This window comes from Xanthomonas sp. NCPPB 3005 (assembly GCF_041228095.2).
Classification (GTDB): Bacteria; Pseudomonadota; Gammaproteobacteria; order Xanthomonadales; family Xanthomonadaceae; genus Xanthomonas_A; species Xanthomonas_A bonasiae.
The window spans coordinates 5,116,656-5,229,445 of the sequence record NZ_CP166096.2; the positions used below are offsets into that span (position 1 = coordinate 5,116,656).

At 70.0% G+C, this 112,790-nt stretch carries 99 protein-coding genes, 1 tRNA gene, 1 pseudogene and 2 riboswitches (2 of these 103 cut by a window edge); of the genes and pseudogenes, 38 read left to right on the forward strand and 63 right to left on the reverse strand.

Annotation, left to right across the window (positions count from 1 at the left end):
- From AB8810_RS22190 to AB8810_RS22220, 7 genes are all read left to right on the forward strand, one after another.
- Positions 1 to 286: the 3' end of a Do family serine endopeptidase gene (locus AB8810_RS22190; protein ID WP_179569515.1), read on the forward strand. The gene continues 1,160 nt to the left of window position 1, outside the view; 286 of the gene's 1,446 nt are visible here — the last part of the coding sequence; its start codon lies off the left edge, out of view; the stop codon is at positions 284 to 286.
- Between the two features lie 476 nt (positions 287 to 762).
- On the forward strand, positions 763 to 1,131 hold the full coding sequence (locus AB8810_RS22195; protein ID WP_046979703.1) for a hypothetical protein: 369 nt from the start codon (positions 763 to 765) through the stop codon (positions 1,129 to 1,131).
- A 5-nt stretch (positions 1,132 to 1,136) separates the two neighbouring features.
- Positions 1,137 to 1,628, forward strand: coding sequence for a phage holin family protein (locus AB8810_RS22200; RefSeq protein WP_179569517.1), 492 nt, complete (start codon positions 1,137 to 1,139; stop codon positions 1,626 to 1,628).
- A complete protein-coding gene (locus AB8810_RS22205; protein ID WP_369914922.1) occupies positions 1,625 to 2,092 on the forward strand; it encodes a hypothetical protein in 468 nt (155 codons plus the stop codon). Before AB8810_RS22200 ends, AB8810_RS22205 begins: the two co-directional genes overlap by 4 nt.
- Positions 2,093 to 2,238: 146 nt before the next feature.
- Positions 2,239 to 3,360, forward strand: coding sequence for an AI-2E family transporter (locus AB8810_RS22210; RefSeq protein ID WP_179569521.1), 1,122 nt, complete (start codon positions 2,239 to 2,241; stop codon positions 3,358 to 3,360).
- Positions 3,361 to 3,489: 129 nt separating this feature from the next.
- On the forward strand, positions 3,490 to 4,206 hold the full coding sequence (locus AB8810_RS22215; RefSeq protein WP_369914923.1) for an HAD family hydrolase: 717 nt from the start codon (positions 3,490 to 3,492) through the stop codon (positions 4,204 to 4,206).
- 73 nt (positions 4,207 to 4,279) lie between these two features.
- Positions 4,280 to 5,650: a M17 family metallopeptidase gene (locus tag AB8810_RS22220; protein WP_179569525.1), complete on the forward strand. Its 1,371-nt coding sequence runs from the start codon at positions 4,280 to 4,282 to the stop codon at positions 5,648 to 5,650.
- A gap of 435 nt (positions 5,651 to 6,085) precedes the next feature.
- On the opposite strand, the gene AB8810_RS22225 is transcribed toward AB8810_RS22220, so the two are convergent.
- Positions 6,086 to 6,832, reverse strand: a complete 747-nt coding sequence (locus tag AB8810_RS22225) for an anti-sigma factor (protein WP_206230772.1) — start codon at positions 6,830 to 6,832, stop codon at positions 6,086 to 6,088.
- Complete coding sequence (locus tag AB8810_RS22230) at positions 6,829 to 7,344, reverse strand: RNA polymerase sigma factor (protein WP_369914924.1); 516 nt, start codon at positions 7,342 to 7,344, stop codon at positions 6,829 to 6,831. The genes AB8810_RS22225 and AB8810_RS22230 overlap by 4 nt, the downstream gene beginning before the upstream one ends.
- 248 nt (positions 7,345 to 7,592) lie before the next feature.
- Here AB8810_RS22230 and AB8810_RS22235 point away from each other — a divergent pair, with 248 nt between their 5' ends.
- Positions 7,593 to 8,693, forward strand: coding sequence for a catalase family peroxidase (locus AB8810_RS22235; protein WP_369914925.1), 1,101 nt, complete (start codon positions 7,593 to 7,595; stop codon positions 8,691 to 8,693).
- Positions 8,690 to 9,268 carry a cytochrome b gene (locus tag AB8810_RS22240; protein ID WP_369914926.1) on the forward strand — a complete coding sequence of 193 codons (579 nt, stop codon included), beginning with the start codon at positions 8,690 to 8,692 and terminating at the stop codon, positions 9,266 to 9,268. Before AB8810_RS22235 ends, AB8810_RS22240 begins: the two co-directional genes overlap by 4 nt.
- A 735-nt stretch (positions 9,269 to 10,003) precedes the next feature.
- Here the strand turns inward: AB8810_RS22240 and AB8810_RS22245 are convergent.
- The gene (locus tag AB8810_RS22245) at positions 10,004 to 10,798 is read right to left on the reverse strand and encodes a ThuA domain-containing protein (protein ID WP_369916704.1); all 795 of its coding nucleotides are present in this window, start codon (positions 10,796 to 10,798) and stop codon (positions 10,004 to 10,006) included.
- A 652-nt stretch (positions 10,799 to 11,450) separates the two neighbouring features.
- Here AB8810_RS22245 and fhuE point away from each other — a divergent pair.
- Complete coding sequence (gene fhuE / locus AB8810_RS22250; RefSeq protein WP_369914928.1) at positions 11,451 to 13,601, forward strand: ferric-rhodotorulic acid/ferric-coprogen receptor FhuE; 2,151 nt, start codon at positions 11,451 to 11,453, stop codon at positions 13,599 to 13,601.
- 94 nt (positions 13,602 to 13,695) lie between these two features.
- On the opposite strand, the gene AB8810_RS22255 is transcribed toward fhuE, so the two are convergent.
- From AB8810_RS22255 to AB8810_RS22270, 4 genes are all read right to left on the reverse strand, one after another.
- Positions 13,696 to 14,298 carry a response regulator transcription factor gene (locus AB8810_RS22255; RefSeq protein WP_179569539.1) on the reverse strand — a complete coding sequence of 201 codons (603 nt, stop codon included), beginning with the start codon at positions 14,296 to 14,298 and terminating at the stop codon, positions 13,696 to 13,698.
- Positions 14,299 to 14,349: 51 nt separating this feature from the next.
- Positions 14,350 to 15,537 (reverse strand): sensor histidine kinase, encoded by a 1,188-nt coding sequence (locus AB8810_RS22260; protein WP_179569541.1) that lies wholly within the window; start codon positions 15,535 to 15,537, stop codon positions 14,350 to 14,352.
- A 115-nt stretch (positions 15,538 to 15,652) separates the two neighbouring features.
- On the reverse strand, positions 15,653 to 16,483 hold the full coding sequence (locus tag AB8810_RS22265; protein WP_369914929.1) for an ABC transporter permease: 831 nt from the start codon (positions 16,481 to 16,483) through the stop codon (positions 15,653 to 15,655).
- Positions 16,480 to 17,382 carry an ABC transporter ATP-binding protein gene (locus AB8810_RS22270; RefSeq protein WP_206230814.1) on the reverse strand — a complete coding sequence of 301 codons (903 nt, stop codon included), beginning with the start codon at positions 17,380 to 17,382 and terminating at the stop codon, positions 16,480 to 16,482. The genes AB8810_RS22265 and AB8810_RS22270 overlap by 4 nt, the downstream gene beginning before the upstream one ends.
- Before the next feature lie 250 nt (positions 17,383 to 17,632).
- Here AB8810_RS22270 and AB8810_RS22275 point away from each other — a divergent pair, with 250 nt between their 5' ends.
- The 5 genes from AB8810_RS22275 (at position 17,633) to AB8810_RS22295 (ending at position 24,745) form a co-directional block, all read left to right on the forward strand.
- Positions 17,633 to 18,877 (forward strand): efflux RND transporter periplasmic adaptor subunit, encoded by a 1,245-nt coding sequence (locus AB8810_RS22275; protein ID WP_369914930.1) that lies wholly within the window; start codon positions 17,633 to 17,635, stop codon positions 18,875 to 18,877.
- Positions 18,878 to 19,942: 1,065 nt separating this feature from the next.
- Positions 19,943 to 20,635 (forward strand): ABC transporter ATP-binding protein, encoded by a 693-nt coding sequence (locus AB8810_RS22280; protein WP_179569547.1) that lies wholly within the window; start codon positions 19,943 to 19,945, stop codon positions 20,633 to 20,635.
- A 61-nt stretch (positions 20,636 to 20,696) separates the two neighbouring features.
- Positions 20,697 to 21,854: an ABC transporter permease gene (locus AB8810_RS22285; protein ID WP_206230779.1), complete on the forward strand. Its 1,158-nt coding sequence runs from the start codon at positions 20,697 to 20,699 to the stop codon at positions 21,852 to 21,854.
- 46 nt (positions 21,855 to 21,900) lie between these two features.
- A complete protein-coding gene (locus AB8810_RS22290; protein ID WP_191826889.1) occupies positions 21,901 to 23,214 on the forward strand; it encodes an ABC transporter permease in 1,314 nt (437 codons plus the stop codon).
- A 370-nt stretch (positions 23,215 to 23,584) separates the two neighbouring features.
- Complete coding sequence (locus AB8810_RS22295; RefSeq protein ID WP_191826890.1) at positions 23,585 to 24,745, forward strand: S9 family peptidase; 1,161 nt, start codon at positions 23,585 to 23,587, stop codon at positions 24,743 to 24,745.
- A gap of 116 nt (positions 24,746 to 24,861) precedes the next feature.
- Here AB8810_RS22295 and rarD read toward each other — a convergent pair whose 3' ends face one another.
- From rarD to AB8810_RS22330, 7 genes are all read right to left on the reverse strand, one after another.
- Positions 24,862 to 25,767 carry an EamA family transporter RarD gene (gene rarD / locus AB8810_RS22300; protein ID WP_369914931.1) on the reverse strand — a complete coding sequence of 302 codons (906 nt, stop codon included), beginning with the start codon at positions 25,765 to 25,767 and terminating at the stop codon, positions 24,862 to 24,864.
- The gene (yedA, locus tag AB8810_RS22305) at positions 25,764 to 26,666 is read right to left on the reverse strand and encodes a drug/metabolite exporter YedA (RefSeq protein WP_179569557.1); all 903 of its coding nucleotides are present in this window, start codon (positions 26,664 to 26,666) and stop codon (positions 25,764 to 25,766) included. The genes rarD and yedA overlap by 4 nt, the downstream gene beginning before the upstream one ends.
- A gap of 787 nt (positions 26,667 to 27,453) precedes the next feature.
- A complete protein-coding gene (locus AB8810_RS22310) occupies positions 27,454 to 28,674 on the reverse strand; it encodes a PQQ-dependent sugar dehydrogenase (RefSeq protein WP_369914932.1) in 1,221 nt (406 codons plus the stop codon).
- A 90-nt stretch (positions 28,675 to 28,764) separates the two neighbouring features.
- Entirely contained in the window at positions 28,765 to 28,950 is a 186-nt protein-coding gene (locus AB8810_RS22315; RefSeq protein WP_369914933.1) for a hypothetical protein, read from the reverse strand.
- 91 nt (positions 28,951 to 29,041) lie between these two features.
- Positions 29,042 to 30,697 (reverse strand): M28 family metallopeptidase, encoded by a 1,656-nt coding sequence (locus tag AB8810_RS22320; protein WP_369916705.1) that lies wholly within the window; start codon positions 30,695 to 30,697, stop codon positions 29,042 to 29,044.
- 150 nt (positions 30,698 to 30,847) lie between these two features.
- Positions 30,848 to 31,771, reverse strand: a complete 924-nt coding sequence (locus tag AB8810_RS22325) for an MBL fold metallo-hydrolase (RefSeq protein WP_369914934.1) — start codon at positions 31,769 to 31,771, stop codon at positions 30,848 to 30,850.
- A 220-nt stretch (positions 31,772 to 31,991) separates the two neighbouring features.
- Positions 31,992 to 33,284, reverse strand: coding sequence for a tryptophan--tRNA ligase (locus tag AB8810_RS22330; protein WP_179569565.1), 1,293 nt, complete (start codon positions 33,282 to 33,284; stop codon positions 31,992 to 31,994).
- Between the two features lie 110 nt (positions 33,285 to 33,394).
- On the opposite strand from AB8810_RS22330, the gene AB8810_RS22335 reads away from it, so the two are divergent.
- Entirely contained in the window at positions 33,395 to 34,249 is an 855-nt protein-coding gene (locus AB8810_RS22335) for a hypothetical protein (protein WP_369914935.1), read from the forward strand.
- A gap of 72 nt (positions 34,250 to 34,321) precedes the next feature.
- On the opposite strand, the gene AB8810_RS22340 is transcribed toward AB8810_RS22335, so the two are convergent.
- The 3 genes from AB8810_RS22340 to AB8810_RS22350 form a co-directional block, all read right to left on the reverse strand.
- Complete coding sequence (locus tag AB8810_RS22340) at positions 34,322 to 34,537, reverse strand: CsbD family protein (RefSeq protein ID WP_009574162.1); 216 nt, start codon at positions 34,535 to 34,537, stop codon at positions 34,322 to 34,324.
- A gap of 242 nt (positions 34,538 to 34,779) precedes the next feature.
- Positions 34,780 to 35,640, reverse strand: coding sequence for a DMT family transporter (locus AB8810_RS22345; RefSeq protein WP_206259569.1), 861 nt, complete (start codon positions 35,638 to 35,640; stop codon positions 34,780 to 34,782).
- On the reverse strand, positions 35,640 to 36,524 hold the full coding sequence (locus tag AB8810_RS22350) for a MurR/RpiR family transcriptional regulator (RefSeq protein ID WP_369914936.1): 885 nt from the start codon (positions 36,522 to 36,524) through the stop codon (positions 35,640 to 35,642). The genes AB8810_RS22345 and AB8810_RS22350 overlap by 1 nt, the downstream gene beginning before the upstream one ends.
- 84 nt (positions 36,525 to 36,608) lie before the next feature.
- Here AB8810_RS22350 and AB8810_RS22355 point away from each other — a divergent pair, with 84 nt between their 5' ends.
- The gene (locus tag AB8810_RS22355) at positions 36,609 to 37,505 is read left to right on the forward strand and encodes an oxidoreductase (protein ID WP_369914937.1); all 897 of its coding nucleotides are present in this window, start codon (positions 36,609 to 36,611) and stop codon (positions 37,503 to 37,505) included.
- Positions 37,506 to 37,612: 107 nt separating this feature from the next.
- Here the strand turns inward: AB8810_RS22355 and AB8810_RS22360 are convergent, their stop codons facing one another.
- The 7 genes from AB8810_RS22360 to birA form a co-directional block, all read right to left on the reverse strand.
- Positions 37,613 to 37,747, reverse strand: a complete 135-nt coding sequence (locus AB8810_RS22360) for an entericidin A/B family lipoprotein (RefSeq protein ID WP_003469322.1) — start codon at positions 37,745 to 37,747, stop codon at positions 37,613 to 37,615.
- A gap of 99 nt (positions 37,748 to 37,846) precedes the next feature.
- Entirely contained in the window at positions 37,847 to 37,999 is a 153-nt protein-coding gene (locus AB8810_RS22365; protein ID WP_179569575.1) for an entericidin A/B family lipoprotein, read from the reverse strand.
- A 145-nt stretch (positions 38,000 to 38,144) separates the two neighbouring features.
- The gene (gene rocF, locus AB8810_RS22370; RefSeq protein ID WP_369914938.1) at positions 38,145 to 39,068 is read right to left on the reverse strand and encodes an arginase; all 924 of its coding nucleotides are present in this window, start codon (positions 39,066 to 39,068) and stop codon (positions 38,145 to 38,147) included.
- Between the two features lie 201 nt (positions 39,069 to 39,269).
- Positions 39,270 to 39,345: transfer RNA gene (locus AB8810_RS22375), tRNA-Thr, on the reverse strand.
- 133 nt (positions 39,346 to 39,478) lie between these two features.
- Positions 39,479 to 40,327 (reverse strand): SPOR domain-containing protein, encoded by an 849-nt coding sequence (locus tag AB8810_RS22380; protein WP_369914939.1) that lies wholly within the window; start codon positions 40,325 to 40,327, stop codon positions 39,479 to 39,481.
- A gap of 9 nt (positions 40,328 to 40,336) precedes the next feature.
- A complete protein-coding gene (locus tag AB8810_RS22385; protein ID WP_191826899.1) occupies positions 40,337 to 41,077 on the reverse strand; it encodes a type III pantothenate kinase in 741 nt (246 codons plus the stop codon).
- On the reverse strand, positions 41,074 to 42,045 hold the full coding sequence (gene birA / locus AB8810_RS22390; protein ID WP_369914940.1) for a bifunctional biotin--[acetyl-CoA-carboxylase] ligase/biotin operon repressor BirA: 972 nt from the start codon (positions 42,043 to 42,045) through the stop codon (positions 41,074 to 41,076). Before birA ends, AB8810_RS22385 begins: the two co-directional genes overlap by 4 nt.
- Before the next feature lie 128 nt (positions 42,046 to 42,173).
- Here birA and AB8810_RS22395 point away from each other — a divergent pair, with 128 nt between their 5' ends.
- Both AB8810_RS22395 and AB8810_RS22400 read left to right on the forward strand, forming a co-directional pair.
- Positions 42,174 to 42,446 carry a hypothetical protein gene (locus tag AB8810_RS22395; RefSeq protein ID WP_179569585.1) on the forward strand — a complete coding sequence of 91 codons (273 nt, stop codon included), beginning with the start codon at positions 42,174 to 42,176 and terminating at the stop codon, positions 42,444 to 42,446.
- On the forward strand, positions 42,413 to 43,201 hold the full coding sequence (locus tag AB8810_RS22400) for a zinc-dependent peptidase (protein ID WP_369914941.1): 789 nt from the start codon (positions 42,413 to 42,415) through the stop codon (positions 43,199 to 43,201). Before AB8810_RS22395 ends, AB8810_RS22400 begins: the two co-directional genes overlap by 34 nt.
- A gap of 772 nt (positions 43,202 to 43,973) precedes the next feature.
- On the opposite strand, the gene AB8810_RS22405 is transcribed toward AB8810_RS22400, so the two are convergent.
- The 6 genes from AB8810_RS22405 to dusA form a co-directional block, all read right to left on the reverse strand.
- On the reverse strand, positions 43,974 to 45,164 hold the full coding sequence (locus AB8810_RS22405; protein WP_369914942.1) for a DUF1501 domain-containing protein: 1,191 nt from the start codon (positions 45,162 to 45,164) through the stop codon (positions 43,974 to 43,976).
- Positions 45,165 to 45,225: 61 nt separating this feature from the next.
- Positions 45,226 to 46,806, reverse strand: a complete 1,581-nt coding sequence (locus AB8810_RS22410; protein ID WP_369914944.1) for a DUF1800 domain-containing protein — start codon at positions 46,804 to 46,806, stop codon at positions 45,226 to 45,228.
- 136 nt (positions 46,807 to 46,942) lie between these two features.
- Positions 46,943 to 48,313: a sensor histidine kinase gene (locus AB8810_RS22415; protein WP_179570531.1), complete on the reverse strand. Its 1,371-nt coding sequence runs from the start codon at positions 48,311 to 48,313 to the stop codon at positions 46,943 to 46,945.
- Positions 48,314 to 48,398: 85 nt separating this feature from the next.
- Complete coding sequence (locus tag AB8810_RS22420) at positions 48,399 to 49,082, reverse strand: response regulator transcription factor (RefSeq protein WP_003469280.1); 684 nt, start codon at positions 49,080 to 49,082, stop codon at positions 48,399 to 48,401.
- Between the two features lie 76 nt (positions 49,083 to 49,158).
- Positions 49,159 to 49,491, reverse strand: a complete 333-nt coding sequence (locus AB8810_RS22425) for a hypothetical protein (protein WP_369916706.1) — start codon at positions 49,489 to 49,491, stop codon at positions 49,159 to 49,161.
- 434 nt (positions 49,492 to 49,925) lie between these two features.
- Positions 49,926 to 50,945 (reverse strand): tRNA dihydrouridine(20/20a) synthase DusA, encoded by a 1,020-nt coding sequence (gene dusA / locus AB8810_RS22430; RefSeq protein WP_369914946.1) that lies wholly within the window; start codon positions 50,943 to 50,945, stop codon positions 49,926 to 49,928.
- 144 nt (positions 50,946 to 51,089) lie between these two features.
- Positions 51,090 to 51,343: riboswitch (cobalamin riboswitch) on the forward strand.
- A 212-nt stretch (positions 51,344 to 51,555) separates the two neighbouring features.
- Here dusA and metE point away from each other — a divergent pair.
- The gene (gene metE, locus AB8810_RS22435) at positions 51,556 to 53,847 is read left to right on the forward strand and encodes a 5-methyltetrahydropteroyltriglutamate--homocysteine S-methyltransferase (protein WP_369914947.1); all 2,292 of its coding nucleotides are present in this window, start codon (positions 51,556 to 51,558) and stop codon (positions 53,845 to 53,847) included.
- A gap of 225 nt (positions 53,848 to 54,072) precedes the next feature.
- Here metE and AB8810_RS22440 read toward each other — a convergent pair whose 3' ends face one another.
- On the reverse strand, positions 54,073 to 55,224 hold the full coding sequence (locus AB8810_RS22440) for a S1C family serine protease (RefSeq protein ID WP_369914949.1): 1,152 nt from the start codon (positions 55,222 to 55,224) through the stop codon (positions 54,073 to 54,075).
- Positions 55,225 to 55,483: 259 nt separating this feature from the next.
- On the opposite strand from AB8810_RS22440, the gene AB8810_RS22445 reads away from it, so the two are divergent.
- Positions 55,484 to 57,448 (forward strand): choice-of-anchor X domain-containing protein, encoded by a 1,965-nt coding sequence (locus AB8810_RS22445; protein ID WP_191826907.1) that lies wholly within the window; start codon positions 55,484 to 55,486, stop codon positions 57,446 to 57,448.
- A gap of 177 nt (positions 57,449 to 57,625) precedes the next feature.
- Here the strand turns inward: AB8810_RS22445 and AB8810_RS22450 are convergent, their stop codons facing one another.
- The 3 genes from AB8810_RS22450 to AB8810_RS22460 all read right to left on the reverse strand — a co-directional run bounded on the left by AB8810_RS22450 (position 57,626) and on the right by AB8810_RS22460 (position 63,441).
- Entirely contained in the window at positions 57,626 to 59,005 is a 1,380-nt protein-coding gene (locus AB8810_RS22450; protein ID WP_369916707.1) for an efflux transporter outer membrane subunit, read from the reverse strand.
- Between the two features lie 68 nt (positions 59,006 to 59,073).
- On the reverse strand, positions 59,074 to 62,220 hold the full coding sequence (locus tag AB8810_RS22455) for an efflux RND transporter permease subunit (RefSeq protein ID WP_206230798.1): 3,147 nt from the start codon (positions 62,218 to 62,220) through the stop codon (positions 59,074 to 59,076).
- 9 nt (positions 62,221 to 62,229) lie between these two features.
- Complete coding sequence (locus AB8810_RS22460; RefSeq protein WP_369914950.1) at positions 62,230 to 63,441, reverse strand: efflux RND transporter periplasmic adaptor subunit; 1,212 nt, start codon at positions 63,439 to 63,441, stop codon at positions 62,230 to 62,232.
- A 160-nt stretch (positions 63,442 to 63,601) separates the two neighbouring features.
- Between AB8810_RS22460 and baeS the strand changes: the two genes are divergently transcribed.
- Positions 63,602 to 64,981 (forward strand): sensor histidine kinase efflux regulator BaeS, encoded by a 1,380-nt coding sequence (gene baeS, locus AB8810_RS22465; protein WP_369914951.1) that lies wholly within the window; start codon positions 63,602 to 63,604, stop codon positions 64,979 to 64,981.
- A complete protein-coding gene (locus tag AB8810_RS22470) occupies positions 64,978 to 65,661 on the forward strand; it encodes a response regulator (RefSeq protein WP_179569706.1) in 684 nt (227 codons plus the stop codon). Before baeS ends, AB8810_RS22470 begins: the two co-directional genes overlap by 4 nt.
- A gap of 209 nt (positions 65,662 to 65,870) precedes the next feature.
- Here the strand turns inward: AB8810_RS22470 and purU are convergent, their stop codons facing one another.
- The 5 genes from purU to AB8810_RS22495 form a co-directional block, all read right to left on the reverse strand.
- On the reverse strand, positions 65,871 to 66,722 hold the full coding sequence (purU, locus tag AB8810_RS22475) for a formyltetrahydrofolate deformylase (RefSeq protein WP_369914952.1): 852 nt from the start codon (positions 66,720 to 66,722) through the stop codon (positions 65,871 to 65,873).
- A 520-nt stretch (positions 66,723 to 67,242) separates the two neighbouring features.
- A complete protein-coding gene (locus AB8810_RS22480) occupies positions 67,243 to 67,653 on the reverse strand; it encodes an XVIPCD domain-containing protein (RefSeq protein WP_179570534.1) in 411 nt (136 codons plus the stop codon).
- A gap of 171 nt (positions 67,654 to 67,824) precedes the next feature.
- The gene (locus AB8810_RS22485) at positions 67,825 to 68,700 is read right to left on the reverse strand and encodes an NAD(P)-dependent oxidoreductase (protein ID WP_369914953.1); all 876 of its coding nucleotides are present in this window, start codon (positions 68,698 to 68,700) and stop codon (positions 67,825 to 67,827) included.
- Between the two features lie 61 nt (positions 68,701 to 68,761).
- A complete protein-coding gene (locus AB8810_RS22490) occupies positions 68,762 to 69,859 on the reverse strand; it encodes an NADH:flavin oxidoreductase/NADH oxidase (RefSeq protein WP_369914954.1) in 1,098 nt (365 codons plus the stop codon).
- A gap of 368 nt (positions 69,860 to 70,227) precedes the next feature.
- The gene (locus tag AB8810_RS22495) at positions 70,228 to 71,097 is read right to left on the reverse strand and encodes an NAD-dependent protein deacetylase (RefSeq protein ID WP_369914955.1); all 870 of its coding nucleotides are present in this window, start codon (positions 71,095 to 71,097) and stop codon (positions 70,228 to 70,230) included.
- Positions 71,098 to 71,422: 325 nt separating this feature from the next.
- Here AB8810_RS22495 and AB8810_RS22500 point away from each other — a divergent pair, with 325 nt between their 5' ends.
- Positions 71,423 to 72,172: a response regulator transcription factor gene (locus tag AB8810_RS22500; RefSeq protein WP_179569714.1), complete on the forward strand. Its 750-nt coding sequence runs from the start codon at positions 71,423 to 71,425 to the stop codon at positions 72,170 to 72,172.
- On the opposite strand, the gene AB8810_RS22505 is transcribed toward AB8810_RS22500, so the two are convergent.
- Positions 72,153 to 73,532: a sensor histidine kinase gene (locus AB8810_RS22505; RefSeq protein ID WP_179569716.1), complete on the reverse strand. Its 1,380-nt coding sequence runs from the start codon at positions 73,530 to 73,532 to the stop codon at positions 72,153 to 72,155. The two genes, AB8810_RS22500 and AB8810_RS22505, sit on opposite strands and share 20 nt — an antisense overlap.
- 146 nt (positions 73,533 to 73,678) lie before the next feature.
- Here AB8810_RS22505 and AB8810_RS22510 point away from each other — a divergent pair, with 146 nt between their 5' ends.
- On the forward strand, positions 73,679 to 76,021 hold the full coding sequence (locus tag AB8810_RS22510; protein ID WP_369914957.1) for a YadA family autotransporter adhesin: 2,343 nt from the start codon (positions 73,679 to 73,681) through the stop codon (positions 76,019 to 76,021).
- A 115-nt stretch (positions 76,022 to 76,136) separates the two neighbouring features.
- Positions 76,137 to 78,095 (forward strand): S8 family peptidase, encoded by a 1,959-nt coding sequence (locus AB8810_RS22515; RefSeq protein WP_369914958.1) that lies wholly within the window; start codon positions 76,137 to 76,139, stop codon positions 78,093 to 78,095.
- A gap of 113 nt (positions 78,096 to 78,208) precedes the next feature.
- Here AB8810_RS22515 and AB8810_RS22520 read toward each other — a convergent pair whose 3' ends face one another.
- On the reverse strand, positions 78,209 to 79,462 hold the full coding sequence (locus AB8810_RS22520) for an MFS transporter (RefSeq protein ID WP_191827018.1): 1,254 nt from the start codon (positions 79,460 to 79,462) through the stop codon (positions 78,209 to 78,211).
- A gap of 97 nt (positions 79,463 to 79,559) precedes the next feature.
- On the opposite strand from AB8810_RS22520, the gene AB8810_RS22525 reads away from it, so the two are divergent.
- Positions 79,560 to 80,465, forward strand: a complete 906-nt coding sequence (locus AB8810_RS22525) for a LysR family transcriptional regulator (RefSeq protein ID WP_369914959.1) — start codon at positions 79,560 to 79,562, stop codon at positions 80,463 to 80,465.
- A gap of 114 nt (positions 80,466 to 80,579) precedes the next feature.
- Here the strand turns inward: AB8810_RS22525 and AB8810_RS22530 are convergent, their stop codons facing one another.
- From AB8810_RS22530 to AB8810_RS22565, 8 genes are all read right to left on the reverse strand, one after another.
- Entirely contained in the window at positions 80,580 to 81,251 is a 672-nt protein-coding gene (locus AB8810_RS22530) for a VOC family protein (protein WP_369914960.1), read from the reverse strand.
- 187 nt (positions 81,252 to 81,438) lie between these two features.
- On the reverse strand, positions 81,439 to 81,771 hold the full coding sequence (locus AB8810_RS22535) for a thioredoxin family protein (protein ID WP_003469256.1): 333 nt from the start codon (positions 81,769 to 81,771) through the stop codon (positions 81,439 to 81,441).
- A 90-nt stretch (positions 81,772 to 81,861) separates the two neighbouring features.
- Positions 81,862 to 82,425, reverse strand: coding sequence for a flavodoxin (locus AB8810_RS22540; protein ID WP_179569728.1), 564 nt, complete (start codon positions 82,423 to 82,425; stop codon positions 81,862 to 81,864).
- Between the two features lie 94 nt (positions 82,426 to 82,519).
- The gene (locus AB8810_RS22545) at positions 82,520 to 83,560 is read right to left on the reverse strand and encodes a ribonucleotide-diphosphate reductase subunit beta (protein WP_179569730.1); all 1,041 of its coding nucleotides are present in this window, start codon (positions 83,558 to 83,560) and stop codon (positions 82,520 to 82,522) included.
- Positions 83,561 to 83,686: 126 nt separating this feature from the next.
- Complete coding sequence (locus AB8810_RS22550) at positions 83,687 to 86,104, reverse strand: ribonucleoside-diphosphate reductase subunit alpha (RefSeq protein WP_179569732.1); 2,418 nt, start codon at positions 86,102 to 86,104, stop codon at positions 83,687 to 83,689.
- Positions 86,105 to 86,283: 179 nt separating this feature from the next.
- Positions 86,284 to 86,506, reverse strand: a riboswitch (cobalamin riboswitch).
- A gap of 200 nt (positions 86,507 to 86,706) precedes the next feature.
- On the reverse strand, positions 86,707 to 87,564 hold the full coding sequence (locus tag AB8810_RS22555; protein ID WP_369914961.1) for a sterol desaturase family protein: 858 nt from the start codon (positions 87,562 to 87,564) through the stop codon (positions 86,707 to 86,709).
- A gap of 7 nt (positions 87,565 to 87,571) precedes the next feature.
- On the reverse strand, positions 87,572 to 87,868 hold the full coding sequence (locus AB8810_RS22560) for a hypothetical protein (protein WP_369914962.1): 297 nt from the start codon (positions 87,866 to 87,868) through the stop codon (positions 87,572 to 87,574).
- A gap of 116 nt (positions 87,869 to 87,984) precedes the next feature.
- A complete protein-coding gene (locus AB8810_RS22565; protein WP_372530402.1) occupies positions 87,985 to 88,512 on the reverse strand; it encodes a hypothetical protein in 528 nt (175 codons plus the stop codon).
- Positions 88,513 to 88,704: 192 nt separating this feature from the next.
- Here AB8810_RS22565 and ompR point away from each other — a divergent pair, with 192 nt between their 5' ends.
- The 3 genes from ompR (at position 88,705) to AB8810_RS22580 (ending at position 91,784) form a co-directional block, all read left to right on the forward strand.
- Positions 88,705 to 89,427 carry a two-component system response regulator OmpR gene (ompR, locus tag AB8810_RS22570; protein WP_191827024.1) on the forward strand — a complete coding sequence of 241 codons (723 nt, stop codon included), beginning with the start codon at positions 88,705 to 88,707 and terminating at the stop codon, positions 89,425 to 89,427.
- Positions 89,424 to 90,698, forward strand: a complete 1,275-nt coding sequence (locus AB8810_RS22575; protein WP_191827025.1) for an ATP-binding protein — start codon at positions 89,424 to 89,426, stop codon at positions 90,696 to 90,698. Before ompR ends, AB8810_RS22575 begins: the two co-directional genes overlap by 4 nt.
- 177 nt (positions 90,699 to 90,875) lie before the next feature.
- Positions 90,876 to 91,784, forward strand: a complete 909-nt coding sequence (locus AB8810_RS22580; RefSeq protein WP_191827026.1) for an alpha/beta hydrolase — start codon at positions 90,876 to 90,878, stop codon at positions 91,782 to 91,784.
- Positions 91,785 to 91,817: 33 nt separating this feature from the next.
- On the opposite strand, the gene AB8810_RS22585 is transcribed toward AB8810_RS22580, so the two are convergent.
- Positions 91,818 to 92,588 carry an NAD-dependent deacylase gene (locus AB8810_RS22585; protein ID WP_191827027.1) on the reverse strand — a complete coding sequence of 257 codons (771 nt, stop codon included), beginning with the start codon at positions 92,586 to 92,588 and terminating at the stop codon, positions 91,818 to 91,820.
- A 201-nt stretch (positions 92,589 to 92,789) separates the two neighbouring features.
- On the opposite strand from AB8810_RS22585, the gene AB8810_RS22590 reads away from it, so the two are divergent.
- Positions 92,790 to 93,092 carry a hypothetical protein gene (locus AB8810_RS22590; RefSeq protein ID WP_372530403.1) on the forward strand — a complete coding sequence of 101 codons (303 nt, stop codon included), beginning with the start codon at positions 92,790 to 92,792 and terminating at the stop codon, positions 93,090 to 93,092.
- A gap of 388 nt (positions 93,093 to 93,480) precedes the next feature.
- On the opposite strand, the pseudogene AB8810_RS22595 reads toward AB8810_RS22590, so the two are convergent.
- From AB8810_RS22595 to AB8810_RS22615, 5 genes and pseudogenes are all read right to left on the reverse strand, one after another.
- Positions 93,481 to 93,711 (reverse strand): annotated as a pseudogene (locus AB8810_RS22595) (methylcrotonoyl-CoA carboxylase); the annotation flags it as partial.
- A 96-nt stretch (positions 93,712 to 93,807) separates the two neighbouring features.
- Positions 93,808 to 94,239 (reverse strand): organic hydroperoxide resistance protein, encoded by a 432-nt coding sequence (locus AB8810_RS22600; RefSeq protein ID WP_145703847.1) that lies wholly within the window; start codon positions 94,237 to 94,239, stop codon positions 93,808 to 93,810.
- Positions 94,240 to 94,350: 111 nt separating this feature from the next.
- Entirely contained in the window at positions 94,351 to 94,818 is a 468-nt protein-coding gene (locus tag AB8810_RS22605) for a MarR family winged helix-turn-helix transcriptional regulator (protein ID WP_191827034.1), read from the reverse strand.
- Positions 94,819 to 95,166: 348 nt separating this feature from the next.
- Positions 95,167 to 96,264 (reverse strand): cell division protein ZapE, encoded by a 1,098-nt coding sequence (zapE, locus tag AB8810_RS22610; RefSeq protein WP_369914965.1) that lies wholly within the window; start codon positions 96,262 to 96,264, stop codon positions 95,167 to 95,169.
- 61 nt (positions 96,265 to 96,325) lie between these two features.
- Positions 96,326 to 96,991, reverse strand: coding sequence for an alpha/beta hydrolase (locus AB8810_RS22615; protein WP_191827035.1), 666 nt, complete (start codon positions 96,989 to 96,991; stop codon positions 96,326 to 96,328).
- An 83-nt stretch (positions 96,992 to 97,074) separates the two neighbouring features.
- Between AB8810_RS22615 and AB8810_RS22620 the strand changes: the two genes are divergently transcribed.
- Positions 97,075 to 97,938 (forward strand): EamA/RhaT family transporter, encoded by an 864-nt coding sequence (locus tag AB8810_RS22620; RefSeq protein ID WP_369914966.1) that lies wholly within the window; start codon positions 97,075 to 97,077, stop codon positions 97,936 to 97,938.
- Between the two features lie 186 nt (positions 97,939 to 98,124).
- Here the strand turns inward: AB8810_RS22620 and AB8810_RS22625 are convergent, their stop codons facing one another.
- On the reverse strand, positions 98,125 to 99,450 hold the full coding sequence (locus AB8810_RS22625; protein WP_369914968.1) for a GTP-binding protein: 1,326 nt from the start codon (positions 99,448 to 99,450) through the stop codon (positions 98,125 to 98,127).
- 63 nt (positions 99,451 to 99,513) lie between these two features.
- Between AB8810_RS22625 and AB8810_RS22630 the strand changes: the two genes are divergently transcribed.
- Positions 99,514 to 99,888: a MerC domain-containing protein gene (locus tag AB8810_RS22630; protein WP_369914969.1), complete on the forward strand. Its 375-nt coding sequence runs from the start codon at positions 99,514 to 99,516 to the stop codon at positions 99,886 to 99,888.
- A gap of 238 nt (positions 99,889 to 100,126) precedes the next feature.
- On the opposite strand, the gene AB8810_RS22635 is transcribed toward AB8810_RS22630, so the two are convergent.
- The 3 genes from AB8810_RS22635 to AB8810_RS22645 form a co-directional block, all read right to left on the reverse strand.
- Positions 100,127 to 101,854, reverse strand: a complete 1,728-nt coding sequence (locus AB8810_RS22635) for an ExeM/NucH family extracellular endonuclease (RefSeq protein WP_369914970.1) — start codon at positions 101,852 to 101,854, stop codon at positions 100,127 to 100,129.
- Positions 101,855 to 101,949: 95 nt separating this feature from the next.
- Positions 101,950 to 102,468: a cytochrome c5 family protein gene (locus AB8810_RS22640; protein ID WP_179569768.1), complete on the reverse strand. Its 519-nt coding sequence runs from the start codon at positions 102,466 to 102,468 to the stop codon at positions 101,950 to 101,952.
- 292 nt (positions 102,469 to 102,760) lie between these two features.
- Positions 102,761 to 103,378 (reverse strand): TetR/AcrR family transcriptional regulator, encoded by a 618-nt coding sequence (locus AB8810_RS22645; RefSeq protein ID WP_206229497.1) that lies wholly within the window; start codon positions 103,376 to 103,378, stop codon positions 102,761 to 102,763.
- 136 nt (positions 103,379 to 103,514) lie between these two features.
- On the opposite strand from AB8810_RS22645, the gene AB8810_RS22650 reads away from it, so the two are divergent.
- From AB8810_RS22650 to AB8810_RS22660, 3 genes are all read left to right on the forward strand, one after another.
- Positions 103,515 to 104,678: an isovaleryl-CoA dehydrogenase gene (locus AB8810_RS22650; protein WP_369914971.1), complete on the forward strand. Its 1,164-nt coding sequence runs from the start codon at positions 103,515 to 103,517 to the stop codon at positions 104,676 to 104,678.
- 131 nt (positions 104,679 to 104,809) lie between these two features.
- Positions 104,810 to 106,420 carry a carboxyl transferase domain-containing protein gene (locus AB8810_RS22655; RefSeq protein WP_369914972.1) on the forward strand — a complete coding sequence of 537 codons (1,611 nt, stop codon included), beginning with the start codon at positions 104,810 to 104,812 and terminating at the stop codon, positions 106,418 to 106,420.
- A 72-nt stretch (positions 106,421 to 106,492) separates the two neighbouring features.
- Positions 106,493 to 106,678 (forward strand): hypothetical protein, encoded by a 186-nt coding sequence (locus AB8810_RS22660; protein WP_369914973.1) that lies wholly within the window; start codon positions 106,493 to 106,495, stop codon positions 106,676 to 106,678.
- A 260-nt stretch (positions 106,679 to 106,938) separates the two neighbouring features.
- On the opposite strand, the gene AB8810_RS22665 is transcribed toward AB8810_RS22660, so the two are convergent.
- Positions 106,939 to 107,181, reverse strand: coding sequence for a hypothetical protein (locus tag AB8810_RS22665; protein ID WP_369914974.1), 243 nt, complete (start codon positions 107,179 to 107,181; stop codon positions 106,939 to 106,941).
- A 113-nt stretch (positions 107,182 to 107,294) separates the two neighbouring features.
- On the opposite strand from AB8810_RS22665, the gene AB8810_RS22670 reads away from it, so the two are divergent.
- The gene (locus AB8810_RS22670; RefSeq protein WP_369914975.1) at positions 107,295 to 109,304 is read left to right on the forward strand and encodes an acetyl-CoA carboxylase biotin carboxylase subunit; all 2,010 of its coding nucleotides are present in this window, start codon (positions 107,295 to 107,297) and stop codon (positions 109,302 to 109,304) included.
- A gap of 200 nt (positions 109,305 to 109,504) precedes the next feature.
- A complete protein-coding gene (locus AB8810_RS22675) occupies positions 109,505 to 110,272 on the forward strand; it encodes a DUF6065 family protein (protein ID WP_369914976.1) in 768 nt (255 codons plus the stop codon).
- Between the two features lie 174 nt (positions 110,273 to 110,446).
- On the opposite strand, the gene AB8810_RS22680 is transcribed toward AB8810_RS22675, so the two are convergent.
- The 3 genes from AB8810_RS22680 to chrA all read right to left on the reverse strand — a co-directional run.
- A complete protein-coding gene (locus AB8810_RS22680; RefSeq protein ID WP_369914977.1) occupies positions 110,447 to 110,863 on the reverse strand; it encodes a hypothetical protein in 417 nt (138 codons plus the stop codon).
- Between the two features lie 124 nt (positions 110,864 to 110,987).
- Complete coding sequence (locus AB8810_RS22685) at positions 110,988 to 111,551, reverse strand: excalibur calcium-binding domain-containing protein (protein ID WP_369914978.1); 564 nt, start codon at positions 111,549 to 111,551, stop codon at positions 110,988 to 110,990.
- Between the two features lie 86 nt (positions 111,552 to 111,637).
- Positions 111,638 to 112,790 carry the 3' portion of a chromate transporter gene (chrA, locus tag AB8810_RS22690; protein ID WP_191825996.1) on the reverse strand. Its footprint extends 77 nt past the window's final position, so the window shows 1,153 of its 1,230 coding nt (coding positions 78-1,230); its start codon lies beyond the right edge, outside the window — the gene reads right to left on this strand; its stop codon occupies positions 111,638 to 111,640.

The window sequence follows — 112,790 nt, forward strand, 5'->3', positions numbered from 1 at the left end:
CGCGGTGAGCGGCGAATCGCTGGACCCGCGGCTGGGCGGCGCCAGTTTCACCGACCTGCCCGAGTCGCTGCGCCAGTCCGGCATCAACGGGGTGCTGGTCGGCACCGTGGCGCGCGGCAGCCGCGCGGCGCGCAATGGCCTGGCCAGCGGCGACATCGTGATGGCCGCCTCCACCGGCGAGTTCGCCGACCTGGCCAGCTTCCGCGCCAACTTCGCGCGCAAGCCGGCGCAGTTGGTGCTGCGCGTGGTGCGGGGCGGGGCGCAGGCGGATTTGTTGATGCAGTGAGGGGGGCGGCGGTGGCACCGAAAGGCTCCGGGATCGGCCGGGCGTGTGGCTTCGTTCGTCGCCTGAAGTCGCTCCCACAAAAAAGCGTGCGGCCGTCTGGTCAGGTGCGCTGCGGCAGGGGTTCGGCACCGACAGGGGCCGACACCGGCCAGGGTTGCGGCTTCGCTGGTCGCGGCTGAAGCCGCTCCTACACAACGCCTTCGGCCGTCTGGCTGGGTGCACTGTAGGAGGGGCTTCAGCCCCGACAGGATCCGAGACGGGCCAGGATTGCGGCTTCGCTTGTCGCGGCTGAAGCCGCTCCTACAGAAAGCCTGCGGCGCGCGCGGCGCTGTCCTTGGACATAATGCCGGACTGGATGTACCCGTGCGGCCGGGCCTAACAAGCTCTACACCGCGTCGATGCTATTCCTCTGGATCGCGATCCGCGAACCGCCTGCCGCGCGCAGGTATGCCCCTACCACCGTCAGGAGACACGCGATGAATGCCAACCCCACCAATACCGAAAACCTCAAGGACAACCTCAGCGAAGCCGGTTCGCATCTGAAGTCGGCCGCCAGCTACGCCGGCGAAGCGATCAAGGGCGCCGCCGGTGCCGCGGGCGACGAGTTGAAGCTGGGCAAGGCCAACGTCAAGGCCGAGCTGTCCGACAGCGCGCTGTCCGGGCTGGCCGCTGCCGAGTTCGGCGGTGCCGCGGCGAAGGAGCAGGTCGATGTGCTGCTGGACAAGGGCCGCGACCTGATCGACAGCGCCGCCGAGCTGATCCGCGAGCGCCCGCTGGCCTCGTTCGGCGTCGCCTTCGCCACCGGCTGGATCATCGCCAAGCTGGCGCGCAGCAGCGACAAGTAAGCCACGTGAGCGACGAGCAGGCCCGCGACGGCGCCGCTGCCGCGCCGGATCCGGCGGCGGCGGAACGGCCGTCGCTGGAGGAATCGTTCCGCGAATTCAGCACGGCCGGCCGCGACGGCCTGACCGCCACCCTGGAAGCCGGCCGCGCGCTGCGCAAGCTGGTGGTGGCGGACCTGGCGCTGGCGCGCGCGGCGATGGCCCGCGCACTGGTGTGGCTGACCATCGCGGTGTCGTTCGGCGCGTCGGCATGGATGCTGCTGATGGGCGCGCTGATCGCGGTGCTGCAGCGGCTGGGCTGGTCGTGGCTGGCGTCGATCTCGGCGACCGCCGCGTTCAGTCTGGTGGTCACCGCCCTGGGCGCCTGGCAGGCACTGCGCTATTTCGAAATGAGCAAGCTCGACGCCACCCGCCGCCAGCTGGCGAAGCTGGGGATCGGGGGCGACGACGAGGACACCGCCGAGGACCATGCGTCCAAGGCCGCCGGAGCGGGCCGATGAAATTCGATCAACTGCAGCACCGCATCGCCCGCGCCGAGACGGTGCTGGAAGGCCGCCAGCAGCAGATGCAGACGCAGTGGACCACGCTGCAGCGGGTGTGGCGCGAAGGCTGGACACCGCTGCGCATCGTCGCGGTGGGCCTGGGCGCAGGTTTTTTCGCCGGACGCGCCGAGCCGGCGGCGGCGATCGGCAAGCTCGGCGGTGCGCGCTGGCTGCAGATGCTCAGCGCGGTCTCCAGCCTGCTGACCGCGACCAAGGTCAAGGAAGCCTCGGACCAGGCCGAACGCGCGGCGGACACCGCGCAGGATGCGGCCGAGGCGGTCGAGACGCCCGCGGCCGCAGGCGTGCCGCGGCCGCCCGTTGCGCCCACGGTGGCCACGGCGCCGGTCGATGCGCCGTTCGCCGCGTCGCCGCAGGCACCGCCGCGCGCGGCCGAAGCGGCCACCGACGTCTCCGAACGCTGAGCGCCGCCTAGCGACCCGCTGCGGTCGCCACGCCGCCTTCATACCGCGCAGGCCACGATCGGCCTACACTCCGCTTCCCCTTTTTGCGCCGAACGGCGCGCGTCCAGCCGACGCGTGCCGGGGCCACCGTACGCAGCGCAGGTCCGATGAGCACTCTGTCCGAATCCGTGGCCGACGCCGGCGACGTGGCACCGCCCCCCGAGGACGCCCTCCCGCCACCGCCCGCCCCGCGCCCGCGTGGACCGGTGTCGTTGGTGGTGCTGGCGACGCTGGCGGTGGGCTACACCTTGTGGGCGGCGCAGGAGGTGATCCTGCCGGTGCTGCTGGCCGCGTTCTTCGCCCTGGTCGGCAACCCGATCCTGCGCGGGCTGCGGCGGCTGTACGTGCCGCGCTTCCTGGGCGCGCTGCTGGTGCTGCTGTCGGGCATGGCGGTGGCCACGGCGCTGACCATGCAGCTGGCCGGTCCGGCCGCCGAGTGGGTGCAGCAGGCGCCCGGGCAGATGCGCCATATCGCCACCCAGGTGCGCGACCTGACCAAGCCGATGCAGCAGGCCAACCAGGCCGCGGAGAATTTCGCGCGCGCCGCCGGCGGCGACAACGGGCGCCGCGTGCAGGTGATCCGCACCCAGCTGGACGATCCGTACAAGGCGCTGGTGCGCACCCCGCGGCTGGCCGCCTCGGCGCTGGCGGTGGTGTTGCTGACGTTCTTCTTCATGGTGTTCGGCGAAAACCTGCAGCGGCATGCGATCGCGCTGCTGCCGAACCGCCAGCAGCAGAAATTCACCACCGACATCCTGCGTTCGATCGAGCGCGAGGTGTCGCGCTACGTGCTGACCATCAGCGTCATCAACACCCTGGTCGGGCTGATCTTCGCCGGCATCCTGGTGCTGCTGAAGATTCCGCTGCAGGAAGCGCTGCTGTGGGGCACGGTGGTGGCGCTGTTGAACTTCGCCCCGTACGTGGGCCCGCTGATCGGCGCGATCCTGATGCTGCTGATGGGCTTCGTGGAGTTCCGCGATCCGCTGAGCGCGGCGCTGCCGGCGATCCTGTACCTGGCGCTGCACATGCTCGAAGGCCAGGTGGTGACGCCGATCGTGCTCGGCCGGCGCATGGCGATCTCGCCGCTGATGCTGATCCTGGCGCTGATGCTGTTCGGCTGGCTGTGGGGCATGATCGGGCTGCTGCTGGCGGTGCCGCTGCTGGTGTGCATCAAGATGGTGCTGGCGCGGGTGGACGGCATGCAGCGCTGGGCCAGGTTGCTGGAATGAAGCCGGGACTCGGGACTGGGGACTGGGGACTCGGAAAAGCGATCGATGCGGCGCCGGGGCTGGTGCGTGTGTCTACTGTTGGCAGGAGCCGGCACTGTCGGTTGGCGTAAAATGTTGCGAGTGACTTCCTTGCCTTCCTTCCCCGTTCGCGCCATCACGCTGGACCTGGACGACACGCTGTGGCCGTTCGCGCCGATCGGCGCGCGCATCGAGCAGGTGCTGCACGACTGGCTGCTGCAGCACAGTCCGCGCACTGCCGAGCGGTTCCCGATCGCGGCGATGCGCCAGCTGCGCGACGAGGTGTTCGCCGCGCATCCGCACCTGGTCCACGACCTGAGCGAGATGCGGCGCCTGACCCTGCGCCGCGCGCTGCGCGACAGCGGTGCCGACGAGGCGCTGGTGGAGCCGGCGTTCGCGGTGTTCTATGCCGCGCGCAACCAAGTGGAGTGCTATCCGGACAGCATCGCCGCGCTGCAGCGGATCGCCGCGCGCGTGCCGGTGGTGGCGCTGAGCAACGGCAATGCCGACCTAACCACGATCGGCCTGGCCTCGCACTTCGCGTTCCAGCTCAGCGCGCGCGAACACGGCGCGGCCAAGCCGGACCCGAGCATCTTCCACGCCGCCTGCGCGCGCCTGGGCCTGCCCTGCGCGCAGGTGCTGCACGTCGGCGACCACATCGAGATGGACGTGGTCGGCGCGATGCAGGCCGGGCTGCGCGGGTGCTGGATCAACCGCGACGCGCAGGCCTGGCATCCGCCCACGCCGCCGGACCTGCACTTCGACACCCTCACCGGCCTGGCCGACTGGCTGGACGCCACCCAGCCGGCCCTCGGCGCGCGCGCATGAGCGCCGCCCGCTGCCGCCTCTTCGCCCTGGCCGCGCGTCGCGCCGACCGCGCCCGACTCACAAGGACCCGCTGATGTCCCTGCCTTCCGGCTTCACCGATGCCTCCCCCCACGCGCTGCCGCTGCATGTGCTGGACCGCGAACGCCTGGCCGAATGGCGCGCCGCGCAGGCGCCGGCCTGGGTGGCATGGCTGGATGCGCAGCAGTTCGTGGCCGCGCCCGGCACGGTGCTGTTGCTGCCCGGCGCGGACGGCGTGGCCGCGGCGGTGCTGGGCGTGGGCGACCGCGGCGATGCCTATGCCTACGCGCACGCACCGCATGCGCTGCCGGCCGGCAGCAGCTGGCGGCTGGCCAGCGCGCTGAGCGAGGAAGAGCAGGCCGCGCTGCACCTGGGCTGGGGCCTGGGCAGCTACCGCTTCGCCCGCTACAAGCAGCCGACGCGGCTGCCGGCGCAGTTGCTGGCCGCGCCGAGCGCGGAAGTACGCGACCAGCTGGAGGCCTGCGTGCGCGTGCGCGACTGGGTCAACACGCCGGCCGAGGACATGGGGCCGGACCAGCTGGAAGCGGCCGCGCGCGCGATCGCCGACGCGCATGGCGCGCAGTGCGAAAGCATCGTCGGCGAGGAATTGCTGCTGCGTAATTTCCCGGCGATCCACGCGGTCGGCCGCGCCTCGCACCGCGCGCCGCGGCTGATCGTGCTGCGCTGGGGCGAGGAGGCGCATCCGCACGTGGCGCTGGTCGGCAAGGGCGTGTGCTTCGACACCGGTGGCCTGGACCTGAAGCCGGCCGACGGCATGCGCCACATGAAGAAGGACATGGGCGGCGCGGCGCATGCGCTGGCGCTGGCCGGGCTGGTGATGGCGCAGCGGCTGCCGCTGCGGCTGACCGTGCTGCTCGCGGCGGTGGAGAACGCGGTCGGCCCGGATGCGTTCCGCCCCGGCGACGTGATCGCCACCCGCCAGGGCATCAGCGTGGAGATCGACAACACCGATGCCGAAGGCCGGCTGGTGCTGTGCGACGCGCTGAGCTACGCCAGCGAACAGGCGCCGGACGCGATCCTGGATTTCGCCACGTTGACCGGCGCGGCGCGGGTCGCGCTGGGCCCGGACCTGCCGGCGCTGTTCTGCAACGACGATGCGCTGGCGCAGGCCTGGATCGCCGCCGGCGAACGCAGCCGCGACCCGGTGTGGCGCATGCCGCTGTGGCGCCCCTACCTGCGCTACCTGACCAGCTCGATCGCCGACCTGGCCAATGCCGGCTCGCGCATGGCCGGTGCGGTGACCGCGGCGCTGTACCTGGAGCGCTTCGTTCCGGCACGGCAGGCCTGGGCGCACCTGGACGTGTACGCCTGGAACGACAGCGACCGCCCCGGCCGCCCCGCCGGCGGCGAAGCGCTGGCGCTGCGCTCGGCCTACGCGATGCTGAAGGCGCGCTACGCCGGGTAGGCCTGGCGGGGCGTTGCCATCGTCCCGGACGCGTGGCCGAGGTTGCTGGAGCGCCTCCTGTAGGAGGGGCTTCAGCCCCGACAGACCACCCAAACCGCCAAGGTTCCTGACTTCGTTCGTCGCGGCTGAAGCCGCTCCTACAGGAACTTGCGGCCTGTTCGCTGGGTGCACTGCAGGAGGGATTTCTGTCCCGACACGATCCGGTCGCGGCACCTCTACCGCTTCGCTCGTCGCGACTGAAGTCGCTCCTACAAGAAACTTGCGGCTTGCTCGCAGGATGCACCTGTAGGAGCGGCTTCAGCCGCGACAGACAAGCAAAATCGCCATGATTCCTGACTTCGCTCGTCGCGGCTGAAGCCGCTCCTACAGGAACTTGCGGCTTGCCCGCCAAGTGCACTGTGGGAGGGACTTCAGTCCCCACGCCGTTCTGCTGGCTCAGCCCTGCCCGCGCAGCAGCGGGGCGATCTGGCGCATGCGGGTCTGCGTGGCCGGGCCGACCAGGGCGAAGGCGGTGTCGCCTTCGGACCAGTATTGCGCCAGCAAGCGGCCGTCGCGGCGCTCGCCGTCGCTGAGGCGGGCGCTGCGCGGGCGCAGGTACAGGCCGATGCGCGCGCCGTCGGCGTCCTGGTAGACCAGCATCGCCGCGGCGCCCTCGGGGGTGGACAGCAGGCGCCCGCCGCGCAGCGCGAAGCCCTGCGCCTGCAGGTCCGGCACCGCGCCGGCCGCACCGAAATGGGTGCGCAGCCAGCCCTGCAAGGCCAGCCGCCGCGCCGGGTCGAATTCCAGCGGCTGCTCGCCGTCGGCGAACAGCCGATACGCGGCCACCGCGTCGGCCATCGGCAGGCGATCGCCGCCGAGGCGGCTGTCGCGCAGCTGCCAGCCAAGCGTGGTGCCCAGGCCCAGCATCAGGACGCAGCTGGCGGCCATGGCGGCCAGCGTGCGGCGCCGCTGGCGCACGCGGCGGCGCAGGGCCGGCACGGTCAATGCGGGATTGGCCGGCAGCGTCTCCGCACCGGCCCAGGCCGCGCGCAGCGCGTCGGCGTCCCGCTTCCAGCCGGCCACGCGCGCGGCGTGCGCAGGATTGGCCTGCAACCATGCCGCGACCTGCGCGCGCCGCGCCGGGTCCAGACGGCCATCGACGTAGGCGTGCAGGGTTTCATCGTCGGGGCGCAGCACCGTCATTTGAGCACTCGCAAGGCAGGGCCGCCGGCGCCGCGGCCTTCGCCGATCTGGCGCAGTTTCTCGCGGGCGCGCGACAGCCGCGACATCACCGTGCCGATCGGCAGGTCCAGCGCGGTGGCGGCGTCGCGGTAGCTGAAGCCCTCGACGCTGACCAGCAACAGCAGTGCGCGCTGCTCGGCCGGCAGTTGCGCGAACGCAGCCAACATCGCGCGGCCGTCGTGCACCTGTTCGGCGGAGGGCGCCTGGGTCGGCTGCTGCGGCGCGAACAGGGCCAGCACCCGCTGCCAGCGCTGCGCGCGCCGGCGCGCATCGACGAACTGGCGGTACACGATCGCGAACAGCCACGGCTGCAGCGCATCGGCATCGCGGCGCGTGGACCAGCGCCGCAGCGCGCGCTCCAGCGCCGCCTGCACCAGGTCGTCGGCGCTGGTCGCATCGCCGCTCAGGGACTGGGCGAAGCGCCGCAATCGGGGCATGAGCGCACGCAGGGCGTCGTCGTCGAGTTCGTCCATGGGCAGGGTCGCGTGCAGCGCTCGGGAAGGGGCAATCACAGGTAGGACGCACGGCGAGGCGGAATATTCCCTGGCCTGGGCAAGCCGCCTGTCCGGGCGGCTGGCACGCGATTGTGCCGCCTGCCGGGCCGCAAGGGACCGCCGCCGGCAAAAAACGCAACGCAAACGCAGAACCAGCGCCTATGCCGGGAATAGAACGCGGCGCCGGACGTCTCACTCCCAATCGCCGCCGGCACAGGAGTCGCCCCATGTCCCATCCCGATCCCACCCCGCCGCCACGCCCGCGGCCCTGGCTGCCGCTGGCCGGCATCGCCGCGATCGCGGCCGTGCTCGCCGCCGCCTTCGCCTGGAGCGCGGGCTGGCTGGGCGGGCCGCAGCGGCTGACCGCTCAGCGCATGACCGATGCCATCGAGGCCGGCGGCTCGCCGCATCCGGGCTTCCGCCGCGCGCACAGCAAGGGCATGTGCGTAAGCGGCCATTTCGAAGGTAACGGCCAGGCGAGCGCGCTGTCCTCGGCGCGGGTGTTCACCCAGGCATCGGTGCCGGTGCTGGGACGCATGTCGATCGGCGGCGGCGATCCGCACGGCGCCGATGCCACGGCGCGGGTGCGCAGCATGGCGCTGCTGCTGCGCAGCGACGACGGCCAGCAGTGGCGCACGGCGATGAACAGCTTCCCGTTCTTCGTGGTGGCCACGCCGGAGGGCTTCATGGCGCAGACCCTCGCCGCGCAGCCGGACCCGGCCACCGGCAAGCCGGACCCGGCGAAGCTGGCCGCGTTCGCGCAGCGCTATCCGGAAGCGAAGAAGTTCCAGGAGTGGGCCAAGACTGCGCCGTGGTCGGACAGCTGGGCCAACACCCAGTACAACGGGGTCAACAGCTTCCGCTTCATCGCCGCCGACGGCAGCAGCCGTTTCGTGCGCTGGTCGATGCGGCCGCAGACGGCGTTCAAGGAACTGTCCGCGGCGCAGCGCGCGCAGGCCGATGCCGACTTCCTCGGCGAGGACCTGCAGGCGCGGCTGGCGCAAGGACCGCTGCGCTGGGACCTGGTGCTGACCGTGGCCGCGCCTGGCGATCCGGTGAACGATCCCTCGCACCCCTGGCCGCAGGACCGGCAACAGGTGGTCGCCGGCACGCTGGTGCTCGACCACGCCGATCCGCAGGCCACCGGCCCGTGCCGCGATCTCAACTACGACCCGCTGATCCTGCCGCGCGGCATCGCCGGCTCCGACGATCCGATCCTGGCCGCGCGCTCGGCGGTGTATTCGCAGTCGTTCAACCGTCGCGAGCGCGAGATCGGCCGCGGCCAGGCGCCGGAGGCGACCGGCCAGGCGCATGGGGGTGCGCAATGAGCCGCGCGAACGCCTCCGGGCATTTCAACCTGACCGCGCGCGTGCTGCACTGGCTGATGGCGGCGATGATCCTGACCATGCTGTTCGTCGGCGTGGGCATGGTCGCCTCGGTGTCGCAGCGGCCGTGGCTACTCGACCTGCACCGCCCGCTGGGCATCGCCATCCTGGTGCTGGCGATCGTGCGCCTGGGCAACCGCCTGCGTCAGCGGCCGCCGCCGCTGCCGGCGGACCTGCCGTGGTGGCAGAAGACGGCGGCGCTGGCCTCGCACTGGTTGTTGTATGCGCTGATGCTGGCGATGCCGTTGCTGGGCTGGTCGATGCTGTCGGCCGGCGGCTATCCGATCGTGCTGTGGCCGGGCGCGCAGTTGCCGCCGATCGCGCCGCACAGTCCGGCGCTGTATGCCTGGCTGCGCAGCGCGCATGGCTGGCTGGCGTACCTGCTGTTCGCCACGGTGCTGGGGCATCTGTGCGCGGCGCTGTTCCATGCCTGGGTGCGCCGCGATGGGGTGTTTTCGAGCATGGCGCGGGGTGGTGCGGCGGCGGTGGAGCGGACGACGCGGCGAGAACAGGGCTGAGGTTTTGCGCTGTGCTGATCGCGAGCTATCGGAACGGCTCGGGTGGACCTGGACCATCGGTCGCGATGGGCGCGATCGGTAACGCCCGTCGCGACTGAAGTCGCTCCCACAAAAAAGCGCATGGCGTGCTGGCCCGCTGCACCTATAGGAGGGGCTTCAGCCCCCGACAGATTGCCTGGCGACGGTTCGGTTCCTGTCGCGGCTGAAGCCGCTCCTACAAAAAAGCGGGTGGCGTGCTGGCCCGGCGCTCCTGTAGGAGGGGCTTCAGCCCCGACAGATTGCCTGCGACGGTTCGGTTTCTGTCGCGGCTGAAGCCGCTCCTACAAAAAAGCGCATGGCGCGCTGGCCCGGTGCACCTGTAGGAGGGGCTTCAGCCCCGACACATCGCCTGGCGATGGTTCGGTTTCTGTCGCGGCTGAAGCCGCTCCTACAAAAAAGCGCGTGGCGTGCTGGCCCGGTGCTCCTGTAGGAGGGGCTTCAGCCCCGACACATCGCCTGGCGACGGTTCGGTTCCTGTCGCGGCTGAAGCCGCTCCTACAAAAAAGCGGGTGGCGTGCTGGCCCGGTGCTCCTGTAGGAGGGGCTTCAGCCCCGACAGATTGCCTGCCGACGGTTCGGCTTCTGTCGCGGCTGAAGCCGCTCCTACAAAAGGCGGGTGGCTTGCTGGCCGGGTGCTTCTGTAGGGGACTTCGGCCCTGGCAGATTGCCCGGCGGCGATAGTGCGATGCGGGCGGATTCAGCGCGGGCGCGATGCGGGCGTGGCCGTGTCGCCGGCGATGCCGCGGCCGGTGGCGGCCCAGTAGATGCCGCCGTACAGGTGTTCGAGGTAGCGCGGATCGTTGTAGGCCTCGGCCTGGTGGCCGAGCGCGGTGACGAACACGCGTGCGCCTTCGAAGCGGTGGTACCAGGCCACCGGATGCGGCTTGCCCATGCCCTTGGCGACCTGGCCGGGCCAGATCAGCGTGGGATCGTAGCTGGATTCGTCCACCGTCAGCAGCGTGACCAGGTCGTCGCTGTACGGCGGATCGTATTCGTACCACTCGTCCGACCACAGCCAGCGCTGCGGCAGGCCGGCGGTGGCGGGAAAGTTGCGATCGACCACGTCGACCATCGCGGTCTGCAGATACGGATGGGTGCGGAACGAGCGGCCGATCAGGCGGTCGTACCAGTCCCACTGCCCGCGCGCGATCGCGAACGCCTTGTGCACCGCGACCACGCCGCCACCGCCGCGCACGTACTTCTGGAAGTTGGCGCGCTGCGCAGGATTCAGATCGGTGGCCGGCGTATTGAGCAGCACGATGGCCGCGTACTGCGACAGGTCGCCATCGAAGGCCTCGGTGTTCCAGGCCCACACCAGCTCGAAGTAGTGCTGCCGCGCCAGCGCCTCGAACTGCGGCTTGGCCACCGGGATGTAGTCGTGGTGGTACTTGTTGGGAATCGCCGCGACCAGCACCTTGAACTGCCCGTCGGCGGCAAGCGCAACGCCGGCCGGCAGCGACCAGGCCAGCAACAGCACTACTGCCAACAGCATTGCGCGCATCCACTTCATCCACGTTCTCCTGTCCGTCGATCCGGGCGCATCCATCGGGATTCGAGATGGCGGCGGTGGGCGGAATCGCACCGCCGTCCGCAGACAATCCATCCCGGGCACTGCCTGCCTGGCGCGTCGCTGGATCCGATTGCGGACAGCATAGTCACTGGTGGCAGCGTGACCACGCGGGCACGCACAATTTCATAGGCGCCTGCGCTTCAGGCATACCGATGGCCGACGGCGCGGCGGAGCAGCGGGCTTGCGCCGCAGCGCCAGCAGGACGTACTGGCCGGCGGACACCGCGCCACGCATCGCGGCCGAGCATCGTCCCGCCGGAAGCGCACAGGACGGCGCGCGATGTGGCAGCGCCGACGTGGCCGCGCCGATCCGACACCGTTACACTTGCCACCGTGGGCGCGCCCCGATCGCCAGGTCACCACGCCCGTTTCCCCGAACCACCCGTCATGCGCCGGCCGTCCTTCCGAGGCAGCCGGCCGCATCGACAGCGCCAGCCAGGTGCCGACGTTCCGCGCACAGGCCTCGCCTGCGCACGGCGCATGTCCCGCTCCAAGCCAGCATCCAAATCCGACCATCCTGCGGCGCTTCGTGCAGCGCCGTCGATGGCCATGCCTGCTTGCCACGGAGCCCCGCAATGACCCGTTTCCTCCCTCCCCGCCGTTTCCCGCGCCGCTCGGCCCTGGCCATGGCCTGCCTGCTCGCCAGCGTGCCGGCCTTCGCCGCCGAAGCGGCCGCCGATAGCGCCGCCGATAGCGACGTCACCACCCTGGACAAGGTCAGCGTCAAGGGCGAGCGCGCCGAAGGCTACAGCGTGCGCAAGACCACCGCCGGCACCCGCTTCGAGCTGGCGCCGCGCGAGATCCCGCAGTCGGTGAGCATCATCAGCCACCAGCGCATCGAGGATCAGGGCCTGGACGACATCATCGACGTGCTGGAGAACACCACCGGCGTGTCCAACACCCGTTCGGACAGCGAGCGCTTCGAGTTCTACGCGCGCGGCTTCTACATCGACAACTACCAGTTCGACGGCATCCCGACCACGATGGTGCAGAACTGGAGCTATGGCGATTCGGCGCTGGACCTGGCCCTGTACGACCGCGTGGAAGTCGTGCGCGGCGCCACCGGCCTGATGACCGGCGCGGGCAACCCTTCGGCCTCGGTCAACCTGATCCGCAAGCACGCCGACAGCGCCGAGCTGACCGGCAGCGTGCAGGTCACCGCCGGCAGCTGGGGCAGGACCCGTTCGACGGTGGACGTCACCACCCCGCTCAACGCCAGCGGCACGGTGCGCGCGCGGGTGATCGGCAGCTACCTGGATACCGATTCGTACGTGGACCGCTACCGCCAGAACAAGACCCTGGGCTATGCGGTGATCGATGCCGACCTGACCCCGGACACCCAGCTGAGCGTGGGCTACGACTACCAGAAGAAGCAGTCCGACGACGTCACCTGGGGCGGCTTCCCGCTGTGGTATTCCGACGGCAGCCGCACCGACTATGCGCGCTCGTTCAACCCGGCCGCCGACTGGACGTTCTGGGACACCACCACCAAGCGCGCCTTCGCCACGCTGCAGCACGATTTCGCCAGCGGCTGGAAGCTCAAGGCCAACGCCACCCACGACCAGACCAACGTCACCGACAAGCTGTTCTACCCGTATTACACGATCTACGGCTTCGACAAGAGCACCGGCGCCGGCGTGGTGCCCTACTCCGGCTACTACGTCACCGAGCGCAAGGTCGATGGCCTGGACGGCTACGCGGAAGGCCCGTTCCAGCTGTTCGGGCGCGAGCACGAACTGATGGCCGGCGTCAGCTACAACCGCCGCCGCTACGTCAACGACGGCGCGTTCGATTTCCCGGCGCCGATGGCCAGCTATCTGAACTGGACCGGCAACTATCCGGAGCCGGCCTGGTCGGCGCTGACCGAGTTCAGCCGCGGCACCGTCACCCAGAAGGCCGGCTATGCGGCCGCGCGGTTCTCGCTGGCCGATCCGCTGAAGCTGATCGTCGGCGCACGCTACACCGACTGGAAGGTGGATGGGGCCGAAAGCGGCGTGGCGTACACCAGCCGGCAGAAGGAAACCACGCCGTATGCCGGCCTGGTCTACACGATCAGTGATGTGTGGTCGACCTACGTCAGCTACACCGACATCTTCCAGCCGCAGACATCGCGCAACCGCAACGGTGCCTACCTGGATCCGGTGATCGGCAAGAGCTACGAGGCAGGGGTCAAGGCGGCGTGGTTCGACGATCGCCTCAATGCCTCGCTGTCGGTGTTCCGCATCGAACAGGACAACGTCGCCCAGGCCACCACCGAGTTCGTGCCGGGCACCACCGAGACGGCGTATGTCGCGGCGCAGGGCACGGTCAGCCGCGGCTTCGAGTTCGAGGTGAACGGCGAACTGGCCCCGGGCTGGAACGGCACCTTCGGCGCGTCGCGCTACGTCGCCAAGGATGCCGGCGGTGCGGACATCAATTCGCAGCTGCCGCAGACCACGCTCAAGCTCTACACCAGCTACACCCCGCGCAGCCTCACCGAGCTGACCTTCGGCGGCGGCGTCAACTGGCAGAACCGCATCTACTACGTCGATGCGACCTACGGCCGCTTCGAGCAGGACGCCTATGCGCTGGTCAGCGCGTTCGCGCGCTACCGCCTGTCCGACGCATTCACGGTGCAGGCCAACCTCAACAACCTGCTGAACAAGAAGTACTACGCGCAGATCTATGGCTACGGCGCCTGGGGCGAACCGCGCAGCGGCTCGCTGAGCTTCACCTGGTCGTTCTGATCCGTCGTCCCGTCCGGCGCGCTGCGCTGGACGGGCCTGGATGCACCCGAATGCCGGTGGCCCACGTCCACCGGCATTCGCGTTTTCGACAGCGCTACAGCCAGCCCTTCTGCCGCGCCAGCCGCGCCGCTTCGATGCGGTTGCCGACGCCGAGCTTGCCGATCGCTTCGGACAGATAGTTGCGCACCGTGCCGTGCGAAAGTCCGAGTTGCGCGGCGATGTCGCCGGCCGAGGCGCCCTCGCCGGCCAGGCGCAGCACCTGGCGTTCGCGGTCGTTGAGCGGGTCGGCTTCGGACCAGGCCTCCAACGCCAGTTCCGGATCGATCGCGCGGCCGCCGCGGTGCACCTGGCGGATCGCATCGACCAGGCGCTCGGGCGGCGCGTCCTTCAACAGATAGCCGCCGACGCCGGCGTCCAGCGCGCGGCGCAGGAAGCCGGGACGGGCGAAGGTGGTGACGATGACCACGCGGATCGGCAACTGCTGGCGCTGCACCCGCTGCGCCAGTTCCAGGCCGCCGAGGCCGGGCATCTCGATGTCGGTGACCAGCAGGTCCGGCGTGTGCGCCTGCAGCGCGCGCCACGCGGCCTCGCCGTCGGCGGCGCTGGCGACCACTTCGATATCCGCTTCCAGGCCCAGCAGCGCGCCGAGCGCGCCGCGCACCATCGCCTGGTCTTCCGCCAGCACTAGTCGAATCACGTGTCCCCCGGGTCCTGTGGACGCATTGTAGAACCGCGCCCGCAGCGGCGTTCAGCGCAGTGCGGCGTCCTGGCAGCCGCGCGGCTGCGGCGCCGGCTCCGCAGCCGGCGCCGGGGTCCGCGGCAACGGCGCCGACGCCAGCAGGCGGGTACCCTGGCCGCGTTCGGAGTCGATCCGCAACGCACCGCCCACCGCCTCCAGCCGCTCGCGCATGCTGGCCAGGCCGGTACCCGGCTGCATGGCGCTGCCGCGGCCGTCGTCGCGGATCTCCAGCCAGGCCTGATCGCGTTCGCACCACAGCCGCAGCTGCGCATGGCTGGCGGCGGCATGGCGCTGGATATTGGTGGCGGCCTCGCGCAGCACCATGGCGAACACCGTCTCCAGCTGCGCGCACTGCGGCAACGCATCGACCTGGTAGCGGAAGGTGACCCCGGACGATTCCAGCAGCAGCTTGGCCGAGGCCATCTCCGCGGCCAGCTGCGCGGCGCGGATGCCGCTGACCGCGCGCCGCACCTGGCCCAGCGCCTCGCGCGCGACCTGGCTGACGTCCTCCATCTCCTGCCGCGCCGCGGCCGGGTCGCGCGCCAGCAGGCGCGCGGCCAGGTCCGCCTTCAGCGCCACCAGCGACAGCGTGTGGCCGAGCAGGTCGTGCAGGTCGCGGCCGATGCGCTCGCGCTCGGCGACCGCGGCCAGACGCCGCACTTCCTCATGGCTCAGGCGCAGCTGCGCGTCGGCGCGCGCGCGGCGTTCGAAGCTGATGTTCATCAACCCCACCGCCAGGCCCACCAGCACCGCGCTGGCCATGTACAGGGGCGACCAGCCGCGCATCCACCAGGCCGCCGCGAACAGGCCGAGCAGCAGCAGCATCCCCAGCAGCGCACGCACCGGCTGGAAGCAGAACGCCAGGAACGCGCAGGCATAGATGATGTAGCACTGCGCGCCGGGGTTGTAGGGCAACAGCGCGAACGCCAGCGCGGCCATGCCGGCCACGCACCAGCGCAGGTAGCGGCGGTGGCGGTAATAGGCGCAGTAGTACAGCGCCAGGAACACGGCGTAGCTGGCCATGGTCGGCCAGAACCAGCGGGTGAAGTAGTGCGGCTCGTACAGCGGCGTCACGAACAGCCAGATCGACCAGATCAGCGACAGCCACACGAACCAGTGCGCGCCGGGCCGGGCGGTGTTCCAGCCCAGGCGCCGTGAGATCAGCGAATCGGGCGAGGCGTGCAGCAAGGCGATCACGGAAGACTCCTGTGGCGGTCGCACGGCCGCGGTGCATAGCATAGCGAGCGCATGCCGACGCCGCGCGGCGACGCGGCGGGAACCAACGCTGCCTGGGCGCGATGCAGGCTGGCCATCAGCCGCGGCGCAGGCGGCGGTGCGCCAACGCATAGAACGCCACGGTCACCGCCAGCAGCGCGGCGACGTGACCGGCGCTGCTGCCGCCGCCATCCTGGCCGACCACGCGCAACGCGAGCTGGCCCAGGTGATAGGACGGCCACAGCGGCGCCAGCGTGGTCAGCAGCGACGGCAGCAGTTGCAACGGGATCCACAGGCCGGACAGGAACGCCATCGGCAGGTAGATCAGGTTGACCACCGCCGGCGCGCCGCTGCCGCCGACGCGGGCGCCGATGTACAGGCCGATCGCACAGAACGGCAGCGTGCCCAGCACATCGACCAGCAGCAACAAGCCGCGTTGCGGCAGCGCCAAGCGTACCCCGCCGAGCGTGCTGCCCAGCAGTTGCAGCAGCAGCCCGATCGCCAGCGCGAACAGCATCGCCAGCACGGTGCGCGCCAGCAGCATCGCCCCCGGCGGCACCGGCAGCGCACGCTTGAGCGTGAGCAGGCCGCGCTCGCGGTCCAGCGCCAGGCCGACGCCGAAGCCGAACAGCGCCGGCGCCATCACCCCGAACACCCCATAGCTGGCCATCAGGTACACCGCGGCGGCGGGATTGCCGCGGTTGAGCACCACGCCGAACAACAGGTAGAACATCGGCGGGAACAGCAAGGTCGGCAGCGCGAACGACGGCGTGCGCAGCCAGCGCAACAGCTCGTAGCGGATCTCGCGCAACAGCAGTGCCGCGGACTCGCGCAACGGCAACGCAGACGCGTCGTACGGCAGTGCGGCGGTTGCGCCATGCGCTGGCGCCGCGACGGGCTCGATGCGGCGTGGATCGTGAGCGTTCATGCGGCCTCCGCACGGGTGATGGCGAGGAACGCGTCGGCCAGGCCGGCGCGCCTGACTTCCAGTTCGTCCAGCCCCGGATCGGCGGCGAGCAATTGCGCCACCACCGGCTCGGCCGGATCGGCGACGATCTCCAGCACGCCGTCGCGGCCGTCCACGCGCCGCACCTGCGGCCATTTCGCCACCTGCGCCGCGGCGAGCGCGCTGCGGCAGCGGATCGTGCGTTGCTCGAAGCGCGCCCGCAGCTGTTCCACGCTGCCTTCGGCGATCAGCGTGCCGCGCTGCAGCACCGCGACCCGGTCGGCCAGCGCTTCGGCCTCTTCCAGGTAATGCGTGGTCAGCAGCACCGCGCAGCCGTCCGCGACCAGCTCCTGGATCGCCCGCCACAGGCCCTGACGCGCCTCGATGTCCAGACCGGTGCTGGGTTCGTCCAGGAACAGCACCTGCGGCCGCCCGCAGATCGCCATCGCGAACTGCACGCGCCGCTGCTGGCCGCCGGACAAGCCGCCGTAGCGGCGCGGCATCAGCCCATCCAGCCCGGCCAGCGCCACGCAATCGGCGACGCTGCGCGGGCGCCGGTAGTAGCCGCGCGCCTGGTCCAGCAGTTCGCCCACGCGCAGCGTGTCCGGCAAGCCGGCGGACTGCAGCATCACCCCGGCCTGGCGGCGCGCGCCGAGCGCACGCGGATCCTGCCCGCACAGCTGTGCGCTGCCGGCATCGGCCACCTGCAGCCCGAGCAGCAGCGCCACCGCCGTGCTCTTGCCGGCGCCGTTGGCGCCGAGCAGCGCCAGCAACTGGCCGCGCTGCAGTTGCAGGTCCACGCCATCCAGCGCGACCACCGTGCCGTAGCGTTTGTGCACGCCGCGCAGCTGCGCCAGCGGGAGAGTGTCGGGAGCGGGCATCGGCATGGACCGGTCGTGGCAGGAGTGGCCATGCTGCGTCGTGCCGCCGGCGCATCCCAGTGCGGCCCGTCAGCCGCGGCAGGTGACAGCTGTCACTGGCGATGGCCGCGCGATTGCCGCATGCTGCGCTCCACGCCATGGGGAATGGCGCCGCACCTGCCGCAGCGCAACGCAGAAAGTGACTTCCGGCAACTTGGAAGCGCGCGCCTCGCCGATCCACACTGCGCCTACCGATTCATCCAGGGACAAGATGAGTACCTCCGCCGATCTGCTCAAAGAACTCCGTATCGACCGCAAGGCACCGCCGAGCGAACCGCCGCCGCGGCGCGGGCTGTGGATCGCCGTGGTCCTGGCGCTGCTGCTCGCGCTCGGCGTCGGCGGCTGGTTGCTGTTCGGCCGCGGCAAGGCCATCGAAGTGACCACCGCGCCGGTGGTGGCGATCGCCGCCGGCAGCAGCAGCGCCTCGGTGCTGGACGCCAGCGGTTACGTGGTGGCGCGGCGCATGGCCACGGTATCGGCGAAGATCACCGGCAAGGTGCGCGAAGTGCTGATCGAGGAAGGCATGCGCGTGGAGCAGGGCCAGGTGATGGCGACGCTGGACCCGATCGACGCCGGCGCGCAGCGGCAGCTGTCCGCGTCGCAGCTGGACGCGGCGCGCAGCCAGGTGACCAACATGCAGGCGCAACTGCGCCAGGCCGAAGCCGATGCGCAGCGGCTGCAGACCCTGTCCACGCAGCAGCTGGTGTCGCGCTCGCAATACGAGCAGGCGCTGTCGCAGCGCGACGCCCTGCGTGCGCAACTGCAGAGCGCGCAGCGCAACGTGGTGGTGGCGGGCAACCAGCTGTCGATCTCCGACCTCAACGTGGACAACACCATCGTGCGCGCGCCGTTCGCCGGCGTGGTCACCGCCAAGGCGGCGCAGCCGGGCGAGATCGTCTCGCCGCTGTCGGCCGGCGGTGGTTTCACCCGCACCGGCATCGGCACGGTGGTGGACATGGATTCGCTGGAGATCGAGGTCGAGGTGGGCGAGGCCTTCATCGGCCGGGTCAAGCCGGGCATGCCGGTGGAAGCCGTGCTCAACGCCTACCCGGAGTGGAAGATCCCGGCCGAAGTGATCGCGATCATCCCCTCGGCCGACCGCGGCAAGGCCACGGTGAAGGTGCGCGTGGCGCTGAAGCAGAAGGACCCGCGGATCGTGCCGGAAATGGGCGTGCGCGTAAGCTTCCTGGAAGCGCCGCAGGCGCAGGCGCAGGACAAGCCGCAGGGCGTGCGCGCGCCGGGCGCGGCGATCGTCAAGCGCGGCGGGCAGGACGTGGCGTTCGCACTGAAGGAGGACAACACGGTCGAGCAGCGCGCGCTGAAGACCGGCATCGCGCTGGGCGACGACCGCCAGGTGCTGTCGGGCCTGGCGGCGGGCGACACGGTGGTGCTGGATCCGCCGGAGACGTTGCGCGACGGGGTCAAGGTGAAGATGGCGGAGGCGGCCGAGCAATAGCGGCGACCGCATGTGAGGTAGTACGCGTTGCCGCGAACCATTGCATGCGGTCCATGTCGCCGCTGCCTTGGGCTATCGCCATGAGGGCGGCGCTGCCGGCATCGCTTTTCGTCCAACTCGTGCAGTAGCGGGCGCCGTTACACCCGTTTTATCGCGTCACCAGGTTTTTGCTCGCATCCGATCCAGCAACCAACTGGCTTCACTCGCTCCAATCGCCGCATCGCTCTAGTTGTTGCTCCTCGTTGTTGCTCCTCGCTGTTGCTGTTGCTCTGGCCGTTGCTCTGGCTCTGGCTCTGGCTGTTGCTTTGCTGTTGCTCTGCTGTTGCTGTGCCGTGGCTTTTGACTTTCCGGGTTCCCTTCCGCAGCGGCGGATGGACCGGGGAAAAACCCGAAGGGCGGCGCACAAGGATGTGCGCCGTTCGCGGCAGGGGCAGGATGCCCCTTCCGCGAATCCCCGGTGCATCCGCGGACCCGTAGCGCGCAGCGCGGAGGGCGCAAGGCAGGGCGCGCTTTCTTTTGGTTACTTTTCTTTGCGCGAGCAAAGAAAAGTGACCCGCCAAAGGCGGAAGCTTTTGCTTTGCTGTTGCTTTTTTGCTTGGGCGTTTGCTTTTGTAGGAGCGGCTTCAGCCGCGACTGGTTCTTTCAGGAAAGGTGTCGCGGCTGAAGCCGCTCCTACAAGGACTTGGCCACTTCAAAAGCAAGAGCAAAGCTTTCGCCTTGCGGCGAGTTACTTTTCTTTGCTTGTGCAAAGAAAAGTAACCAAAAGAAAGCACACCCTACTTCGCGCCCTCCGCGCTGCGCGCTCCGGGTCCGCGAATAGGACGGGATTCGCGGAAGGGGCATCCTGCCCCTACCGCGAACGGCGCACATCCCTGTGCGCCGCCCCTTCGGGGTTTTTCCCGCCCTATTCGCCGCTACGTAAGGGACCCGGTAAAGCAAAAGCAAAGCAACAGCACTGCAACTGCAACTGCAACTGCAACTGCAACTGCAAACGAAGCAAACATCAGCGAACCGTTGCACCGCAATCGACATATCCAACACCCGTCCACTGCCAGGAACACCACCATGTCCACCCTCGTCAAACTGCGCAACGTCACCAAGACCTACCAGCGCGGACCCGAGAAAGTACAAGTCCTGCACGGCATCGACCTGGACATCGCACGCGGCGACTTCGTCGCGTTGATGGGTCCCTCCGGCTCCGGCAAGACCACCCTGCTGAACCTGATCGGCGGCCTGGACACCCCCAGCGGCGGCGAGATCGAGATCGAAGGCGAACGCATCGACCGCATGAGCGGCGGCCAGCTCTCCACCTGGCGCAGCCAGCACGTCGGCTTCGTGTTCCAGTTCTACAACCTCATGCCCATGCTCACCGCGCAGAAGAACGTGGAACTGCCGCTGCTGCTGACCAACCTCAACGCCGCCCAGCGCAAGCGCAACGCCGAGATCGCCCTGACCCTGGTCAACCTCGCCGACCGCCGCAGCCACCGCCCCAACGAACTGTCCGGCGGCCAGCAGCAGCGCGTGGCGATCGCCCGCGCCATCGTCTCCGACCCCACCTTCCTGATCTGCGACGAACCCACCGGCGACCTGGACCGCACCGCCGCCGAGGAAATCCTGCACCTGCTGCAGCAGCTCAACCGCGAACACGGCAAGACCATCATCATGGTCACCCACGACCCCAAGGCGGCCGAGTACGCCAGCCACACCGTGCACCTGGACAAGGGCGAGCTGGCCGACGCGCCGCTCGTGGCGCATTGAACCGGCCGCTGCCGCCGCGCGCATTCCGCGCCCCGGCATCCCGTCCCTTGGAGGATCGAACATGAAATATTTTTCGTTGGTCTGGGCGCAACTGTTCCGCAGCAAGACCCGCACCCTGCTGACCCTGCTGTCGGTGGTCGCCGCGTTCCTGCTGTTCGGCATGCTCGATTCGGTACGCGTGGCGTTCAATTCCGGCGGCAGCGTCGAAGGCGCCAACCGGCTGATCGTGTCCTCGCGGCTGTCGATCACCCAGTCGTTGCCGGTCAGCCTGCAGTCGCAGATCGAATCGGTGCCGGGGGTGAAGAAGGTCACCTACGCGATGTGGTTCGGCGGCATCTACCGCGACCCGAAGAACTTCTTCCCCAACTTCTCGGTGGCGCCGAACTTCTTCGACGTCTACAGCGAGTACGACGTGCCGCCGGCGCAGCTCAAGGCGTTCCGCGAGACACGCACCGCGGCGGCGGTGGGCGCCTCGCTGGCCAAGAAGAACGGCTGGAAGATCGGCGACACCATTCCGCTGCAGGCCACCATCTTCCCGCGCGGCGGCAGCAACGACTGGCCGCTGACCCTGACCACCATCTTCAAGGTCAAGGACGCCAAGAACGCGCAGGCCGAGAACCAGTTGATGATGAACTGGAAGTACTTCGACGAGTCCAACGACTACATCAAGAACAAGGTCAGCTGGTACACCGTGCAGCTGGGCAACGCCGACCAGGCCTCGCGGGTGGCGCAGGCGATCGACGCGCTGTCGCTCAACTCCGACCACGAGACCAAGAGCCAGACCGAGGCCGCGTTCTCGCAGGCCTTCGCCAAGCAGTTCGCCGACGTCGGCCTGATCGTCACCGCGATCATGGCCGCCGTGTTCTTCACCCTGCTGCTGCTCACCGGCAACACCATGGCGCAGGCGGTACGCGAGCGCATCCCGGAACTGGCGGTGCTGAAGACGCTCGGCTTCCGCGACGGCACCGTGCTGACCCTGGTGATGGTGGAGTCGGTGCTGCTGATCGTGCTCGGCGGCTTGATCGGCATGGGCCTGGCGGCGCTGATCATCCCCGGCGTGGCCGCGGCCAGCGGCGGCATGATGCCGATGCGCGGCGTACCGGCGCAGACCTGGGGGGTGGCGTTGGGACTGATGGTCGCCATCGGCATCGTGGTCGGGTTGCTGCCGGCATTGCGCGCGCAGCGCCTGAAGATCGTGGACGCGCTGGCCGGGCGCTGAGCCCGCCGCCGCATCGCTCCCTGTCGCATTTTCGGAAGACGCACTGATGAAACTCAAACTCTGGTTGGGAAACCTGCTCACGTTGCTGCTGCTGGCAGTGGGGCTGGCGCTGTGGATCGCCCTGCCCTGGTACGGCGTGCTGGCCTTGGCCGCCGGCGTGGCGCTGTGGCTGCTGCTGACCCGCGGCGGCCGCCTGGCGCTGGCCGCCACCCGCATCGGCGTGGCCAGCCTGCCGCAGCGCTGGGGCGCCTCGTCGGTGATCGTGGTCGGCATCGCCGGCGTGGTCGGCGTGCTGGTGGCGATGCTGGCGATGGGCGAAGGCTTCCAGGCCACGCTCAACAGCACCGGCGACGACAGCACCGCGATCGTGCTGCGCGGCGGTTCCGGCGCCGAGACCAATTCGGTGATCACCCGCGACCAGGTGCCGCTGATCGCCAGCCTGGCCGGCGTGGCCAAAGGCGCCGACGGCAAGCCGCTGGTCTCCCCGGAGCTGTCGCAGGTGATCAACCTGCCGAGCAAGGCCGACGGCACCGACACCAACGTGCAGTTCCGCGGCGTCGGCGACGCCGGCTGGGCGGTGCACGACAAGCTCAGGATCGTCGAGGGCCGCCGCTTCGGCGCCGGCCTGCGCGAGATCGTGGTCGGCCAGGGCGCCAAGGCGCAGTTCCGCGGCCTGGACGTGGGCAAGACCCTGAGCCTGGGCCGCGAGCAGTGGACCGTGGTCGGTGTGTTCGCCTCCGGCGATGCACACGACTCGGAACTGTGGGCCGACGCGCAGACCCTGGCCTCCACCTACAACCGCAGCGCCTACCAGTCGATCAGCGTACGTACCGCCGGCAAGGACGGCTACGCCCAGTTCAAGGCGGCGATGGCCGCCGACCCGCGGCTCAAGCTCGACGTGGAGACCACCCGCGCCTACTACGCCAAGCAGGGCGGCAACCTCAGCAAGCTGATCAGCATCCTCGGCACGGTGATCGGCGCGATCATGGCGGTCGGCGCGGTGTTCGGCGCGCTCAACACCATGTACGCGGCGGTTGCCACACGCGCCCGCGAGATCGCCACGATGCGCGCGATCGGCTTCCGCGGCACGCCGGTGGTGACCGCGGTGATGCTGGAGACGATGCTGCTGGCGCTGCTCGGCGGACTGCTCGGCGGGCTGATCGCCTGGACCGTGTTCAACGGCTACAGCGTGTCCACGCTGGGCAGCAACTTCAGCCAGGTGGTGTTCCAGTTCAAGGTCTCGCCGGCGCTGCTGTGGAGCGGGCTGAAGTGGGCGCTGGGCATCGGCCTGGTCGGCGGGCTGTTCCCGGCGCTGCGCGCGGCGCGGCTGCCGATCACCACCGCCTTGCGCGCGCTGTAGGGGCTGCGCTCCGTCCCCGGGAGGACGCCATGCTTGTCCGGCTTGCCGAAAGCGAGGTCGGCGCAGGCCGGTCGGCTTGCGCAAGCGCGGCCCTGCGGGTCCGGCCCGGGGCGCCGCAGGCCGACGCCACAGCGCCGACCTGAATGCCAGGCGGCGCCACGCGCCGCCACCGAGCCCCACACGGGTCCGGCGCGGCCAACGTGGAGGCCGCAAAGCGCCGCAGCGCAAGGCGCGGCGCGGAAAACCGGGCAGGCGGCGGCGCCTCGGTGCCGCGTCCCCGCACCGCGTCATCGTTTCGTCATCCAATTGCGGTAGAGCCGCGCCGGCGAAGGCGCTAGCCTGCGCGGCCATTCATCCACCGCCTACCGCCATGTCGTCGCGCCTGCGCCTGTTGCTCGTCCTCTGCGCCAGCCTGTGCCTGACCAGCCTGGGCCTGGCCGCCCGCTCCTCCACCTCGCTCAGCGACCGCCTGGTCGCGCCGGGCGGCGTGTCGCCACTGATGGACGAGGAACGCATCCAGGGCCTGCTGGCGACGCTGCCCAACCGCAGCGGGCACGTGCTCACCCCGGCCGGCATCCCGATCTTCTGGCGTGCGATCGATCCGGGCGACTACCGCATGCGCTACCGCTACGAGCACGCCGGCCGCGACGCCAACGGCCACGAGCGCGCCGATTTCGCGATGGACGTGGCCGCCCCGCAGCCCGGCCCCCACGCCGCCCCGCGCGGCACCGTGGTGCTGCTGCATGGCTGGATGATGGACGGCGACTCGCTGCTGCCGTGGTCGCTGGACCTGGCCCAGGCCGGCTACCGCAGCATCAGCATCGACCTGCGCAACCACGGCCGCTCCGGCGGCGGCCCGGCCGGCTACGGCACCCGCGAGTCCGACGACGTGGTCGCGGTGATCCGCGCGCTGCGCGCCCGCGGCGAGATCCAAGGCCCGCTGTACCTGTTCGGCGTGTCCTACGGCGCCGCCACCGCGCTGTTCACCGCGCAGAAACTGGGCGGCGACGTCGAAGGCGTGGTCGCGATGGAATCCTTCGCCAACGCCGGCCGCGGCATCCGCGACATGATCCCGCACATGCTCGCCAGCCGCCCGCAGGGCTGGATGGCCAGCGCGGCGATGGACCTGGCGCGCTGGCGCTACGGCGGGCAGAACCTGGACGCAGTCATCGCCAACGCCAACCAGCGCCTGGCGCTGAACCTGGACCAGGTCGACGTGACCGCCGCCGCGCGCACCGCGCCGGCCTGCCTGCTGCTGCTGCACGGCAGCGCCGACCAACACATCCCGGTCGCGCACGGCCGCCTGCTGGCGCTGGACGCGCCGCGCGCGCACTACCTGGAGATGCCCGGCGAGAACCACATCAGCCTGCCGATGCGGCTGGACCTGCTGGCGCCGACCGTGGAGGACTGGTTCGCCGAACTGCCGGCGCAGCGCCACGACGGCCACTGCCCGTCGCCGCTGGCGCCGCGCGTGGACGCAGAGCAGCAGCTGACCGGCGGCGCCCCGGCCGCGAGTGGCAGCCGGGGTTGAGCCGGGATTGGGGATTCGGGATTGGGGATGCGCAAGGGCCGAAGCCGCTCACAGCGGTAGCTGTAGCGGCCCGCGCAGGTCGCCGTTACAAATCCCGAATCCCCAATCCCGGCCTCTCAGGCCCCCCGCCGCCCCCAGCCCGAGCGCCACAAACTCTCGCCGGCGAACAGCAGCAAACCCACCCAGATCGCGGCGAAGCCGATCGCCTTGCCGCTGTCGAACGGCTCGCGGAAGAACCACACCCCCAGCAGCAACTGCAGGCTCGGCGCGATGTACTGCAGCAAGCCGACCAGCGACAGCGGAATGCGCCGCACGCCGTAGGCGAACCCGATCAGCGGCACCGCGGTGACCACGCCGCCGAACACCAGCAGCAGATCGTTGCGCCAGCCCCACCCGGCGGCGAAACCGCCGCCGTGCCCGGTTTCGCTCCACAGCACGAAACCCAGTGCCGGCAGGAACAGGTACAGGCTCTCCACCCCCAGTCCGGCCACCGCATCCACCTGCACCAGCTTGCGCAGCAGGCCGTACAGCCCGAACGAAGCGGCCAGGCTCAGCGCGATCCACGGCAGCGCACCGGCATCGACGGTGAGCCACGCCACACCGAACGCGGCGCATGCCACCGCCAGCCACTGCAGCGCGCGCAGCCGCTCCTTCAGCACCAACACGCCGAGCAGCACGTTGACCAGCGGATTGATGAAATAGCCCAGGCTGGCCTCGATCACGTGGCCGGCGTTGATCGCCCAGATGTACAGGCCCCAGTTGAACGCGATCGCCAGGCTGCTCAGCGCCAGGATCGCCAGCGCGCGCGGCTGCGCGGCGATGCTGCGCCACCACTGCAGGCGCGTGCGGTACAGCAGCCAGCCCACCACCAGCACCGCGCTCCAGACGATGCGGTGGGCGATGATGTAGGCCGACGGCACCGCCTTGAGCAGATGCCAGTACACCGGCACCACGCCCCATAGCGCGAAGGTCAGCGCGGTGATCAACAGGCCGCGGCGCGTGTCCTGCTCGGTGACGCTCATCGCCGCGTCCGCGCCACGGTGATGACCACCACGCCGGCCAGGATCACCGCCATCGCGCCCAGGTCGCTGGCGCTGAAGCGCTCGCCGCCGAGCCAGCTGCCCAGCGCCACCGCGATCACCGGATTGACGTAGGCATAGCTGCCGGCCAGCACCGGCCGCACGTTCTGCAGCAACCACACGTAGGCGGTGAACGCCACGATCGAGCCGAACACGCACAGGTAGGCGACCGCCATCAACGCGTGCGGCGTCGGCCACGCGTGCGGGCGTTCGCCGCTCAGCAGGCCGGTGGCGACCAGCAGCACGCCGCCGCACAACATCTGCCCGGCCGCGGCCATGAACGGCATCGGCAGATCGCGACCGCGCGACCACACCGAGCCGAACGCCCAGCCGATCGGCGCGATCAACAGCAGCACCAGGCCCTTGGGGCTGGCGCTGAGGCTGCTGCCGGCGTTGAGCCACAGCACGCCGGCGAACCCGACCACGATGCCCAGCCATTCGCCGCGGCTGGCGTGCTGCCCGCGCAGCGCGCCGAACAGCGCCATCCACAGCGGCACCGACGCCACCGCGACCGCGGCCAGGCCGGAGGAGACCTGGCGCTCGGCCAGCACCACCATGCCATTGCCGCACAACAGCAGCAGCGCGCCCAGCACCGTCAGCGACCCCCATTGCGCGCGCGTCGGCGCGGCCACGCCGCGCCAGCGCAGCACCGCGTACAGCAGCGAACCGGCGACCACGAAGCGCAGTCCCGAGACCATGCTCAACGGCGGCGTGCCACCCTCCAGCGCGAAGCGGATCGCCAGATAGGTCGAACCCCACACCACGTAGACCAGCAGCAGCGCGAGGACGACGAAACCGCCACGCGCGGGGACGGCGGCGACGGGAGAAGGCGGGGACGACATGCGCAGAAGGACCGGGCGGTGTGGAGATGGATTCTAGGCCAGCGGCGGCGACCAGCGACAGCAGCGCGGCGCGATGCGCGTGGCACGCTGTTTTGCACATGGCGCACGCGCCGCGTTCGCGACGCATCGACGATGCATGCTCGGTCTCGATCGTGGCAGCGCACGCGCTTTCCGTGCAGGAGCCGTCGTGGCGAAGTCGGTCCATCGATGCCGCACGCCGCGCCGGCAAGCTCGTCCACGTCGGGACTGAAGTCCCTCCCACAGTGCCCCCATCCGGCTGGCCGCAAGTCCTTTGTAGGAGCGGCTTCAGCCGCGACGAACGAAGTCGGGAGCTGCGCCGGCTTCGGATATTGTCTGTCGGGGCTGAAGCCCCTCCTACAGTGCACCCAGCACGCTAGCCGCGAGCCTCCTGTAGGAGCGGCTTCAGCCGCGACGAACGAAGTCGGGAGCTGCGCCGGCTTCGGACACTGTCTGTCGGGGCTGAAGCCCCTCCTACAATGCACCCAGCACACTAGTCGCAAGTCCCTGTAGGAGCGGCTTCAGCCGCGACGAACGAAGTTGGGAGCTGCACCGGTTTCGGACACTGTCTGTCGGGGCTGAAGCCCCTCCTACAGTGCACCCAGCACACTAGTCGCAAGTCCCTGTAGGAGCGGCTTCAGCCGCGACCAGCGAAGCCGGAAACTGCGCCGGCTCCGGACACGGTCTGGCACCGGTCGATCACCTTCCGCATGACGGCGGTTCGCAACCCAGCGGGAGCCCGATAGCGCCAGGAACACCGCCAGTGCGCCTACTTCGGTGTGAGCCGGAACAGGCCACCGGGCTTGGCGTCTTCCAGCAACCACAGCGAGCCATCCGGCGCCTCCTCGATATCGCGGATGCGCTTGCCGATGCTCCAGCGATTGACCGCGGTGGCGCCGCCCTTGCTATCGACAGTGACGCGGATGATGCCCTGGCTGACCAGGCCGCTGATCAACGCGCTGCCCTTCCACTGCGGAAACAGGCTGCCCTTGTAGAACATCAGGTTGCCGGGCGCGATCACCGGTACCCAATAGATCGCCGGCTTGGCAAGATCGGGCCGCGTATCGGGTTTGGGAATCGGCACGCCGTTGTAATTGACGCCATACGAAACCAGCGGCCACCCGTAGTTCTTGCCGCGCTGGATCAGGTTCAGTTCGTCGCCGCCGAGGGGACCGTGCTCAAGCTCCCACAGCCGACCGTCAGGCCCGAAGGCGAGGCCGTAGGGGGTGCGGTGGCCGATGGACCAGGTTTCGGCCGGCGTGAGGTTGGCGTTGGGGAACGTATAGGTGCTGACTACCGGCGCCGTCTTGGCCGCCTCGGTATCGGCCGCCGGATCGATCAGCGGGATGGTGCGCGCACCGCCCCTGCCTGCCCACGGGTTTCCCGGCGCGGGCTTGCCGTCCAGCGTCAACCGCAGGATCTTGCCCACTGGTTGATTGAGATCCTGTGCCGGCGTGAAGCGCTGGCGATCGCCCACCGTGAGGAACAGATACTGGCCATCCGGCGAAAAGGCGATCTGCGCGCCGGCCTGGCCGCCCTTGCCCGTGGGCATCTGGCGCCATAGCACCTTGAAGTTGTCCAGCCGGGCCTCGTTGCCCTCCACCACCAGTCTGCCTCGGCCCATGGCCAGGCCGCCGCCGTAGTCGCCGGGTGCCACATACGTCAGGTACACACTCTTGTCGATGGCGTAGTGGGGCGACACGAACACGCCCAGCATGCCGTTCTGGCCTTCAACGTAACTGGCCGGCACGCCCTTGAGCTCGGTCTTGGCGCCTTGCGGAGTCACCAACTGCACGCGACCGACCTTCTCGGTGATCAGCATGCGGCCATCGGGCAGGAACGCGATGCGCCAGGGCAGATCGAAGGTGGCCACCTTGGTGACGTTGAAAGGGAGCTCAGGGTCGGGCTTCTGATTGCCTGCGTTGGTCTGCGCGTGCGCGACACTCGTCAGTAGGACTCCGAGCAGAACCGCATTTGCCAGCGTCTTCATCTGCATGATTCCTCGCGTCCAGGTGGCGCGAGGAATCGTAGTGGTTTCGGCGCCGCCTGGGTGTGACAACGGCCCATCCTGGGATGTCGGTCAGAACAGCCCGTCGACCAGCAACGCTCCACCGGAGACTTCGAGGACGCTTCCGGGGACATAGGGATGGGTCATCAGGAAGACCGCCGCGTGCCCGACGTCGGCGATCGTGACGGGCGCCAGGTCCAGGGCGGGGGAATGCGACAGCGCGTCTACCGCGGCGAACGTCGAGGTGACGGCCGCCATGCCAAGCTTCGCCCTCGCTCCAATGCCGCCGCCAAGGAAGGTCGTCGAGCCGTTGCGCGCCAGGTGCGGAGCGGCATGGCGGGCGCCCCCCTCAGCGCCGCGCCGCCTCGCTCGCATCGCGCGCCGGCTTGAACTCAGAACCGTCGTCCCAGCGCGGCCATTCGCGGCTGTCGGCCAGGCGCTGACCCAGGTCGTACAGCAGCAGCGTGTCGGCGGCATGCCCGGCCGGATCCCAGGACGCGCTCCAGCGATCGCAGGGCTGGTGGTAGCAGTCGACGAAATAGCGGTCGCGGATCGCCTTGCCGGCGGCCACGCCGCCGTCCAGCTTGTCCAAGCCAGGCCCCACGGTGATCGCCGGCACGCCGGCGCGGGCGAAGGCGAAATGGTCGGCGCGATAGAAGAAGCCCGCCTCCAGGTTCGGATCCGGCGAATAGGCGCGGCCGCGCGCCTGCGCCGCGGCGGCCAGGTCGCGCTCCAGCGACACCCGCCCGCGGCCCCACGAGGCGATGTCGCGGGTGGCGCCGTCGGGGCTGAACATCTCGCTGTTGATCACCGCCACGGTGGTCGCCAGCGGTGCCAGCGGATGCGCGGCGTAGTAGGTCGCGCCGAGCAGGCCCTTCTCCTCGGCGGTGAGCGCGATGAAATACAGCGTGCGCTGCGGCCGCGGCCCGGCGGCGAAGACCCGCGCCAGCTCCAGCACGCTGGCCACGCCGGTGGCGTTGTCGATCGCGCCGCGGCGGATGCGATCTCCGCTGGCGTCGGCCGCACCGATGCCGAACGCGTCCCAGTGCGCCGAGTAGATGATGGTCTCCTCGGGATGCGTGGCGCCTTCCAGCTTGGCCACCACGTTGTGGGTGACCACGCGCTCGCGCTTGAGCGCGAAGCGCACCGACAGCGCCGCATCGCCCAGCGCCTGCGGGCGGAAGTCGGCGCGCTGCGCGCGCTGCTTCTCCGCCTCGAAATCCAGCCCGGCGCGCTGGAACAGCGACACCGCCAGCGCGCGCTGCATCCAGCCGCGTACCGGCACGTGCTGCGCGCGCGCCTGCGCGTCGCTGCGCTCGATGTCGAACAGCGGCGACAGCCCGGAACTCTTCACCGTGGCCCAGCCGTACGCCGCCGGCGCGGTCTCGTGCACGATCAGCACGCCGGCCGCGCCCTGCCGCGCGGCTTCCTCGTACTTGTAGGTCCAGCGCCCGTAGTAGGTGACCGCACGGCCGTCGAAGGCGCCGGGCTGCGGCGTCTCGAAGTCGGCGTCGTTGATCAGCATCACCGCGATCTTGCCCTTCAGGTCCACGCCCTTGTAGTCGTCCCAGCCGCGCTCCGGCGCGTGGATGCCGTAACCGACGAACACCAGCGGCGCGTCCTTCAGCGCCACCTTGCTGCCGGGACGCAGGCTCTGCAGCACCACGTCCTCGCCGTTGACCAGCGCCTGCGAGGCGCCGGCCACACGCAGCGTCGCCGTCACCGGTCCGTCGACCTGCGCGCGCACCAGCGGCACCGCCTGGGTCCAGCCGCCGTCGTCGCCCGCCGGTTGCACGCCGGCCAGGCGGAACTGTTCGCTGAGATAGGCGATGGTCTTGTCCTCGCCCGGCGTGGCCGGCGCACGGCCCTCGAACGCATCGGACGCCAGCGTGCGCACATGCCGCTCCAGCGCTTCGGCATCGATGCCGCCGCCGGGCAGCGCCTCGTTGGCCGCCTGCGCGGCGCCCCCCATGAACAGGCAGGCGGACAGCAGCAACATACGCATCGGATTCACGGCAACGACCTGGAAAACAGCGGGCCGCACAGTGTAGAGCGTGACACCGTCACGAAACAGCAATGAGGTGGATCGAGATGCGAGATACGCAGACACACCGCTTTTCCCATTCCCGATTCCCCAATCCCGAATCCCGGCCCCTCACCGATCCAGCCAGCAGCCCAGGCCCTGCGCATTGAGCTCGATATCCATCTGCAACACCCGCTCCACGCCGGCATCGTCGAGCGGGCAGCCATGCAGCCGCGCGCGCTCCAGGTACAGCGCGCTCAGCGCGGCGACCAGGCAGCGATGGCGATCGGAACGCCCGTCGCAACCGCGCGCGATCGCCACCATCGCGTCGAGTTGCTCGAACAGCTCCGCCGCCAGCGTGTCCGCCGCGCCGACCGGGCCGTAGTGGGTCAGATACAGCGTCTCCGGCGCATGGCCGAGCATGCGCTGGATCGAGGCGCGCATCGCTTCCGGATCGAACTGCACCGGCGAGGAGGTCGGGATCACGAACGCGCCCTGCGCGCTGTCCAGTTCGCGGTACGACAGGCCGAAGGTGTCGCCAGTGAACCAGCTGCGGCTGCGCGCGTCCCATACGCACAGATGATGGCGCGCGTGGCCGGGCGTATCGATGCACAGCAGTTCGCGCTCGCCCAGCCACAGCCGATGGCCGTCCTCGGCGACGACGACGCGCTCGGCCGGCACCGGCACGATCGTGCCGTAGCTGCGCGCGATCTCGGCCGCGCCGTACACCGCGGTGGCGCCGGCGATCAGCCGCGCCGGATCGATCATGTGCGGCGCGCCGCGCGGATGCACCAGCAGGCGCGCGTTCGGCAGCTGCTGCAGCAACGCGCCGGCGCCGCCGGCGTGGTCCAGGTGGACGTGGGTCAGGATCAGCCAGTCCACGTCGCCCGGCGCCAGGCCGGCGCCGTCGAGCGCGGCCAGCATGGCCGGCAGCGAGTGGCTGGTGCCGCAATCGACGAACGCGCCACGCCCTTTTTCCACGATCAGGTAGGACGCATCGAACTGCGCGCGCTGGAAGCCGGTGTCGATGAGATGGATGCTGGGGTCGCGTGGCATTGCGCAAGGCGGTGGCTGGGCGAGCCTCCATTCTAGGCCGTATGGAGGCGGTTGCCAGCCCTGCGCGGAGCGGTGGCCAGGCCGACGACCCGGTTCGCACGCGGCTCGCGCTGCCGCCCGCTTCTCTGTAGGAGGGGCTTCAGCCCCGACCGGGCGTTACCGGTAATGCCCGGTCGGGGCTGAAGCCCCTCCTACAGGAGTGCTTCGCCGTGCACTGCGTTCAGCCCGCGTCGCGCAGCCGCTGCAGCGCGGCCAGCACGGCCTCGGCGGGCACCGCCAGACTGAATTCTGCGGTCTGCAGCGCATCGGCGCGATCGGCCTGCTTGAGCGCGCCGATCACGCGCCCGGCGTCGCGCGGCGACGCGAAACCGCCGCTCTGCAGCAGCAGCGCGCCTTCGCCGTCGAGCAGCTTGAAGTAGAAGCGGCCGTCGCCTTCGCGGTACTGCTTGAAGCTCGGCAGCGCCTGCCTGGCCGCGGCGGCATCGGCGTGCCCGGCCTCGCGCAGCGACAGGTCGCGCAGGCCCACCGCATGCCGCAGTTCGGCCAGGAACGGCGTGGCATAGCGCGCGCGCAGGCGCTGCGCGTTGTCGCGCAGGATCGCCTCGATGTCGCCCGGCCGCGCCATCAGCGCCTCGTAGCGCTCGCGCATCGGCGCGATCTCCGCATCGATGCGCGCGAACAGCTGCTGCTTGGCCTCGCCCCAGCCGATGCCGCCGGCGAAGGCCTGCGCGAACGCGGCGGTCTCCTCGTCGCTGGCGAAGGCCTGGTACAGCTGGAACAGCGCCGAGCCCTCGGTGTCCTTCGGCTCGCCCGGCGCGCGCGAATCGGTGACGATGGAGAACACCCGCTTCTTCAGTTCCTCGCGCGGGGCGAACAACGGAATCGTGTTGTCGTAGCTCTTGCTCATCTTGCGCCCGTCCAAGCCGGGCAAGGTGGCCACGTTCTCGTCGATCAGCGCTTCGGGCAGGGTGAAATAGTCGCGGCCGTAGACGTGGTTGAAACGCTGGCCGAAATCGCGCGCCATCTCGATGTGCTGGATCTGGTCGCGGCCCACCGGCACCTGCTGCGCGTTGAACAGCAGGATGTCGGCGGCCATCAGCACCGGGTACATGAACAGCCCCGCGCTGACCCCGGCATCGTCGTCCTCGCCGTCGGCGCGGTTCTTGTCCACCGCCGCCTTGTAGGCGTGGGCGCGGTTGAGGATGCCCTTGCCGGCGACGCAGGTCAGGAACCAGGTCAGCTCGTTGGTTTCCGGCACGTCCGACTGGCGGTAGAACCACACCTTCGACGGATCCAGCCCGGCCGCCAGCCACGAGGCGGCGATCTCCAGGGTCGAGCGCTGGGTGCGCGCCGGGTCCTGCGCCTTGATCAGGCTGTGCAGGTCGGCCAGGAAATAGAAGCTCTCGATGCCGGGGCGCAGGCTGGCCTGCAGCGCCGGGCGGATCGCGCCGACGTAGTTGCCCAGGTGCGGGGTGCCGGAGGTGGTGATGCCGGTAAGAACGCGGGTGGTCATGCGGGGAATCGACGGCCAGAAGAAAACCCGGCGAGTTTAACCGCTGCGCGGCAACCCCGTTCCGGCGCATGGCGCGTTCAACAGCAGGTCCCTTCCGTGGAGTCGCCGTGATGCGCAAGCCCGCCCACCTGTTTTTTTCGACCCGCCCGATCGGCCCGATCTCGATCGCCTTGCTGTGCATCGGCCTGTTGTGCGGTTTCCGCCCCTACCCCGTGCCGCCCGCGTCCGCCCCGCTGGTGGAGCTGAGCGTGATCGACCGCGACGCCGACGGCGCCGATCTGCCGCAGTACGTGCAGCGCGGCCAGCGCTGGATCGCCGCCGCGCCCGGCCACCGCTATGCGCTGCGCCTGACCAACCGCAGCGGCCGCCGCGTGCTGGCGGTGCTGTCGGTGGATGGGGTCAACGCGGTCAGCGGCCAGACCGCAGCCAGCGACCAGCGCGGCTACGTGCTGGCGCCATGGCAGAGCACCGAGATCGCCGGCTGGCGCAAGTCGCAGCGCGAGATCGCGCAGTTCGTGTTCACCGACCTTGCCGACAGCTACGCCGCGCGCACCGGCCGCCCCGACAACGTCGGCGTGATCGGCATGGCGGTGTTCGAGGAAGCGCCGACGATCGTGCCGCAGGCGAGCGTCGAGCAGGACAGCGAGGAGCGGTACGGCGAGCGCGCTGCGGCGCCGGTGGCGCCCGCGCCCGCAGCCGCCGCACGCGCGCAGGAAAGCGACGCGGCGCAGGGCAAGATGCAGCGCCTGGGCACCGGCCATGGCGAACGCGAATGGTCGCCGTCCAGCGTCACCGAGTTCGAACGCGCCAGCGATGTGCCGCGGCAGCGCCTGCAGCTGCGCTACGACAGCCATGCGCGGCTGATCGCGCGCGGGGTGATCCCGCGGCCGCGCCCCTACCCGCGCGTGGCCGACGTCCCGCAGGCCTTCCCCGGCGACTTCGTGCCGGATCCGCCGGCGCGCTGAGCCTGCACGACCGCGCAAAAACAAACGGGCCGCATCGCGGCCCGTTTCTGCGTAGAGCGCATCGACTCTGCCTCAGTCTCGGTATTCCTTGCCCAGGCCGTCCTGGAAGGTGCGCACTTCCTTCTCGGCGCGGTCGCGATCCCAGCCGTAGCGTTCCTGCAGCTTGCCCGACAGGTACTGCGCATTGCCGGTGGCCACGTCGAAATCGTCGTCGGTCAGGTCGCCCCACTGCGCCTTGATCTTGCCCTTGAGCTGGGTCCACTTGCCGGAAATGATGTCTTTGTTCATAGCATCGCTCTCGTTGGAGGTGGGCGGCGATTGCACCGCGCGCACAGCATTGCGCCTGCACCGTTGCCGATCGATCAATGCGCCGTCAACGGCGCATGAGCACGATGAAGCGTTTATCGCGGGCTTGTCGGCCAAACCAGGACGGAATGCCAAACCGTCATCGTCCACGGTTTCTCATTCCATACAGAACAAAGAAGCCACAACCGGGCATCGGCAGCCGATTGCGACGCTTCGCGCCGCGGTCAGAACCCTATCGCCGCGATCCCGGCCAGCACCACCACGGCGCCGGCGATGCGCCGCGCGAGATGATCCTCGCGAAAGAGTGTGCACGCGAGCAGCGAGCCGATGACGACGGAAGACTCGCGCAAGGGCGCGACCAGCGCCACCGGCGCGCTCTTCATCGCGGTGAGCACAAGGATGTAGGCCAATGGCGAGAACACGGCCACGATGAGGATCGGCACGGCGTCGGTGCGGATGGCAGCCCGGATCCGATGCCGTCGGCGCAGCGCGCTCGGGACCAGGATCAGACTCTGCAACAGCAGAGTGGCGGCGTAGTAGCTCACAGGCGCCAGTTGCAGAGAAGTGACCGCATAGCTGTCCCAGAGGGTGTAGCTGGCGATGGTGGCGCCCGTCGCGGCGCCCCAGCGCAGTCCATGCAGCGGACGGCGGCTCCCGCTTTTGAACGGATTGCCGCTGACGACCAGGATGCCGGCCACGACAAGGAGCGCGCCGAACGTTGCGATCGTGGTGAGATGCTCTCGCAGGAAAAGGACGGCGAAGAGCATGGTCAGCAACGGCCCCGTGCCGCGCGCGATCGGGTAGACCACGCCGAACTCGGCACGGTCGTAGCCGGCCTGCAACGTCATGGAGTACGCGATATGCAACACCGCCGAGACCGCGGCGCCCACCACGAGTCGCCAGTCGAGCGCTTGCTGCGCATTGGCGATGAAGACGAGGCTGATCGGAACATAGAGCAGCGCTGCGGCGCAGGTAGACGCGAAGACGAACAGCAACGTATCGCCGCGCTTGTACTTCGAAGCCAGGTTCCATGCCGCATGTGCGACCGCTGCCGCGAGGACCAGTGCAATGGCGCCAGGCTGCATCAGGTGATATCAGGCAGGTCCATGCCGGCCCGTTCCGCCCGACGGCTGCGCTCCGGGTCGCGCAGTGCCAGGGAGGCGGCCAGCGCGTCGACGACGACGAGCTGGGCCAGGCGGCTCGCCGCTGCAGCCATCTGCCCCGGCAACGGCGCGCCGCCCACCACGAGCGCGGTGTCCGCCAGGTTCGCCAGCGGTGTGCCGTACTGATTGGTGACCGCAATGAGCGAAGCTCCGGCGGAGGACGCCGCATCCGCGATGGCGAGCGTGCTCGAGGTGCGCCCGGTCGAACTGACGGCGATGACGGCATCTTCCGGGCCCAGCAGCCGCGTTGCGATCATCGCCGACAGATAGTCCGCGATGCCGATGGTGGTCACGCCCACCGCACGCAGGCGGAAAACCGCGTCCGCAGCGACCGTCGCCGACGGACCGGCACCGAACACGATCACTTGGCGGGCAGACAGAAGCGTCTCGACCGCCCTGTCGAACGCAGCGAGTTCGACCGCCCCGCCGAGCGCGGTCAAGGCTTCGCTGCCTGCGCGGGCGCAGGCCTCCAGCACCGCGGCCGAGCTCGCATCCGCGGCGAGCGCTTCAGGCGGCGCGAAGAAGCGGGTGGTACCGCGCGCGCGGGCGATCTCCATTTTGAGTTCGGCGAATCCGCCGAACCCGATCGCACGCGCAGCGCGGACCACGCTCGGCGGCGAAACGCCGGCACGGGCGGCGACCTGCGCCGCAGTGCTCGCCCCGACAAACAACGGATCGGCAAGCAGCAGCGCGACGACTTTGGCTTCGCTCGCGGCGAGATCGCCGCTGCGCGCCTGGACGTTCCCGATCAGCTGCACCAGTCGCGCATCGATCTCCGTAACGGCGTTACATTTGTTTTTCTTCATATGTAATACGTTACACTTGTCGTGCGGCAAGCACCACCACCGCGTGAGCAGCTGCTCCGCAGCTAGGCGAAGGAGTCCGTTTCAATGAACACCCAATGCGATGCAGCAATCGCCGTGCTCGGCCCGGGAGCCATCGGCACCACCATCGCAGCGGCGCTGCACGAAGTGGGCCGCACGCCCCTGCTGTGCGGCCGTACGCCGCGCGATCGGCTGACGCTGCGCGATGGCGAGCGTGTGATCGTGGTTCCCGGCCCGGTGCGGACTGATCCAGCACGCATGGAGCGGACGGTCGACCTGGTCTTTCTCGCGGTCAAGTCGACACAGAACGCCGCGGCCGCGGAATGGCTCGCGGCGTTGAGTGGCCCGGACACCGTCGTGTGCGTCCTCCAGAACGGGGTCGAGCAGTTGCAGAACGTCACTCCGCATTGCCCACGCGGGCACATCGTTCCGGCTGTCGTCTGGTTTCCTGCGCAAATGCAATCCGACGGGTCGGTGCACCTGCGCGGCGACGTGCGCATCAGCCTGCCGGACACGTTGACGTCCCGTGTGGTGGCGAAGGCGCTGCAAGGCACGCGCTGTTCGGTCGATCTGGCCTCGAACTTCCAATCTCTGGCGTGGCGCAAGCTGCTGCAGAACGCGGCAGCCGGACTCATGGCGCTCGCGCAGCGCCGCTCGGGCATGTTCGGCCGATCAGACATCTCCAGGCTCACCCTGGACTACCTGCAGGAGTGTCTGGCCGTGGCCCGCGCCGAGGCCGCGGAGTTGGGCGACGATGTGCCGCAGGCGATCCTCGACAACTTCCAGGCTGCCCCCGCCGACATGGGCACTTCGATCCTGACGGATCGCCAGGCCGGCCGGCCATTGGAATGGGATATCCGCAATGGCGTCATCGCGCGTCGCGGACGGGCTCACGGCGTTGCCACGCCCATCAGCGATGTCGTGGTGCCGCTGCTTGCGGCCGCGAGTGACGGTCCTAGTTGACGCTGCGGACCAGGCTTCGCGCAATTCAGCGCGATAGCGGCTGCATTCTTGCGGCAAAAAAAAACGGGCCGGCAAGCCGACCCGTCTTTCGTCACCGAGCGCTGGGCTCAGTTCTTGGCAGCGTCTTCGACCTTCTCGCCGGCGCTCTTCACGTCCTTGCCGGCACCGGCAACCGTGTTGCAGCCCGACAGCAGGCCCACCGAAAACATCGCCAGCAGCATCCACGCAAAAGTACGCTTCATAGGTCTCACTCCTTCTTGGTCATGGGAACGCGGCATAGGTGGCCGCGCGGGGTTACGCATTGGGTAATCGGTCAACGCCAAACCACTGCGGACGATCGATCAGCACTTGCCGTCTTTGCAATCGTCGGCCTTGGTTTCCACCTTATCGCCGGCCTTCTGCATGTCCTTGCCGGCACCGGCCATGGTGTTGCAGCCAGTCAGCATGCCCCCGCAGAACAGGGTCAGCATCATCAAGGTGAGCAGTCGCTTCATCGTGGAGTCCTCGCAGTGGATCGGGTCTGGGTGGTCGCGGCGATAGCCGTTGCCGAACTACCGTCTGGCGGTGAATCTGACTTCACGACTGTGGATTTCACGTGAATGAAGCGTGGCAATATTCAGTTTCGCGCCGAAAACCGCGTCAATCGCGCATCAGCGTGGACTTGCCGAACAGGCTCTCGACCAGGTCCACCGCCAGCTCGGCGGTCAGATTGCGATGGTCCAACACCGGATTGAGCTCCACGATGTCCAGCGACCCCATGCGTCCGCTGTCGGCGATCATCTCCATCACCAATTGCGCCTCGCGGTAATTCGGCCCGCCGGGCACGGTGGTGCCGACGCCGGGAGCGATGCTGGGGTCGAGGAAATCCACGTCGAAGCTGACGTGCAGGTGGGTGTCGGCGTCCAGCCCGTCCAGCGCCGCCTCCATGGTCCGCTTCATGCCCATCTCGTCGATGTAGCGCATGTCGTACACGTCGATGCGGTGCTGCTTGATCAGCCGCTTCTCGTCCGGGTCCACCGAGCGGATGCCGATCTGGCGGACCTGCTCCGGGCGCAGCGCCGGCGCGGCGCCGCCCAGTTCGGTCAGCGCCTGCGGCCCCAGCCCGCACAGGCAGGCCACCGGCATGCCGTGCACGTTGCCCGACGGGGTCACCTCGCTGGTATTGAAGTCCGAATGCGCGTCCAGCCACAGCACCCGCAGCTTGCGCCCCTGCTCGCGGCAATGCCGCGCCACCGCGGTGATCGAGCCGATGCCCAGGCAATGATCGCCGCCGAGCATGATCGGCATGCGCCCGGCGCGCAGCTCGGCGTAGCTGGCCTCCATCAGCGCGCGGTTCCAGGCCACCACTTCGTCCAGGTGGCGATAGCCGCCGACCGGGGATTGCCACGGGTTGCGCGGACCGTCGAGGTTGCCCAGGTCGCGCACCGCGATGCCGCGATTGGCCAGCGCCTCGTGCAGGCCGGCGATGCGCAGCGCCTCCGGCCCCATGCGCGCACCGCGATGCCCGGCACCGATGTCGGTGGGAACGCCGATCAGGGACACCGGCAGAAAAGAGGAATTCATGCGGACGCGCTCCAGCGAAAAATGTGCGCCAGTCTAGCGAGCCGCCCGCGGCGCGACCCGCCGCGGCGCAGCAGGCCGAGCGCCGGCCGTGTGCGCCGGCCGCGCAAATGCAGCGCTGCAGCGTGCTTGCGCACGAGACCGACACGAGGAGCGCGCAGCGTGACGCGGGCCTGCGCGATGCGCTGCATGAAGACTGAAGAGTGGTGCCGCTTGTCCGAATCGAACGGACGACCTACTGATTACAAATCAGTTGCTCTACCGACTGAGCTAAAGCGGCACGAGGACTGCAGCGCCCGCGCTGCGGGCCGTCGCAGTCTACCTGCTGGCAGGCCGTTGCGGCACATCGCGGCGGTGCTGCGGGACTGCGCTCCGCCGGCCGCACGAGGCCGAAACAACCGCAGCGCGGCATTCTAGCGCAGCGTGGCGCAGTCCAGCGCGCGTTGCCGCTGCGCGCCGAGTTGCCGGCGCAGCGTCGCGGCCTGCGCCGCGGAGTCGGTCCGCAGGTCCAGCCACCAGCGCGACTGGCCGCTGCCGCCGCTGGGAATCAGATCGACGTTGAAGCCGGCCTTGGCCAGCTCGGCCTTGCGGCGTTCGGCGCCTTCGCGGCTGCGGTACTGGCCCAGGGCGATGGCATTGCCGGCGTCGCCCTCGCGGATCGGGTAGTAGTCGCGGATGCCCGCGGCGACGATGCGATCGACCGCGGCCTTGACCCCGTCCTCGCCGCCGATGGTCGGCAGCAGTACGCGGAAGCTGGTGGCGTCGCCGTCGCCGACCTCGCGCAGGCGCGGGCGCGGTGCGGCACCGAGTGCGGCGGCCGCCGTCTCGGCCGCGGCGCGGTCCGGATATGGGCCCAGGCTCAGGCACACAGGGGCGGTGGCAGGCTCGGCGGCGGGAGCCGCTGCGACGCTGGGCGCTTTGGGCTGCTGCGGCGGCGGCGCAGCGGCGGCGGCCGGCGCTGCGGCGGCGGGCACTGCGGTGGTCGCAGGCGCGTCCGCAGCCGGCGCAGCGACGACCGGAGCGGCAGCGTCCGGCACGGGGGCAGTGTGGACCGCTGGTGTCGGCGCCGCTGCGGAGGCAGCCGGCGCCGGAGACGCGGCCTGCGGCACCGCCGCGGACGCTGGCACCAATTGCAGCGTCGCCACGCCGGCCGGCAACGCCGGCATCGGTGCCGGCGCCGGGGTCTGCGGCTGCGTCGCCCACCACAGCGCGACGCCGAGGTTGAGGATGGTCAGGACGACGAGCAGGGCGCGGACGAGCATGCGCGGATTCTACCCGGCGGACCCGGCCGCAGCGTGCGCCTGCGCCCACAGCGCGAGCCCGTCCAGCACCAGCGATGGCCGCTGCTCGGCCGCGGGCAATGCGTGCAGCAATGGCGGTGCGCCGCCGCCGTGCAGCAGCAGCCGCGGCCGCCGCGCCAGCAGCGCCTCGCCCTGCTGCAGGCTGCGTTCGATCAGCGCCAGCGCCGCGCCGTCGCAGCCGGAAGCCAGCGCATCGGCGGTATCGGCGGCGAACTCGCGATAGTCGCCGCCCTCGGCCGGCAGTTGCGCCGCGCGCTGCTGCAGGGCCTGGCGCATCGTGGTCGGCGACGGCGCGATGCGCCCGCCGTGGTGCAGGCCGTCGCGATCGAGCAGGTCCAGGGTCAGCGCGGTGCCGACCCCGACCACCAGCACGTCGCCGTCGCCGTGCGCGGCGAGCAGCGCCAGGAAGCGGTCCACGCCGAACTTGTGCGGTTGCGCATAGGCGATGCGCACGCCGGCGCAGACCGCCTCGGTGCGCGCCACCCGCACCTGCGCGAAGCGGGCGCGCAGGGCATCCAGCACGGTCGCGGTCAGTGCCGGCGCGGCGACGCTGGCGACATAGGCGGTGTCGCCGCGCGGCAGCGCCGCCACCGCGGCCGCGTCCATCGCTTCGGCGCCGTGCGGCCAGGCCTGCACCGCGGCGGCGCGGCCGCGTTCCAGCGCGGCGAACTTGAAGCGCGAATTGCCCAGGTCGAACAACCAGTCGCTCATGCCGGCCTCACGCTGACTTCGCCGGCGTGCAGCGGCCGCTCGCCGTCGGCGAAGGCGACCCGCAGCGCGCCGTCCTCGGCCAGGCCCAGCGCCACGCCCTCGCGCGCGACGCCGCCCTCGTCGATGCGGATCGCGCGCCCGGCGAGCAGGTCCAGCGCGGCGTAGCGCGGCAGGAACGGCGCCAGGCCCTGCGCGTCGAACAGCGCCAGCGCCGGCAGCAGATGCGACAGCACCATCGCGGCGATCGCGTTGCGCGAGACCTCGGCGTCGGCGCCGGCCAGCGTGGCCAGGTCGGTCCACGGCTGGCCGATGCTCGCGGCGCTGGCCGCGGGCATGCGCACGTTGAGTCCCAGGCCGATCACCGCGCGCGCCGGCCCGGCGAATTCGCCGCCACCTTCGACCAGCAAGCCGCCGAGCTTGTGTCCGTCGGCGAGCAGGTCGTTCGGCCATTTCAGCCCGACCGTGGCGAAGCCGGCCGCGCGCAGCGCCTCGGCCACGGCGACGCCGGCGGCCAGGCTCAGTCCGCCCAGCCGCCCCAGCCCGCCGTCGAAGCCGCGCGCCACCGACAGGTACAGGTGCGCCGCCAGCGGCGAGGCCCAGACCCGCCCGCGGCGGCCGCGGCCGCCAGTCTGGCGCTCGGCCAGCAGCACGGCGCTGCCGCGCGCCGGCGCCGGCCGCGCCAGCAGGGTGCTGTTGCTCGAGGCCAGGCTCCAGGCGATCTCCAGCCCGGCCAGCTCGTCGCGGGCGGCCGGCGCCAGCGCCGCGTGGATACGCTCGGCCTCGAGCAATTCCAGCGGCCGTGCCAGCCCGTAGCCCTCGCCGGCGCGGCCGTCGATCTCCACCCCGGCCGCGCGCAGGCCCTGGATGCGCTTCCACACCGCGGCCCGGGTCAGCCCGAACGACCGCGCCAGGGCGTCGCCGGAAAGGCGGCCCTGGCTGAGCCGGGCCAGTAGTTCGCGCTCGTCCACGCCGATTCCATCGCCTCGAATCGGAAAATTATGCGGGAAGCGCCGTCCCCGCGCCCAGCGCCGGCCCTGCACCGGGTGAAAACCGCGTTAGAATCGCGATTCACCGCCGTTCGCCCTGGATGCCGACGATGCGCCGCTCCCTGCCGTGCCTGATCCTGCTGTTGCTCCCGCTGGCCGCCGTCCACGCGTCCGAAGCGCTGGTGAGCAAGCAGCGCAACGACTGCGTCTACGCCGACAACACCGACGCGGACGCCGCCCAGGCACGCCCGGCCTCGACGGCGCGTCCGCCCGCCGCGGCGGCCAAGCCGGCGGCACCGAGCGGCGGCGGCAGCGACAGCGACCTGGTGCCGCGCCTGCGCATGCCCAAGTGGCACAGCTTCCTGCCGGGGATGTTCCGCTGATCCCACGCTGGTTGCGCTGGCTGCTGCCGGCGCCTGTTGCGATCGACGATGCGACCTGGCAGCTGGTGCGACAGCGCTGCGCGTGGGTGGCGGCACTGGATGCGGAACGCGAGCAGCGGCTGCGTACGCTGGCTGCGCAATTCCTTCAGCAGAAGACCATCTCGCCGCTGGACGGGCTGACCCTGGATGCGGCGCAGCGCACCGTGCTGGCGGCGCTGTGCTGCCTGCCGTTGCTGGAGTTCGGTGCCGAGGGCCTGCGCGGCTGGTCGCAATTGCTGGTGTATCCGGACGCGTTCCGCGTGCAGCGCAGCCATGTCGATGCGGCCGGCGTGCTGCACGAGTGGGAAGACGAGCTGATCGGCGAATCCTGGGACAGCGGCCCGTTGATCCTGTCCTGGGCCGATGTGCAGGCCGACCTGGACGACCCGCATGCCGGCTACTGCGTGGCGGTGCACGAGATGGCGCACAAGCTCGACGTGCTCGATGGCGCACTGGACGGCACGCCGCCGCTGCCGCGCGACTGGCAGCGGCGCTGGGCCGCGGATTTCCAGCGCAGCTACGACGCGTTCTGCAAGCGCGTGGACCGCGGCCGCGGCAGCGAGATCGACGCCTACGCCGCCGAGGCGCCGGAAGAATTCTTCGCGGTGGTCAGCGAATACCATTTCTCCGCGCCGGAGCGGCTGCAGCGCGAGATGCCGGACGTGGCCGCGCATCTGACGCGGTTCTACGGCCGCTCCCCGTTCGCTGGCGCGTAGGCGCGCGGCGTGAGAGGCGCGCAGGCGGCGATCGCGGCATGACGAATGTCTTGCTGCAGGAGCGGCTTCAACCGCGACGAGCGAAGACGGGAACTGCACCGGCTCCGGACACTGTCTGTCGGGGCTGAAGCCCCTCCTACAGAGACCCAGCTGGCTGGCCGCTAGTCCCTTGTAGGAGCGACTTCAGCCGCGACGAACGAAGTCGGGAACTGCACCGGCTCCGGACGCTGTCTGTCGGGGCTGAAGCCCCTCCTACAGTGCACCAGCACACTAGCCGCAAGTCCCTGTAGGAGCGGCTTCAGCCGCGACGAACGAAGTCGGAGACTGCACCGGCTTCCGACACTATCTGTCGGGGCTGAAGCCCCTCCTACAGGGCACCCAGCTGGCTGGCCGCTAGTCCCTTGTAGGAGCGGCTTCAGCCGCGACGAACGAAGTCGGAGACTGCGCCGGCTTCGGACACTATCTGTCGGGGCTGAAGCCCCTCCTACAGGGCACCCAGCTGGCTGGCCGCTAGTCCCTTGTAGGAGCGGCTTCAGCCGCGACGAACGAAGTCGGAGACTGCGCCGGCTTCGGACACTATCTGTCGGGGCTGAAGCCCCTCCTACAGCCCCCAAGCTGGCTGGCCGCTAGTCCCTTGTAGGAGCGGCTTCAGCCGCGACGAACGAAGTCGGGACCTGTACCGGCTCCGGACATTGTCTGTCGGGGCTGAAGCTCCTCCTACAGGGCACCCAGCCATCGCGCCGCCGCTCGTGCGGCGATGCCACAGCACAGCTCACACCAGCTGCAGATCCCGCGCATGCGCATGCGGGAACACGTTCTGCAGCTGCGCCGGCGACAGGCCCCACATGCGGCTCAGCAGGCCGGCGAACAGGTCGCGGTAGTTGGTCAGCACCGGGTAGTCGCGATCCTGGAACAGCTTGTCCTTGCTCACCGCGACCTGCTCGCCGGCGATGCGGCCGCCGTTGACCGCGCCGCCCATCACCCAGTACGTGGTGCCGTGGCCGTGGTCGGTGCCCTTGTCGCCGTTCTCGCGGAAGGTCCGGCCGAACTCGGACAGCACCACCACCACGGTGTTGCGCCATTCCGGCCCCAGCGCCTCGGCATAGGCGGCCAGGCCTTCGGACAGGTTGCCGAGATTGGTCGCCAGCGTACCGTCGGTGCTGCCCTGGTTGACGTGTGTGTCCCAGCCGCCGACATCGACGAAGCCGAGCCGGTAGCGCTCGCGCATCAGCGTGGCGATGCGCCGGGTCTCGTCGGCGAAGGTGCGCGCGCTGGCGGCGCCGCGGTTGGCCTGCTGCATCTCGTCCTGCAACGCCTGCGAGACCTGCTGGCGCAGCGCCAGGCCCTCTTGCGCGGCGCTGGCCAGCGGCGTGCCCTGGTACATCTGCGCCAGGATCCCCGCCTGGCGCTGATCGAAGGCCGGGGTGGGATTGCGCTTGAGCGACAGGTTGGGAATGTCGCCGCCGCCCTGGAAGCTCAGCGGCAGCGAATCGGTGAAGGCGATCGCCGGTGTGCCGGTGGTCACCTGCGACAGCCGTGCCAGGAACCCGGAGCGGTAGTCGCTGCGTTGCCCGGCCGGCTGCCCGGCTTCGATGCTGTCCTGGGTCTCGAAATGGCTGCGCGACAGGTCGTCGGTGCCGGCGAACGGCACGAACGCCAGTTGCTTGTCGTTCCACAGCGGCAGCAAGGTGTCGCGCAGCCGCGGGTTCAACCCCCACTGCGCATCCAGCGCGATGGCGCTGTTGGGGTTGGCCGGATCCGGCCGCGCGATCGCCAGGGTCGGCCGCGACGCGTAGTAGAAATCGCTGGCGTAGGGAATCAAAAGGTTGTTGCTGTCGTAGCCGCCGCGCAGGAACACCACCAGCAAGCGTGGCGAGGGCGCCGGCGCGGCGAACAGGCGCCCGGCGAACGGCAGGCTGGCGGCCGCGGCGGCGGAGGCGAACAGGAACTGGCGACGGTGCATGGAGGACCTCCGTGATCGCAGGACGCAGCGGTGATCGCCGCACCCAGCGCTATGGACCGGATCAGCGATAGTTGAAGTCGGGCGATGCCAGCAGGAACGCATTCCATTCCTGCTGCGAACGCGCCTGCGCCAGCGCCTGGCGGGTCGCCTCGCCGAGCTGCGGCTCGATCGCCTGGTAGTACAGCGGCGTGGTCAGCTGCGGAAAACCGCCGCGCTGCTGTCCGTCGCGGGTGAACAACTGGGTGTTGCCGCCGCCGATCGCGCGCGCGATCTCGAAACGCTGCGCCATCTGCCCGGAACTGTTCCAGGCGCTGGACTGCAGCGGCCAGCCGTCGGGGGTGATGCGCCCATAGGTCGGTTCGCCCATCTGGCTCAGCCAGCCCAGCAGCGGCTGCGGATTGACGAGGGTCTGCCCGTCGTAGGCCAGGCGCAGCGACGACACCAGGAAGCGGTACGGATCCTTGAACTTGTGCGGCGCACCGGCGGCCATTTCCGGCGCGGTGAACATCACCTGCAGCACGTCGGCGATATCGCCATCGCTGCGCTGGAAGGTGCGCGCCATCTTCTCAACCAGCGCCGGCGGCGGATCGTCGGCGACGAAATATTCGGCCAGGCGCCGCGACACGAAATGCGCGCATGCCGGCTGGCGCACGATCAACTGCACCGCGCGCTCGACCTCGTCGAAACCGCCGCCGGCGATGCGCTGGCCGAGCAGGGTCTTGTCGCCGGGCTGGTGCCGCGCCGGATTGAATTCGAACGCGCCGCGACGCAGGTAGTGCGCCTGCTGCGGCGGCGGCAGTTTCGGCGGCGCGTCGCGGTTGGGCGGAGCGATGCCGACACCGGTCAGGATCAGCGCCAGTTGCTGCACGTCGTGCTGGCTGTAGCCGCCGTCCACGCCCAGCGTGTGCAACTCCATCAGTTCGCGCGCGTAGTTCTCGTTGACCTTGCCCTTGGCGTTCTGCGCGTTGTCCAGATATTCGAGCATGGCCGGGCTCTGCAGCGTCGCCATCACCAGGTCGGAGAACTTGCCCAGCGCGTGCGGGCGGATCGCGTTGTCGGTGTAGTCGGCGACGGTCCAGTGCAGGCGGCCCTTGTCGGCGAACACGCTGAAATGGTTGAGCCAGAACCACACCATCTGCTCGCGCAGCTGGTCGCGCGAATACACCGCGCGTAGCAGCTGCGCCTGCCGCGCCTGCGCCAGCAACGCATCGGCGCGCTGCTGCAAGGCCTTCTTCGCGGCGACCTTGGCCTCGCCGTCGGGCATCGCCTTGATGTACTGCTGGCGCGCGTCCAGTTGCTTGAGCAGCTCCTGCACCGGCGTATGCAAGGCCTCGTAGCCGTCCAGTTGCGTGCGCACCGCGGCAGGCAGGGCGGCGTCGCCGCTGGAGGCCTGCAACTGATCGCGCAGGAAGCGCTTGCGCCCGTCGTGCTGCAGCTGCGATACGCTGGCGCTGTCCAGGCCAGTGGTCATCGATTGCAGCCAGCGCGCATCGTCGCGTTCCAGCACCTTCTGGCTGCCGGCGATGGCGCCGACGGTGAACAGCACCAGCAACAGCGAGAGCAACAGCCGCTGCGTGTTGCGCAACGCGCGGCGCCCATGCACGCGCAGACGCGATACGGGACGATGCCGGGGCTCGGGCATGCGGCGCTCCTTGAACGGAAAAACCGGGTGTGACGACTCGCGCAGTATCCGCGCCTGCCTGGCGCGGACGTTAAGCCGATGTCGGAAACCGCCGCGGCGTTTGCGCGGGATTCACCTGCAGCGCACGGACTGGCTGCTAGAGGCCCGGCGGCATGGTCACCAGAAAGCGCGCGCCGCCCAGTTCCTCGGAACGGCTTACCTGCAGTTCGCCGCGATAGCCCTTGACCAGGTCCTGCACGATGGCCAGGCCGATGCCGTGGCCATGCACGCGTTCGTCGCCGCGCACGCCGCGCTGCAGGATGTGCGCGACTTCCTCCGGTGCGATGCCGGGGCCATCGTCCTCCACCGACATCACCAGGCCGGCGCGGCGGCTGCCGGCCGCCGGCGCCGGACGCACGCTCAGCAGCACCCGCCGCCGCGCCCACTTGAAGGCGTTCTCGAGCAGGTTGCCGAGCAGTTCCTGCAGGTCGCCGGGTTCGCCGTGGAAGCGCGCGCTCGGCTCGATGTCGAACTCGCACAGCACGCCCTTGGCCGCGTACACCTTCTCCAGGCCGCGCACGATCTCTTCGGCATTGGGTTCGATCGGCAACGGCGCGGAGAACAGCTTGTGACCGCTGGAAGCGGCGCGGCTGAGCTGGTAGGTCACCAGGTTGTTCATGCGCCGCAACTGCGCATCCAGCTCCTCGCGCAGCTCCGGGCCGTCGTTGCCGCTGTCGAGCTGGGTGCGCAAGACCGCCAACGGCGTCTTCAGGCTGTGCGCCAGGTCGGCCAGGGTGTTGCGCTGGCGGTCCAGATTCTCGCGCTCGCTCTCGATGAAGGCGTTGATGCTGTCGGTCAGCGGTTCCAGCTCGCGCGGATGCCGGTCGCCCATGCGCACCGCTTCGCCGCGCTGCACCTTGGTCAGTTCGTTGATCACGCGTCGCAGCGGGCGCAGGCTCCATTGCAGAATGAAGGCCTGCAGCAGCAGCAGGATCAACCCGGCGCCGCCGAGGTTGAACCACACCCGGCCGCGGAACACGCGCAGTTGCGCACCCAGCGCGCGGGTGTCCTCCATGATGTAGATGGTGACCGGGGTTTCCTTGTCGCGGCGCACGTAGGCCAGGCCGATGCCGTAGCGGTAGACCTCGCCTTCGCTGCCGTCGATCTGGGTCATCGGCCAGGGGCCGTCGAAGGTTTCCTGGCGCGGTTCGAGCATGCCGCCCCTGGGCGGCAGCGGGCCCTCGCTGGACATCGAGATCCAGCGTTCGTTGGGCATCACGATCTGCGCGTACAGGCCGCTGCCCGGCCGGTCGAAATGCGGATCCGGCGGCGGCTTGTCGTTGTTGATGTACAGCGAGCCGTCGCGCGCCACGTCGACGTTGTTGGCGTAGGCGGTGGCGTAGCTCTTCAGGCGCTCGCGCAGGTTGCTCAGCGCGGTGTCGGCGAAGGCCTGGTCCAGCGCATAGCCGGCCGCGGCCAGGAACGCCACCAGGCTCAGGCTGGCGGCCAGCAACTGGCGCGCCTGCAACGAACGCGGGCGCCAGCGCTTGTACCACTTGGGCCGTGCCGCCACGCTGTCGCGTCCTTCGGTTGCTCGTCGCAGGCGCGTGGGATCAGCCTTCGGTGCGCGGGATCGCGAACCGGTAACCGCGACCGCGCACGGTCTCGATCGGCTTCAGTTCGCCGTCCGGATCCAGCTTCTTGCGCAAACGGCCGATGAACACTTCCAGCACGTTGGAGTCGCGATCGAAGTCCTGCTGGTAGATGTGCTCGGTGAGGTCGGCCTTGGAGACCAGTTCGCCGGCATGCATCATCAGGTACTCGAGCACCTTGTATTCGTAGCTGGTCAGATCGACGTTGCTGCCGCTGACGCTGACCGTCTGCGCCGCCAGATCCAGTGCCACCGGCCCGCATTCCAGGGTCGGCTTGCTCCAGCCCGCGGCGCGGCGCAGCAGCGCGTTGACCCGCGCCAGCAACTCCTCGACGTGGAACGGCTTGACCAGATAGTCGTCGGCGCCCTGCTTCAGGCCCTCGACCTTGTCCTGCCAGCTGGAACGCGCGGTGAGGATCAGCACCGGGAACTTCTTGCCTTCGTCGCGCAGCGCCTTGATCAGCTCCATGCCCGACATCTTCGGCAAGCCGAGATCGATGATGCCCACGTCGAACGGCACTTCGCGGCCCATGTACAGGCCTTCCTCGCCGTCCTGCGCCGCATCCACCGCAAAGCCTTCGCGCTTCAGGCGAGCAGCCAGGGTCTCTCGCAGCGGAGCTTCGTCTTCGACCAGAAGGATACGCATGAACTCTCCCTAGTTACTTACAGATGGCCGGCGGCCGGGGCAGTGTGTATGACAAGCTGAACCAGACTATCCGGGCTCAGGGGTTATCGCCGCGTGGTGGTTCCTGCGCATCGCTCGGGCGCGGCACGCGCGGCGGCGTGGCGCGGCCAGGCTGCGGATCGTCCATGTAGCGCACGCGGCCGCGGCCATCCATGTACTTGACGCGATTGATGTCGCGCCCGTCGAACGGCACGCGCTCGGCACCGAGGATCTGTCCACCGGTAGACCGCTGCACCCGGCGCACCGCATCGGACAGCGAACTGCCGTTGTAGTCGCGCGCCCGGGGCGCCTCGCGGGCCGGCGCCATCGGCGGCCCCCCTGGCGGACCCGGCGGACCCGGCTGCTGCGCCCAGCCATGGCCGGCCGCCATGAGCGCGAGTGCGATCACGGCAGTGGTACGGCAGCGGCGGAGAGTGGGCGAGGTCACGAGGTGGCATCCTAACGGACTGATCGGAAACGTTCAAAAGTTGTGAAACGCGACACCTGGCGGCGGGGCAGCGATTTCGCAAAATCGAGCCAAATTCTTGATTTTTCGGGGTGAATCCGATCTGAACTTTTCCTGCCGCGGCCGCCTTCGTTCAGTGAAATGAACTCCCGCTGCCGCGCCGGCGGGCGCTTGTCGGCACCCCTCAGCCCCGCCTCGGCAAGGGTCTGCCGCTCCTGCTGGTATTGGACCGGCTGCCGCAGGAAGCTGAACAAAGTAACTGAACGCGCATCCAAAAGGGAGGTGCAGCGTCTGTCAGGACAGCTTGCGTTGGGGACCCGGGAGCGGAGCGCGGACGAATGGCGCCCCTCCGGACATCGCTACGCTGCGACCTGCGGTGTCCCCGTGGTCATGAGCAACGCCTGTTCCACTAGCGCCCAGTCCGCGCCCGGCCGGTGCGCGCCCTCGCTGAGCACCTGGCGGAACGCGCGGCCACCGGGCTGGCCGTGGAACAGGCCGAGCAGGTGGCGGGCGATGTGCTTGAGCGCAACGCCGTCGGCCAGGCGCGCCTGGACATACGGCTGGAGCGCGCGCAGCAACTCGGCACGCGGCCGCGGCGCGGCGCCGGTCAGGGCCGCATCCAGCCGGTGCAGCACGTAGGGATCGTGGTAGGCCGCGCGACCCAGCATCACCCCATCGACCGACTGCAGCTGCGCCCGCGCCGTGTCCACGTCGGCCAGCCCGCCGTTGAGCACGATCTGCAGCTGTGGGCGCTCGCGCTTGAGCCGGTAGGCCCAGTCGTAGCGCAGCGGCGGCACCTCGCGGTTCTCCTTCGGCGACAGGCCCTGCAGCCATGCGTTGCGCGCATGCACCACGAACAGCCCGCAGCCGGCGGCGGCGACCTGATCGACGAAAGCGAGGAAGACCTCGTAGTCGTCATCCTGGTCCACGCCCAGCCGGCACTTCACCGTGACCGGGATGTCCACCGCCTGCACCATCGCCGCCACGCACTCGGCGACCAGCGCCGGCTCGCGCATCAGGCAGGCGCCGAAGCGCCCGGCCTGGACCCGGTCGGACGGGCAACCGCAGTTGAGATTGATCTCGTCGTAGCCCCACTCCTGGCCGATCCGCGCCGCCTGCGCCAGCAGCGCCGGATCGCTGCCGCCGAGTTGCAGCGCCAACGGATGCTCGACCGCATCGAAGCCCAGCAGCCGCGCGCGATCGCCCAGCACCACCGCATTGGCATGCACCATCTCGGTGTACAGGCGCGCCGACGGCGCCAGCAGCCGGTGGAACACGCGGCAATGGCGGTCGGTCCAGTCCATCATCGGCGCGACGGACAGGCGCAGGGAGGCGGCGTAGGCCGCGGACAGGTCGGAAGCAGGAAGCGGAAGCGTCATCGGGCGCGGCGGTGCTGCGCTCCCGCTTGCGGCGGAAGCGTCAGAGCATTGGCTTTGGGATCAATAGCTTACACGTTCGCCATGAACGCTGCCGATGCCCGCCCGCAAATTCACTTGGCGCTTGACCAACCGCCGCATCCGGCCTATCGTGCGCTCGCCGAAGGTATCCATCGCTTCATTCGGATGAAGGGATGGATTTAAACGGGAATCCGGTGAAGGCCGGCGCCGCAAGCGCCTGCCCATTCCGGAGCTGCCCCGCAGCGGTGAATGGAAACGACCTCCGTCAATGGCACTGGGCCGGCGCGTGCCGGCCTGGGAAGCGACGGACAGTAGGCGCGCAGCCGGCACGGTGCGCTCGTCCATCAGCCCGAATACCGGCCCCGGCCGGAGGACCTGTGCGTCCTTCGATTCGACCTGGCGCCTCCGCGGGGAGGCGGCCGGAAGCCGTGCCGTGGCCCTGCGCCGCGCCGCGCTCTTCCGCCTGCCCGCGTGGTGCCGGTTCGCCCGCGGGGGCGAAGGTCGCTGGCGTGGCGGGCGTCCCGTGCGAACGGGCGGACGGCGCGCGGTTCCTTCGTTCCTCAATGCCCATGAACGCAATGAGGAAACGCAAATGACGATCGTGACCAACCTGGGCTTCCCGCGCATCGGTGCGCGGCGCGAGCTCAAGCGTGCGCTGGAAAGCTACTGGCGCCGCGAAACGGATGCGGCAAGCCTGCAAGACACGGCGCGGCAGCTGCGCCAGCGGCATTGGCGGCTGCAGGTCGAAGCCGGGGTGGATCTGCCGCCCAGCAACGACTTCAGCCTGTACGACGCGATGCTCGACACCGCGTTCCTGTTCGATGCGATCCCGCAGCGCTACCGCGCGCTGGCCGATGCCGATCCGCTGGCCGGCTACTTCGCGATGGCGCGCGGCTCGCAGGAGGACGGCCTGGACCTGCACGCGCTGGAAATGACCAAGTGGTTCGACACCAACTACCACTACCTGGTGCCGGAACTGGCGCGACGCCAGCACTTCCGCCTGCGCGGCGACAAGCCGCTGGCCGAGTTCCTGGAAGCCAAGGCGCTGGGCATCACCACGCGCCCGGTGCTGATCGGGCCGGTGACCTTCCTGCTGCTGTCCAAGACCGTGGACGGCAGCGACCGCTGGGCGCTGCTGGACAGCCTGCTGCCGGTCTACGCCGACTTGCTGCAGCAGCTCGACGCGGCCGGCGCCAACTGGGTGCAGATCGACGAGCCGGCATTGGTGCTGGACCTGGACGAGGCCGCGCGCGACGCCTATCGCCGCGCCTATGCGTTCCTGGCCCAGGCGCCGCGGCCGAAACTGCTGCTGACGACGTACTTCGGCGAACTGGGCGACAACCTGGAACTGGCCGCGGCGCTGCCGGTGGACGGCCTGCACGTGGACCTGGTGCGCGGCGTGGCGCAGCTGGACGCGGTGCTGCAGGCGTTGCCGGCCGACCGGGTGTTGTCGGCCGGACTGGTCAACGGCCGCAACGTGTGGCGCACGCCGCTGGACAATGCATTGACCCTGGCGCGCTACGCGGCCGGGCATGTCGGCCTCGAACGCCTGTGGCTGGCGCCGTCGTGCTCGCTGCTGCACGTGCCGGTGGATCTGGAACAGGAAAAGGCGCTGGACCGCGAGCTGTACGCCTGGCTGGCCTTCGCCGGGCAGAAGCTGCAGGAACTGCGCACGCTGGCCGACGCGCTGCACGAGCTGCCGCACGCGCAGGCCGAACTGGTCGCGGCGCGCGAAGCACTGGAGGCGCGGCGCGCGTCCGCGCGCGTGCATCGGCCGGAGGTCACGCGCCGGGTGGCGGCGCTGGGCGAGGATGCCGGCCGCCGGCAATCGCCCTATCCACAGCGGCGCGACGCGCAACAGGCAGCATTGCGGTTGCCGGCCTACCCGACCACCACCATCGGCTCGTTCCCGCAGACCGCACAGGTGCGGCAGGCGCGCGCGCAACACAAGGCCGGCAAGCTCGGCGATGCCGAGTACGACGCGTTCCTGGCCGCCGAGACCGAGCGCTGCGTGCGCACGCAGGAGCAGATCGGGCTGGACGTGCTGGTGCACGGCGAGTTCGAGCGCAACGACATGGTCGAATACTTCGGCGAGCAGCTCGACGGTTTCGCCTTCACCAAGCAGGGCTGGGTGCAGAGCTACGGCTCGCGCTGCGTGAAGCCGCCGATCATCTACGGCGACGTGCAGCGGCCGGCGCCGATGACGCTGCGCTGGACCCAGTACGCGCAGTCGCTGACCGACAGGCCGATGAAGGGCATGCTGACCGGACCGGTGACGGTGCTGCAGTGGTCGTTCGTGCGCGACGACCAGGAACGCGCGCAGACCTGCCGGCAGATCGCACTGGCGCTGCGCGACGAGGTCCGCGACCTGGAGGCGGCCGGCATCGGCGTGATCCAGATCGACGAGCCGGCGATCCGCGAAGGCCTGCCGCTACGCCGCGCCGACTGGCAGGCGTACCTGGACTGGGCGGTGCAGTGCTTCCGCATCGCCGCGGCCGGGGTGCGCGACGCCACCCAGATCCATACCCACATGTGCTACTCGGAGTTCAACGACATCATCGAGGCGGTGGCGGCGATGGATGCGGACGTGATCTCGATCGAGACCTCGCGCTCGCGGATGGAGCTGCTCGACGCGTTCGTGCGCTTCCGCTATCCGAACGCGATCGGCCCGGGCGTGTACGACATCCACTCGCCACGCGTGCCCAACACGCAGGAGATGGTGCAACTGCTGGACAAGGCGCGGGCGGTGCTGGATCCGCAGCAGCTGTGGGTCAATCCCGATTGCGGATTGAAGACCCGCGGCTGGCCGGAGACGCGCAGCGCGCTGGAAGCGATGGTGGCAGCGGCGCGGCAGCTGCGCGCGCAGCAGGCGCAGGCGGCGTAAGCAAGCGATTGGAGCCGACGATGCCCGGCGTGGTGCACGCCGGGCATCGCAGCGGCAGGAGTGCCCGGCATGCCCGTTCGCGGGCATCGCCGCGCAGCGCCTGGTTGATGCGCCGGTCCCGGGGAGCAGGCCTGCCCTGCCGCACCGCGCTGCGCATCGCGGGCTGATGCGACGAACACGCCGCAGACGGCAAAGCACCCCCGCAACGCTACAGGCGAGCGCGACTCACTCCGTCGTTGCCGCAGCGGCTGCGGGCACTTGTGCGGGCACCGCAGCGGCAGTGCCGTCTGCAAACAGCAGGCTCAGTTGCTGCATGCGGCGATCGCGCCATATCTGCGCCGGCACCGGAATACCTGCGCGTAGCCCAGCCACCAGGGGCGGTACGTCCCGAGGGGCGCCGACAGGCCGGCCGTCGATCTCCAGCAACACGTCCATCGGTTTGATCCCGGCTTGCATGGCGACGCTGCCATCGATCACCTTCACGATCCATGCGCCGCGCGCGGCAGGCAGTCCGGTGGCCTGCGCCACTTCCGCGGTGACCGGCGCGATGCCCACTCCCAGCGCTCTGGGTGCCGCCGCCGCAGCGGCCACGATCTGCGTTGCGGACGGCGAGGTCGGCGAAGCAGCAACCGCGGCGGGCGTCCGCCCGCTCGGCATCCACGCCACTTCGGTGAACTTGGTGTTGAACCCGCCGAACAGCCTGCGATAGTCGCGACTGGCCTTGCCTGCTTCGCCCTGGGTGTCGTACGCGGTGCAGGTGGTGCCTTCGTCCGGCAGGCCGTGCGCGCGCACGGTCTGCTTGAATTCCTCGGCGTACGCCGCACTCTGCGTGTAGACCGCCATCGGATCGGCGCCGGTGGGCATGACGAAGACCTGGCTGGCGACCGTGCGCGCCAGGTCGCTGCGATCGGGAATGTCGACCTGGGTCGCGTAGCAGTAGAAATAGCGCATCGTCTGCGCAGGCGCCTTGGCCGTGGCATCCCACGGCGGCGGCGTCCAGTCCACGTCGCGCCAGCTGCCCACCTTCATCAGGAACAGGCGTTTGCTCCATATGGCGCGCTGCTGCTCGCGCTGCGCCAGCGCTTCCTCGCGCCCGGGACCGAGCGCGCATTCCTTGGTTCCGGCCCCGCCCAGGCTGCCCACATGCTGCAGGAAATCGCTGGCCAGCTCGTTGCTGCGTCGCAGCCAGCCGGTGGCGTCGTCTTGATAGGACACTTCGACGACCGGCGAGGCCCAGACCTTGGCCGGCACCCCGCCGGTGTCGGTCACGCTGCAGAAGGCGAACGCGCTGCGGGTCGGCGCAGGCGCTTGCGCCAGGCCCGCGACGGGCGCCAGCGCGGCGCAAAAAATAGACAAATGCAGTGCATTGCGCAGCATCCGGACATCCCCCTGACTGTTCCAGCATCCCCGCCGGCACCGTGGTGCCGCCCCAGCGCAGACACTAGACCATCCGCCGCGTCTGCACCACAACGCAACGCGCGCGGCGGTGCTGCAGCGCATCGTGGAACTGTCATCGTGGCGGGGTATAACGCAGTCACGTCGCGGCGAGGGGGCGCTGCATCCGCTGCGCAGGCGTGCGATCGCAATCGCGATCGGCGCACTGTCCGGCTTCGCACTGTTCAAGGAGAGAGCCGCCATGTCGACGCTACCGACGTTGTCCCTGCTGTCCACGCTGCTGCTGTCGCCCATGCTCGCGCATGCGGCCGAGCTGGTTCCCAAACAATTGGCCGGTCCTCCCGAGGAATTCGCGCAGATGCGCGCGCCGGCGCCGGCCGAGGCCGCGATCCTGTCCAAGAGCGCGTTGCTGCCGGTGGAATTCGCTTCCGCACGCAGCGGCGAGGCGGCGCAATGGCAGGCGACGCTGCCGGTGGAAAACGGCAAGCTGCGCTTCGTGCTGCTGTCCGGCACGCACGACTGGCAACCGCAGTTGCACGCGCCCGGCGCGGCGAACGCGCGCGCCAGCGCCGCCGCCATCGTGCCGAACGCGGTCGCCACCCGCCTGGGCAGCGGCGACACCGCGCTGCCGGGGCGCGAGTACCGCGTGGACAGCGCCGCCAACGGCAGCTGGACGCTGACCCTGCGCGCCGACGGCAGCGCGGCGCAACGCGGCTACCTGTTGATGGAAGGCGATGCGCGCACCCAGCTGGCGTCCTATCCCAGCGACCGCCGGCAGCTGCACAGCGGGCAACGCATCGGCCTGACCGCGATGCTCGGCGGCAGCGACAGCCACGGCGCCACCACGCTCGGCGCCACTGCCGGGCACATCCGCGATGCGCAGCTGCGCGTCACCGCGCCCGACGGCACGGTGACACAGTGGCCGATGGCCGACGACGGCCGCCATGGCGACGGCGCCGCCGGCGACGGCGTCTATGCCGGCGATTTCCCGGCAAAGGCGCCAGGCAGCTATCTCGCGCAGGTGGTGGTGCACGGCGAGGACGCGGCCGGCCAGGCCTTCGTGCGCACCTCCGAACACGTGCTGCCGGTGCTCGACACCAGCTTGCGCATCGCCGCCGACGCGGTGAGCGCCAGCGCACAGGACGGCACCCGCCTGGCACTGCCGATCCCGGTCAGCGCCAGCGGCCAGGCGCCGGCGCATTACCGCGTGCTCGGCGAACTGTGGGGCACCGGCCGGGACGGCAGCGCGGTGCCGGTGGCCTGGCTCGGCGGCATGCTCGCGCCGCAGAACGGACGCCTGCCGCTGAGCGTGGACGAACGCTGGATCGTGCGTGCCGGCGCGCGCGCGCCGTTCACGCTGCGCAACCTGCGTATCGAGGATCCGGACCATTTCGTGCCGCTGGCCACCCGCGACACGCTGGCGCTGACCCTGCCGGCGCTGCGCCGCAGCAGCGTGGCGCGCGGCGGCGCGATCGACGCCAGCATGCGCATGGGCGAGCGCCCGGCGACGCTGCAGCGCGCGGCGACCGATGCGCAAGCGCAGGCGACCGGCAAGCGCCTGGTGCTGGTGCATGGCTATTGCTCCGGCGGGGTGTGGCCGGCGGCGCAGTTCAGCAACGCCTCGACCTTCCTGGACGCCAACCAGAACCGCAGCAACGACCAGTTCGCGCAATTGCTGGGGCAGTTCGGCAGCCAGTGGAATTCGTTCGGCACGGTGGCGCACAGCCAGGGCGGCATGGCCGCGCTGCACCTGTACAGCTACTACTGGAGCGGGCTGGACAATGCCAGCGGCGGGCGCGTCATGCAGTCGGTGGGCACGCCGTACCAGGGCACCAACCTGTCCGGCATCCTGGCCACGGTGGGATCGTGGTTCGGCGTGGGCTGCGGCAGCAACAGCGACCTGACCTACGACGGCGCCAAGGCCTGGCTGGCCGGCATCCCGACCTCGGCGCGGGCGCTGGTCAACTACTACACCACCTCCTTCGCCAAGACCAACTGGTACACCAACGACTACTGCAACGCGGCGTCGGACCTGGTGCTGGACGACCCGGAGGACGGCGTGGTCGAGCAGGTCAACGCGCAGCTGCCGGGCGGGGTCAACCGTGGCCACACCACCGGCCAGTGCCACACCACCGGCATGCGCGATCCGGCGCAATACCTGGACGCCAGCCGCAACGCGACGATGAACGCCAACGCGGCGCGGTGAGGGGCCGGGATTGGGGATTGGGGATTTGGGATTGGCAAAAGCGGCTGCACCGGGCCTGCAGGCTCGGTGCAGTTTCGATCCGAATGCCGCTTTTTGTAGGAGCGGCTTCAGCCGCGACAGGCACTACCGGTAACGCCTGTCGCGGCTGAAGCCGCTCCTACAGGCATCGGGGAGGCGCTAACGCCCCGCCTCCGCCACAGGCATGCCGCTCTGCGCGTCGGCACCGCCGCCGAGCACCTTGTACAGGGTGACGCGGTTGCTGGCTTCGGTCAGGCGCAGGGTGATCAGGTCCTGCTGCGCGGAATACAGCGAGCGCTGCGAGTCCAGGGCGTCCAGGTAGCTGTCCACGCCGTTGCGATAGCGTGCGTCGGCCAGGGTGTAGCTGCGCTGGGTGACATCCACCAGGGCACGCTGCGCATCCATGCGTTCGTCCAGCTGCGCACGCGTGGCCAGCGCATCGGCCACTTCGCTGAAGGCGGTCTGGATGGCCTGCTCGTACTCGGCGACATTGACGTCGCGGGTGATCTTGGATTCGTCCAACTCGGCCTTGAGCGCGCCGGCACGGAAGATCGGTACGCTGATGCTGGGCACGAACGACCAGGTGCGGTTGCCGGCGTCGAACAGGCTGGACAGCGCGGTGCTGCTGCGCCCGGTGGAAGCGGTCAGCGAGATGGTCGGGAAGAACGCCGCACGCGCCGCGCCGATGTCGGCGTTGGCCGATTTCAGCGTGTGCTCGGCGTACAACACATCCGGGCGCTGCAGCAGCACGCGCGACGGCAGCGGCGACGGCAGCGGCGCCAGCGCCACGCCGCTTTCCAGTGCGGTCGCCTGCGGCAACGTGTCCGCCGTCACCGGCGCGCCGACCACCAGGTCCAGCGCATTGCGCGAGGTGGCCAGCTGCGTGGTGTAGGTGGCCACGTCGGCACGCGCGCTCTCCACGCTGGTCTGCACCTGCGCCAGATCCAGCCCGGAGGCGATGCCTTCCTGATGCCGCGCCTCGGTGAGCTTCAGGGTCTGCCGCTGGCTGTCCAGGGTCTGCTGCGCCAGCGCCAGCCGCTGCTGGTCGGCGGCCACGGTCAGCCAGTCGGCGGCGACCTCGGCGACCAGGCTCATGCGCGTGCTGCGCTGGGTCTGCGCGGTAGCCAGGTAGGTTTCCAGCGCCTCGTTCTTGAGGCTGCGGATGCGCCCGAACAGGTCCAGTTCCCAGCTGCTGATGCCGACGTCGGCCGAGTACGTACGCCCCACTTCGGAGCGTCCGCTGCTGCTGGTGGATGCGCTGCTGCGCGATGCGCTCTGGCTGCCGCTGAGGTCCACCGACGGGTACAGGTCGGCGCGCTGGATGCGGTACTGCGCGCGCGCCTTGTCGATGTTGAGCACGGCCACGCGCAGGTCGCGGTTGTTGTCCAGCGCCTGCGCGATCACCTGCTGCAGGCGCGGGTCCAGGAACACCTGGCGCCAGTCCAGCGTGGCCACATCGGCGGCATCGCCGCTACCGGTGCCGCTGTCGGCGAAGGTGGCCGGCACCGGCGCGTCGGGACGGGCGTAGCTCGGCGCCATGCTGGCGCAGCCGGCGAGGACACCGGCGCAGGCCAGGGCCAGCGCGGTACGGATCAGGGACACTCGGATCACGGCGTTGCCTCCTCGCTGCGCAGCGGTTCCGGTTCGGCCCGCTTGCCGGGGAACAGACTGCGCACGATCACGTAGAACAGCGGTACGAAGAAGATGCCGAGCATGGTCGAGATCAGGGTGCCGCCGAGCACGCCGGTGCCCAGCGAATGGCGCCCGCCCGAACCGGCGCCGCTGCTGATCACCATCGGCAACACGCCGAGCATGAACGCCAGCGAGGTCATCAGGATCGGCCGCAGACGCATGCGCGCGGCATGCAGCGTGGCTTCGATCAGCGGCTGGCCCTTCTCTTCCAGCTCCTTGGCGAACTCGACGATCAGGATGCCGTTCTTGGCCGCCAGGCCCATCGTCGCCAGCAGGCCGACCTGGAAGTAGATGTCGTTGGACAACCCGCGCAGCCACGTCGCCAGCAGCGCGCCGACGATGCCCACCGGCACCGCCAGCATCACCGAGATCGGGATCGACCAGCTCTCGTACAGCGCCGCCAGGCACAGGAACACGAACACCAGCGACACCGCGTACAGCATCCAGGTCTGCGCGCCGGAGGCCTGCTCCTGGTAGGACATGCCCGACCAGGCGTAGCCGACATCCTTGCCCACCTTGCCGACCAGCCCGGCGATGCCGTTCATCGCGTCGCCGGAACTGATGCCGCTGGCGGCGCTGCCGGTGATCTCCATCGACTCGACCCCGTTGAAGCGGTTCAGCACCTGCGGCGCATACGCCCACGCGCTGCTGGAGAAGGCCGAGAACGGCACCATCGCCTCGCTGCTGTTGCGCACGTACCAACGGCCGATGTCGCTGGGCAGCATGCGCGCGCTCGCCTCGCCCTGCACGTAGACGCGCTTGACCCGGTTGTTGTTGAGGAAATCGTTGACGTAGCTGCCGCCCATCACCGTGGCCAGCGTGGTGTTGATGTCCGACGCGTCCAGGCCGAGCGCGCCGGCCTTGGCGTCGTCGATCTGCACGCGGTAGGTCGGCGCGTCTTCCAGGCCGTTGAAGCGCACCGCGGTCATGCCCTTGTCGGCGTTGGCCAGCTGCAACAATTGCTGGCGTGCGGCGACCAGCGCGTCGTGGCCCTTGCCGGCCACGTCCTGCAGTTCCAGGGTGAAGCCGGAACTGGTGCCCAGGCCGTTGATCGCCGGCGGCGACAACGCGAACACCTGCGCGTCGGGCAGCGCGCCCATCATCGCGCCGGTGATGCGGTTGGCGATTTCCTGCGCGGAGGCATCGCGCTCGGCCCAATCCTTGAGCTTGATGAAGCCCATGCCCGAGTTCTGGCTGCTGCCGGCGAAGCTGAAGCCGGAGATGGTCATCACCCCCGCCACTTCCGGCTGCTTGAGGATGAAGCCGGTGGCCTGATCGATCGACTGCTGGGTGCGCTGCTGGGTGGCGCCGGCCGGCGTGGTGAACATCACCATCAGCATGCCCTGATCTTCTTCGGGCAAGAACGAGCTGGGCAGGCGCCAGAACAGCAGCGCCATCACCGCGAGCAGCACCAGATAGACCAGCCCGCCGAGCTTGCGGTGGCCGATCAGCTTGCCCACGCCGCGACCGTAGCCATCGGCACCGCGGTCGAAGCGGTCGTTGAACCAGGTGAAGAAGCGCCCGAGCAGGCCCTTGCGTGACACGTGGCCGCCCTGCTCGATCGGCTTGAGCAGGCTGGCGCACAGCGCCGGACTCAGGGTCAGCGCCACCAGCAGCGACAGCAGCATCGCCGCGGCGATGGTCACCGAGAACTGGCGGTAGATCTCGCCGGTGGCGCCGCCGAAGAACGCCATCGGCAGGAACACCGCGGTCAGCACCAGGGCGATGCCGACCAGCGCGCCGGTGATCTGGCCCATCGAGGTGTAGGTCGCCTGCCGCGGCGACATGCCCTCCTCGCTCATCAAGCGCTCGACGTTCTCCACCACCACGATCGCATCGTCCACCAGCAGGCCGATCGCCAGCACCATCGCGAACATGGTCAGCGTGTTGATCGAATAGCCGAGCAAGGCCAGCACGCCGAAGGTGCCCAGCAGCACCACCGGCACCGCGATCACCGGCACCAGCGTGGCGCGCCAGTTCTGCAGGAACAGGTACATCACCAGCACCACCAGCACGATCGCCTCGAGCAGGGTCTTGACCACTTCCTCGATGGAGATGCGCACGAACGGCGTGGTGTCGTAGGCGACTTCGTATTTTAGGCCGGCGGGGAAATACGGCTTGAGCTGCTCCAGCTTGGCTTCCACCGCCTTGGCCGCGTCCAGCGCGTTGGCGCCGGTGGCCAGCTGCAGGCCCATGCCGGAGGCGGCCTTGCCGTTGTACTTGGAACTGGACGAATACGATTTGGAGCCCAGTTCGACCCGCGCCACGTCGCGCAGGTACACGGTGGCGCCACCGGCCTGCGACTTCAGCACGATCGCCTCGAACTGCGCCGGGGTCTTGAGCTTGCTGCGCGAGGTGACCGTGGCGTTGAGCTGCTGGCCCTGCGCCGCCGGCAGCGCGCCCAGCGCGCCGGAGGAGACGTCGGCGTTCTGCGCCGAGATCGCATTGCTCACGTCCGAGGGCATCAGCGCATAGGTGCGCAGCTTTTCCGGATCCAGCCACACCCGCATCGAATATTCGGAGCCGAACACGTTGACCCCGCCGATGCCGTTGAGCCGGCTGATCGGGTCCTGCAGCGTGGACACCATGTAGTCGCCGATGTCGGTGCTGTCCATGCTGCCGTCTTCGGAGGTGAAGGCCAGCACCATGAACATGCTGCTGCCGGCGGACTTGGTGACGGTCACGCCATTGCTCTGCACCGCCTCGGGCAGCATCGACTCGCCTTGCGAGACCTTGTTCTGCACCTGCACCTGCGCGGTGTCCGGATCGGTGCCGGAATCGAAGGTCAGGGTGATCGAGGCGCTGCCGGCGGAGCTGCTGCTGGAGGACATGTACAGCAGGTTGTCCAGGCCGGTCATCTGCTGCTCGAGGATCTGCGTCACCGAGTTCTGCACGGTCTCGGCGGAGGCGCCGGTGTAGGTGGCGCTGACGGTGATCGAAGGCGGAGCGATGTCCGGATACTGTTCCAGCGGCAGCGATAGGATCGAGATCGCGCCGGCCAGGGTGATGACGATCGCGATGACCCAGGCGAAGATGGGACGGTCGATGAAGAAACGGGCCATGGCGGTTCCTCAGTCGGCCTTCGGCGCCGCCGCGGCGCCTTGGGTGGCCGCGGGGGGCGTGGCGGTCGCGGCGGCCGAGGTCACTTCCACCGCCTTGACCTGGTCGCCGACCGCGACCTTCTGCAGGCCCTGCACGATGACCTTGTCGCCGGCCTTCAGCCCGTCGCGCACCACCCACTTGTCGCCGATCGCATCGCCGGTGGTCAGCACGCGCTGCGCGACCTTGTTGTCGCTGCCGACCACCAGGGCCACCGCCTCGCCCTTGCTGTTGCGGCTGATCGCCTGCTGCGCCACCAGGATGGCCTGCTCGTCCACCGCCATCGACAGCACCGCCTTGACGTACATGCCCGGCAGCAACAGACGATCGGGATTGGGCACCACCGCACGCAGCTTGACCGTGCCGGTGGCGGTATCGACCGCGGCATCCACCACTTCAAGCGTGCCGCTGCGCGCGTAGGTGCTGCCGTCCTCCAGCTGCAGCTTCACTTCGGCCTTGCCGTCCACCGCCTTGAGCTGGCCGGCGTCGAGTTGGCGGCGCAGCTGCAGCAGTTGCGCGCTGGACTGGGTCACGTCCACGTACATCGGATCGAGCTGGTTGATGGTGGCCAGCACGTCGCTCTGGCCGGCGCTGACCAGCGCGCCCGGCGTGTAGCTGGAGGTGCCGATGCGGCCGTCGATCGGCGCGGTAATGCGGGTGTAGTCGAGATTGATCCGCGCGGTCTGCAGCGAGGCCTTGGCCGCGACCACCGCCGCCTCGTTTGAGCGCAGCGTGGCCACCGCGTCGTCGCCGTCCTGCTTGCTGACCGCGTCCAGCGCGACCAGGGTCTGGTAGCGCTGCGCCTTCGGCCTGGCCGACAGCACCGCCGCCTCGGCCTGGGCCAGGTCGCCCTTGGCGGTGTCGTACGCCGCCTGGTAGCTGGCCGGATCGATCTCGTACAGCACCTGCCCGGCCTTGACGTCCTGGCCCTCGGTGAACAGGCGCTTGCGCAGGATGCCGCCGACCTGCGGGCGCACGTCCGAGGTCATGTAGGCCACGGTGCGGCCGGACAGGGTCTGGTCCAGCGCCAGTCGCTGCGCCTTCACCGTCTGCACGCCGACCTGCGCCTGCGGCATCTGCGGCGGCTGCTTGGAGGAACACGCGGCCACTGCCGCGGCGATGGCCGCGGCCAGCAACCAGCGCGAGGACGAGACGGGGAAGCGACGGGCGACGACGGGCAGCATGCGGCGAACTCACGGTTTATCCGAATGTGGCCACGCTACGGCGCGAATGTGCAGCAAATTTGGAGATTGCCGGCAGCGGCGCGGATTCGCTTGATTTCCCCTGCGGCGACGCGGCTAATACGCAACACCCCCCGTCGCCGCGTCCCGCATTGCCTCTCCGATGAAACTGGGCATCACCGCCAAGCTGTTCCTCGCCATCCTCGCCGCGTGCGTGGCGGTGCTGCTGGTCAATGGCATGGCCGTGCAGGTCTTCCTCAAGCGCCAGTTCCTGGATTACCTCAACGAACAGGGCGTGGAGCGCATGCTGGAGACCTTGCCGCGGGTCAGGGCCGAGTACGCGCGGCATGGCAACTGGGACTTCGTGCGCGACAATCCCGATGCCTGGTTCGTGCTGATGCGCCCGGAGCACGGCCCCGGCCTGCCGCGCCTGCCGCCGCCGGTGTCCGACCAGACCGGCGCGGTCTTCCGCTTCGCCGTGCTCGACCAGAACTACCGCTCGGTGATCGGCAATCCCGATGTCGGCCGCGACGACATCCTGCGCCCGATCGTGGTCGACGGCCGCACCGTCGGCTGGATGGCGATGCTGCCGTTCCAGAAGGTGCTGGCGGCCGAGGACGCGCGCTTCTATCAGGCGCAGCAACGCGCGTGGTGGACGATCGGCAGCGCCTCGCTGCTGGTCGCCGCGCTGCTCGGCTGGCTGCTGTCGCGCGCCTTGCTGCGGCGCATGCGCGGCCTCACCGGCGCCACCCATCGCCTGGCTGCCGGCGATTACGCCACCCGCATCGACACCGGCGCGCGCGACGAATTCGGCCAGCTGGCGCGCGACTTCAACCTGCTGGCGCAGGCGCTGGAACACAACGAACGCGCACGCCGCGAGTTCATGGCCGACATCTCGCACGAGCTGCGCACGCCGCTGGCGGTGCTGCGCGCCGAACTGGAAGCGCTGCAGGACGGCATCCGGCCGATGACCCCGGCCTCGCTGGGCTCGCTGCACCAGCAGGTCGGCCAGCTCGGCAAGCTGATCGAAGACCTGTACGACGTCTCGCTGACCGACGTCGGCGCGCTCGCCTACCGGCGCGCGCCGGTCGATCTGGCGCTGATCCTGGCCACGGTGCTGGCCGGCGTGCAGGCGCGCTTCGCCGCCGCGCCGTTGCAGCTGCAGGTGCAGATCGACGCCGGCCCGCTGCAGGTGGACGGCGACGAGCGCCGGCTGCAGCAACTGCTCGGCAACCTGCTGGAGAACACGCTGCGCTACACCGATGCCGGCGGCACGGTGCAGGTAAGCTGCGTGCGTCGCGACACGGTGCTGGAACTGGTGGTCGAGGACAGCACACCGGGCGTGGACGCGGACAAGCGCGAGCGCCTGTTCGAACGCTTCTACCGCACCGAGGCTTCACGCAACCGCGCCAGCGGCGGCAGCGGCCTGGGCCTGGCGATCTGCCGCAACATCGCCGAGGCGCACGGCGGCTCGATCAACGCCGAGGCCTCCGCGCTCGGCGGCCTGCGCGTGGTGCTGCGCCTGCCGGCGCTGCCGGCATGAACGGCCTGGATCCGATCGGCCACATCCTGATCGTCGAAGACGAACCGCGCCTGGCCGCGGTGATGCGCGAGTACCTGCATGCGGCCGGCTATTCGCACGACTGGATCGCCGATGGCGCGCAGGCGCTGGGCGCGTTCCGCGCGCAGAAGCCGGACCTGGTGCTGCTGGACCTGATGCTGCCCAACCGCGACGGCCTGGAAATCTGCCGCGACCTGCGCAAGGAAAGCGCGGTGCCGGTGATCATGGTCACCGCGCGCGTGGAGGAGATCGACCGCCTGCTCGGCCTGGAGATCGGCGCCGACGACTACATCTGCAAGCCGTTCAGTCCGCGCGAGGTGGTGGCGCGGGTACAGGCGGTGCTGCGCCGCCATCGCCACGATCCCAACGACGCCGCAGCGCCGGGCCTGCGCATCGACGAAGACGCCTGCCGCGCCAGCGTGCATGGCCGCGACCTGGACCTGACCCAGGTGGAGTTCCGCCTGCTGCGCACCCTGGCCACCGCCCCGGGCCGGGTGTATTCGCGCGAACAGCTGATGGACCGGCTGTATGCCGACCACCGCATCGTCACCGACCGCACCGTGGACAGCCACGTCAAGAACCTGCGCCGCAAGCTCGCCGACGTCGGTGGCGAAGAGTGGGTGCGCTCGGTGTATGGGGCGGGGTATCGGTTTGAGCCGTGAATGGCTGGGAGGCTGGGAGTGGGGAATCGGGAATGGGGAATAGGTAGAGCGGAAGCGGTGCTCGGCTGCTGGCTTGTCCCTTCGCTATTGCGTTTTCTGCGTTTCCAATTTCAGTTCGAATTGCGAATCGCGATTGGAAACATGCAGAGCCAGCGTCGCGCGCGCTCTTGATTTTGCCATTCCCGATTCCCGATTCTCCAATCCCGGCCTCACCGAAACACCACCGTCCGATGCCCGTTGAGCAGAATGCGATGCTCGACATGGCGGCGTACCGCGCGGGCCAGCACCAGCGACTCGGTATCGCTGCCCAGGCGCACCAGGTCGCGCGGGGTCATCGCGTGGTCCACGCGGGCCACGTCCTGTTCGATGATCGGGCCTTCGTCGAGATCGCCGGTGACGTAGTGCGCGGTGGCGCCGATGATCTTGACCCCGCGCGCGTGCGCCTGGTGGTACGGCTGCGCGCCCTTGAAGCTGGGCAGGAAGCTGTGGTGGATGTTGATCGCGCGCCCGGCCAGCGCGGCGCACAGCGTCGGCGACAGGATCTGCATGTAGCGCGCCAGCACCACCAGGTCGATGCGCTCGCGCTCCACCAGCGCCAGCAGCTGCGCTTCCTGTTCGGCGCGGTTGTCGGCGCCGACCGGCAGGTGGTGGAACGGCACGTCGTAGGAGCGCGCCAGCGCGGCGAAATCATTGTGATTGGACGCCACCGCGGCGATGTCCACGCGCAGCTGCCGACTATGCGCGCGAAACAGCAGATCGTTGAGGCAGTGGCCCTGCTTGCTGACCAGCACCAGCAGGCGCGCGCGGCGCCGCGCATCGTGCAGTTGCCAGTCCATCGCGTAGTCGGCGGCGAGCGGCGCCAGCTGCACTTTCACCGCAGCGACGATGCCGTCGGCGGGCACGTCGAAATGCACGCGCAGGAAGAAGCGACCGCTCTCCTCGTCGCCGAACTGCTGTGCGTCGAGGATATTGCAGCCGTGCTCGAACAGCAGGCCACTGACGCGGTAGACGATGCCGGTACGGTCCGGGCAGGACAGGGTCAGGATGTAGTCGGGGCGCATCCGCGCAATGATAGGGGAGAATGCGGGACTCAGGACTCAGGACTCAGGACTCAGGACTCGGGACTCGGGACTCGGGACTCGGGATTCGGGATTCGGGACTCGGGATTCGGGACTCGGGATTCGGGATGGCGGGCTGCGGATGCCGCAGCGACATTGCCGGGCGTCTTGCCGAATGTAGGAGCGGCTTCAGCCGCGACGGGCTTTACCGATAGGTCCTGTCGCGGCTGAAGCCGCTCCTACAGGGGACTTGCGGCAGGCCAGCCAGGTGCACTGTGGGAGGGACTTCAGTCCCGACGCTTTACCGCGAAGGAAAGCGCACCACTTCGCTCGTCGCGGCTGAAGCCGCTCCTACAGGGACTTGCGGCGGACCAACCGAGTGCATTGTGGGAGGGACTTCAGTCCCGACGCTCCAATGCACAGGAAAGCGCACCGCTTCACTCGTCGCGGCTGAAGCCGCTCCTGCAAGGTGCGGCATCCGCATGCTGGCGGCACACAGCCTCGCCTGCGCGCCAGGCCGCGCTCACTCCGGGCGCAGGCGCAGCGCCAGGCGCCGGTTGACCTTCTCCAGCCGCGCCAGCGAGTCTTCCACCGACATGCCGACCGCCTCGTGGGTGGTGATGTGCGCACGCAGATGCGCCGGGTCGTCCAGGTCGCCGCGCACCAGGAACACGTTCTCGCCCTGCTCCACTTCGCCCAGTTCGCGGCTCAGCACCACGTGATCGACCTGGTCGAAGCCGTACTCCTTGGCCAGCGGCAGCAGCCGCGCCACCATGCGCTCGCTGATCGCGTCGGGCGCGCGGCCGCAGGCGGCATCCAGCGCATGCACGCCCTCGCGGATCTGTGCGTACAGCAGGTGGTCGGGATGCTCCGGGTGCTCGGGGCCGAGCGTGGCCTCGCGTGCGACGGCGCGCGGCGGCTGGATGGGCGTCATGGCGCCGGGGTCGGACGAATTCGGGCTCATGGCATCCTCCTATGATGCGCTTGCAGGCCGCCGCACCTTAGCGGCAAGCACGCGGCCAGCTCAAGCGCGGCGACGCAGTCTGCACCAAACCGCGACAAGGCGACCTGAAGATGGCTGCCGCCGCGCCGCGGCCGCGAACGCTCAGGCCTGACCGGCGCGGCGTGCGGCGACCTTGGCCAGCGCCGACCAGTCCAGCTCGCCGTCGCCGTGCGCGATCGCATCGATGAACTCGTCGCGCAGCACCGCCGCCAGCGGCATCGGCACGTGCCGGGTCTCGCCGGCGTTCAAGGCCAGGCGCACGTCCTTCAGCCCCAGCGTGGTCTTGAAGCCGGCCGGGCTGTAGCGCTGCTCGGCGATCATGCCGCCGTAGTTCTGGTACGCCGGTGCGGCGAACAGGGTGTTGACCAGCATGCCCAGGAAATCGGCCGCGTCCACGCCATGCCCGCGCACCAGCGCCGAGGCTTCGGCCATGGTGCCGATGGCGCTGGCCAGGCACAGGTTGGCGGCCAGCTTGACCGCATTGGCCTGCTCCGGCGCCGCGCCGAAATACCAGGTCTTGCGCCCGATCACGTCGAGCAGCGGCTGCACCCGCGCCAGCGCGTCGGCATCGCCGGCGGCGAGCAGGTTGAGCTGGCCGGCGGCGGCCACGTCGCTGCGGCCCAACACCGGGATCGCCAGGTAGGCCACGCCGCGTTCGGCATGCAAGGCGCTCAGCTCACGCGCCAGCGCCACCGAGATCGTGGCCATGTTGACGTGCACGCTGCCGGCCGGCAGCGCGTCGAGCGCGCCGCGCTCGAGCAGGGTCTCGCGCACCGCCGCATCGTCGGCCAGCATCGAGAACAGCACAGGACCGCGCACCGCGTCGGCCGGCTGCGCGGCCAGCTGCGCGCCGGCCTCGAGCAGCGGCTGCGCCGCGGCCGTGCTGCGGTTCCACACGGTCACCGCGTGCCCGGCGCGCAGCAGGTTGTGCGCGATGGGCTGGCCCATCGTGCCCAGGCCGAGAAATCCGATGCTCATCGCCAACTCCTTGCACAACTCGTGATGGATGCCGCGACCTGCGCGGCGCAGCGCGCGCGGGTCACGCGTCGAACAGGCCGCGCGCCGAACGCGGCTCGCAACGCAGGTATTGCGGCGACGGCTTCAGCTTGGCGCCCAGCGCGGCAGCGGCGTGCCACGGCCAGCGCGGGTCGTAGAGGATGCCGCGGGCCAGCGCGATCGCGTCGGCCTGGCCCTCGGCCAGGATCGCCTCGGCGTGCTGCGGCTCGGTGATCAGGCCGACCGCGATCACCGGCATGCGCACTGCGCGATGGATCGCCTCGGCCTGCGGCACCTGGTAGCCGGCCGCCAGCGGAATCTGCTGGCGGCGGTCGAGGCCGCCGCTGGACACGTGCAGGTAATCGCAGCCCTGCGCCTGCAGCGCCTGCGCCAACGCGACGCTCTGCGCCACGTCCCAGCCGCCCTCGACCCAGTCGGTGGCGGAGATGCGCACGCCCACCGCGATCGACGCCGATACCGCCGCGCGCACCGCCGCATGCACGCGCAGCAGCAGGCGCATGCGGTTCTCCAGGCTGCCGCCGTAGGCGTCTTCGCGCTGGTTGCTCAGCGGCGACAGGAACTGGTGCAGCAGATAGCCGTGCGCGGCATGCAGCTCGATCAGTTCGAAACCCAGCCGTTCGGCGCGCTGCGCCGAGGCGACGAACGCCGCGACGATGGCGTCGATGCCAGCCAGGTCCAGCGCCTGCGGCGGCGTGCCGTGTTCGGCGAAGGCCAGCGCCGACGGCGCCACGGTCTGCCAGCCGTTCGGCTGATCCGGCGCGATCGCGCCGCCGCCGTCCCACGGCTTGTTGGTGGATGCCTTGCGCCCGGCGTGCGCGAGCTGGATTCCCAGCGGCATCGGCGACCAGCGCCGCACCGAGGCCAGCACGCCGCGCAATGCCGCTTCGGTGGCGTCGTCCCACAGGCCCAGGTCGGCGTAGCTGATGCGCCCGCGCGGCTCCACCGCGGTGGCTTCCAGGATCAGCAGGCCGGCGCCGGACTGCGCCAGCTGGCCGAGGTGGATGGTGTGCCAGTCGCTGGCCTGGCCATGCTCGGCGGAGTACTGGCACATCGGCGCGATGACGATGCGATTGGACAACGACAGCGGCCCCAGGGCGAGGGGCGAGAAGAGATGGCTCAAGGTGGCGTTCCGTGGGGGCGCCCGCTGCACTGCGGGCAAGCTGCCATTGCACTCCTGCCGGCGCTGCCGATCAACCACTGCCGGTGGATCAGTTCGTGCGCGGATTCGGAACGCGCCGCGCCGCAGCCGCCAGGGCGTGTCATCGATTGCCGAGTAGGTCGCGTTGGGTCTGCCAGGTCGCCAGCCGGTGCTGCGTGGCGCAGCGCCTGACTGGCAGTCAGGTCAGGTCAAGCCGCGCGGTGCCGGCTGGCGGCCTGACAGGCCCAACCCGTAGGGCCACTGTTGCGCGTGCACGCTGCCGTGCCAGCACTGACGCGAGCACGCATGCGCGGGCGTGGCGCGAGCTGCTCGGGGATTGATGACCCGCCCTAGGCGGCCGCGCGCGGCAGCAGGAACTGCATCGCCTGCGCGCAGGGCTGCGCCAGTTTGAGGCTCAGCAGGTCGTCGCCGCGGGTGCGACCCAGGTTGACCGCGGCGATCGGCAGTCCGGCCTTGGCCGCGGCCTGCACGAAGCGGAAGCCGGAATACACCATCAGCGACGACCCCAGCACCAGCATCGCGTCGGCCTGCTGCAGGTGCGCGAAGGCGGCGGCCACGCGCTCGCGCGGCACGTTCTCGCCGAAGAACACCACGTCCGGCTTCAGCACGCCGCCGCACTGGGTGCAGGCCGGCACCGCGAAGGCGGCGAAGTCCACGCCTTCCAGGTCGGCGTCGCCGTCGGGCGCCTGCCCGGCCTGCAGCGTCGCCCAGTGCGGGTTGTGCTGCAGCAGCTGGTGCTGGAAGTCCTCGCGCGGCAGGCGCCGTTCGCAGTCCATGCAGCGCACCACGTCCAGGCGTCCGTGCAGGTCGATCACCGCGTCGCTGCCGGCGGCCTGGTGCAGGCGGTCCACGTTCTGGGTCAGCAGCAGTTCGACCTGACCGCGCGCTTCCAGCTGCGCCAGCGCCGCATGCGTGGCGTTGGGCCGGGCATGGCCGAAGCGCGGCCAGCCGACCAGACTGCGCGCCCAGTAGCGCTGCCGCGTGGCCAGCTCGCCCATGAACGCCTGGTAGGTGACCGGCTGCGCGCGCTTCCAGTCGCCGGCGGCATCACGGTAGTCGGGAATGCCCGAATCGGTGCTGCAACCGGCACCGGTCAGCACGAACAGGCGCCGGTGGCGCGCGACGAACGCTTGCAGCGCTGCGTCCGTGGCGGCCGGTGCCGGCATGGGCAGGGCGTGATCCGGCAATGTCTGGTGCATCGTACGGGGTCCTTGGGCGGTTGCGTCGGTGCGGCGTGGACGACCGCTGCGCCAGCGACGCGATGAATCCCATCTTGGGTCCGCCGCGCGGCAACGCAAGCGCCCGCAGGCCGGCGTGCCGGCTTCGCATTGCGGCATCTGCCGCGTGAAGACCGCGCACGCGGCGCGCACGGCGCCGAATCCGCGTGCAGCCGCAGCATGCCGCGCATTGAAAGCCCTGCAGAAACTGGCTACTGTCGGGCACCGGCAAGATGCATCGGCTGCGCGCAGCCGCGCTGCCGCACGATGCCTCCGGCAGCAATGCCGCCCATCCCGATTCCGCGTCGTGAGCAGATTTTCCGATCCGATAGGCCAGCCGATCGCCGCCACCGCCACCGCCTCGCTGCGGGTGGCGCTGCTGGAGGACGACGACGTGCTGCGCGACCGGGTCCTGGTGCCCGGCTTGCAGCGGCACGGTTTCGAGGTCACGCCGCTGCGCACCGCGCAGGCGCTGTGGGCGGCGCTGGACGACCAGCGCTTCGATCTGATCGTGCTTGATATCGGCCTGCCGGACAGCGACGGCTTCACCCTGACCCAGCAACTGCAGGCGCAGCGCCCGGGGCTGGGCATCGTCATCCTGAGCGGGCGCGGCGAGCAGCCGGATCTGGTGCGCGGCCTGACCCAGGGCGCGGACTCCTATCTGATCAAACCGGTGCAGATCGAGATCCTGGCCGCCACGCTGTTCAGCGTGGCGCGGCGCATGGCGCGTCCGCTGTCCTCGGCCCCCAGCGCGGCGGAGGAATGGCAGCTGCAGGACGACGGCTGGTGCCTGTTCTCGCCCGATGGCCAGGCGGTGCCGTTGACCGGCTCCGAGCGCAAGGTGGTGCAGAGCCTGTGGAGCGCGCGCGGACGGCTGGTCACCCGCGACGCGTTGATCGGCATGCTCGGCGGCAACCTCGGCCTGGAAGTCGACCCGCATCGCCTGGACGCGCTGCTGCACCGACTGCGGCTCAAGGTGCAGGAGCGCACCGGCGTCGCGCTGCCACTGAAGGCGGTGCGTGGCGAGGGTTACCTGCTCATGCCGCAGGAACGCTGAGCGCCGCCAGCGGCAGGCGCAACACGAAGCAGGTGCCCGCGCCCGGCGCGCTGCGCACCTCCAGGCTGCCTTGCGCCTCCTGCGCCATTTCGAAGGCGACCGCCAGTCCCAGCCCGGTACCTTGACCGGCCGGCTTGGTGGTGAAGAACGGCTCGAACGCCTGCCGCTGCACGTCCGCGCTCATGCCCACACCGGTATCGGCGATCTCGATGCGGGCGCAGGCGCCCTCGCGGCGCAGGCAGATCGAGAAACTGCCGCCGCCGGGCATGGCATCGCGCGCATTGGCGGCGAAATTGAGCAAGGTCAGGTCGAGCCGGCTGCGGTCCAGGAACAGCGGCAACGGTTCCGGCGCCACGTCCAGATGCAAGCGCACGGTCGGCCCGAACAGTTGCCGCAGCATCGGCTGGATGCCACGTAGCGCCTCGCCGGCGTCGAAGCGCTCGGGCACGCTCACTTCGCGCCGGCTGAAGCTCAGCAGTTTGCGGCTGATCGACACGCCGCGCTGCGCGGCCAGCGCCACGCCGTCCAGTGCGTCGGCCAGCGCCAGCGCATCGCGCGGCGGATCGAAATCCAGTTCGTGCACGCAGTGGCGCTGCTCGGCATAGCCGAGGATCGCGCTGAGGACGTTGTTGAAGTCGTGCGACACGCCGCTGGCCAGTTGCCCGACCAGCTCGATCTTCTGCAGATGCAACAGCCGCTGTTGCGCCTGCGCGCGCTCGCGCATCTCCACCCGCAGCCGCGCGGCGCTGCGCCGCGCGCGCCACAGGCTCTCGCGCAACGCGGCCACGGTGCGATCCAGCACCAGGGTGATCATCAGGTAGCTCAGCGCCAGCGACGGCAGGTTCTGGAACGGGCTGCGCGTGCCGCGCGGATCGCGCCCCCACGGGCTCTCCATGCCCGCCCAGAAGATCAGCGTGATGCACAGGTACACCACCCACAGCGCGCGCCGCCCGATCACCAGCGCGGCCAAGGTCAACATCATCATCGGGTAGGGATCGAAGGCCTGCACCTGGTAGCCGAAGGCCAGATTGGCCGCCACCGCCGAACACAGCACCACCGCGATGAACGCCGCGGCGGCCTGTTGCAGCAGGCCGCGGCGGATCATCCACACCCCGGCCCAGGCCGCCACGGACATCGCCGCGTCGGTGCCCACGTCCACCGCCAGCTGGCCGGCGGTCATCTGGATCTGCGGAGCGGTCAGCAGGTGGTAGAGCTTGTTGAGCGGGATCTCGCAGCCGAGGAACAGGAACAGCACCTGCAACGCAGGCGCGTTGCGGCGGTCGACCGGATCGGCGATGGGGACGCGCCGCAGCCATGTCCAATGCCGACGCCACAGCCGGACCAGCAGATTTTGTGGCATGCGTCCCACCCAGACTCCCATGTCGGTGAGTCTACCGTGAGGTTGACGTGAATTTACCGGCATTGAAGGCGGCCAGGGCTTACCGCCTTAATCGGGGCTAAACCCATTGCCGGGACCGTCGTCCCAGCGCTGCCCTGGAACCGCTCATGCCCGTTAAGCACACGCTCGTTCGCTCGCGCCGCACACGCCCTTCGTCCACTCTGTCGCACGCTCCTTACAGCCTGCTGACGGTCGCGTTGCTGCTGGCGGCGGTGCCATTGGCCGCCGGCGCGGCCGCTGCGCCCACGGCCGTCGCGCCTGCCGCCCAGCCAGCCACGACCACGACCACGACAGCGGCAAGCAGCGGCGACGCGCAGCCCGCCGACGACGCGGATCCCTCCGCGCCGGTGCAGCCCGGCAGCCAGAACACCACGGGCTACTTCATGGCCGAAGGCCTGAACGACGGCAGCGACTTCGCCGCCGCCGCCGGCCTGCGTGCCGTGGCGATGGGCGCACGCGCCGACGCATCCGGCGCCTTCGCCATCGCCATCGGCCACCACACCGTGGCCTCCGACGCCGCCGCCATCGCGATGGGCGACGGCGCGGTGGCCAGCGGCACCTCGGCGATCGCGATCGGCGGCAGCTTCTTCGGCAGCACCTACGGCGACTCGGCCGGCGCGCAGAGCACCGGGTTCGGCGCGCTCGCCATCGGCACCGCCGCCACCGCCTCCGCCACCACCGCCAGCGCGGTCGGCTGGAACGCCAGCGCCAGCGCCGCCGGCGCGACCGCGGCCGGTTCGGCCGCCGCCGCCAGCGGGCTATACGCCAGCGCCTTCGGCAGCTCGGCCCTGGCCACCGGCGAGCAGGCCAGCGCGTTCGGCTACGCCGCCTCCGCCAGCGGCACCGGCGCGATCGCACACGGTGGCTACAGCGTCGCCTCCGGCTTCTTCGGGGTGGCGATGGGCTACACCGCCACCGCCAGCGGCGACGGCGGCATCGCGATCGGCGACAGCGCCTCGGCCGCCGGCCAGCAGAGCGTGGCGATCGGGGCGAGCAACAGCGGCGTTCCGGCGCAATCCAACGGCCTGGGCGCGGTCACCGTCGGCGCCGGCGCCTGGGCGCTGTCCGACTACGGCACGGCGCTGGGCTTCGACAGCCATGCCGACGCGGCCTACAGCATGGCCCTGGGCGCATCGGCGCTGGCCACCAGCAGCAATGCGCTGGCGGTGGGCGCGCAATCCTTCGCCGACGGCGAGGACGCCAGCGCCTTCGGCTCCATCGCCAGCGCCAACGCCGCCGGCGCCACCGCGCTCGGCAGCGGCGCCACCGCGCTGAGCGCAGGCAGCGTGGCGCTGGGCTACAACAGCGCCGCCACCGGCGCCAACAGCGTGGCGATCGGCGCCGGCTCGGTGGCCGACCGCGACAACGCCGTGGCCTTCGGCACGGACGGCGCCCTGCGCCAGTTGACCTATGTCGCCGCCGGTACCGCCGACACCGATGCAGTCAACGTGCTGCAGCTGCGCAGCATCGCCACCGCGCTCGGCGCCGGCAGCGTGGTCGGCAGCGACGGCAGCCTGAGCGGCAGCGCCTATCTGATCCAGGGCCGCACCTACGGCAGCGTCGGCTCGGCACTGTCGGCGCTGGACGGCGCGCTGTCGTCGCTGGACACCCGCGTCGGCACGCTGGCCCAGGGCGGCGGCGGCGCCGTGGCGGTGGGCAGCGGCGCCAGCGGCGGCCCCAGCGTCGGCGCCGGCACCAATGCCGTGGCGGTCGGCGCCGAGGCCACTGCGAACGGCCACAACGGCACCGCGATGGGCGCCAATGCCCTGGCCTACGGTCCCAACGACACCGCGCTGGGCGGCAACGCGCGGGTCAACGCCGACGGCAGCACCGCGGTCGGCGCGAATGCCAGCATCAGCGCCAGCGCCACCAATGCCGTGGCGGTTGGCGAGAGCGCCGCAGTCACCGCCGCATCCGGCACCGCACTTGGCCAGGGCGCGTCGGTCTCGGCCGACAACGCGGTGGCGCTGGGCCGCAACTCCAGCGCGACCCGCGCCAACACCGTCTCGGTGGGCAGCGCCGGCAACGCGCGCCAGGTGACCAACGTGGCCGCCGGCACTGCCGCCACCGATGCGGTGAACGTCAGCCAGATGCAGGCCGGCGACAGCGCCACGCTGAGCAGCGCCAACGCCTACACCGACAGCCGCCTGTCGGGCTGGGACGACAACCTGACCACGCTGCGCAGCGACACCGATCGCCGCTTCCACGACGTGGACCGGCGCATCGACCGCATGGGCGCGATGAGTGCCGCCTATGCCGGCATGGCGGTCAACACCTCGGGGCTGGCCGGCGCCAACCGCGTGGGTGTCGGTGTCGGCTCGCAAGGCGGCGAGAGCGCGCTGGCGGTGGGCTACCAGCGCGCGATCGGCAACCGCGCCAGCGTCTCGCTCGGCGGCGCGTTCTCCGGCAACGACAAGAGCGTTTCCGCCGGCGCCGGCTTCAGCTGGTGATGCCGCGGCGGCGCGCCGGGCGCGCCGGCCGCCCCCCCCCCACGCACCGTTTTCCGCCGGCCTGCCGCATCGCGCGGCCGGCGCTCCTCATCACCCTCCTCGTAGAGAGACAGACATGACCACCGTCCCGTCGCTTCCCCGCACCCTGCTGGCCCTGTCGCTGAGCCTGGCGCTCGCCTCCACCGCCCACGCGCAGACCGCGCCGCGCTTCTCCGTCCTGCAGAGCGCCACGCCCGGCCAGTCCAAGGTCTACGACGGCCTGATCGTGACCTACCGCGACGGCAGCAGCGAGCGCCGCGACGCCAGCGCCGCCGCGAGCAGGCTCAGGCAGATCATGGCCGCGCCGAGCACCACGTCGACCTGGTCCAGCACCTATCGGCAGAGTGCGCCGGCGCTGAGCAGGGTGCGCCGGCTCGCCATCGGCGCCGATCTGGTGCGCCCCAACCGCGCACTGAGCCAATCGCAGCTGGAGACGCTGATGACCAGTCTGCGCGCCGATCCGGCGGTGGCGCACGTCGAACCGAACCTGATCCTCAAGCCGGTGCGCAGCACCGTCCAGGCCAACGCCAGCGCGGTCGCCGCGCCCAACGATCCAGGCTACGTGGTGCAGTGGCACCTGCGCACGCCCGACGGCCACCTGGAGACGCTGGCGCCGGAGACCACCGGCTACGCCAACCGCGGCGGTATCGACCTGCTGCCGGCCTGGCAGTACGGCACCGGCCAGGGCGTGGTGGTCGCGGTGATCGACACCGGCATCACCGCGCATCCGGACCTGGATACCTCGCTGGCCAGCGCCGGCTACGACTTCATCAGCGACGCACTGATGTCCGGCCGCGCCAGCAACGGACGCGTGCCCGGCGGCTGGGACACCGGCGACTGGACCACCGACGACAAGTATCTGACCGCCAACGGCGGCTGCGCGCAGCCGGACGAGCAGACCGACAGTTCCTGGCACGGTACCCACGTCGCCGGCACCATCGCGATGCGGACCAACAATGGCCTGGGCATGGCCGGCATCGCCCCGGACGCCAGGATCCTGCCGATCCGCGCGCTGGGCCACTGCGGCGGCAGTACCGCCGACATCGCCGACGCCATCGTCTGGGCCTCCGGCGGCCACGTCGACGGCGTGCCGGACAACCCGAACCCGGCCGAGGTGATCAACATGAGCCTGGGCGGCTACGGCAGTTGCACGGAGGACGCGGTCACCGCCCAGGCCATCGCTGGCGCGATCGCACGCGGCACCCTGGTGGTGGTGGCCGCCGGCAACAGCAACGCCGACGCGGCGGCGTTCACGCCGGCCAGTTGCCCGGGGGTGATCAACGTGGCCGCCACCGGCATCACCGGCGGCCGCGCCTCGTATTCCAACTACGGCAACACCATCACCCTGTCCGCGCCCGGCGGCGGCGTGTATGCCAACGATGCGTCCAGCGGCAGCGGCTCGGTGCGCACCGGCCTGGTCTGGTCGACCCTCAACAACGGCGCACATGGCCCCGACCAGCCGGTCTACGCCGGCTACGCCGGCACGTCGATGGCCTCGCCGCACGTGGCCGGCGTGGCCGCGCTGGCGATCAGCGCGGCGATCGGCGCAGGCCGGCCGATGCCCTCGATCTCGCAGCTGCGCGACATCCTGACCCAGACCTCCAACGTGTTCCCGGTCAAGCCGACCCTGCGCATCGGTGCCGGCATCCTCAACGCCGGCAAAGCGGTGGCGCGCGCCGCCGGCGCCAGCGGCGGCGGCGACGAAGCCACCGCGGTCGGCATCGGGCCGGGCACGCTGGGCAAGCTGTCCGCGGCCGCAGGCCAGGGCACGCTGTATCGGCTGGACCTGCCGCTCAACGCGCGCAACCTGCAGATCCGAACGCTGGGTGGCAGCGGTCAGCTCAAGCTCTACGTGCGCGCCATCCGCGCGCCCAGCGCCGACGGCAGCGATGCCGACTACAGTTCGGTGCGCAGCGGCACCACGCAGAACGTGCAGATGGCGCTACCGGTGTCCGGCAGCTATTTCATCCGCCCGGTCGGCGGCAGCGGCGGCTATGCCAACGTGAGCCTGTCGGTGACCTACTCGGTGCAATGACGCGCCGATGATGCCGGGAGTGGGGAAATGGGAATCGGGAATCGGAAAACACGGGCAATCGCCTTTGCTCTGTTCTACCGATTCCCTATTCCCCACTTCCCATTCCCCATCCGCTATTCGCCGCGCGGCGGATGCGGGCCGAAGCGGCCGTACGGACGGCTGTCGTCGGCGCCGCGGCGCAATACCTGCGCGGCGACCAGGGCGATGCCCAGCAACAGCAGGCAGCAAGCGGCCAGCGCGTTCCAGCCGCCGTGCTGCCAGGCCGCGCCGCTGAGCGACCCGATCAGGCTGGCGCCGCTGTAGTAGGCGAGCAGGTACAGCGACGCGGCATGGCCCTTGTTGCGCCCGCCGAGGCGGCCGACCCAGGCGCTGGCGGCCGAGTGCGCGATGAAGAAGCCGATGGTCAGCAGCACGATGCCGGCGATGACCACCGCCAGCACGTGCGCGATGGTCAGCGCCACGCCCAGCGCCGCCACCGCGATGCCGGCCAGCACCACCGGGCCGCGGCCGAAGCGGTCCGACGCGGCGCCGGCCACCGACGAGGACACGATGCCGAACACGTAGGCGCTGAAGATCATCCCGAGCTGGCTCTGGCTGAGCCCGAATTCCGGCCCGCCCAGGCGGAAACCGGCGTAGTTGTAGACGCTGACGAACACGCCCATCGCCAGGAACGGGATCGCGAACAGCCACGGCAGGTAGCGGTCGCGCAGATGCCCGCCCCAGGCCTGCAGATGGAAACGCAGGTTGATGCCGCGGCGGCGCACGAAATGCCGCGAGGGCGGCAGCAGCAGCACGAAGCCGACCGCGGCCAGCAGGTCGATCGCGGAGACTGCCGCCAGCGCGGTACGCCAGTCGAAATGATCGGTGAGCACGCTCATGCCGATGCGCCCGACCATGCCGCCGAACGCGTTGCCGGCCACGTACAGACCGGTGGCCGCGCCGAGCTTGGACGCCGGCACTTCCTCGGCCAGGTACACCATCGCCACCGCCGGCACGCCGCCCAGGGCGACGCCGGACAGCGCGCGCACCACGACCAGCGCGCCCCAATGCGGCAGGCACGCGGCGAGCAGGTTGAGCAGCGCCGCCAACGCGATCGACACGAACATCAGCCCGCGCCGGCCAAGGTTCTCCGACACCGCGCCGGCGCAGAAGATCGCGATCGCCAGGCCGCCGGTGGCCAGCGACAGCGGCAGCGAACTGGTCGCCGCGTCGACCCCGAATTCGCGCGCGAATGCCGGCAGCAACGGCTGCACGCTGTACAGCAGCGAGAAGGTGGCGAAACCGGCCAGGAACAGCGCCAGGCGGATGCGCAACAGCGGCGCGTCCGCCACGGCCTGTAGCGGCGGGCATTGGCTGGAAGTGGTCACGACGGCGCGGCAACGAACAAGGGCGGCCAGTATTTGCCTGCGTCGATCCGGTGTCCAATATATGATCCAGGCATTCTCCATATCTTCTGGATATGACATGGAACTGCGCCATCTGCGCTATTTCCTGGCCGTCGCCGAGGCCGGGCATTTCACCCGTGCCGCGGCGCAGCTGGGCATCCAGCAGCCGCCGCTGAGCCAGCAGATCCGCGCGCTGGAACAGGAACTGGGCACGCCGCTGTTCGTGCGCACCCCGCGCGGCGCGGACCTCACCGAGGCCGGGCGCGCGTTCCGGGTCGAGGCCAGGCGCGTGCTCGCCGACCTGGAACGCGCCGGCGACGCCGCCCGCCGTGCCGCGCGCGGCGAGAGCGGTGTGCTGCGGCTGGGCTTCACCGCCTCGGCCGCGTTCAACCCGATCGTGCCGACGCTGGTGCGCAACTTTCGCCGCGCCTGGCCGGCGGTGGCGCTGGCGCTGGAGGAAACCAACACCGCCGGCCTGCTCGCCGCGCTGGTGCAGGGGCGCCTGGATGCGGCCTTCATCCGCTACAGCGTGGTCACGCCGCCCGAGCTGCAGTTGCTGAAGTTTCCCGACGAGCCGATGAAGATCGCGGTGCCGGCCGCGCACCGCCTGGCCAGGCGCCGGCGCGCGCCGCTGTCGGCGCTGGCCGGCGAACCGTTCATCCTGTTCCCGCGCAGCTTCGGCACCAGCCTGTACGACGAGATCCTCGAAGCCTGCCGCCAGTCCGGCTTCGAATTGCAGATCAAGCAGGAGGCGCCGCAGATGTCGTCGATCGTGAACCTGGTCGCCGCCGAACTGGGCGTCTCGGTGGTGCCGGCCTCGACCACCCAGGTGCAGTTGCCCGGCGTGCGCTACCTGGACATCGAAGGCCGCGTACCGATGGCGCGGCTGGCGCTGGCGGCGCTGCCGGCCACCGCACAGGCGCTGCCGGTGGTGCGCCATCTGTGGCAACTGGCGCAGGCGCATGCGGCGGGAAAGCGCGGGTAGCACCGCACCTTCCTGGGTCCCACATGTAGGAGCGGCTTCAGCCGCGACAGGCCTTCTCGGTAACGCCTGTCGCGGCTGAAGCCGCTCCTACAGGTGCAGCGTGGGCCGACGGGCTCACCGCGACACCACGTCCCATCCCGCCGCGTCGCGCAACACCTGTCCGCAGTGCACGCCTTCGACGACCACCCGCACGCCCTGCGCGAACGGCAGCTGGCGCTGCTCGGGGAACCAGCGCCGCTGCGCATCGACCACGATCAACAGGCCTTCGTGATCGCCGAGCGGCGCGAATACGTCGGATACCGGCATGAACGGCGGCAGTCCCATCCGCTCCTGCGCCGCGGCGGCAACCGCGGGCACCTGCGCGCTGGGCAATCCGATCTCGCTGATGCACAGCAGCTCGGCCGCGGAGAACGCGCCGTCGGCGACGGCGTGCGCCGGCAGCGGCTTGCGCGCGATCAACTCCAGCACCGCGCCGTCGGGTCCGGCGAAATACACCGACTGCGATTGCCACGCCGCGTCGAGCGCGAAGCGCGATTCGCCCAGCGGATCGCGCAGCAACGGCACGCGCTGGGACAGCCAGCCGCAGGCGGCGTCGAAGCGAGTCGAGGGGATGTTGAACGCCAGATGCACGCTGCCGACATCGGCGTTGGCGGCCACCAGATCGAGCAGGCTCCAGCCGATGCGCACCTGGGTGGTGGCCGCGACCGGGAGTTGCAGGACGTCGCGATAGAAAGCGGTACTTGCCGCAGGATCGCTGGCGGGCAGGCTCAGTCGGGTGATACGCATGGTGGCTCCTTGTGCGGGAGCCAGCATTGGACGACCTCAAGCATAGTTGAGGTCAAGTACGGCGCGTAGCGTGTGGGGTGTTCGCGCGGACGTGCTCCTGTAGGAGCGGCTTCAGCCGCGACAGGACCTCCGGGTAGAACCTGTCGCGGCTGAAGCCGCTCCTACAGGAGAGCCTTGCCGCGAGCGCTCAGCCCAGATGCGCGCGCACCGCTTCGTCGATCTTCGCCGGCGGCACGAAGCCCGGCACCCGCGCCACTTCCTCGCCCTGGCGGAACAGCATCAGCGTCGGCGTCTGGCGCAGGCCCTGGGCGCGGAAGAAGTCCTCGCCCACGTCCTCCATCTTCACCTTGAGCAAGGTCACGCCCTGCGCGCTGTCGCTCTCGGCGAAGCGCTCCAGCGACTTGTCGAGCATGCGGCAGCCGGGGCAGTTGTCCTTGTTGAAATCGGCCAGCACGCGCGGATGCGCGGCGATGGCGTCGGCGAACTGTTCGGCGGTGGCGACGGTGATGGTGGTGAACATGGTGCGGAACCTTGTCTGATGTCGGAGTATGCCTGGCGCGGGATGTCCCGACGCCGGCGATGCCAGCAAAACGAATGGACCAATGCGGCGTCAACCGCTGCCGTGCAGCGGCAACGCCGTCGAGGCGAACCCGGCCGCGCTGCCGAACGCGGGTTCGGCGGCGGTCGCCACGGGCGCGGCGCCGGCCGGCAGCGCACGCGCGGCGCGCAGCGCCAGCACCTGCGCGCACCAGGCGTCGATCGCGGCGTTGTCGCGGTCGCCGTGCGGCATCTGCTCGATCTCCAGCAACGGGTAGGCGCTGCCGAAGAAACGCGCGATGCGCTTGACCGCGCCGCAGTAGTACTCCAGCCCCCACTGCGTCTCGCCGGTGCCGAACGCGGCGACCTCCACATCCTTGCCGGCCGCCTCGACCAGTTCGGCGATGTAGCGCTTCATCTCCGCCGGGGTACGCCCGGCGTTGTCGCTCCAGCTGCCGAGCAGGTGCAGGTCGAAGTCCGCCGCGCGCGCGGCGTCGCCGAGCGCGCCGTGCAGGGTCTGCAGGTCGGTATGGATCCAGGTCACCTGATGCCCGGCCGCCTCGCACTGCGCATGCACGCGGCGGGCGACGTCGCGGGTGTTGCCGCTGAGCGAAGCGTAGGCGAGCAGGATGTTCATGAGGCGGGGATTGGGGATTGGGGATTCGGGATTCGTCAGAGCACGGGGATTTGCTGTTGCCAATCCCCAATCACGAATCCCCAATCCCGGCCCCTCACAGATCGTCGAAGCCGTTGTCCGAGTTGGTCTTCTTGTAGCTGGCGTTGCGCATCTCGAAGAAGTCGGTCTTGGTCTCGGTGAAGTTATCCGCGTAGGCCTTGATCCACGGCATCACGTTGTCGCTGGCGTCGGTGTACAGCTTCTCGATGCCGAGCATGCCGGACATCTTGTTGGCGCGGTACTTCACGTACTGGATCATCTCGTCCACGTCGATGCCCTCGATGCCGTCCAGCACTTCGGCGGACCACTCGGTCTCCAGTCGGATCGCGTGCTCGAACGCCTGGTGCACGTAGTCGGTCAGCTCGTTGGTCTGCAGCTCGGCGTTCTCGCCGATGATGGCGCGGATCAGCTCGCTGATGAACTTGGTGTGCGCCAGCTCGTCGCGGTTGATGAAGCTGATGATCTTGCCAGTGCCGGTCATGCGGTTCTGCCGCACCAGGTTGTAGAAATACGCGAAGCCGGAATAGAAGTTGATGCCTTCCAGGATCGAGGACTGGATCAGCGAACGCAGCAGGGTCTCTGCGGTCTTCTCGCGCATGAAGTCGTCGTAGGCCTGCATGATCGGCTGGTTGCGCGCGATGATGGTCGGGTGCGTCCGCGCGATCTCGAACACGCGGTTCTGGTCGGCCAGCCCGGCGATGGAGGCCAGCACGTAGGAATAGCTCTCGTTGTGGATCACTTCCTGCTGGCCGATGATCGCCGCGTTGGCGTGCGCGGCCGGGTCGGTGATGTATTCGGCGACGTTGTAGATGAAGCGCGTCTGCGGCGAATCCAGCGTGGCCAGCAGGCCGATGATCGAGTCGTAGGCGTTCTTCTCGCGCGCCGACAGTTCGCCGTACTGCTTGGCGTCGCCCTTCATGTCCACCTCGTCGGGGATCCAGAAGTTGGTCGACAGCTCCTTGTACGCGCGATAGAACGACGGATACGGGATGTCGTTCCAGTTGAGGATGCCGCTGGTGGTGCCGTTGATGATCCCGGTGGAACGGTTGGGATGCATCGGTTCGAGGATTTTGATGCGGTCGAGCGCGATGGCCATGGGTCGGATTCGGTAGTGGGGTGAAGCGCGCCGGCAGGCGGCGCGGCGATGCGGGAGCGGCGCACCACGCGCATGGCGTTCCCAGTGGGAAGCCATGCGCGCGCAGGCGCCGCTACGGGGTGGCGATCAGCTCGAGCACCACTCGCATTCGCTGATGTCGATGTCGTTGGAGCGCACGTAGTAGGTGGTCTTCAGGCCTTCCTTCCACGCGGTCATGTGCAGGTCGAGCAGGGTGCTGGCGCGAATGGTGCTGGGCACGTAGAAGTTGAAGCTGATCGACTGGTCGACATGGCGCTGGCGGCGCGCGTTCTGGCGCACGCTGGCGAACTGGTCGACCCGGTAGGCGCCCTTCTCGTAGTACGGATAGGTGTCCACGGTCAGGCCCGGCGCCACCACCGGACGGCGGAAGTCCTTCTTCTCTTCGTAGTAGAACGCGCTGTAGATCGGGTCGATCGAGGCGGTGGAGCCGGCGATCTGCGCGGTGCTCATGTTCGGCGCCACCGCGATCATCCAGGCGTTGCGCACGCCGTTGATGCTGACCTGCGCGGCCAGTTCCTGCCACTCGGCGCTGTCGTAGCCGCGCTTGCTGAAGTACTCGCCGTTCTGCCAGTCGCTGCCCTTGAACACCTTGTACGCGCCCTTCTCCTTGGCCAGCGCCAGGCTCGCCTGGATGGTCAGGTAGTTGATGCGTTCGTACAGCTCATCGCAGTAGTCCTCGGCCTGCCTGGAGTTCCACTCGATGCCCTTCTGCGCCAGCAGATGGTGCCAGCCGAAGGTGCCCAGGCCGATCGCGCGGTACTTCTGGTTGGTGATCGTGGCCTGCGGCACCGGCAGGTCGTTGAGGTCGATCACGTTGTCGAGCATGCGCACCTGCACCCGGATCAGCCGCTCCAGCACGTCCGGCGACAGCAGGTCCGGCTGCGCGGTGACCGCGCGGCCCAGGTTCACCGAGGACAGGTTGCACACGACGAAGTCGCCGGCCTGCTTGGTGGTCACGATCTGGTCGCCGCTGATCATCTCCTGGATGACCCGTGTCGGGCTCATGTTCTGCAGGATCTCGGTGCACAGGTTGCTGGAATAGACCATGCCCTGGTGCTTGTTCGGGTTCATGCGATTGACTTCGTCGCGATAGAACATGAACGGGTTGCCGGTCTCCAGCTGGCTGACCATGATCCGCTTGAGCATGTCGATGGCCTTGACCACCTTGCGGCCGATGCGCTCGTCGGCGACCACTTCCTCGTAGCGGGCGCGGAAGCTGCCTTCGCCGCGCTTCTCGTCGAAGAAGTCCTGCAGGTACCAGCCCTTGACCTCCTTCACCTCGTGCGGGTCGAACAGGTACCACTCGCCGCGGCGCTCCACCGCTTCCATGAAGATGTCCGGCACGCACACCGCGGTGAACACGTCATGCGCGCGCAGGCGCTGGTCGCCATTGTTCAGGCGCAGGTCCAGGAACGCCTCGATGTCGCGGTGCCAGATGTCCAGGTACACGGCGATGGCGCCCTTGCGCTGGCCGAGCTGGTCCACCGACACGGCGGTGTTGTTGAGCTGCTTGATCCACGGCACCACGCCGCCGCTGGAGTTCTTGACCCCGCGGATCGCCGAGCCGGACGAACGCACGTAGCCCAGGTAGGCGCCGACGCCGCCGCCGTGCTTGGACACGCGCGCCACGTCGGTGTTGGAGTCGTAGATGCCCTGCAGGCTGTCGTCGACGGTGTCGATGAAGCAGCTCGACAGCTGTCCGCCGATCTTGCCGGCGTTGGCCAGGGTCGGCGTGGCCACGGTCATGTACAGGTTGGACAGCGCCCAGTAGGCCTCGCCGACCAGCTGCATGCGCCGCTCGCGCGGCTTCTCGTCCTGCATCAGGTACAGCGCGATGGTCAGCCAGCGCTCCTGCGGCAGTTCGTAGACCTTGCGCGAGTTGTCAGTGGCCAGGTAGCGCGTGGCCAGCAGGTACAGGCCGTTGTAGGCGAACAGCTTGTCGCGCTCCGGATCGATCATCCGGCCGGCTTCGGCCAGCTCGTCCTTGGAGTAGTTCTTGAGGATGTCGATCGAGTACACGCCGCGGTCGGCCAGGCTTTCCTGCAGGCCGACGTAGGAGCCGTACTTCTCGCCGGCATCGTAGAAACGGTTCTTGCTGGCGCGCTTGTACAGGCGGTGCAGGTACAGGCGCGCGGCGAAGTACTCCCACTCCGGCGTGGCGATGTCCACGCGCGACTCGGCCTCGCGGATCAGGTAGTCGACCATCTCGTCGGCCGACAGGCTTTCCTTCTTCTCGACGAAGGCGAACGCCTTGCGCTCGTAGTCGGCCACGTCCAGCTGCGGGAACTCGGCATGGATCCGGTCCAGGGTGCGCTGCAGGCGCGAGCGGTCGAAGGCCATGCGGCGGTTGCCGCCGTCCTTGACGATCCAGGTCACGGCGCGCTGGTCGTTGCTCGGCTCGCTGGCGGCCGCATCGGGCTGCGCGGCAGCGGCGGCGGCAGGCGTGGGGTCGACATCGGCGGTGTCGAGGGGGGCTGCGGCCGGCAGGCTGTGGGTCTGGCTCATGAAGGTCTCCAAGCGTGGTGCACCCGGCTGCCTGACCCTCGCAGGCAACGGTCCGACCGGATCAGCAGGGTGGAGACGCGGTGTCGCAGAGACCGCGACGGCGCAGGCGCGAGCCTGCGGGCGGTCAACGCTTCACCGACCATCTCCCCCCGGAGATTCAACGGTCGGCGCCGCGCTGTGTGCATCGCGCGGCTGTCGGCAGGTCTTCGGGCTTATGGGCGACGGCCGATGGCCGGTTCCTAGCCCGTCGCTTCCCAAGGCAGGGCGCCTCAGTGCGGGTGACGGGTTCGTTCCCAATTACCGCTGCGGGGCAGCGCCGGCCTGAGCGCTCGCGCGCCGCACCGGCTTCCCTTTTGATCCCGCAGCCTGGTGGCTGCTGGAACCGACCACCACAAGATAGTGGGGTCCCCGGGCGTCGTCAACGCTAAATGTAGTCACAAAACCGAAAACCCAAGCGGGGCAACCATTTGCCGTGGCGAGGCCGCACATCCCTGCAGCGGGGCGCCGGAGCGGGCGTGGAAACGGCCGTAGCGCCCATGCCGCAAGGGCCTCGGCGACCCCGTCGGCGGCTGGCCGGGCGCGGCCGGCCACGCCGATCTGCGCTAACTGCGCGGGGCGTCGGTCGGCGCGTCGGTCACCGCTGCCCCGGGCGGGCCGAACAGCACCCGCAGGCGCTGCCGCCAGCCGCGGGCGCGGCGCAGGTCGCGCAGCAGCGGCGGCCAGGCATGGAAGGCGATCGTCACCGGGTTGTGGCTGCGCAGCGGCGTCGTCAGCCCATAGCGTGGCGGCACCCCGGGCCGCTCGGCGCGGAAGCTGCCGAACAGCCGGTCGAACACGATCAGCACCCCGCCGTAGTTGCAGTCCAGGTATTCGGGATTGCTGGCGTGGTGCACGCGGTGGTGCGCCGGCGTGTTGAACACCCATTCGAGCGGCCGCGGCAGGCGTCCGATCAGCTCGGTATGCAGCCAGAACTGGTAGAACAGGTTCGCCGCCAGCGCGCCGAGCACGTAAGGCACCGGGAAGCCCAGCCACACCAACGGCGCGAAGCACACCGCCGCGCCGGTGAGCTTGCCGGTCCAGCCCAGCCGGTAGGCATTGGCCAGGGTGTACTGCTGGGGAGAGTGATGCACCGCGTGGTTGAGCCAGAACCAGCGCACCCGATGATCGGCGCGGTGCATCCAGTAGTAGCAAAACTCCTGGCCCACGAACAACGCCAGCCAGTGCCAGGGCCGGTCCATCGCGACCGTCGCCACCCGCAGCGGCCAGACCGCGTACAGCAGCGCGCCGACCGCACCGCCCTGCAGCAGCAGGCCCAGCGCGGCGCGGCCGAGCGCATCGCCGAGCGAGGCCCAGTAGGCCTTCCAGTCGTAGCGACGACCGCGCCTGCGCCAGACCCAGGCCTCCAGCGCGGCGACCGTGGCCAGCAACGGCAACACCAGCAGTGGCAACCAGAGGCGCATCGCCGGCTCAGGGTTCGCGCTGCTTGGCCTGTTGCATGGCCTGCATGGCCGCGCGCAGCTCGTCCGGCGACAACTGGCCGTCGCGGTTGCCGTCGAGCGCATCGAAGCGCTTGGCGATGCGCGGCAGCGACGCATCGGCCTCGCTGCGGCTGATCAGACCGTCGCCGTTGGCGTCGGCCGCCTTCAGCCGCTGCTGCAGCTGTTGTTTGTGTGCGGCGGTCGGCGCGGTTGGCGTGGTCTGGGCGGCGGCGGTGCCGGCCAACAGCAGGCTGCACAGCACTCCACAGGCAATGACAAGCTTCATGGCGATCCTCGGGAAACGGAAATAGAGGGGAAACAAAGGCGTTGCGGCGCAGGCTGCGCCGCAACGGGAGACGATGGGCGCCGCGGGCGTGCGGTCGCCGCGCCCGCGGCTCGTGGTCACGGGCGGCAGGCCACGACCTCGCCGGCAGCATTGGTGCAGGTGCCGGTGTGACTGACGCTGCCACCGGCCGCCGTGGTCGAGCCCTGGTAGCTGGCGCCGTTGGCGGCGGTGGCGCTGGTCTGGCGGCTGCCGGTGACGCTGCCGTCGGCGCTCTTGGCGACGCTGCCGCTGCTGCTGGCGCTGCCGCCGTTGGCGCCGCTGACGCTGGCGCTGCCCTGGCGGCCGGCGCTGCCGTCGGCGTTGCGGTAGAAGGCGCCCTGGCGCGTGGCCGAACCGCCGTTGACGCCGCTGGCGGTGCCACCGCTAGTGCCCGACGCGTTGCCCTGGCCGTCGGCCTGCCACTGGCGCGCCCGCGCCCGGCTGCCGCTGGCGCCGCTGGCGCTGGCATTCACCGCGGCACTGCGGGCACCGTCCACATGGCTGGCGGTGCGGGTGCGGGTGCGTTCGCGCGCCTGCGCGTCGGTCGCCGCCAGGGCGGTCAGACCGCCCACGGCCAGGGTGAGCAGCAAGATCGAACTGTGCATCAAGGTTTTCATCGTGTCCTCTCCGGATAGGCAGCGGGTGGCTGCGGTGGAGCCACGGTAGGCCGCCTGCGGGCACAAGGTGTTGCGGTGTGACCAGCGGATGTTTCTGCGGGCGGCGGCGGAAACATCCGCTTACAAAGTCCGCACGGCGGGCGTTGCCGGGCGACCGTGGCGCAACCGATAGTGGCGTCCATGAACGACGCCCCTGCCCGCCTGCTCCTGGTCGACGACGACGAACGCCTGCGCGAACTGCTGCGCCGCTATCTGGAAAGCCAGGACTTCTCGGTGAAGGCGGTGGCCGACGGCGCCCAGCTGCAGCACGCGCTTGCGCGCGGCCATTACGACCTGGTGGTGCTGGACCTGATGCTGCCCGGCGAGAGCGGCCTGGAGATCTGCCGGCGCCTGCGCGGCCAGGGCGACACCACGCCGATCGTGATGCTCACCGCCAAGGGCGACGAGGTCGACCGCATCGTCGGCCTGGAGATCGGCGCCGACGATTACCTGCCCAAACCGGTGAATCCGCGCGAGCTGCTGGCGCGGATCCGTGCGGTGCTGCGGCGCACGCGGCCGGCCGGCGCCGGCGCGCCGCAGCCGGACGGCGGCGAGATCGGCTTCGGCCGCTTCCGCCTGCACCTGGGCCGGCGCGAACTGAGCTGCGACGGGCAACCACTGAAGCTGACCACCGCCGAGTTCGCGGTGCTGTCGGTGCTGTTGCGGCATCCGCAGCAGCCGCTCAGCCGCGACCGCCTGATGAGCCTGGCGCACGGCCGCGAGCACGACGCCTTCGCGCGCAGCATCGACGTCACCGTGGCGCGGCTGCGCAAGCTGCTCGAGGACGACGCGCGCACGCCGCGGCTGATCCAGACCGTGTGGGGCATCGGCTACGTGTACGTGCCGCCGGAGATCGCGCCATGAGCCGCACCCGCCACGTCGGCGATGGCTGGCCGCGCAGCCTGTTCGGGCAACTGGCGCTGGTGATCGCGCTGGTGCTGGCCGGGGCCGGCCTGCTGGCGCTGCTGCTCGGCCGCGAACTGGCGCTGCGCCCGGCCGCGCAGCAACTGCTGCGGGCGATGGACGGCTTCGCCAACGTCGCCGAGGCGCTGCAGCGCTCGCCGTCGTCGGCGGCGCTGGAGCCGGCGCTGCGCGAGGCCGGGCTGCAGGTCCGGCACGCGCCGCCGCCGGTGGTCGACGCGCGCAGCGGGCCGCTGGCCGACGAATTGCAACGGCGCGCTGCGGACCAGCTCGGCCCGGGGCGCGAGCTGCGCCGCGGCCACGGCGACGGCGCGGTGTGGCTGAAGCTCGCCACGCCCGATCCGCTGTGGGTGTCGTTCGCCGGCGAGCGCCGCGGCCACGGCGTACGCCGCTTCTCGGTGGCGTTGCTGGCCGCCTGCGCGCTGCTGGTGTGGCTGGCGGCGGCCTATTTCGCGCGGCGCCTGGTGCTGCCGCTGCGGCAGCTGGCGCAGGCGGCACCGCATCTGGTGCGCGGCGACGGCGCCGTGCCGGTGGTCAGCGGCGGCCCGCGCGAAGTGAACGACCTGGCACGGGCCCTGACCGACGCCAGCGCCGACGTGCGCACCGCCGCGGCCGAACGCACGCTGATGCTGGCCGGCATCTCGCACGACGTGCGCACGCCGCTGACCCGCCTGCAGTACGCGCTGGCGCTGCTGCCGCAGGTGGAGCCGGAACTGCGCGAGGGGATGGAACGCGACATCGGCGAGATCGACGCGATCCTGGCGCAGTTCATCGCCTATGCGCGCGACGGCCGCGACGAGGCCAGCGCGCCGCTGGACCTGGTCGAACTGTGCCGGCATGCGCTGGGCGCGGCGCAGGCGGCCTGGGACGTCGACCTGCCGGCGCAGGCGCCGCTGTACGCCAAGCCGATGGCGCTGCAGCGCGCGCTCGGCAACCTGATCGGCAATGCCGAGCGCCACGGCGCCGCACCGTTCCAGTTGCGCCTGGCGCGCGACGGCGACGGCTGGCGGATCGAAGTGCGCGATCACGGCCCAGGGCTGGATCCGGCGCTGGCCGCAAACGCGCAGCAGCCGTTCGTGCATGGCGGCCACGGCGGCAGCGGATTGGGCCTGGCGATCGTCGAGCGCGTCGCCCGCCAGCACCATGGCGAACTGCGCCTGGACAACGCCGCGCCGCACGGATTGCGCGCCACGCTGCGGGTGCGCGAGGCATGAGCACCGGCACCGCGGCGACGGCGCAGGCAGCCATGCGCACCGCGGCAGCCGCTGCACCCGCGGACGCACGGCATCGCGTTCGCGCCGGAAACGGATCGCTGCCGCGCCCCCTCCCCCTCCCCCTCCCCCTCCCCCTTCCCTTCCCTTCCCCGCCGCCGCCCTCCAAGGACTCCGCCAATGACTTCGCTCGCCCGCACCCTGCTCGGCGTCTCGCTGCTGCTGACCGCGCTATCCGCGGCAACGCTGCAAGCGCAGGATGGCCGCCTGCGCGAACGGCTGCGCGCGCGGCTGGCGCAGTCGGCCGCCGCGCCGCGCGCGCCGCTGCCCGAGGGAGCGCGCGTGCTGCGCGATGTCGCCTACGGCGCCGATCCGGCGCAACGCTTCGATGTCTACCTGCCCGCCAATGCGCGCAACGCGCCGCTGATCGTGATGGTGCACGGCGGCGGCTGGGCCAACGGCGACAAGGACAATCCCGGGGTCGCCGCCAACAAGGTCGCGCACTGGCTGCCGCAGGGCTACGCGCTGGTGTCGGTGAACTATCGCCTGCTGCCGCAGGCCACGCCGCTGCAGCAGGCCGGCGATGTCGCCCTAGCGGTGGCCAAGGTGCAGGCGCTGGCCGCTGGCTGGGGCGCCGATGGAGCACGGATGGTGTTGATGGGGCACTCGGCCGGCGCGCACCTGGTGGCGCTGCTGGACCTGTCGCCGACGCTGCTGGCGCAGGCCGGCGCGCACGCGCCGCTGGCTACCGTGGCGCTGGACAGCGCCGCGATGGACGTGGAGCAGGTGATGCAGGCGCGGCACCTGCCGCTGTACGACCGCGCCTTCGGCAGCCAGCGCAGCGACTGGATCGCCGCCTCGCCGTATCACCAGATGGGCACCGCCGCGCCGCCGCTGCTGGCGGTGTGCTCCAGCCGCCGCGCCGATGCCTGCGCGCAGGCCCGGCACCTGGCCGACAAGGCGGCGGCGCGGCGGATCCGCGTCGAGGTGCTGCCGCAGGACCGCAGCCACGCCGAGATCAACCACGACCTGGGCCTGCCCTCGGCCTATACCGACGCGGTGGACGCGTTCCTGCGTAGGTTGCGCTGAGCGCTTGCGGGCGCGGATCGCCTGCGCCTGGCTTCAACCCGCCGGCCAGCGCTGCAACAACAGCGGCAAGGCCACTGCCGCGCTATCGCGCCAGTGCAGGTCGGCGCGTGCGGACAGCGCGCTAGGCTCGGGGTTGATCTCGACCACGTAGGCGCCGCGCTCCTTGGCGCGCAGCGGCAGCCCGGCCGCCGGATAGACCAGGCCGGAGCTGCCGATCACCAGCACCAGGTCGGCCGCATCGGCGGCGCTCTCGGCGCGCGCCCAGTCGGCGGCCGGCAGCGCCTCGCCGAACCACACCACGCCCGGACGCACCGCGCCGCCGCAGGCCGCGCACACCGGCGGGGTCAGACGCTGTGTCGGGGCCTGCACGTCGATCGGCGGCAGCAGGCCGTGCCAGGCCTGGCCGCAGTCGCCGCAGCGCAACGCCGACAGGCGCCCATGCACATGTGCGGCGACCTCGCTGCCGGCACGCTGGTGCAGGTCGTCCACGTTCTGGGTCGCCAGGGTGGTGCTCTTCCGTGCGGCCAGGCGCACCAGCGCGTGGTGTCCGGCATGCGGCTGCGCCTGGGCGACGATCGCCATGCGCCAGCGATACCAGCCCCAGACCAGCGCCGGGTCCGCCCGCCACGCTTCCTCGGTGGCCAGCTGCTGCGGATCGAAGCGCGCCCACAGGCTGTCGTCCTGGCCACGGAAGGTCGGCACGCCGCTTTCGGCGGACATGCCCGCACCGGTGAGGACCAGCAGGCGGCGCGCGCCCTGGATGAAGGCGGCAACGGTATCGGCGTTGTAGGCGGAGCTGAGCATGGCGCACACAAAGGTGATGGTCTTCGCACTATTGCATTGACCCAGTTCCACCTCAATCTGCAGCACAGCAATGCCGCCGCGGCTGTGGATGCGACACAAGTTTCGAGACGAAGGCGATGCGATCGCTGTCGCCATGACATACGACCCGCTGCCGTCGGTGCGGTCGTGTCGTCATCGTAATTGCGTGAGGCGTTGCTGTGGTTGCTGCTGTGGTTGTTGCTGTTGCTGTGGCTTTTGACCTACCGGTTCCCTTCCGAAGCGGCGGCCATGCCGGGGAAAAACCCCGAAGGGGCGGCGCACAAGGATGTGCGCCGTTCGCGGCAGGGGCAGGATGCCCCTTCCGCGAATCCCCGGTATGGACGCGGACCCGGAGCGCGCAGCGCGGAGGGCGCTAGGCAGGGCGCGCTTTCTTTTGGTTACTTTTCTTTGCGCGAGCAAAGAAAAGTGACTCGCCGCAAGGCGAAAGCCTTTGCCTTTGCCTTGGTTCTGGCATTGAGATTTTGAAGCTTGAAGCTTTGAAGCAAGAGCAAGAGCTTCCGCTGGCGCGGGTCACTTTTCTTTGCTTGTGCAAAGAAAAGTAACCAAAAGAAAGCACACCCCGCAGCGCGCCCTCCGCGCTGCGCGCTCCGGGTCCGCAGCCCCGACGGGCATTTTTCGATGGCACATCCATGTGCCAACGAAAAACGTCGCGCATCCTGCGCGCCGCCCTTCGGGTATTCGCCCGCCGGGTCTGCCGCGCTGAGGGGACCCGGTAGATCAAAAGCAAAGCAAAAGCGACAGCAACAGCAGAAGCGGAAGCGGAAGCAGAAACAACAGCCGAGCTGATAGACACGATCGATGGAACGGCCAGTGACCGCCGCGCATGCAACGCGGAGCTATCGCGCTCGCTCAGTTACGGAGTACTCCGAATCGGATCAGTTTCCGGCTCGTTCAACACCGCCGACAGCCCCAGTCCCAGCATCCCACCGCGTCTGCACCGCATCTCGCTGCTGTCACCACATAGCCGCGCGCTCGCGTGGCACGGATGGCCCTGCTGTTCGAATTGTTCGCGGATCGGCGTCTTGAAAGCCGTTTCGTTCTCGGCCGACCAACTGCCGGCCTTGCTCTCGATGCCGTCGCGGCGCGTACGGCATGGTGGCTCGGACCACTGCCGTATGGCAGACAGCAAAAAACCCCGCCGCGCAGTCGCGCGACGGGGTCTTCGGACCAGCCGCATCGATCAGTCGAGGACGACCAGATTCACGTCGATGTTGCCGCGGGTCGCGTTGGAGTACGGGCAGACCTGGTGCGCCTTGTCGACCAGCGCCTGCAGCTCCTCGCGCGGCATGCCCGGCACCGCGATGCGCAGTTCCACCGCGATGCCGAAGCCGCCCGGGATCTGGCCGATGCCGACGCTGCCTTCGATGCTGACCTCGCCCGGCAGCTTCTGCTTGTCCTGCGCCGCCACCGCCTTCATCGCGCCGATGAAGCAGGCCGAATAGCCGGCCGCGAACAGCTGCTCCGGATTGGTGCCGTCGCCGCCGGCGCCGCCCAACTCGCGCGGGGTGGACAGCTTCACGTCCAGCGCCTTGTCGGAAGACACGGCGCGGCCTTCGCGGCCGCCGGTCGCGGTGGCGTGGGCGGTGTAGAGGATCTTTTCGGGTGAGGCCATGGTGATTGCTCCTGGTGAGGCGCGTCGCGCCGGTTGATTGACAGCTATTTAATAGCACACTACTTAATTAACGGAACGTCATGGGCCCGTGTCGGCTCCGTGGCAACGGCGTCAGCCGCCGCCCAGGTTGCCGCGCAAGGTTTCCAGTTGCTGCTTGAGCTGGCGCAGGTCCTGCAGCGAGCACGCCGCCGCGCAGAACACCTGCTCGGGGACCGCGCCGGCCTTGTTGCGCAAGGCGCGGCCAGCCGCGGTCAGGCGCACCACGACCTGGCGTTCGTCGTCGGCCGAGCGTTCGCGCGTGACCAGGCCGCCGGCCTGCAGGCGCTTCAACAGCGGCGTCAGCGTGGCCGAATCCAGGAACAGCCGCTCGCCGATCGCCCCGACCGTGCGCGCGTCTTCTTCCCACAGCACCAGCATCACCAGGTACTGCGGATAGGTCAGGTCCAGCGCCTTCAGCAGACCGCGATAGAGCTTGTGCATCGCCAGGTTGGCCGAGTACAGCGCGAAGCACAGTTGCTGATCCAACTGCAGCGCCGCGTCGCGGCTGGGGATCTCGGCAGGGGTGCGCTTCTTCGGCATGGGCGCAATTTACATAGCGCGCTATTTAATTGCAAGCACTTTTTCAATCGGACAGGTCGGACATGCGCCGTTTGGTTCGTTGCGGCTGTCGGCCCAGGCAGGAATGCGACGTCTGCCGGCCGCATTGCTTCGTTCGTCGCGGCTGAAGCCGCTCCTACAGAAGCCGCGGCAGACTCACCGGGTGCACTGTAGGAGCGGCTTCAGCCGCGACGAACGCAAGCGGCAAGCGTTCCGTGTGCGCCACAGTTTCGCGGCCGAGGACCCGCGTCAACGTACGTGGGTTTCCAGGAGAAGGCCTGGCGAGAAAACGGCATGCCGCTCTCTCGCCGAGGCCATCGCCTCGCCCCCTCAGGCGCGGTGCGCGGTGGCCAGGTACTCGGCGCTCTGCATCTCGATCAGGCGCGAGGCGGTGCGCTCGAACGCGCCGGCCAGGCGCTCGCCGCTGTACAGCTGCGGCGGCGGATCCTGCGCGGTGCAGACCAGGTTGACCTGGCGGTCGTACAGTTCGTCGATCAGGTTGACGAACCGCCGCGCCGCGTCTTCGTTCATGCGGTCGAAGTGCGGGATGCCGCCGAGCAGCACGGTGTTGAACTCGCGCGCGATCTCGATGTAGTCGGCCGGCCCGCGCGGGCCTTCGCACAGCGCGGCGAAATCGAACCAGGCGATGCTCTTGCCGCGGCCGCGCACCGGGATCTTGCGCGCCTCGATGACGATGTTGCCGCTGCGCGCGGCTTCGTTGCCGCTGAGCTCGCCCCAGCGCCCGTCCAGCCACGCGTCGGACTGCGCGTCCAGCGGCGCGCGGTACACCGGCGAGCGGGTCAGCGCGCGCATGCGGTAGTCCTCGGTGCCCTCGGCGTACAGCTCCACGCAGTACTTCTGCAGCAGCGCGATCGCCGGCAGGAAGCTCTCGCGCTGCAGGCCGTTGAGGTACAGGTTCTGCGGCGCGGTGTTGGAAGTGGTGACCAGGGTCACGCCCTCGGCGAACAGGCGCTCCAGCAACCGCGCCAGCAGCATCGCATCGCCGATGTCGGTGACGAAGAATTCGTCCAGCACCAGCACGCGCAATTGCGTGCGCCATTCCTGCGCGATCTTGGCCAGCGGATCGCTCTGCCCGGCGTGCTCGCGCAGGCGCTCGTGCACGCCGCGCATGAAACGGTGGAAGTGGGTGCGGTACTTCTGCTCGATCGGCAGGCCGTCGTAGAACAGATCGACCAGGAAGGTCTTGCCGCGGCCCACGCCGCCCCAGAAATACAGGCCGCGCACCGGCTCGGGCTTTTTCCAGAACGCGGCCAGGCGATCCAGCCAGCCGTCCTGATCGCTGTCCACGATCGCGGCGTGGATGCGGTCCAGTTCGGCCAGCGCGGCGTGCTGCGCCGGATCGTCGCGCCAGTCGCCCCGCGCCACGCCGGCGGCGTAGCGTTGCGAAGGCGTGTCTGCGGCGCTCATCGGCGCGCGCCCGCGCAGCGCCCTGCCTGCGGCCATGCGGCCGCCTGTCGACGCACCGCGCTCACGCCTGGTGCGCCGGCAGCCATGCCTTGACCCCGTGCTGCAAGGCGCCGCGCAGGTCGATCAGCTTGCGGTGGAAGAAATGGCTGGTATCGGGCATGCGCACCAGCTCGGGCTGCTGCTCCAGCGTCTCCAGCCAGTCGTACACGGCCTGCGGATCGACGATCTCGTCGGCGTCGCCCTGGATCACCAGCCACTGCGGCGGCGGTTCCACACCGGCGAAATCCCAGCGCCCGGCCGGCGGCGCGATCGACACCAGCGCCTGCGGCTGCAGCGCGGCGCTGGCGCGCAGCGACACGTAGGCGCCGAAGCTGAAGCCGGCCAGCCACAGCGCATCGTGCGGGCGCTGCGCGCGCACCCAGGCGGCCACCGCGGCCAGGTCCTGCTGCTCGCCGTCGCCGTGGTCGAAACTGCCGGCGGAGGCGCCGACACTGCGGAAGTTGAAACGCACCACGTGCACGCCGAGTTCGCGCAGCGCGCGCGCGACCATCGTCACCACCTTGTTGTGCATGGTGCCGCCCTCGGTGGACAGCGGGTGGCAGACGATCGCGGTGACCGGCAAGGCGGCCACCGCGGCATCGGGCAGGTCGACCGCGGCCTCGAGCGGGCCGGCGGGGCCGTCCAGCGTCAAGGCGCCGGATTCGGTAGGGAAAGCGGGAGAGGTCATGCGCTCATAATACCGGGGCTGGGTGCAGGCCACATGCCGGCCACGCGCACGCAGCGTTCTCTCCCCCGACCGGATCCCTGTGCGTGGCGTTCGTTCTCCTGAGTGTGATGTGCAGCGTACTGGTCTCGGCGCTGCTGAAGCTGGCGCCGCGGCGGCGTATCGACCTGGCCCAGGCCGTGACCTGGAACTATCTGGCGGCGGCGCTGCTGTGCGCGGCGGTGCTGCAACCGCCGCTGGCCACCCTGCGCAGCGCGCAGGCGCCATGGGCGGCGCTGCTCGGCCTGTCGGTGCTATTGCCAGCGCTGTTCCTGGTGCTGGGCCGCGCGGTGGCGCTGGCCGGCATCGTGCGCACCGACGCGGCGCAGCGGCTGTCGCTGCTGCTGTCGCTGGCGGCCGCGTTCGCGCTGTTCGGCGAGCGCGCCAACGGCTACAAGCTGGCCGGGCTGACGCTGGGCCTGCTGGCCATCGCCGGCATCGTGCACCGGCCCGCAGCGGCACCGGCCGGCACCGCGCGCGCCGCGCCGTGGCTGCTGCTGGTGTGGGCCGGCTTCGCCCTGATCGACGTGTCGCTCAAGCGCATCGCCCAGGCCGGCACACCGTTCGCCGCCTCGCTGCTGGTCGCCTTCGCGATCGCCTTCGTGCTGCTGCTGGGGGTGCAGCTGTGGCGGCACCTGCGCGGCAGCGCGCCGCTGGCCTGGCGCAACCTCGGCGCCGGCCTGCTGCTGGGCGCGCTCAACTTCGGCAACATCGCGCTCTACGTGCGCGCGCACCAGGCGCTGCCGGACAGCCCGGCGGTGGTGTTCGCGGCGATGAACCTGGGCGTGATCGTGCTGGGCGCACTGCTCGGCGTGCTGGCCTTCGGCGAGAAGACCAGCGCCTGGAACCGCGCGGGACTGGGGCTGGCGTTGCTGGCGATCGTGCTGATCGCGGTGGGTGCGCGCGGTTAGTGGTGGTGCGTGCGCCATGGGTTCTGTCGCGGCTGAAGCCGCTCCTACAGTGCGCCCCTGAGGCAACCGGATCCGTGTAGGAGCGACTTCAGCCGCGACGAACGAAGCGCGGAGGCGTCCCTGTGCAGATGGCTTGTGGCCAATGAACAGGCCAGCGCACCAGAAACACGGGCCTTCCCTGCAGCCTCAGCGCCGCCACACCGGGAACGGATCGGCCAGCGCCTGCCAGGCCAGCGGCCCGCGCCGCAGTTCGGCGGCGTCGAGCAGGCAGGCGTCGAGTTCGGCGCGCACCCGCGCCTCGTCCAGATCGACGCCGATCACCGCCAGCTCCTGGCGGCGGTCGCCCCACAGCGGGTGCCACAGCGCGCGCAGCGCCGCGTATTCGCGCGCATCGCCCACTTCCTCGGCGCGCGGCGGCGGCGCGCTCCAGCACGCGCTGTGCTGCCGCTGCCAGCCCAGCTCGGTGTAGGGCAACGGCTGCGGCGGCAATGGCAGCGGCGCATCCAGCAAGCCCTGTTCGACGCGTTCGCGCGCGGCGTACCAGAAGCCGGCGGCCTGGGTCTGGGTGGCCGCGCCGGCAATGGACAGCTCGCCGACCCAGTCCATGCGGCTGGCCAGCCAGAAGAACCCCTTGCTGCGGACCACGTCGCGCAGGCCGCGCTGCGCCAGCCGCGCGAAACGCAAGGGATGGAACGGACGCTGTGCGCGGTAGACGAAGCTGCCGATGCCGAACTGCTCGGTCTCCGGCGCGTGGTCGCCGCGCAGCGCCTGCATCCAGCCCGGCGCCAGCTGCGCGCGCACGAAGTCGAAACGGCCGGTGTCCAGCACCAGGTCCAGTGGCACGTCGCCGTGGCTGGCTTCGACGATGCGCGCGTCGCGATTGAGCGCGCGCAGCACCGCGCGGGTACGCGCCACCGTGTCCGCGGTGGCCAGGTCGCATTTGCCGATCACGATCACGTCGGCGAATTCGATCTGCTCCACCAGCAGGTTGACCAGGCCGCGATCGTCGTCGGCGCCGGCCTGCAGGCCGCGCTCGGCCAGCCGTTCGGCCGAGCCGAAATCGCGCAGGAAGCTCACTCCGTCGACCACGGTGAGCATGGTGTCCAGCCGCGCCACGTCGGCCAGGCTGCGGCCGTGTTCGTCGCGCACCGCGAACGTGGCGGCGACCGGCATCGGCTCGGAGATGCCGGTGGATTCGATCAGCAGGTAGTCGTAGCGCCCGCTGTCGGCCAGGCGCTGCACCTCCTGGCGCAGGTCCTCGCGCAGCGTGCAGCAGATGCAGCCGTTGCTGAACTCGACCAGGGTCTCTTCGGTGCGGCTGAGCGCGGCGCCGCCGTCGCGGATCAGCGCCGCATCGATGTTGATCTCGCTCATGTCGTTGACGATCACCGCCACGCGGCGGCCGTCGCGGTTGCGCAGCACGCGGTTGAGCAAGGTGGTCTTGCCGGCGCCGAGGAAGCCGGACAGGACGGTGACGGGGAGGCGGCGGTCGAGCACGGCGGACGTTGGCATGGCGGCTTGGACGTGGCGGGAGAAATGTTACTATATAACACTTCAATGCCGGAATCGCCGCCCATGAAATCCCTGCCCCAGCCGTTCTTCGATGCCTCAGCCGTGCTCCTGTCCGGGCTGTGCCTGCTGCATTGCCTGGCGCTGCCGCTGCTGGCCGCGGCCCTGCCGCTGTTCGGCGTGTGGGCGCAGGCCGAATGGGTGCATGGGCTGTTCGTGGCGATCGCGCTGCCGCTGGCCGGGCTGGCGCTGTGGCGCGCACAGCGGCAGCGGCCGTTGCCGTGGTTGCTATGGACGATGGCCGTGCTGGGCCTGTGCGGCCTGCTGGCCGGCGCGATCGGGTTCCCCAGCGCACAGGCCGAAACCCCGGTCACCGTGGCCGGCAGCCTGCTGCTGGCGAGCGCGCACGTGTGGAACTGGCGGCGCAGCAGGCACTGTTAGTAGCAGGGATTGGAGATTCGGGATTCGGGATTGGCAAAAGCGGGATTCGCGGCCTGCGGCCCGCCCCATCCCAATCCCAATTCCAATCCCAACTGTTCAACTGCCGAACAGCTGGTCATTCCACGCTCTTTTCCGAAACGCAGACCTCAAAACCGACCGACCGCAACCCTGCGCTTCAACGAATCCCCAATCCCGAATCCCCGCTTTTCCACAGCCGAACGGCTGGTCATCCCGGCTCTCAAAGCTCAAAGCCCAGCAGTAGCGGGTCGTGATCCGAGCTGCGCCACGGACCCGGCAGGTTGCGCTCGCGATAGCCGTCGGCGTCGGGCGAGTCGGCATTGATGTGCCATTCGGCGGCACCGCGCAGCAGCGGTGCCAGCGCCGGACTCAGCAGGGCGTGGTCCAGGCGGCCGCTCAGGCCCCTGTAGATGAAGCTGTAGGGCTGTTCGACGTGCGCCTGCGCCAGCGCATCGCGCCAGCCGGCGTCGCGCAGCAGGCGCAGCGGGTCTTCCATCGCATAGGCGTTGAAGTCGCCGAGCAGCACGCTGACGGTGCTGCCGCTGCCGGTCGGGTCGCTGCGCAGCCAGGCATCCAGGCGCCGCGCCGAGTCGGTGCGGGTGGCGTTCCAGCAGCCCTGGCCGTCGCCGCGGTCGGCATCGTCGCCGGCCGCGTCGCCGCAGCCCTTGGACTTGAAGTGGTTGGCGACGACCACGAACGGCTGCCCGGTGCCGCGCCGGAACGCCTGCGCCAGCGGCACCCGGCTGTGCGCGGCGAACGGGCCGCCTTCCAGCACCGCCGGCTTGCCGACCGGGCTGACCCGCGAGGCGCGGTAGATCAGGCCGACCCGGATCGGGTTGTCGCCCGGGCCGCGCCCGGCATCGACGAAGCGCCAGTCGCCGCCATCGCCGGCATTGAGCGCGGCGACCAACGTGGCGATCGCCGAGGTCGGCCCGTAGCCGTCGTTTTCCAGCTCCATCAGCGCGGCGACATCGGCCTGCAGCGGACGGATGGTGGCGACCAGCTTGGCCAGCTGCGCCTGGAATTCGGCCGCGTTGCGCGCCCCGCGCAGGGTGGGGAAACCGCCGCCGCGGCCGTCGCCGTTGAAGAAGTTCTCCAGGTTGAACGCGGCCACGCGCAGCGTGCCGGCGACCTGCGGCGGCGCCGGTGCCGGCGGCGGGGCCAGCTGCAACGGCGCGGTCGGATACAGCCGCGCCGCACCCTCGACCACGCCGCCGACGATGCCTTCCACGCCCTGCAGCGTGGTGCCGGCGCGCGGCGCCGCGGCGGCTTCGCCGGTGCCCAGATAAGCGGGCAGGCTGTCGGGCGCATGCGTGCCGGCTTCGTCCAGCAGCAGCAGGCGCCGCGCATTGTCGGCGTTCGTCGCGGCCAGTTCGGCGCTGCCCGGCGCGGCGATTTCGGAGGGTTGCCACAGGCGTCCGCCGAAAGCGACGCCGAGTTCGCCGGCCTTGGCCAGCGCATCGGTATCGACCACGGTCAGCGGCGCATCGATGCGCACGCGCATGCCGGCCAGCGCCGACCAGTCGGCCGGTACGGCGTCGAGTACCTGCAGCGGCAGCGGCTGCGCGCGCGCCAGCACGGTGTGCCCGGCGGCGCGTACGCTGCGCCCGGCGAACGGCGTGCCGGCGGACGCCAGGCTGGCCGCGCGCCGCGGCGCCAGTTCGCCCCAGACCCGCACCCGGTCGCCCGGCACCAGTGAGGCGTCGGCATCGCCTTGCACCAGCAGCGCGTCGGCGGTGAGCGGATCGCCATCGCCGGCGTCCTGCACCAGATAGCCGTCGCCGCCGGCCTGCACGCGCGCGGTGACCACGCCTTCGAACACCACGCCCTGCGCGCTGTCGGCCGGCCGCAGCTGCCCGATCGGCACCATCTGCGGCGGCGTCAACGCATGCGCGGCGGGTGCGCCGGCAACCAGCAGCAACGACAACAGCGGGGGCAACAGGCGCATGCGATCACTCTCCTTAGCTCGCCGGCATGGGGCCGGCATCGAATACGAACGCGCCGCCCGGAGGCGGCGCTGGAAAAACCCGCAGGAAGCGCAGGTTACTTCAGGTTGGACAGCATCCAATCGACCGTGGCGTGGATCTGCGCTTCGCTGAGCGCCGGGTTGCCACCCTTGGGCGGCATGATCCCGCCATCGGGGCCGGTGTAGCCCTCGATCGCGTGCTTGTACAGCGTGTCCTTGCCCTGCGCGATGCGCGCATCCCAGTGCGAATGGTCCAGGGTCGGCGCCTTGCCGACGCCGGTGGTGTGGCAGGCGGTGCACAGGTTGTCGAAGATCACCTTGCCGTCGGTGGTGCCGCCGTAGGCGACCTGCGCCGACGCCTTGGCCAGCGCCGCCGCCTGCGCGGCGGCCTGCGCCGCTGCGCCGGTGCTGCCGGCATACACCGCGCCCGCCGGGGCGATGCGTTCCTCGGTGCGCTTGAGCGCCACCGGCGATACCTCCGGCGGGATCGCCCGCTGCAAATAGGCCGCGAACGCGATCAGCCCGAGGGTGATGACGACCAACAGGCCGATCACCATCGAGAACCGCTTGAGAAATTCGAGGTCGTAATTCCGCACATCACACCCCTTTGGCACGTGGTGACCGGACCACCGCTACGCGGCCGAGTATAGCCAGCGTTTGCCGCGCACGGCAGTCCGGCGACGCAGCGAATCGCAGACGATGCGTGCTGCATCGCAGCAGTTTTGCCGCGCGCCGGGGCACGGCTTCGGCATGAAGGCTGTCTTGGCGCATCGTCGCTCGCACGACATGGCGGCCGGAGCACTGCGCCACCACCTGCCCTCTCGCGCTGTCGGTTCGCCGCCGGAACCGCACTGCGCAGATGTCGGAAACGGCCTGGATAAAACCCGCCTATTGCGCCTGCGCGCTGCCGACCGCGCGCAGACAGAACCCGCACACCGCCTCGACCAGACGCTCGCTGTCGCGCGGTCCGTCGCGGCTGGGCGCGGTCGGCCCGACCAGGGCTTCGGTGTAGGCGCCGACCAGGCAGGCCGCGGCCGCATCCAGGTCCTGCGCCGGGAATTCGCCCGCGGCCACGCCCTCGGCGAGGATGCCCTTGAACAGGTCGCCGAACAGGCGCCGGCAGCGGATGCGCTCGGCATCCACCTCCGGCTCGACCGGCTCGGCGATGAAGGCGTAGGCCAGTCCCGGTCCGGCCAGCGCGCGGCGCACGAACGAGGCGATCGCCGCGCGCAGGCGCTGCGTCGCCGGCGCCGGTTCGGCGGCGATGCCGTGCAGGATCGCCAGTTCGTGGTCCACCGCCGCGGTCAGCACTTCCACGAACAGCTCGGCCTTGGACGGGAAGTGGCGGTAGATCAGCCCGGTGGACACCCCGGCCTCGGCCGCCACCGCGGTCACCGGCGCGCCGCGGAAGCCGCCGGCGGCGACCAGCCGCCGCGCCGCCAGCAGGATCCGCTGGCGGTTGCCGGCGAGGCGTTCTTCCATCAGGGCGGAGCGTTTGTAGGCCATGGGGTGATTCTAGGTTCAATTAATGAATTATTGTTCACTTCTTCGCCGTTCCCGGCTACGCTGGCGTCCATTCCCCGGCGCCGCCTGGATTCTAGGCGCCCCATTCGCCGCACGCCTGCTTCCGGAGCCGCCCGCCATGCTGATGCCGTCGTTGAATTTCGAACTGGGCGAGGACATCGACCTGCTGCGCGACACGGTGGCCGCCTTCGCCGCGCGCGAGATCGCGCCGCTGGCCGAGCAGGCCGACCGCGACAACGCGTTCCCGGCGCCGCTGTGGCGCAAGCTCGGCGAGCAGGGCCTGCTCGGGTTGACCGTGGAGGAGGAGTACGGCGGCAGCGCGATGGGCTACCTGGCGCATGTGGTGGCGATGGAGGAGATCTCGCGCGCCTCCGGCGCGATCGGCCTGTCCTACGGCGCGCATTCGAACCTGTGCGTGAACCAGCTGCGCAAGAACGGCAGCGCCGCGCAAAAGGCGCGCTACCTGCCCCGGCTGTGCAGCGGCGAACACGTCGGCGCGCTGGCGATGAGCGAGCCGGGCGCCGGTTCGGACGTGGTCTCGATGAAGCTGCGCGCCGAGCTGCACGGCGACCGCTACGTGCTCAACGGCAACAAGATGTGGATCACCAACGGCCCCGATGCCGACGTGCTGGTGGTCTACGCCAAGACCGACCCGGCCGGCGGCGCGCGCGGCATCACCGCGTTCCTGGTCGAGAAGGGCATGCCCGGCTTCAGCACCGCGCAGAAGCTGGACAAGCTCGGCATGCGCGGCTCCAACACCTGCGAACTGGTGTTCCAGGACTGCGAGGTGCCGGCGGAGAACGTGCTGGGCAGCGTCGGCGGCGGGGTGCGCGTGCTGATGTCGGGCCTGGACTACGAGCGGCTGGTGCTGTCCGGCGGCCCGCTGGGGCTGATGGCCGCAGCGATGGACGTGGTGATGCCGTACGTGCACGAGCGCCGCCAGTTCGGCGAGGCGATCGGCAGCTTCCAGCTGATGCAGGGCAAGCTGGCCGACATGTACGTGGGCCTCAATGCCTGCCGCGCCTACGTATATGCGGTGGCGCGCGCCTGCGACGCCGGCCGCACCACCCGCCAGGACGCCGCCGGCGCCATCCTGTACGCGGCCGAGAAGGCGACCTGGCTCACCGGCCAGGCGATCCAGGTGCTCGGCGGCAACGGCTACATCAACGACTACCCGACCGGGCGCCTGTGGCGCGACGCCAAGCTGTACGAGATCGGCGCCGGCACCTCGGAAATCCGCCGCATGCTGATCGGCCGCGAGCTGTTCGAGCGGACCAAGTGATGCGATGCGCTTCGTGTAGGAGCGGCTCTACGTGGCCTCGGGCCATCAGCCGCGACACGTTCCCGGCAAAGCGTCGCGGCTGAAGCCGCTCCTGCACGGACTCCCTTTTCCTCTTTTTCGATGGCCCTGCCATGAGCGTGATCCAGACCCAACTGCAACCCGGCAGCGACGCCTTCGCCGCCAACGCCGCGGCGCTGCGCGCGGTGGTCGACGACCTGCAGCAGACCCAGGCGCGCATCGCCCAGGGCGGCAGCGACGCGGCGCGCGCCAAGCACCAGGCGCGCGGCAAGCTGCTGGCGCGCGAGCGCATCGACGCGCTGCTCGACCCGGGCAGCGCGTTCCTGGAAATCGCCCCGCTCGCCGCGTTGGGCCTGTACGCCGACGAGGTCCCGTGCGCCGGCGTGGTCGCCGGCATCGGCCGCGTGTCCGGGGTGGAATGCGTGATCGTCGCCAACGACGCCACGGTCAAGGGCGGCACCTACTACCCGATGACGGTGAAGAAGCATCTGCGCGCGCAGGAGATTGCGCAGCAGAACCGGCTGCCGTGCATCTACCTGGTCGATTCCGGCGGCGCGTTCCTGCCGCTGCAGGACGAGGTGTTCCCCGACCGCGACCATTTCGGCCGGATCTTCTACAACCAGGCCAACCTGTCGGCGCAGGGCATCGCCCAGATCGCCTGCGTGATGGGCTCGTGCACCGCCGGCGGCGCCTACGTGCCGGCGATGAGCGACGAGACGGTGATCGTGCGCGAGCAGGGCACCATCTTCCTCGGCGGCCCGCCGCTGGTGAAGGCGGCCACCGGCGAGGAGGTCAGCGCCGAGGAACTGGGCGGCGCCGACGTGCACACGCGCATCTCCGGCGTGGCCGACCATTTCGCCGACAACGACCTGCAGGCGCTGGCGCGGGTGCGCGCGATCGTGGCCCAGCTCAACTGGCGCAAGCCCGAGCCGGCGCTGGCGTTGCGCGCGCCGGAGCCGCCGCTGTATCCGGCCGAGGAACTGTACGGGGTGATCCCGGCCGACCCGCGCAAGCCGTTCGACGTGCGCGAGGTGATCGCGCGGGTGGTCGACGGTTCGCGCCTGGACGAGTTCAAGGCGCGCTACGGTACCACCCTGGTCACCGGCTTCGCGCACCTGCACGGCTATCCGGTCGGCATCGTCGCCAACAACGGCATCCTGTTCTCCGAGTCGGCGCTGAAAGGCGCGCACTTCATCGAACTGTGCGCGCAGCGCGGCATCCCGCTGGTGTTCCTGCAGAACATCACCGGCTTCATGGTCGGGCGCAAGTACGAACACGGCGGCATCGCCAAGGACGGGGCCAAGCTGGTGATGGCGGTGGCCTGCGCAAAGGTGCCCAAGTTCACGGTGGTGATCGGCGGTTCGTTCGGCGCCGGCAACTACGGCATGTGCGGCCGCGCGTATTCGCCGAATTTCCTGTGGATGTGGCCGAACGCGCGGATCGGGGTGATGGGCGGGGAACAGGCGGCGAGCGTGCTGGCGACGGTGCGCCGCGACGGCATCGAGGCCAAGGGCGGCGCCTGGTCGGTGGAGGACGAGACGGCGTTCAAGACGCCGATCCGCGAGCAGTTCGAACGCCAGGGCCATCCGTACTACGCGAGTGCGCGGTTGTGGGACGACGGGATCATCGATCCGGCGCAGACGCGGCGGGTGTTGGGGCTAGGGCTGTCGGCGGCGTTGAACGCGCCAGCGGAGCCGACCCGGTTCGGGGTGTTCCGGATGTGAGCGGGCGCGACCGCCCTGCTTTGCACGCATCGCGGTCGGTCGTCCCACCGACCGTGGCCGACAGCTCCGCTGTTGCTGTTGCCTCTGCTGTTGCCTCTGCTGTTGCCTCTGCTGTTGCCTCTGCTGTTGCCTCTGCTGTTGCCTCTGCTGTTGCCTCTGCTGTTGCCTCTGCTGTTGCTTCCGCTTTTGCTTTTGCTGTTGCCGTTGCTGTTGCTTCTGCCGTTGCTTCTGTTGCTGTCGCTTTTGCTTTGCTTTTGATCTACGGGGTCCCCTCAGCGCGGCAGCCCCAGCGGGCGAATACCCGAAGGGCGGCGCGCAGGATGCGCGACGTTTTTCGTTGGCACATGGATGTGCCATCGAAAAATGCCCGTTGGGGCTGCGGACCCGGAGCGCGCAGCGCGGAGGGCGCGCTGCGGGGTGTGCTTTCTTTTGGTTACTTTTCTTTGCACAAGCAAAGAAAAGTGACCCGCGCCAGCGGAAGCTCTTGCTCTTGCTTCAAAGCTTCAATCTCCAAAGCTTCAAAATCTCAATGCCAGAACCAAGGCAAAGGCAAAGGCAAAGGCTTTCGCCTTGCGGCGAGTCACTTTTCTTTGCTCGCGCAAAGAAAAGTAACCAAAAGAAAGCGCGCCCTGCCTAGCGCCCTCCGCGCTGCGCGCTCCGGGTCCGCGTCCATACCGGGGATTCGCGGAAGGGGCATCCTGCCCCTGCCGCGAACGGCGCACATCCTTGTGCGCCGCCCCTTCGGGGTTTTTCCCCGCCATGGCCGCCGCTTCGGAAGGGAACCCGGTAAGTCAAAAGCAATGGCAACGGCAACAGCAACAGCAACAGCAACAGCAACAGCAAGACACGACACCCCTTTTCCAGGCAACTGACCATGGCCACGCCCGACCTGCCGATGTTCGACAAGATCCTGATCGCCAACCGCGGCGAGATCGCCTGCCGGGTGATCGCCACCTGCCGCACACTCGGTATCGCCAGCGTCGCCGTCTACTCCGATGCCGACCGCGACGCCCGCCACGTGCGCCTGGCCGACGAGGCGATCCACATCGGCGCCGCGCCCGCACGCGACAGCTACCTGCGCGGCGAACGCATCCTCGACGCAGCCCTGGCCAGCGGCGCCCAGGCGATCCACCCCGGCTACGGCTTCCTCTCGGAGAACGCCGACTTCGCCGAGGCCTGCGCCGCACGCGGCATCGTGTTCATCGGGCCGCCGCCGGCGGCGATCCGCGCCATGGGCGACAAGAGCGCGGCCAAGGCGCTGATGCACGCCGCCGGCGTGCCGCTGACCCCGGGCTACCACGGCGACCGCCAGGAGCCGGAGTTCCTGCGCGAACAGGCCGACGCCATCGGTTATCCGGTGCTGATCAAGGCCAGCGCCGGCGGCGGCGGCAAGGGCATGCGCCGGGTCGACCGCAGCGAGGACTTCGTCGCCGCCCTGGCCGCCTGCCAGCGCGAAGCCCAGGCCGCGTTCGGCAACGCGCATGTCCTGGTGGAGAAATACGTGCTGCGTCCGCGGCATATCGAGATCCAGGTGTTCGGCGACACGCATGGCGAACTGGCCTACCTGTTCGAACGCGATTGCTCGGTGCAGCGCCGCCACCAGAAGGTGCTGGAGGAAGCGCCGGCGCCGGGCATGCGCGGCGAACGCCGTGCCGCGATGGGCCAGGCGGCGGTGGAGGCCGCACGCGCGGTCGGCTATGTCGGCGCCGGCACGGTGGAGTTCATCGTCGCGCCCGACGGCGCGTTCTACTTCATGGAAATGAACACACGGCTGCAGGTGGAACATCCGGTCACCGAGTGCATCACCGGCACCGACCTGGTGGAGTGGCAGCTGCGCGTGGCCGCCGGCCAGCCGCTGCCCAAGCGCCAGCACGAACTGGCGATCCGCGGCCATGCGCTGGAGGCGCGGCTGTATGCCGAGGATCCGGCGCGCGGCTTCCTGCCCTCGACCGGCACGCTGCAGCATCTGCGCCTGCCGGCGGCCGACGCACATACCCGCGTCGATGCCGGCGTCGAACAGGGCGACGTCATCGGCCCGCACTACGACCCGATGATCGCCAAGCTGATCGTCTGGGACGAGACCCGCGAACGCGCGCTGCGGCGCATGCAGGCGGCGCTGGCGGCGTGCCAGGTGGTCGGCGTGGCCACCAATGCCGCGTTCCTGCAGCGCCTGATCGGCACCACGGCGTTCGCACAGGCCGATCTGGATACCGCACTGATCGAGCGCGAGCATGCGGCGCTGTTCGACACCGCGCCGGCCACCGCCGAGCCAACCTGGACCCTGGCCGCGCTGGCCTGGCTGCTGCACGCGCGCGCCGACGCCGCGCAGCCGGGCGACCCGCATTCGCCCTGGGACCTGCGCGACGGCTGGCGCCTGGGCGAACCCGCGCCGCGCAACCTGATCCTGCAGCAGGGCGAGACGCGCCGCACGCTGCGCGCAGCGGCGACCGACGCCGGTTGGCGCATCCACGACAGCGCCACCGATGCCGTGCTCCTCGCCGCCGGCAGCCTGCAGGAGCAACGCCTGCAGGCACAGCTCGATGGACAGCGCGTGCGCGCCGACGCGGTGTTCGCCGGTAGCCGCCTGCATCTGTTCGTGGCTGGCCAGGCGCACCTGTTCGACCTGCACGACCCGGTCGCCGAGGCCGACCAGCCGATCGCCGATGCCGGCGGGCTGATCGCGCCGATGCCCGGCCGCGTCGTCGCGCTGCTGGTCGCGCCCGGCACCCGCGTGGCCCGCGGCACGCCGCTGCTGGTGCTGGAGGCGATGAAGATGGAGCACACCCTGCAGGCCCCTGCCGATGGCGTGGTGCACGGCTACCGCGTGCGCGAAGGCGAGCTGGTCGGCGACGGCGTGGCGCTGCTGGAGTTCGAGGCGGACTGAGCACGGGCCCGCGCGCCGGGCATCGCGCACGCCCGCAAAATCCGCCACCAATTGCGGCGCGCCATCGAGCGCGCACGATCGCGCTCGGTTGCGATCGTGCGCGACCGGCCGCAGCGAGCGCACTTCGGCAGCCGCGCACGGTCGCCATGCCGGCGCCGACGCGTCACACTCGGCGCACGCCCTCAGCCAAGCCCGCCGCCATGAAGCTCACCGCCCACGTTCTCGACGGCCACACCCTCGACGTGCGCCCGGCGCCGCGCGAGCGGCCGTGGATGGACCGCACCGACCAGCGCTACGCCTACCGCTGCCTGCCGCTGGACATCGCCAACGCGCACGGCTGGGAACTGCTGTGCCAGAGCGGGTTCGAGGCCGAATGGAACGGCGGCAACGCGCTCGACGCCATCCGCCTCCACCCCGACGCCGGCAGCCACGCGCCGGCGGTCAGCCATTTCGGCTACGGCGTGCTCACCTTCCACGTGCCCTGCCTGTTCCGCACCGAGCCGGGCATGGACCTGTACGTGACCGCGCCGGTCAACCGGCCCAAGGACGGCATCGCCGGGTTGACCGGCCTGATCGAGACCGACTGGAGTCCCTACACCTTCACCATGAACTGGCAGTTCACCCGCCCCGGACGCGTGCGCTTCGACGCCGGCGAACCGTTCTGCCACTTCTTCCCGGTGCAGCGGCGGGTGCTGGCCGAGACCGAACCGCGCTGGCAGCCGCTGTCGCAGACCCCGGAACTGGAGCGCGACTATCAGGCCTGGATGCGCAGCCGCGGCCAGTTCCTGCACGACCTAAAGCAAGACGATCCAGAGGCCAAACGCGCAGGCTGGCAGCGCAGCTATTTCCGCGGACCGGCGCCGCGGCAGTGCCCGGCGGGCGTCGAGCATCGGGTCAAGTTGCGGCTGGCGCCGTTCACCCGTGCGCAGCACGAGGATCCACAGCCGGGCCAGCCAGCACCGGAATGACGCCGCGCACCAAGCGGCTCTCCGGAAACCTCCAGCGGCGCGGCGATCCGTGCAGAGGCCGCGCCTGGATGCGCAGCCTGGACCGGCAAAAAAAGAAGGGCGCAACGCCGGCCAGAAGTGTCCAGCGGGAAGAACGCACCCTGCAACGGGTGTTGAACGGTCGCAACGAAGCGGCTACTCCGCATGGGCAAGCATGAGCGCGCCCTGGCCATCCGGCCACCAGACTTCGCCCAACTCGGAACTGGCATCGAAGAAGCCCACGCCATGCTTGGCGGCCAGGCCGAACACGGTGGCGTACGCGTCCTGCGCCTGCGACCAGGCGAATGCCGCATAGATGAGCGAACGGCCGACGCTGTAGTCGGTGGCACGTCCAGGTTCCTTGTCGACGTCGTCCGCGGCCAGCGGGCCGTTCATCGGCGGAAACGCAGCGACCATGTCCAGGTACCATGCGCGCAGCGGCGCCGAACTCACTGCCGGATCGTCGTAGCCGTGCTCCTCGCTCCATTCGGTCTGGGTGTCGTACCAGGCCAGGAACTGCTCGCGCTCTCGCGGTGCCGCATCCATGTTGAATACCGCCAGGTCGTAACTCATTCCATCTTCCTAGTCGTGGCGCGGGCGCCGCAGTGGCCGCGGCGAGTGTGTGGGCGCGCAAGCGTATGCGTCAACGCTGCTGTCCGCAGACGCGCGCCGCAGCACAGGCCGCATCCGTTTCACGCTAGCGACACCACTGCCGCTCGCATGGCACGCCGTCGTGGTTGCCGTCCATCTGCACGCCGGGACAATTGCGCAGGAAATAGATCGCCTCCTCGCACGAGGTCATCTGCGCGCAGTGGGTGCGTCCATCGCACTGGAAGCGCTGCCCGGATGACGCGGCGGCGGGGACGCCGGGCGCAGCGGGTGTGGCTGGTGCCACGCCTGTGCCCGGCGCTGGCGTGGCAGCGAAGCGCGGTGCGAGCAGCGAATACGCATAGGCACCAATGCCGATCACCAGCAGCACGGCCAGCACGCGGCCGAACGCGCTGCCGGAATGGGCGTCAGCCGCGGCGCGGCGCGCCGGCGTGGTCGGCGCGCGTCCGGGGCGCATCACCCGCACCGCGCGCGGCCGTCCTTCCGCGTCCTGTTCCAGGTCGAACGAAATCAGCTCGCCGAGCCGCGGATGCACGCCGTCGCGCGGGAACGCCGCGATGTGCACGAATATCTCGGCATCGCCATGCGCCGAGCGCACGAAGCCGAAACCCCGCTCATCGTCCCACTTGATCAACGTTCCGTGCGTGCGCATGGGACCACCTCGAAGCGAACCCGTATTCCTGTCTACCGCCGACAATAACGTGGGCGATGCCCGGTTGCGGCCATCGCCAACGGCGCCTAGCGCCCCAACGCGCCGAGGCCGAGCGTCGCCGCCGCACACCATGCCACGACCCACAGCGCCGGGCGCTGCAGGCGTGCCATCAACACCAGCCCCAGCGCCACCACCAGCAGATCCGGCGGGCTGCGGATGCCGTCGCGCCATAGCGGGTCGTACAGCGCCGCGGCCAGTACGCCGACGACCACGGCGTTGATGCCGGCCAGCGCCCGCGCCACCGATCCACGCCCGGCCAGCGCCTGCCACAGCGGCAACGCCGCGCCCAGGGCCAGCAGGCCCGGCGCGAACAACGCCGCCAGCGCCAGCATCGCCGCTGCCCCCGGGACGATGCCGCTCCCGGCGCTGGCCCCCAGATAGGCGGCCAGCGCGAACATCGGACCCGGCATCGCCTGTGCCGCGCCGTAGCCGGCGAGGAAGGTGTCCGCGGACATCCACCCACTGGCGACCAGTTCGCGCTGCAGCAACGGCAGCACCACGTGGCCGCCACCGAATACCAGCGCCCCGGCACGGTAGAACGCCGCGGCGAGCGGCACCGGCGTCGGCATCGCGGCATGGCGTGAAGAGATCCACAGCGCCGCCAGCAGCAGGCCGCCGAACGCCAGCGCACAGCACACCCCCACATCGCGGCGCCAGCGCCGCGGCGTGGCCGCCGCCATCGGCACCGACGGCGGCCGGCACCAGGCGATCCCGGCCAGTGCCCCCAGTCCGATCACCAGCGGCTGGCCCCAGGCACGGTCGAGCGCAAGCACCAGGGCCGCGGCCGCCACCGCCAGCAGCACCCGCAGCAGGTCCGGCGTCAGCGTGCGCGCCATCGCGTACACGCCATGCGCGACCACCACCACCGCGACCAGCTTGAGCCCGTGCAGCACGTCCGCGCCGAGCGGATGCAGCAGCCATCGCGGCGCAGACAGCGCCAGCGCGAACAGCAGCAGCGCCGACGGCAGGGTGAAGCCCACGAACGCCGCCAACGCCCCGCGCCAGCCCGCGCGCTGCCAGCCGATCGCGACGCCGAGCTGGCTGCTGGTCGGGCCGGGCAGCACCTGGCACAGCGACAGCAATTGCGCGAAGCCCGATTCGTCCAGCCAGCCGCGGCGGCGCACGAATTCCTCGCGAAAATAGCCCAGGTGCGCGAGCGGGCCGCCGAAACTGGTCAGC

Coding starts and splice junctions, on each gene's coding strand:
- AB8810_RS22195 (WP_046979703.1), top strand. CDS start 763: ATGAATGCCAACCCCACCAATACCGAAAACCTCAAGGACAACCTCAGC.
- AB8810_RS22205 (WP_369914922.1), top strand. CDS start 1,625: ATGAAATTCGATCAACTGCAGCACCGCATCGCCCGCGCCGAGACGGTG.
- AB8810_RS22210 (WP_179569521.1), top strand. CDS start 2,239: ATGAGCACTCTGTCCGAATCCGTGGCCGACGCCGGCGACGTGGCACCG.
- AB8810_RS22220 (WP_179569525.1), top strand. CDS start 4,280: ATGTCCCTGCCTTCCGGCTTCACCGATGCCTCCCCCCACGCGCTGCCG.
- AB8810_RS22225 (WP_206230772.1), bottom strand. CDS start 6,832: ATGACGGTGCTGCGCCCCGACGATGAAACCCTGCACGCCTACGTCGAT.
- AB8810_RS22230 (WP_369914924.1), bottom strand. CDS start 7,344: ATGGACGAACTCGACGACGACGCCCTGCGTGCGCTCATGCCCCGATTG.
- AB8810_RS22235 (WP_369914925.1), top strand. CDS start 7,593: ATGTCCCATCCCGATCCCACCCCGCCGCCACGCCCGCGGCCCTGGCTG.
- AB8810_RS22240 (WP_369914926.1), top strand. CDS start 8,690: ATGAGCCGCGCGAACGCCTCCGGGCATTTCAACCTGACCGCGCGCGTG.
- AB8810_RS22245 (WP_369916704.1), bottom strand. CDS start 10,798: ATGCTGTTGGCAGTAGTGCTGTTGCTGGCCTGGTCGCTGCCGGCCGGC.
- fhuE (WP_369914928.1), top strand. CDS start 11,451: ATGACCCGTTTCCTCCCTCCCCGCCGTTTCCCGCGCCGCTCGGCCCTG.
- AB8810_RS22265 (WP_369914929.1), bottom strand. CDS start 16,483: ATGAACGCTCACGATCCACGCCGCATCGAGCCCGTCGCGGCGCCAGCG.
- AB8810_RS22270 (WP_206230814.1), bottom strand. CDS start 17,382: ATGCCCGCTCCCGACACTCTCCCGCTGGCGCAGCTGCGCGGCGTGCAC.
- AB8810_RS22275 (WP_369914930.1), top strand. CDS start 17,633: ATGAGTACCTCCGCCGATCTGCTCAAAGAACTCCGTATCGACCGCAAG.
- AB8810_RS22280 (WP_179569547.1), top strand. CDS start 19,943: ATGTCCACCCTCGTCAAACTGCGCAACGTCACCAAGACCTACCAGCGC.
- AB8810_RS22285 (WP_206230779.1), top strand. CDS start 20,697: ATGAAATATTTTTCGTTGGTCTGGGCGCAACTGTTCCGCAGCAAGACC.
- AB8810_RS22290 (WP_191826889.1), top strand. CDS start 21,901: ATGAAACTCAAACTCTGGTTGGGAAACCTGCTCACGTTGCTGCTGCTG.
- AB8810_RS22295 (WP_191826890.1), top strand. CDS start 23,585: ATGTCGTCGCGCCTGCGCCTGTTGCTCGTCCTCTGCGCCAGCCTGTGC.
- rarD (WP_369914931.1), bottom strand. CDS start 25,767: ATGAGCGTCACCGAGCAGGACACGCGCCGCGGCCTGTTGATCACCGCG.
- yedA (WP_179569557.1), bottom strand. CDS start 26,666: ATGTCGTCCCCGCCTTCTCCCGTCGCCGCCGTCCCCGCGCGTGGCGGT.
- AB8810_RS22310 (WP_369914932.1), bottom strand. CDS start 28,674: ATGAAGACGCTGGCAAATGCGGTTCTGCTCGGAGTCCTACTGACGAGT.
- AB8810_RS22315 (WP_369914933.1), bottom strand. CDS start 28,950: ATGGCGGCCGTCACCTCGACGTTCGCCGCGGTAGACGCGCTGTCGCAT.
- AB8810_RS22320 (WP_369916705.1), bottom strand. CDS start 30,697: ATGCGTATGTTGCTGCTGTCCGCCTGCCTGTTCATGGGGGGCGCCGCG.
- AB8810_RS22325 (WP_369914934.1), bottom strand. CDS start 31,771: ATGCCACGCGACCCCAGCATCCATCTCATCGACACCGGCTTCCAGCGC.
- AB8810_RS22330 (WP_179569565.1), bottom strand. CDS start 33,284: ATGACCACCCGCGTTCTTACCGGCATCACCACCTCCGGCACCCCGCAC.
- AB8810_RS22335 (WP_369914935.1), top strand. CDS start 33,395: ATGCGCAAGCCCGCCCACCTGTTTTTTTCGACCCGCCCGATCGGCCCG.
- AB8810_RS22340 (WP_009574162.1), bottom strand. CDS start 34,537: ATGAACAAAGACATCATTTCCGGCAAGTGGACCCAGCTCAAGGGCAAG.
- AB8810_RS22345 (WP_206259569.1), bottom strand. CDS start 35,640: ATGCAGCCTGGCGCCATTGCACTGGTCCTCGCGGCAGCGGTCGCACAT.
- AB8810_RS22350 (WP_369914936.1), bottom strand. CDS start 36,524: ATGAAGAAAAACAAATGTAACGCCGTTACGGAGATCGATGCGCGACTG.
- AB8810_RS22355 (WP_369914937.1), top strand. CDS start 36,609: ATGAACACCCAATGCGATGCAGCAATCGCCGTGCTCGGCCCGGGAGCC.
- AB8810_RS22360 (WP_003469322.1), bottom strand. CDS start 37,747: ATGAAGCGTACTTTTGCGTGGATGCTGCTGGCGATGTTTTCGGTGGGC.
- AB8810_RS22365 (WP_179569575.1), bottom strand. CDS start 37,999: ATGAAGCGACTGCTCACCTTGATGATGCTGACCCTGTTCTGCGGGGGC.
- rocF (WP_369914938.1), bottom strand. CDS start 39,068: ATGAATTCCTCTTTTCTGCCGGTGTCCCTGATCGGCGTTCCCACCGAC.
- AB8810_RS22380 (WP_369914939.1), bottom strand. CDS start 40,327: ATGCTCGTCCGCGCCCTGCTCGTCGTCCTGACCATCCTCAACCTCGGC.
- AB8810_RS22385 (WP_191826899.1), bottom strand. CDS start 41,077: ATGAGCGACTGGTTGTTCGACCTGGGCAATTCGCGCTTCAAGTTCGCC.
- AB8810_RS22395 (WP_179569585.1), top strand. CDS start 42,174: ATGCGCCGCTCCCTGCCGTGCCTGATCCTGCTGTTGCTCCCGCTGGCC.
- AB8810_RS22405 (WP_369914942.1), bottom strand. CDS start 45,164: ATGCACCGTCGCCAGTTCCTGTTCGCCTCCGCCGCCGCGGCCGCCAGC.
- AB8810_RS22410 (WP_369914944.1), bottom strand. CDS start 46,806: ATGCCCGAGCCCCGGCATCGTCCCGTATCGCGTCTGCGCGTGCATGGG.
- AB8810_RS22420 (WP_003469280.1), bottom strand. CDS start 49,082: ATGCGTATCCTTCTGGTCGAAGACGAAGCTCCGCTGCGAGAGACCCTG.
- AB8810_RS22425 (WP_369916706.1), bottom strand. CDS start 49,491: ATGGCGGCCGGCCATGGCTGGGCGCAGCAGCCGGGTCCGCCGGGTCCG.
- dusA (WP_369914946.1), bottom strand. CDS start 50,945: ATGACGCTTCCGCTTCCTGCTTCCGACCTGTCCGCGGCCTACGCCGCC.
- metE (WP_369914947.1), top strand. CDS start 51,556: ATGACGATCGTGACCAACCTGGGCTTCCCGCGCATCGGTGCGCGGCGC.
- AB8810_RS22440 (WP_369914949.1), bottom strand. CDS start 55,224: ATGCTGCGCAATGCACTGCATTTGTCTATTTTTTGCGCCGCGCTGGCG.
- AB8810_RS22445 (WP_191826907.1), top strand. CDS start 55,484: ATGTCGACGCTACCGACGTTGTCCCTGCTGTCCACGCTGCTGCTGTCG.
- AB8810_RS22450 (WP_369916707.1), bottom strand. CDS start 59,005: ATGGCGCCGAGCTACGCCCGTCCCGACGCGCCGGTGCCGGCCACCTTC.
- AB8810_RS22455 (WP_206230798.1), bottom strand. CDS start 62,220: ATGGCCCGTTTCTTCATCGACCGTCCCATCTTCGCCTGGGTCATCGCG.
- AB8810_RS22460 (WP_369914950.1), bottom strand. CDS start 63,441: ATGCTGCCCGTCGTCGCCCGTCGCTTCCCCGTCTCGTCCTCGCGCTGG.
- baeS (WP_369914951.1), top strand. CDS start 63,602: ATGAAACTGGGCATCACCGCCAAGCTGTTCCTCGCCATCCTCGCCGCG.
- AB8810_RS22470 (WP_179569706.1), top strand. CDS start 64,978: ATGAACGGCCTGGATCCGATCGGCCACATCCTGATCGTCGAAGACGAA.
- purU (WP_369914952.1), bottom strand. CDS start 66,722: ATGCGCCCCGACTACATCCTGACCCTGTCCTGCCCGGACCGTACCGGC.
- AB8810_RS22480 (WP_179570534.1), bottom strand. CDS start 67,653: ATGACGCCCATCCAGCCGCCGCGCGCCGTCGCACGCGAGGCCACGCTC.
- AB8810_RS22485 (WP_369914953.1), bottom strand. CDS start 68,700: ATGAGCATCGGATTTCTCGGCCTGGGCACGATGGGCCAGCCCATCGCG.
- AB8810_RS22495 (WP_369914955.1), bottom strand. CDS start 71,097: ATGCACCAGACATTGCCGGATCACGCCCTGCCCATGCCGGCACCGGCC.
- AB8810_RS22505 (WP_179569716.1), bottom strand. CDS start 73,532: ATGCCACAAAATCTGCTGGTCCGGCTGTGGCGTCGGCATTGGACATGG.
- AB8810_RS22510 (WP_369914957.1), top strand. CDS start 73,679: ATGCCCGTTAAGCACACGCTCGTTCGCTCGCGCCGCACACGCCCTTCG.
- AB8810_RS22515 (WP_369914958.1), top strand. CDS start 76,137: ATGACCACCGTCCCGTCGCTTCCCCGCACCCTGCTGGCCCTGTCGCTG.
- AB8810_RS22525 (WP_369914959.1), top strand. CDS start 79,560: ATGGAACTGCGCCATCTGCGCTATTTCCTGGCCGTCGCCGAGGCCGGG.
- AB8810_RS22530 (WP_369914960.1), bottom strand. CDS start 81,251: ATGCGTATCACCCGACTGAGCCTGCCCGCCAGCGATCCTGCGGCAAGT.
- AB8810_RS22535 (WP_003469256.1), bottom strand. CDS start 81,771: ATGTTCACCACCATCACCGTCGCCACCGCCGAACAGTTCGCCGACGCC.
- AB8810_RS22540 (WP_179569728.1), bottom strand. CDS start 82,425: ATGAACATCCTGCTCGCCTACGCTTCGCTCAGCGGCAACACCCGCGAC.
- AB8810_RS22545 (WP_179569730.1), bottom strand. CDS start 83,560: ATGGCCATCGCGCTCGACCGCATCAAAATCCTCGAACCGATGCATCCC.
- AB8810_RS22550 (WP_179569732.1), bottom strand. CDS start 86,104: ATGAGCCAGACCCACAGCCTGCCGGCCGCAGCCCCCCTCGACACCGCC.
- AB8810_RS22555 (WP_369914961.1), bottom strand. CDS start 87,564: ATGCGCCTCTGGTTGCCACTGCTGGTGTTGCCGTTGCTGGCCACGGTC.
- AB8810_RS22560 (WP_369914962.1), bottom strand. CDS start 87,868: ATGAAGCTTGTCATTGCCTGTGGAGTGCTGTGCAGCCTGCTGTTGGCC.
- AB8810_RS22565 (WP_372530402.1), bottom strand. CDS start 88,512: ATGCACAGTTCGATCTTGCTGCTCACCCTGGCCGTGGGCGGTCTGACC.
- ompR (WP_191827024.1), top strand. CDS start 88,705: ATGAACGACGCCCCTGCCCGCCTGCTCCTGGTCGACGACGACGAACGC.
- AB8810_RS22575 (WP_191827025.1), top strand. CDS start 89,424: ATGAGCCGCACCCGCCACGTCGGCGATGGCTGGCCGCGCAGCCTGTTC.
- AB8810_RS22580 (WP_191827026.1), top strand. CDS start 90,876: ATGACTTCGCTCGCCCGCACCCTGCTCGGCGTCTCGCTGCTGCTGACC.
- AB8810_RS22585 (WP_191827027.1), bottom strand. CDS start 92,588: ATGCTCAGCTCCGCCTACAACGCCGATACCGTTGCCGCCTTCATCCAG.
- AB8810_RS22600 (WP_145703847.1), bottom strand. CDS start 94,239: ATGGCCTCACCCGAAAAGATCCTCTACACCGCCCACGCCACCGCGACC.
- AB8810_RS22605 (WP_191827034.1), bottom strand. CDS start 94,818: ATGCCGAAGAAGCGCACCCCTGCCGAGATCCCCAGCCGCGACGCGGCG.
- zapE (WP_369914965.1), bottom strand. CDS start 96,264: ATGAGCGCCGCAGACACGCCTTCGCAACGCTACGCCGCCGGCGTGGCG.
- AB8810_RS22615 (WP_191827035.1), bottom strand. CDS start 96,991: ATGACCTCTCCCGCTTTCCCTACCGAATCCGGCGCCTTGACGCTGGAC.
- AB8810_RS22625 (WP_369914968.1), bottom strand. CDS start 99,450: ATGCCAACGTCCGCCGTGCTCGACCGCCGCCTCCCCGTCACCGTCCTG.
- AB8810_RS22630 (WP_369914969.1), top strand. CDS start 99,514: ATGAAATCCCTGCCCCAGCCGTTCTTCGATGCCTCAGCCGTGCTCCTG.
- AB8810_RS22635 (WP_369914970.1), bottom strand. CDS start 101,854: ATGCGCCTGTTGCCCCCGCTGTTGTCGTTGCTGCTGGTTGCCGGCGCA.
- AB8810_RS22645 (WP_206229497.1), bottom strand. CDS start 103,378: ATGGCCTACAAACGCTCCGCCCTGATGGAAGAACGCCTCGCCGGCAAC.
- AB8810_RS22650 (WP_369914971.1), top strand. CDS start 103,515: ATGCTGATGCCGTCGTTGAATTTCGAACTGGGCGAGGACATCGACCTG.
- AB8810_RS22655 (WP_369914972.1), top strand. CDS start 104,810: ATGAGCGTGATCCAGACCCAACTGCAACCCGGCAGCGACGCCTTCGCC.
- AB8810_RS22665 (WP_369914974.1), bottom strand. CDS start 107,181: ATGGCGGGGAAAAACCCCGAAGGGGCGGCGCACAAGGATGTGCGCCGT.
- AB8810_RS22670 (WP_369914975.1), top strand. CDS start 107,295: ATGGCCACGCCCGACCTGCCGATGTTCGACAAGATCCTGATCGCCAAC.
- AB8810_RS22675 (WP_369914976.1), top strand. CDS start 109,505: ATGAAGCTCACCGCCCACGTTCTCGACGGCCACACCCTCGACGTGCGC.
- AB8810_RS22680 (WP_369914977.1), bottom strand. CDS start 110,863: ATGAGTTACGACCTGGCGGTATTCAACATGGATGCGGCACCGCGAGAG.
- AB8810_RS22685 (WP_369914978.1), bottom strand. CDS start 111,551: ATGCGCACGCACGGAACGTTGATCAAGTGGGACGATGAGCGGGGTTTC.